Annotated in this window: 92 protein-coding genes and 5 tRNA genes (1 of these 97 running past the window's edge); 56 read left to right on the top strand and 41 right to left on the bottom strand. The window is 36.2% G+C overall.

The features are described from left to right. Positions 1-916: the start of a penicillin-binding protein 1A gene (locus tag FZC37_RS00480; RefSeq protein ID WP_148951780.1), read on the bottom strand. Its footprint begins 1562 nt before the window's first position; the window shows 916 of its 2478 coding nt (coding positions 1-916); the start codon lies at positions 914-916; the stop codon falls past the left edge of the window. Positions 917-1386: 470 nt separating this feature from the next. On the opposite strand from FZC37_RS00480, the gene FZC37_RS00475 reads away from it, so the two are divergent. The 9 genes from FZC37_RS00475 (at position 1387) to FZC37_RS00435 (ending at position 9072) form a co-directional block, all read left to right on the top strand. Continuing rightward, complete coding sequence (locus FZC37_RS00475) at positions 1387-2175, top strand: ABC transporter permease (protein ID WP_148951779.1); 789 nt, start codon at positions 1387-1389, stop codon at positions 2173-2175. 17 nt (positions 2176-2192) lie between these two features. Continuing rightward, positions 2193-2810, top strand: coding sequence for a lipoyl(octanoyl) transferase LipB (gene lipB / locus FZC37_RS00470; protein ID WP_148951778.1), 618 nt, complete (start codon positions 2193-2195; stop codon positions 2808-2810). 13 nt (positions 2811-2823) lie between these two features. Beyond that, positions 2824-3525 (top strand): signal peptidase I, encoded by a 702-nt coding sequence (lepB, locus tag FZC37_RS00465; RefSeq protein ID WP_148951777.1) that lies wholly within the window; start codon positions 2824-2826, stop codon positions 3523-3525. Further along, positions 3522-4235, top strand: a complete 714-nt coding sequence (gene rnc, locus FZC37_RS00460) for a ribonuclease III (RefSeq protein ID WP_148951776.1) — start codon at positions 3522-3524, stop codon at positions 4233-4235. Before lepB ends, rnc begins: the two co-directional genes overlap by 4 nt. A gap of 14 nt (positions 4236-4249) precedes the next feature. Next, positions 4250-4732 carry a transcription elongation factor GreA gene (gene greA, locus FZC37_RS00455; protein ID WP_148951775.1) on the top strand — a complete coding sequence of 161 codons (483 nt, stop codon included), beginning with the start codon at positions 4250-4252 and terminating at the stop codon, positions 4730-4732. 93 nt (positions 4733-4825) lie between these two features. Beyond that, positions 4826-5692, top strand: coding sequence for an RNA polymerase factor sigma-32 (locus tag FZC37_RS00450; RefSeq protein WP_148952236.1), 867 nt, complete (start codon positions 4826-4828; stop codon positions 5690-5692). A 76-nt stretch (positions 5693-5768) separates the two neighbouring features. After that, the gene (locus FZC37_RS00445) at positions 5769-6299 is read left to right on the top strand and encodes a cell cycle transcriptional regulator TrcR (RefSeq protein ID WP_148951774.1); all 531 of its coding nucleotides are present in this window, start codon (positions 5769-5771) and stop codon (positions 6297-6299) included. Between the two features lie 3 nt (positions 6300-6302). Next, complete coding sequence (gene xerA / locus FZC37_RS00440) at positions 6303-7241, top strand: site-specific tyrosine recombinase/integron integrase (RefSeq protein ID WP_148951773.1); 939 nt, start codon at positions 6303-6305, stop codon at positions 7239-7241. Between the two features lie 118 nt (positions 7242-7359). Continuing rightward, on the top strand, positions 7360-9072 hold the full coding sequence (locus FZC37_RS00435; RefSeq protein ID WP_148951772.1) for a cation:proton antiporter domain-containing protein: 1713 nt from the start codon (positions 7360-7362) through the stop codon (positions 9070-9072). An 11-nt stretch (positions 9073-9083) separates the two neighbouring features. On the opposite strand, the gene FZC37_RS00430 is transcribed toward FZC37_RS00435, so the two are convergent. Next, the gene (locus FZC37_RS00430) at positions 9084-9584 is read right to left on the bottom strand and encodes a hypothetical protein (protein ID WP_148951771.1); all 501 of its coding nucleotides are present in this window, start codon (positions 9582-9584) and stop codon (positions 9084-9086) included. A gap of 221 nt (positions 9585-9805) precedes the next feature. Between FZC37_RS00430 and cysS the strand changes: the two genes are divergently transcribed. Further along, entirely contained in the window at positions 9806-11227 is a 1422-nt protein-coding gene (gene cysS, locus FZC37_RS00425) for a cysteine--tRNA ligase (RefSeq protein WP_148951770.1), read from the top strand. A 300-nt stretch (positions 11228-11527) separates the two neighbouring features. Continuing rightward, positions 11528-12229: a response regulator transcription factor CtrA gene (gene ctrA / locus FZC37_RS00420; protein ID WP_148951769.1), complete on the top strand. Its 702-nt coding sequence runs from the start codon at positions 11528-11530 to the stop codon at positions 12227-12229. 3 nt (positions 12230-12232) lie between these two features. On the opposite strand, the gene uvrB is transcribed toward ctrA, so the two are convergent. Next, a complete protein-coding gene (gene uvrB / locus FZC37_RS00415; protein WP_148951768.1) occupies positions 12233-14212 on the bottom strand; it encodes an excinuclease ABC subunit UvrB in 1980 nt (659 codons plus the stop codon). 591 nt (positions 14213-14803) lie between these two features. Here uvrB and FZC37_RS00410 point away from each other — a divergent pair. Then, positions 14804-17014, top strand: coding sequence for a hypothetical protein (locus tag FZC37_RS00410; protein WP_148951767.1), 2211 nt, complete (start codon positions 14804-14806; stop codon positions 17012-17014). A gap of 72 nt (positions 17015-17086) precedes the next feature. Here FZC37_RS00410 and FZC37_RS00405 read toward each other — a convergent pair whose 3' ends face one another. The 5 genes from FZC37_RS00405 to FZC37_RS00385 form a co-directional block, all read right to left on the bottom strand. Beyond that, positions 17087-17944: a hypothetical protein gene (locus tag FZC37_RS00405; protein WP_148951766.1), complete on the bottom strand. Its 858-nt coding sequence runs from the start codon at positions 17942-17944 to the stop codon at positions 17087-17089. 3 nt (positions 17945-17947) lie between these two features. After that, the gene (locus FZC37_RS00400; protein WP_148951765.1) at positions 17948-18787 is read right to left on the bottom strand and encodes an ATP-grasp domain-containing protein; all 840 of its coding nucleotides are present in this window, start codon (positions 18785-18787) and stop codon (positions 17948-17950) included. 27 nt (positions 18788-18814) lie between these two features. Then, positions 18815-19048: a hypothetical protein gene (locus tag FZC37_RS00395; protein WP_148951764.1), complete on the bottom strand. Its 234-nt coding sequence runs from the start codon at positions 19046-19048 to the stop codon at positions 18815-18817. 147 nt (positions 19049-19195) lie between these two features. Then, entirely contained in the window at positions 19196-19411 is a 216-nt protein-coding gene (locus FZC37_RS00390) for a hypothetical protein (RefSeq protein ID WP_148951763.1), read from the bottom strand. A 147-nt stretch (positions 19412-19558) separates the two neighbouring features. After that, positions 19559-19813, bottom strand: a complete 255-nt coding sequence (locus FZC37_RS00385) for a hypothetical protein (protein ID WP_148951762.1) — start codon at positions 19811-19813, stop codon at positions 19559-19561. A gap of 259 nt (positions 19814-20072) precedes the next feature. On the opposite strand from FZC37_RS00385, the gene FZC37_RS00380 reads away from it, so the two are divergent. The 10 genes from FZC37_RS00380 to tig all read left to right on the top strand — a co-directional run bounded on the left by FZC37_RS00380 (position 20073) and on the right by tig (position 27953). Beyond that, on the top strand, positions 20073-20315 hold the full coding sequence (locus FZC37_RS00380; protein WP_148951761.1) for a hypothetical protein: 243 nt from the start codon (positions 20073-20075) through the stop codon (positions 20313-20315). 24 nt (positions 20316-20339) lie between these two features. Next, a complete protein-coding gene (locus FZC37_RS00375) occupies positions 20340-21566 on the top strand; it encodes an arginase family protein (RefSeq protein ID WP_148951760.1) in 1227 nt (408 codons plus the stop codon). A gap of 76 nt (positions 21567-21642) precedes the next feature. Continuing rightward, positions 21643-22248 carry a hypothetical protein gene (locus FZC37_RS00370; protein ID WP_148951759.1) on the top strand — a complete coding sequence of 202 codons (606 nt, stop codon included), beginning with the start codon at positions 21643-21645 and terminating at the stop codon, positions 22246-22248. Between the two features lie 278 nt (positions 22249-22526). Then, complete coding sequence (locus tag FZC37_RS00365; RefSeq protein WP_148951758.1) at positions 22527-23954, top strand: hypothetical protein; 1428 nt, start codon at positions 22527-22529, stop codon at positions 23952-23954. Positions 23955-24086: 132 nt separating this feature from the next. Further along, positions 24087-24168 (top strand) — tRNA-Leu (locus tag FZC37_RS00360). 32 nt (positions 24169-24200) lie between these two features. Continuing rightward, complete coding sequence (gene dcd, locus FZC37_RS00355) at positions 24201-24767, top strand: dCTP deaminase (protein ID WP_148951757.1); 567 nt, start codon at positions 24201-24203, stop codon at positions 24765-24767. A 42-nt stretch (positions 24768-24809) separates the two neighbouring features. Continuing rightward, positions 24810-25268 carry a protein-export chaperone SecB gene (secB, locus tag FZC37_RS00350; RefSeq protein WP_148951756.1) on the top strand — a complete coding sequence of 153 codons (459 nt, stop codon included), beginning with the start codon at positions 24810-24812 and terminating at the stop codon, positions 25266-25268. Between the two features lie 35 nt (positions 25269-25303). After that, entirely contained in the window at positions 25304-26452 is a 1149-nt protein-coding gene (gene dapE / locus FZC37_RS00345) for a succinyl-diaminopimelate desuccinylase (RefSeq protein WP_148951755.1), read from the top strand. A 42-nt stretch (positions 26453-26494) separates the two neighbouring features. After that, positions 26495-26580: transfer RNA gene (locus FZC37_RS00340), tRNA-Leu, on the top strand. 38 nt (positions 26581-26618) lie between these two features. Further along, entirely contained in the window at positions 26619-27953 is a 1335-nt protein-coding gene (gene tig, locus FZC37_RS00335) for a trigger factor (RefSeq protein ID WP_148951754.1), read from the top strand. 1246 nt (positions 27954-29199) lie between these two features. On the opposite strand, the gene FZC37_RS00330 is transcribed toward tig, so the two are convergent. Then, a tRNA-Thr gene (locus FZC37_RS00330) sits at positions 29200-29271 on the bottom strand. A gap of 338 nt (positions 29272-29609) precedes the next feature. Here FZC37_RS00330 and FZC37_RS00325 point away from each other — a divergent pair. Next, positions 29610-30842, top strand: coding sequence for a hypothetical protein (locus FZC37_RS00325; RefSeq protein WP_148951753.1), 1233 nt, complete (start codon positions 29610-29612; stop codon positions 30840-30842). 55 nt (positions 30843-30897) lie between these two features. Here FZC37_RS00325 and ruvX read toward each other — a convergent pair whose 3' ends face one another. Then, a complete protein-coding gene (gene ruvX / locus FZC37_RS00320) occupies positions 30898-31389 on the bottom strand; it encodes a Holliday junction resolvase RuvX (protein WP_148951752.1) in 492 nt (163 codons plus the stop codon). A gap of 63 nt (positions 31390-31452) precedes the next feature. Continuing rightward, positions 31453-33111: an energy-dependent translational throttle protein EttA gene (gene ettA, locus FZC37_RS00315; RefSeq protein ID WP_148951751.1), complete on the bottom strand. Its 1659-nt coding sequence runs from the start codon at positions 33109-33111 to the stop codon at positions 31453-31455. Between the two features lie 123 nt (positions 33112-33234). Here ettA and FZC37_RS00310 point away from each other — a divergent pair, with 123 nt between their 5' ends. Next, a complete protein-coding gene (locus FZC37_RS00310) occupies positions 33235-34275 on the top strand; it encodes an MBL fold metallo-hydrolase (protein WP_148951750.1) in 1041 nt (346 codons plus the stop codon). Here the strand turns inward: FZC37_RS00310 and prmC are convergent. Together prmC and dut are read right to left on the bottom strand one after the other, a co-directional pair. Continuing rightward, positions 34272-35108 (bottom strand): peptide chain release factor N(5)-glutamine methyltransferase, encoded by an 837-nt coding sequence (prmC, locus tag FZC37_RS00305; RefSeq protein ID WP_148951749.1) that lies wholly within the window; start codon positions 35106-35108, stop codon positions 34272-34274. The two genes, FZC37_RS00310 and prmC, sit on opposite strands and share 4 nt — an antisense overlap. Continuing rightward, the gene (gene dut, locus FZC37_RS00300; protein WP_148952235.1) at positions 35109-35549 is read right to left on the bottom strand and encodes a dUTP diphosphatase; all 441 of its coding nucleotides are present in this window, start codon (positions 35547-35549) and stop codon (positions 35109-35111) included. Between the two features lie 393 nt (positions 35550-35942). Here dut and FZC37_RS00295 point away from each other — a divergent pair, with 393 nt between their 5' ends. Further along, complete coding sequence (locus FZC37_RS00295; RefSeq protein WP_148951748.1) at positions 35943-36584, top strand: HD domain-containing protein; 642 nt, start codon at positions 35943-35945, stop codon at positions 36582-36584. A 41-nt stretch (positions 36585-36625) separates the two neighbouring features. Here FZC37_RS00295 and FZC37_RS00290 read toward each other — a convergent pair. Both FZC37_RS00290 and FZC37_RS00285 read right to left on the bottom strand, forming a co-directional pair. Then, positions 36626-36702, bottom strand: a tRNA-Asp gene (locus tag FZC37_RS00290). 11 nt (positions 36703-36713) lie between these two features. Then, entirely contained in the window at positions 36714-37655 is a 942-nt protein-coding gene (locus FZC37_RS00285; protein ID WP_148951747.1) for a hypothetical protein, read from the bottom strand. Positions 37656-38086: 431 nt separating this feature from the next. Here FZC37_RS00285 and gyrA point away from each other — a divergent pair, with 431 nt between their 5' ends. Then, entirely contained in the window at positions 38087-40777 is a 2691-nt protein-coding gene (gene gyrA, locus FZC37_RS00280) for a DNA gyrase subunit A (protein WP_148951746.1), read from the top strand. A gap of 78 nt (positions 40778-40855) precedes the next feature. Continuing rightward, entirely contained in the window at positions 40856-41068 is a 213-nt protein-coding gene (gene rpsU, locus FZC37_RS00275) for a 30S ribosomal protein S21 (protein ID WP_148951745.1), read from the top strand. A gap of 227 nt (positions 41069-41295) precedes the next feature. Here the strand turns inward: rpsU and FZC37_RS03160 are convergent, their stop codons facing one another. Continuing rightward, positions 41296-41694: a hypothetical protein gene (locus FZC37_RS03160; RefSeq protein ID WP_281286400.1), complete on the bottom strand. Its 399-nt coding sequence runs from the start codon at positions 41692-41694 to the stop codon at positions 41296-41298. A 362-nt stretch (positions 41695-42056) separates the two neighbouring features. On the opposite strand from FZC37_RS03160, the gene FZC37_RS00265 reads away from it, so the two are divergent. Together FZC37_RS00265 and FZC37_RS00260 are read left to right on the top strand one after the other, a co-directional pair. Next, positions 42057-42506 carry a helix-turn-helix domain-containing protein gene (locus tag FZC37_RS00265; RefSeq protein ID WP_148951743.1) on the top strand — a complete coding sequence of 150 codons (450 nt, stop codon included), beginning with the start codon at positions 42057-42059 and terminating at the stop codon, positions 42504-42506. Then, a complete protein-coding gene (locus FZC37_RS00260; protein WP_148951742.1) occupies positions 42499-43563 on the top strand; it encodes a flagellar basal body P-ring protein FlgI in 1065 nt (354 codons plus the stop codon). The genes FZC37_RS00265 and FZC37_RS00260 overlap by 8 nt, the downstream gene beginning before the upstream one ends. Positions 43564-43577: 14 nt before the next feature. On the opposite strand, the gene FZC37_RS00255 is transcribed toward FZC37_RS00260, so the two are convergent. Beyond that, entirely contained in the window at positions 43578-44777 is a 1200-nt protein-coding gene (locus FZC37_RS00255; RefSeq protein WP_148951741.1) for a glycoside hydrolase family 3 N-terminal domain-containing protein, read from the bottom strand. A gap of 131 nt (positions 44778-44908) precedes the next feature. On the opposite strand from FZC37_RS00255, the gene FZC37_RS00250 reads away from it, so the two are divergent. From FZC37_RS00250 to FZC37_RS00240, 3 genes are all read left to right on the top strand, one after another. Beyond that, positions 44909-45697, top strand: a complete 789-nt coding sequence (locus FZC37_RS00250; RefSeq protein WP_148951740.1) for a TatD family hydrolase — start codon at positions 44909-44911, stop codon at positions 45695-45697. Positions 45698-45725: 28 nt separating this feature from the next. After that, positions 45726-46640 (top strand): tRNA (adenosine(37)-N6)-dimethylallyltransferase MiaA, encoded by a 915-nt coding sequence (gene miaA, locus FZC37_RS00245; RefSeq protein WP_148951739.1) that lies wholly within the window; start codon positions 45726-45728, stop codon positions 46638-46640. 65 nt (positions 46641-46705) lie between these two features. Next, on the top strand, positions 46706-47383 hold the full coding sequence (locus tag FZC37_RS00240; protein ID WP_148951738.1) for a ComF family protein: 678 nt from the start codon (positions 46706-46708) through the stop codon (positions 47381-47383). 14 nt (positions 47384-47397) lie between these two features. On the opposite strand, the gene FZC37_RS00235 is transcribed toward FZC37_RS00240, so the two are convergent. Continuing rightward, a complete protein-coding gene (locus FZC37_RS00235; RefSeq protein WP_148951737.1) occupies positions 47398-48135 on the bottom strand; it encodes a Bax inhibitor-1/YccA family protein in 738 nt (245 codons plus the stop codon). A 253-nt stretch (positions 48136-48388) separates the two neighbouring features. On the opposite strand from FZC37_RS00235, the gene FZC37_RS00230 reads away from it, so the two are divergent. The 6 genes from FZC37_RS00230 (at position 48389) to FZC37_RS00205 (ending at position 63483) form a co-directional block, all read left to right on the top strand. After that, on the top strand, positions 48389-50917 hold the full coding sequence (locus FZC37_RS00230) for a valine--tRNA ligase (protein WP_148951736.1): 2529 nt from the start codon (positions 48389-48391) through the stop codon (positions 50915-50917). A gap of 336 nt (positions 50918-51253) precedes the next feature. Beyond that, a complete protein-coding gene (gene rpoB / locus FZC37_RS00225) occupies positions 51254-55411 on the top strand; it encodes a DNA-directed RNA polymerase subunit beta (RefSeq protein WP_148952234.1) in 4158 nt (1385 codons plus the stop codon). Positions 55412-55474: 63 nt separating this feature from the next. Beyond that, positions 55475-59515, top strand: a complete 4041-nt coding sequence (gene rpoC, locus FZC37_RS00220) for a DNA-directed RNA polymerase subunit beta' (protein WP_148951735.1) — start codon at positions 55475-55477, stop codon at positions 59513-59515. Positions 59516-59578: 63 nt separating this feature from the next. After that, complete coding sequence (locus FZC37_RS00215; RefSeq protein WP_148951734.1) at positions 59579-61282, top strand: type I secretion system permease/ATPase; 1704 nt, start codon at positions 59579-59581, stop codon at positions 61280-61282. A gap of 12 nt (positions 61283-61294) precedes the next feature. Further along, positions 61295-62755 carry an HlyD family type I secretion periplasmic adaptor subunit gene (locus FZC37_RS00210; protein WP_148951733.1) on the top strand — a complete coding sequence of 487 codons (1461 nt, stop codon included), beginning with the start codon at positions 61295-61297 and terminating at the stop codon, positions 62753-62755. Positions 62756-62811: 56 nt separating this feature from the next. Next, positions 62812-63483, top strand: a complete 672-nt coding sequence (locus FZC37_RS00205) for a hypothetical protein (protein WP_148951732.1) — start codon at positions 62812-62814, stop codon at positions 63481-63483. A gap of 72 nt (positions 63484-63555) precedes the next feature. Here FZC37_RS00205 and FZC37_RS00200 read toward each other — a convergent pair. From FZC37_RS00200 to rpmB, 3 genes are all read right to left on the bottom strand, one after another. After that, positions 63556-63629 (bottom strand) — tRNA-Met (locus FZC37_RS00200). A 45-nt stretch (positions 63630-63674) separates the two neighbouring features. After that, on the bottom strand, positions 63675-63890 hold the full coding sequence (rpmE, locus tag FZC37_RS00195) for a 50S ribosomal protein L31 (protein WP_148951731.1): 216 nt from the start codon (positions 63888-63890) through the stop codon (positions 63675-63677). Between the two features lie 33 nt (positions 63891-63923). After that, positions 63924-64229, bottom strand: coding sequence for a 50S ribosomal protein L28 (gene rpmB, locus FZC37_RS00190; protein WP_148951730.1), 306 nt, complete (start codon positions 64227-64229; stop codon positions 63924-63926). 83 nt (positions 64230-64312) lie between these two features. Between rpmB and mutS the strand changes: the two genes are divergently transcribed. The 6 genes from mutS (at position 64313) to FZC37_RS00160 (ending at position 74328) form a co-directional block, all read left to right on the top strand. Beyond that, the gene (mutS, locus tag FZC37_RS00185) at positions 64313-66820 is read left to right on the top strand and encodes a DNA mismatch repair protein MutS (RefSeq protein WP_148951729.1); all 2508 of its coding nucleotides are present in this window, start codon (positions 64313-64315) and stop codon (positions 66818-66820) included. 207 nt (positions 66821-67027) lie between these two features. Further along, on the top strand, positions 67028-67324 hold the full coding sequence (locus tag FZC37_RS00180) for a co-chaperone GroES (RefSeq protein ID WP_148951728.1): 297 nt from the start codon (positions 67028-67030) through the stop codon (positions 67322-67324). 64 nt (positions 67325-67388) lie between these two features. Further along, positions 67389-69041, top strand: coding sequence for a chaperonin GroEL (gene groL, locus FZC37_RS00175; protein ID WP_148951727.1), 1653 nt, complete (start codon positions 67389-67391; stop codon positions 69039-69041). 334 nt (positions 69042-69375) lie between these two features. Next, the gene (locus FZC37_RS00170; RefSeq protein ID WP_148951726.1) at positions 69376-69924 is read left to right on the top strand and encodes a pyrimidine dimer DNA glycosylase/endonuclease V; all 549 of its coding nucleotides are present in this window, start codon (positions 69376-69378) and stop codon (positions 69922-69924) included. A gap of 396 nt (positions 69925-70320) precedes the next feature. Further along, on the top strand, positions 70321-72171 hold the full coding sequence (locus tag FZC37_RS00165) for a tetratricopeptide repeat protein (RefSeq protein ID WP_148951725.1): 1851 nt from the start codon (positions 70321-70323) through the stop codon (positions 72169-72171). Between the two features lie 633 nt (positions 72172-72804). Continuing rightward, positions 72805-74328 (top strand): hypothetical protein, encoded by a 1524-nt coding sequence (locus FZC37_RS00160; protein WP_148951724.1) that lies wholly within the window; start codon positions 72805-72807, stop codon positions 74326-74328. A gap of 101 nt (positions 74329-74429) precedes the next feature. Here FZC37_RS00160 and FZC37_RS00155 read toward each other — a convergent pair whose 3' ends face one another. After that, entirely contained in the window at positions 74430-75008 is a 579-nt protein-coding gene (locus tag FZC37_RS00155; RefSeq protein WP_148951723.1) for a hypothetical protein, read from the bottom strand. A 211-nt stretch (positions 75009-75219) separates the two neighbouring features. Between FZC37_RS00155 and FZC37_RS00150 the strand changes: the two genes are divergently transcribed. The 4 genes from FZC37_RS00150 (at position 75220) to FZC37_RS00135 (ending at position 78348) form a co-directional block, all read left to right on the top strand. Beyond that, a complete protein-coding gene (locus FZC37_RS00150) occupies positions 75220-75945 on the top strand; it encodes a hypothetical protein (protein WP_148951722.1) in 726 nt (241 codons plus the stop codon). A gap of 518 nt (positions 75946-76463) precedes the next feature. After that, complete coding sequence (locus FZC37_RS00145; protein WP_148951721.1) at positions 76464-76982, top strand: hypothetical protein; 519 nt, start codon at positions 76464-76466, stop codon at positions 76980-76982. Next, complete coding sequence (locus FZC37_RS00140) at positions 76979-77602, top strand: hypothetical protein (protein WP_148951720.1); 624 nt, start codon at positions 76979-76981, stop codon at positions 77600-77602. Before FZC37_RS00145 ends, FZC37_RS00140 begins: the two co-directional genes overlap by 4 nt. A 464-nt stretch (positions 77603-78066) precedes the next feature. Beyond that, on the top strand, positions 78067-78348 hold the full coding sequence (locus FZC37_RS00135; RefSeq protein ID WP_148951719.1) for a hypothetical protein: 282 nt from the start codon (positions 78067-78069) through the stop codon (positions 78346-78348). A 7-nt stretch (positions 78349-78355) separates the two neighbouring features. Here the strand turns inward: FZC37_RS00135 and FZC37_RS00130 are convergent, their stop codons facing one another. Beyond that, positions 78356-78823 (bottom strand): hypothetical protein, encoded by a 468-nt coding sequence (locus FZC37_RS00130; RefSeq protein WP_148951718.1) that lies wholly within the window; start codon positions 78821-78823, stop codon positions 78356-78358. A gap of 143 nt (positions 78824-78966) precedes the next feature. Between FZC37_RS00130 and FZC37_RS00125 the strand changes: the two genes are divergently transcribed. Further along, entirely contained in the window at positions 78967-81054 is a 2088-nt protein-coding gene (locus FZC37_RS00125; protein ID WP_148951717.1) for a leucine-rich repeat protein, read from the top strand. Between the two features lie 293 nt (positions 81055-81347). Here the strand turns inward: FZC37_RS00125 and FZC37_RS00120 are convergent, their stop codons facing one another. Further along, a complete protein-coding gene (locus FZC37_RS00120) occupies positions 81348-82871 on the bottom strand; it encodes a hypothetical protein (RefSeq protein WP_148951716.1) in 1524 nt (507 codons plus the stop codon). A gap of 48 nt (positions 82872-82919) precedes the next feature. On the opposite strand from FZC37_RS00120, the gene FZC37_RS00115 reads away from it, so the two are divergent. Continuing rightward, positions 82920-83978, top strand: a complete 1059-nt coding sequence (locus tag FZC37_RS00115) for an HD domain-containing protein (RefSeq protein WP_148951715.1) — start codon at positions 82920-82922, stop codon at positions 83976-83978. Here FZC37_RS00115 and FZC37_RS00110 read toward each other — a convergent pair. Both FZC37_RS00110 and FZC37_RS00105 read right to left on the bottom strand, forming a co-directional pair. Beyond that, entirely contained in the window at positions 83949-85250 is a 1302-nt protein-coding gene (locus tag FZC37_RS00110) for an MFS transporter (protein WP_148951714.1), read from the bottom strand. The two genes, FZC37_RS00115 and FZC37_RS00110, sit on opposite strands and share 30 nt — an antisense overlap. Before the next feature lie 367 nt (positions 85251-85617). Continuing rightward, positions 85618-87435: a leucine-rich repeat domain-containing protein gene (locus FZC37_RS00105; protein WP_148951713.1), complete on the bottom strand. Its 1818-nt coding sequence runs from the start codon at positions 87433-87435 to the stop codon at positions 85618-85620. A gap of 446 nt (positions 87436-87881) precedes the next feature. Between FZC37_RS00105 and FZC37_RS00100 the strand changes: the two genes are divergently transcribed. Beyond that, positions 87882-89018 carry a hypothetical protein gene (locus FZC37_RS00100; RefSeq protein WP_172619318.1) on the top strand — a complete coding sequence of 379 codons (1137 nt, stop codon included), beginning with the start codon at positions 87882-87884 and terminating at the stop codon, positions 89016-89018. 123 nt (positions 89019-89141) lie between these two features. Here the strand turns inward: FZC37_RS00100 and FZC37_RS00095 are convergent, their stop codons facing one another. From FZC37_RS00095 to FZC37_RS00070, 6 genes are all read right to left on the bottom strand, one after another. Continuing rightward, positions 89142-89327, bottom strand: coding sequence for a PIN domain-containing protein (locus tag FZC37_RS00095; RefSeq protein ID WP_148951711.1), 186 nt, complete (start codon positions 89325-89327; stop codon positions 89142-89144). A gap of 6 nt (positions 89328-89333) precedes the next feature. After that, on the bottom strand, positions 89334-89516 hold the full coding sequence (locus FZC37_RS00090; RefSeq protein WP_148951710.1) for a hypothetical protein: 183 nt from the start codon (positions 89514-89516) through the stop codon (positions 89334-89336). A 270-nt stretch (positions 89517-89786) separates the two neighbouring features. Then, positions 89787-90176, bottom strand: a complete 390-nt coding sequence (locus tag FZC37_RS00085; RefSeq protein WP_148951709.1) for a type II toxin-antitoxin system VapC family toxin — start codon at positions 90174-90176, stop codon at positions 89787-89789. Beyond that, complete coding sequence (locus FZC37_RS00080; RefSeq protein ID WP_148951708.1) at positions 90161-90424, bottom strand: AbrB/MazE/SpoVT family DNA-binding domain-containing protein; 264 nt, start codon at positions 90422-90424, stop codon at positions 90161-90163. Before FZC37_RS00080 ends, FZC37_RS00085 begins: the two co-directional genes overlap by 16 nt. 75 nt (positions 90425-90499) lie before the next feature. Next, on the bottom strand, positions 90500-91198 hold the full coding sequence (locus tag FZC37_RS00075) for a Fic family protein (RefSeq protein WP_148951707.1): 699 nt from the start codon (positions 91196-91198) through the stop codon (positions 90500-90502). Next, positions 91191-91634, bottom strand: a complete 444-nt coding sequence (locus FZC37_RS00070) for a site-specific integrase (RefSeq protein WP_148951706.1) — start codon at positions 91632-91634, stop codon at positions 91191-91193. The genes FZC37_RS00075 and FZC37_RS00070 overlap by 8 nt, the downstream gene beginning before the upstream one ends. Positions 91635-92045: 411 nt before the next feature. Between FZC37_RS00070 and FZC37_RS03155 the strand changes: the two genes are divergently transcribed. Then, positions 92046-92174 (top strand): hypothetical protein, encoded by a 129-nt coding sequence (locus FZC37_RS03155; protein ID WP_281286390.1) that lies wholly within the window; start codon positions 92046-92048, stop codon positions 92172-92174. A 106-nt stretch (positions 92175-92280) separates the two neighbouring features. Here FZC37_RS03155 and FZC37_RS00065 read toward each other — a convergent pair whose 3' ends face one another. Then, the gene (locus FZC37_RS00065) at positions 92281-94830 is read right to left on the bottom strand and encodes a leucine-rich repeat domain-containing protein (RefSeq protein WP_148951705.1); all 2550 of its coding nucleotides are present in this window, start codon (positions 94828-94830) and stop codon (positions 92281-92283) included. A 617-nt stretch (positions 94831-95447) separates the two neighbouring features. After that, complete coding sequence (locus tag FZC37_RS00060; protein WP_148951704.1) at positions 95448-96743, bottom strand: MFS transporter; 1296 nt, start codon at positions 96741-96743, stop codon at positions 95448-95450. A gap of 515 nt (positions 96744-97258) precedes the next feature. Here FZC37_RS00060 and FZC37_RS00055 point away from each other — a divergent pair. The 4 genes from FZC37_RS00055 to FZC37_RS00040 all read left to right on the top strand — a co-directional run bounded on the left by FZC37_RS00055 (position 97259) and on the right by FZC37_RS00040 (position 103100). Continuing rightward, positions 97259-100216, top strand: a complete 2958-nt coding sequence (locus tag FZC37_RS00055) for a leucine-rich repeat domain-containing protein (protein WP_148951703.1) — start codon at positions 97259-97261, stop codon at positions 100214-100216. A 687-nt stretch (positions 100217-100903) separates the two neighbouring features. Then, a complete protein-coding gene (locus tag FZC37_RS00050; protein WP_148951702.1) occupies positions 100904-101446 on the top strand; it encodes a methylated-DNA--[protein]-cysteine S-methyltransferase in 543 nt (180 codons plus the stop codon). Positions 101447-101490: 44 nt separating this feature from the next. Continuing rightward, complete coding sequence (locus FZC37_RS00045; RefSeq protein ID WP_148951701.1) at positions 101491-102066, top strand: DNA-3-methyladenine glycosylase I; 576 nt, start codon at positions 101491-101493, stop codon at positions 102064-102066. A 377-nt stretch (positions 102067-102443) separates the two neighbouring features. Beyond that, a complete protein-coding gene (locus tag FZC37_RS00040) occupies positions 102444-103100 on the top strand; it encodes a hypothetical protein (RefSeq protein WP_148951700.1) in 657 nt (218 codons plus the stop codon). Positions 103101-103905: 805 nt separating this feature from the next. On the opposite strand, the gene FZC37_RS00035 is transcribed toward FZC37_RS00040, so the two are convergent. The 7 genes from FZC37_RS00035 to FZC37_RS00005 all read right to left on the bottom strand — a co-directional run bounded on the left by FZC37_RS00035 (position 103906) and on the right by FZC37_RS00005 (position 115343). Beyond that, the gene (locus FZC37_RS00035; protein ID WP_148951699.1) at positions 103906-106200 is read right to left on the bottom strand and encodes a leucine-rich repeat domain-containing protein; all 2295 of its coding nucleotides are present in this window, start codon (positions 106198-106200) and stop codon (positions 103906-103908) included. Between the two features lie 244 nt (positions 106201-106444). Next, a complete protein-coding gene (locus FZC37_RS00030) occupies positions 106445-107908 on the bottom strand; it encodes a hypothetical protein (RefSeq protein WP_148951698.1) in 1464 nt (487 codons plus the stop codon). A 954-nt stretch (positions 107909-108862) separates the two neighbouring features. Further along, positions 108863-111388, bottom strand: coding sequence for a hypothetical protein (locus FZC37_RS00025; protein ID WP_148951697.1), 2526 nt, complete (start codon positions 111386-111388; stop codon positions 108863-108865). 121 nt (positions 111389-111509) lie between these two features. Next, on the bottom strand, positions 111510-112367 hold the full coding sequence (locus FZC37_RS00020) for a DMT family transporter (RefSeq protein WP_148951696.1): 858 nt from the start codon (positions 112365-112367) through the stop codon (positions 111510-111512). A gap of 11 nt (positions 112368-112378) precedes the next feature. After that, the gene (gene ruvB, locus FZC37_RS00015; RefSeq protein WP_148951695.1) at positions 112379-113371 is read right to left on the bottom strand and encodes a Holliday junction branch migration DNA helicase RuvB; all 993 of its coding nucleotides are present in this window, start codon (positions 113369-113371) and stop codon (positions 112379-112381) included. Between the two features lie 34 nt (positions 113372-113405). Beyond that, entirely contained in the window at positions 113406-114023 is a 618-nt protein-coding gene (ruvA, locus tag FZC37_RS00010; protein ID WP_148951694.1) for a Holliday junction branch migration protein RuvA, read from the bottom strand. A gap of 6 nt (positions 114024-114029) precedes the next feature. Next, complete coding sequence (locus tag FZC37_RS00005; protein ID WP_148951693.1) at positions 114030-115343, bottom strand: DPP IV N-terminal domain-containing protein; 1314 nt, start codon at positions 115341-115343, stop codon at positions 114030-114032.

Genomic DNA, 115343 nt, shown 5'->3' with positions numbered 1-115343 from the left:
CATGCGCAAGACTTTGATAGTCAGAATCCATAGAAGTTACTATCGTCAACCCTCCTTTATAAAAAGTATCTTGTCCAAATTTACGTATAGCCCACTCACGAACCTTTTCTGCATAATACGGAGCCATTACAAAACCACTTCTATCTCTTTTTCTGGTAATTATGTCTTGAGATTTAGTATACTGCCGCTCCTCACAGCTAATGCAACCATCTTCATGCATACGATCAAGTACGTAATCCCTACGCATTTTTGCTCGCCTATAATATTTATTAGGATCACAGCTAGATGGATATTTCAACACTCCTGCCAAAAAAGCAGCTTCACTCAAACTTAAATCTTTCACATCTCTATCAAAATAATGCTGAGCTGCTGACGCTATACCATATACACCTAAACCAAAATAGACATGATTTAGATAAAGTTCCAAAATTTGCTCTTTAGATAATTTTTGAGATATTAACAACGCCAAAATAATCTCTTTTATTTTTCTTTCGGCTGTTCTATCAGACGAAAGTAGTACATTCTTTACGACTTGTTGAGTTATGGTAGAACCTCCTTTTACAATTTTCTTCACATATAACCTTGGTACCGCCCCTAAAGCAGCCATAATTGTACTTTTAAAATCAACACCACTATGCTGAAAAAAATTCTTATCTTCTGCTGCTATAAATGCCTCTTTCACTCTAGTTGGAATAGCTTCCACTGAAACAAAAACTCGCTTTTGAGCGCCGTACTCCTCTATTAATCTTAAATCACTAGAATAAATTCTAGTCGTTTGGGCAGGTTGATACTCTTTTAATTGCTGATAATCAGGTAAACATCTAGCATAGTGCCACAATACTAATACAACAGACAATACACAAGAAATAAAAAGAGTTATTACAGCTCTGGAAAAAAATTTGAACCTCATTTGCATAACTTACTAAAAAAACACTTCATAAAACTTATTAATGTACAATGTAAACCCTTTAAAAAATCCTTTAAATCAACTGTGAGAGACTCTTTAGCTCACAATACAAGACAAGATCAATAATTTACAAATATCACTCTATTCTTCCTTCTGTTTGCGGTGCCATATACAAATTTTAGCACCAGATTCTAAACTATACTTGAATGGGTAACATTGAGCAAACGTAGCGTTATACACAAATCAAAAGAGCATAACAACAACCAAGACGCACCAGCTTTAAAAAAGCAACTATCTCCAGGTAATAATTATTTAGTACTATATAATGCAAAAAATAGAAAAGGTAAAAAAATGCAAAAAATAGAAAAGGTAAAAAGTATAATAAACTTCTATAAGCACCTTTTTTCTTGCTTTATAAAGAACATTTACGTTATCCTTACGATCTAGAAGAAGTAATTGATACCAAACCTAAATACCTTATGAAAGACTTAATAGATGAAAAACTTACCAATACAGAATGTTTTAATTGGCAAGGAGCATATACACTTTTTTTAAGAGAAACGGCAAGATTCTTAAAGGTCTTCAACCAAACAATACTAAGCACAGTCGTATCATCTCTTACATTATTTGCCGTGTTATTCATAATACACAAATATAATAACAATAAAGAAATAATAAATTTGACAGCATGCGGATTGTTGCTAAGAATAGGTCTTATATCGTCTTTTGACAATACATCTTCTGTTATTATCTCAAAAGTCTTAGGCTATATAACAGACATATTATTTCCACCTTTAAGTGCCAGAGAAATCCTGTCAGCCTTTATATTGGCAGCACTGATAAGAGCACTTATTTCATTCTCAATTTTTTACATATGTATTCTATTCTTCTGCAACATCTCATTTTATAGTGTATTGACGGCATCCTACTTTTTCTTTTTAGGATGCATTTCGTTTGCTATTTTAGGCATACTAACAGGCATAATGTCAGACACATTCGAGGAAAGTTCAGTTATTAGCTCTTATATCATTCAGCCAGCATCACTACTATCTTGTACACTTTATCCAATAACCAGTATGCCCGATAAAATAAAGTTCCTGGCGTACTATAACCCATTATTTTATCTAAACGAAGGCTTTCGTTACGGATGCCTTGGTCATTGTCATGCAAACATAAAAACATGCATTATAATAACACTTATATTACCAATTATCCTACTTCCTATAGTACATATAGCTTGGAACAAAGGATATGGAATAAAAAACTAAGTCTTGCACGAAAATAAATGAAATGGAAAATACTAAGCACACAAATTCAATACACTGAATTTTTAAAACAAATGCAACAATACGCCATAGATGTTGCAGAACAAATGCAAGAAGAAACAATTTTCCTGCTAGAACATCAACACGTATACACAGCACCCGTTTTTTCAGCTACTACAACTAGACATAACGGTATACCCTGTGTCACTACAGACAGAGGCGGAAAAATAACATATCATGGGCCAGGGCAAAGAGTAATCTATCCAATAATAGACTTATTGAAACGCCAAATGAACATAAAATGCTATATCTTTGCTCTGCAAAAGTGGGTGATAGATACACTCAGCAAGCTCGGAATAGACGCATGCAATCACAAGGACAATATAGGAATATGGGTAAAGCAAAATTTAACGGAGTATAAAATTGCATCAATTGGACTAAGAGTAAAAAAAGGTGTAGTTTATCATGGCTGCGCTGTGAATGTGAGAAACGACCTAACATATTTTAAACATATCGCCGCTTGTGGAGAAGATAGTACCCGTTGCGTCTCTTGCCTGTCCCTCGGAATAAACATATCACTTCACGAATTCGACTCAGCATTATTACAAACATTTAACAATTTTGAACAAACCTTGTAAAGTCAAATCGCATATGCAAGTTTCATCCTTTCTAAAGAAAACAATATCAACAGTACGACCATACATTGTAATATTATTTACAATATCAGTACTAAAAACTGTGCTATTCGAGTTCTTCTTGGTACCAACGGGATCTATGATACCTACAATTCATCCAGGAGATTTCATCTTGACAACAAAATATAATTATGGATACAGCAAATACTCTTTCTGGCCTTTATCATTACCGGTAATTAAAACAAAATTACTAGAGCGCAAACCTAATTATGGAGATATTGTGATCATAAAACGGGATGATAAAGAACCAAAAAGGTTAGTAAAAAGAGTAATTGGATTACCTGGAGATGAGATAAAAATTATCAACGACTCTTTAATGATCAATGATTACGTAGTAGAAAAAAACTCTAAACTCTTCAAAAACTATTACAACGCAATAGAAGCAGAAGAATGCTTACCGAACAAAAAAAAGCATCTAATATTACTTGTAGACAAAGAATCAAACAAAGTGATGTTCACAAGCGTGTTCAACGTTCCACAAGACCACTACTTTCTAATGGGAGACAATAGAAATAATTCTGATGATAGCAGATTTAATTTGGGCTACGTACATTCAAATCACTTAATAGCACGTGCACAATATGTACTTATACCTTCCAATAATAGCATCAATCCGTTTAACTGGAATAAAAAAAGATTTTTCTCCAAATTAATATGAGCAATAAGTCCAACATAAAAGCAATCAATACACTAGAGCACAATATAGGATATGGCTTCTCCAAAAAATGTTTAATAGAAGAAGCTCTTACTCATCCCTCTGTTTCCAAAAAAAACAACCACAATTATGAAAGATTAGAATTTTTAGGAGACAGGGTACTAAATTTGATAATTGCACAAATGCTGTTCTTAGACACAAATGCAAAAGAAAACAACTACCAGGTAGGACAAATGCATGAAATGCACGCGTTTCTAGTATGTAAAACAAACGTATCAAAAGTTGCTCTTAGTATAAAATTACAAGAATTTTTGATTCTCTCCGAAGGAGAAAAAATGTCCAGGGGAAATGAGAAAAAGAACATTTTAGCAAACGCCATGGAAGCTGTAATAGCGGCAATATACTTAGATTCTAATATATGCACAACAAGCAAAATATTAAATAAACTTTGGAAACCTCTTTACAACGATGCTATAAAATATCCTACTAAAGATTCAAAAACTATTTTGCAAGAACTTATACAATCACAAAACAACGCAACTCCTATATATCAAACATTTAAAGCCGGAGGAAAAGATCATGCTCCATTATTTAAAACAAGCGTCACATTACCAAATGGTATTACCGCACAAGGACTAGGCAATTCAATAAAAGAATCATCTCAAAAAGCCGCTTTTAACGCTCTAGCGATACTGAAACAACAACAAAATTAACAAGTCTAAAAATAATGACAAAGTATTTTTTAACGAAAGATGGTCTCAAAAAGCTAAAAACAGAAATTAGCTACTTAAAAAAAGAAAAAAGACCTCAAATATCTGAAGCAATAGCAAAAGCAAGAGCATCTGGAGATCTATCAGAAAATGCTGAATATCACTCTGCTAGAGAAGCTCAAACAATAATAGAAAGAAAAATACAAGAATTAGAAAATATATTATCCAATGCAGAAACAGCTAATATAACTAACGTGGATAAGTCGAAAATTTCATTTGGCGCTACAGTACAACTAATAAGCTTAGATAACAATAAATTGTTATCATACACATTGGTAGGAGAATATGAAGCAGATATTAAAGAAAATACCATATCAATAACCTCACCTATAGCATTGGAATTAATTGGAAAAAAAGAGCATGATATAATAGATGTGGTATTACCCAATGGACTTGAGAAAAGCTATAAGATTACTAAGATAACCTACGATAACTTCTGACGCATGGAAGACAAATCGGAAGTACGGGATGGTAAACTCATTAATGAATTAGAGAAAAGCAAAGAAGAAGGTAGTGTAACAAAAAATCTACCGATGCAAGCTTTTTACCCTATCAGTCAGAACGCACTTACCGTGTATCTAGGTAAAGTAAATTCTATTCCCTCCTTATCAGAGGAAGAGGAATTAAGGCTTGCAACAGCTTATGTAAAAGATAAAGATTCAAAGGCAGCACATACACTTATATTAAGTCACCTGAAATTAGTTGCAAAAGTGGCATTATCTTACAGAAATTACAATATTCCTGTTGTAGATCTAATAGCAGAAGGAAACATGGGATTGCTACGAGCCGTGCAAAAATTCAACCCAGATTTGAGTTATAGGCTCTCTACATATGCTTTGTGGTGGATAAAATCGATGATTCAAGACTATATTTTAAAATCCTGGTCTTTAGTTAAAATTGTCACAACTGCAGAGCAGAAAAAACTGTTCTTTGCATTAAGAAAGCTCAAAAGGAAAATAGCAGACTCACACAGCGTTATATCACATGAGGAATACAAAAAAATAGCAGAAGAATTAAAAATAGACTTATCACAAGTTTATTTAATGGAAAATAGAATTAGTAGTACAGATACTTCAATAAATCAGCCAAGCGTCAATTCAACTTCTGGTAAAGAGTTATCAGAACTACTACCAGAAAAAAAACCTAACCAAGAGATTATATTGGTAGAAAAGCAAGAGACGGAAATGAAAAAGAAATTACTAGCAGAAGCCATGCTAACTTTGAACGACAGAGAAAAATTTGTTCTTCAGGCAAGAAAGATAAAAGAAAAAGTTCATACATTAGAAGAAATTAGCAACAAATTAAAAATTTCAAAAGAAAGAGTAAGGCAAATAGAAAAAGCAGCACTTACTAAAATGAAAAAATACATATCTGCCAGATGGAGTCCTGATAACTCATGAAATTCTTTTAGTATGTTCAGATTTATTGTATATTCTATTGACTAAAAATGTTTCTAAATCTTGTAAGACGCTCAATATGCCCTTAATGCCAAAAGCTACAGCAATGTGGTTAATAGAAAATACTTCTCTCTCGTTTGAGCAAATAGCAGACTTTTGCGCCTTGCATCCCTTGGAGGTACAAGCCATAGCCGACGGAGAATCTGGAAATTTCATAGGAGTAGATCCAGTACTAAACAAGCAATTATCCAAAGAAGAAATAGACCTGTGTGAAAAAGATCCTTCTAGAAAATTAAGACACGATAAATCAGGAGATCTTCCAACTTCCAAAAAAAAATACAGAACATACGTTCCCATAGTACACAGACAAAATAAAGCAAATGCAGTGTTATGGCTGCTGAAACACAATCCAGATCTGTCCGATAACAGTATCGCAAAGTTGGTAAGGGTAGCAAAAAATACTGTATCCCAAATAAGAAATAAAACTTACTGGAATTACAATAATCTTATTCAGAAAGATCCTGTAGCTCTAAACTTATGCTCACAAAAGGACCTGATCAAGTGTCTAGAAAAGAATGAAGCTAAGAAAAAAGTAAGCACAACAATCTAGCACGTGTTTTCAGGTTATTTAGAACAGTTTTTAGAGTCTTTATATGCAGAACATGGACTTTCAGAAAACTCAATAATAGCATATAAAAAAGATATAAAAGATTTTCTAGAATATCTTCAACAAGGCAATATTGAACTACAAACTTCTGCAAATACCTTGCATGAGTATATAGTAAATCTTAGTACAATAAGACACTTGTCAAATAGATCAATCGCAAGAAAAGTAGCAGCAATAAAACATTTTTATAGATTTTTGATAAGCGAAAACTATTGCAAGGGAGGCCTTTTTGAAGCATTTCGCCCTCCAAAACACAGAATTGATCTTCCAAAAACTTTGACACAGTCTACAGTACAGAAAATTTTAGCAACATGTGACAAAAATACCTCACCAAAAGGGATAAGAACAGCCGCAATAATACACCTATTATACGCAACTGGAATAAGGGTATCAGAGCTCATCTCAATAAAAGTGGATGATATAAAAAATAAAAATTGTAAAGACGAATTGTATAATTTGACAATCATTGGAAAAGGACAAAAAGAGAGAATAGTGTTATTCGAAAACAGAACAAAAATCTTGCTAGACAAATATTTATCTGTAAGACAGAACTTTATATCAGATAAAAACAGGAATAATCAGTTTTTATTTTGTACAAATGCAAAAAAAGGACACATCACAAGACAAACAATCAGAATATTACTAAAAAATGTTGTAACTCAAGCAAATGTAACAGAATCTATTTCTCCTCATGTACTGCGTCACAGCTTTGCAAGTCATATGCTTGAACAAGGAGTAGACCTTAGATCCATCCAAACATTGCTAGGACATTCCGATATATCAACAACACAAATCTATACACATATACAGAAATGTAAATTAAAAAAAATACTAGAAAAAACCCATCCGCTAGCAAAAAAACACTTCCAGAATAAAACAACCTAAAATGCTATACAAAAATGAACTCTAAAATGTAAAACGCCAATTTGCACTTTAGCTGAAACATTGGTACCCTGGTGCATGTGCATTTAAATACCTTACTTAGACTATATACTACTAACATATGCAAGATTTTGGTTTGCTAGCACAGATAATTGTATTGTTAGCAGGATCTGTATTTGTAGTTGTTGCCTTTAAAAGGCTCAATTTAAGTCCTGTGTTAGGATATCTTACAGCAGGGGCGGTAATAGGAGATCACGGATTGAAAATTGTATCTTCGAATAAAACTGAATTCTTAGGAGAATTTGGGGTAGTCTTCTTGCTGTTTGCAATAGGCCTAGAACTTTCGTTAGAAAGGCTCAAAGACATGAGTAAATATGTTTTTGGTCTAGGTTCGCTACAAGTCGCTATAACGTCAGGAATCATATTTCTCATACTGTTATTACTTAATTTTAACGTAAACGTTGCTGTAATAGTTGGAATGGGGCTGTCTTTATCGTCAACAGCAGTTGTCCTAGAAGTGATAAAAGAGATGCAAAAGGAGTCTACCCAACTCGGAAGAATTAGTTTGGCAATGCTTCTGCAACAAGATTTCACTGTAGTACCATTACTTGTCATAACAGGAATTTTATTGAGAGATACATCCGGAGAATCCATTGTCCAAGCAATTATATTTGCTACGTTAAAAGCTATAGCTGTCTTAGTTATTATATCTGTTGCAGGAAGGTTATTACTAAGACCACTCTTTAGGGCAATATCACATAATACACAAACGTCAAATAGTGAACTCTTTGTCTCGGCCACATTACTAATAGTCCTTGCAGGTGCATGGAGTACACAATATTTTGGCGTTTCATTAGCACTGGGAGCATTTACTGCAGGAATACTAGTTGCAGAAACAGAGTTTAGTCAGCAGGCAAAAGAAAGCATATATCCGTTTAAAGGGCTACTACTAGGACTATTTTTCATGTCAGTTGGCATGAAGACACTAGATATACAATACATATACCAACAAATCGGAAAAGTAATACTTTGCACAATATCACTGACCTTGATTAAAAGTATTATAATAGTACTACTTTGTCTGCTCTTTAAATTAAGAAAAAGTGTGGCAATACAGGCAGGACTGCTACTAGCTCAAGGAAGTGAATTTGCATTTATATTATGTGAACACTTGATTAAAGGTAGTCTGATAAATCCAGAGGTGGGCAAAATTATACTTGTTACAGTAGCGTTTTCTATGGCACTCACACCGTTATTATCAGCGATAGGAAATAAGATTAGCGTGTGCCTAGATGATGATGACCTAAATCCACTAGAGCCCATTAAATCAGGTACCGTAGATATCTCAAACCATGTATTAATACTAGGATTTAATCAGGCTGCAAAAATGATCTCCAAAGTACTAGATTTTCATGGAATTCAGTATGTTGTTATAGATGATAATGAACATTGTGTAAAAAGTGCTCAGCAAAAAGGTATACCTATCTTTCAAGGTAATATCTCAAATATCGCTACTCTACATGCAGCTAGAATAGATAAAGCTCATTCGGTCCTTATCACAACTGGTAATTTTATAGAACTGAAAAAAACTGCAAAAATAATATCAGAGCAATACAAAGAGTTACCAATCTCAGCATATGCAGCAAATCTTAGTAACGCAGCAAAATTATATGAAGCAGGAGTGACAAAGATTGTACCAGCATCGCAAGAAGCAGGGTTACAACTTGCAAGTACAATACTAAATGATCGCGGAATTAGCTTAAAAGAAATAAGTAGAATAAAAAATAACTACAGAGATGCAAACTATAAAATGCTAAAACGAGAGTCTGAGTAAACTACTCTAAACTAAAAAAACGTAGATTTGTCATTCCGTACTAAATCTAAAACAAGAGTTACAAAAGGACTCAGTAATAACGTGTACAAAAATCCCAAAAGAGATACAGGGGGGCATATAATCGAATAAAGAAAATAAGAAAATGCTAGAAGTAAAATAAACTTCACCCATTTTGTAACAAATCGACCAAATGATTTACTTATACCGTTAGCAAAAACAAAAAACAAATAGCAAAATAAAAACACTGATGCACTAATACCGACAGGTCGTGATAGTGCTAAATCCACAAAAAGCCCATATAAAAATGCTGATAAGAAATGGTTCCTTTCTAATGAGGCAAGATAAGCAAAAACGATAAATTCTAGACTTGGAGCACAACCTACATAACCAAAGGTAGATTTAACGGCAGTAACCAAGACCGTAAACAACCAAATCAAAGATGAAAATAAAAACAGAACTAAAAATTTTCTACTACTTACAAAAATAAGATCTATAAATCTCTTTTTAAACATCTCGGTATCTGCTATTTTTCAAATAAATCTATACACTAGAAAGGGGAATCTTATTTATGATTTATAGTCAGTACAAAGACACACGTACAATCCCCTATAAAAAATAATCTTCTACTGACTTTTTGTAAATTAAATATTTGGAAACAGTAAAATAACCAAACATAAAATACTTATACCTAACATCTGCCACAACATTCTAAATCAACTCACTTAAAAACACTATGAAGTTTTTCTTATACAATAGCCTTACAAAAACTAAGCAAGAATTTTTTCCGTTAAATAAGGAGCACGTAAAAATGTATGTATGTGGTCCTACAGTATACGATCTAATACATCTTGGAAATGCGAGAGCTAGCATAGTATATGATCTACTATACAGAATTCTTATATATCTTTATGGAGACCAACATGTTACATACGTACGAAATATAACTGATATAGATGATAAAATTATTCAAAGAGCACAAAAACTAAATATAAGTACTACAGATTTAACAAAAACCACAATAAAAAATTTTCATGCAGATGAGCGGTATTTAAACTGCTTAATACCTGATCATCAACCAAAAGCTACAGAGTATGTAAAAGAAATGATACAGATGATATCTGTATTAATAAGTAAGGAGTATGCGTACGTGTCAGATGGGCAGGTGTATTTTGCAGTAAAAAAGCTAGGACAACAGTATACACATTTATCCGGAAGAAAATACGAAGATATAGTAGCAGACTGTGCAAGCGAAGCAGGGAAAATTAGTAAATGTGACTTTGTTTTATGGAAATCCGCAAAAAATAATGAAAGAAATGAAGACACATTCGACAGTCCTTGGGGCAAAGGAAGGCCAGGTTGGCATATAGAATGTTCCGCCATGAGTCATGCATTATTGGGAAAAGATTTTGACATCCATGGCGGTGGCGTAGATTTAATTTTCCCTCATCACACAAACGAAATAGCTCAAAGTACAGCTGCCTTTCCTGGATCTAAGCATGCAAAATATTGGGTGCATAGCGGTTTTTTAACACATGGAAACGAAAAAATGAGTAAATCATTAAACAACTTTGTAACGGTACAAGATTTGCGTAATCAAGGCGTTCAAGCCCCTATCATAAGGTTAATGATACTAAACACTCATTATAGAAAACCATTGCATTTTTCTATGCAATCGCTTGCAGAGGCAAAAAAAAAGATTGCTTACATATACAAAGTTGTCAAAAGTATCAATAGTTCTTATAAGGAAAGATTCTCAAAAAAAGATATAGCTAGTCAAACATTACCAGAACAACTTCTATCACCTCTTCTAGATGATATGAATTCTCACCTTGCAATTGAATATGTATTCAATACTGCAAAACAATTAAACAAAGATACCTCGAGAAAAAATGAAAAACTTGCTAAAGATTTTATTGCAAGTACAAATTTCTTAGGATTCTTAACTCCAGAGTTATACAACTACGATACAGACGTTGTATCTTCTGACAAACAAAAACAAATAAATAAATTACTTGAAGAACGTAAAGTTGCTAAAGAACAAAAAAATTGGAAAAAAGCAGATGATATACGTAACAACTTAGAGGCACTTGGTATAAGAGTTTTAGATAATATAGATGGGTCTACAACTTGGGAAAAAATAAAAATTCTAGAATAAGTGAAAATTATAATAATTTTATATTTGAAGTCATGTATCAACTTATGGTATAAGAAATTATATCAACTAAAAATTGAACAAAGAATTTAGAATTAATCTCTTCTCTTATAAGAAAATTTGTTGTAGAGTTGTATATCTATAATATATGTGTCATATATTAGATCTTTGTTTAAAGAAGTACTAGCTTTAGTTGAAAAACAAGATGTACTTTTAAGGTTTATGTTTTAGAAAGTTACTTAACCTAGACGTGCATTTGATGTAATTATTGTATAAAGCCTAAAATTATAACATTTTAAATTGATGGAAAGTAAAGTTTTACTCATAGAAGATGATCCAATAACAGCACGGTCTGTGGAACTAATACTCACCTCTCATAATATGATTTGTGATACAGCTCACATAGGTACCGAGGGTTTAGAAATAGCAAAGATACATGACTATGACTTAATTATATTGGATCTAGTACTGCCTGATGTAGATGGGTATGAGGTATTACTCAGGTTGAGAGCTGCAAAAGTTCAAGCACCTGTGTTGATTCTTTCTGGCCTTACAAGCCCAGAGAAAAAAATACGTGGGTTTAGTATAGGGGCAGATGACTATCTAACGAAACCTTTTGATAAAGAAGAACTAGTCGCTCGAATAAAAGCCATTATAAGAAGATCAAAAGGGTTGTCTGACTCTACGATAAGGTTTGATAAGGTTGTCATTAATTTAGATGCAAAAAGTGTTGAGGTGGAAGGTAAACCACTTAAACTCACCAACAGTGAGTACACCATATTACACCTTCTGGCTTTAAGAAAAGGTACTGTAGTAAGTAAAGAAATGTTCTTAAATCATCTTTACAGAGGTAGAGAAGAGCCAGATGTTAAGATCATAGACGTATTTGTATGTAAGTTACGGAAAAAACTATCCGATGCATCAGGAGGTGTAAATTACATAGAAACAGTCTGGGGAAGAGGGCACATGCTAAAAGATATCGAACCTTGCGATACAAACAACTAAAAGCTACTTGCCTAGTAACATAGCCGCTTGCTTTTCTAGAGATGAGATCTCATCTCTTAATTTTGCAGCCTCTTCAAACTCTAAGTTATTTGCCGCCTTGAGCATAAGGGCTTTAATTTTCTTAATACGTTTTCCAAGTTGTTTTTCACTGCTAAAGGTATGTGTGTTGTTTTTATCACTTTCATCTTGACCTTCTTTAATGAAAGAAGAGAATGATTTTTCAATAGTTTTCGGAATAATACCATTTGCTTTATTATATACAATCTGTCTTTCCCTGCGGTTTTGTGTAATAGTAACAGCCTTTTTTATAGATGCGGTTATTACATCTGCGTAAAGTACGACTCTTCCGTTCGCATTTCTAGACACCCTACCAATTGTCTGAATTAGAGATGTTTCAGATCTCAAAAAACCTTCTTTATCAGCATCTAAGATTGCAATAAGAGCACATTCTGGTATGTCAATACCCTCTCGCAATAAGTTTATTCCGACTAAAACATCTATTACACCAGACCTTAAATCATTAATGATGTTCATTCTTTCAAACACTTTAACATCAGAATGCATATAAGAAGCCTTATAGTTCAACTCTTTCAAATACTCTGTCAAATTTTCCGCCATCTTTTTTGTCAAAGTGGTGACCAAAACTCTTTGAGAAGAATGAATACATAACTTTATCTCATTTATTAAATCTTCTACCTGATTTTTAGCAGGTTTTACGATACATAATGGATCTAATAAACCAGTTGGCCTAATAATTTGTTCTATAACTTGATCACCAGAAAGCTTTCTTTCTAATTCTCCAGGAGTAGCAGAAACAAAAATAGTCTGCCCTCTCATAGAATCCCATTCTGAAAATTTCAGTGGTCTATTATCAGCAGCAGATGGTAAACGAAATCCATAATCTATCAGTGTCGTTTTTCTAGCTAAGTCACCTCTATACATAGCAGAAATTTGAGGTAACGTGATGTGACTTTCATCAACAAAGCAGACAGTATTTTTTGGTAAATATTCAAATAAAGTAGGAGGATGACAACCAGGAGGCCTATTGGTTAGATATCTTGAATAATTTTCTATTCCTTTACAATGTCCTGTGACTTCTAGCATTTCTAAATCCATATTAGTTCTATGACTTAATCTTTGTGATTCTAGAATTTTGCCTTTTCCTTCTAATTCTTTGCATCTTTCTTTTAATTCCTCTCTAATAGAAGGTATAACATTACGTATTATGCTGCGCGGAGTAGTATAATGAGAGCTAGCATACAGTTTAAACTTATCAAGTTTGTTTAAGGTAGAAGAGGTTATAGCATCTATTTCTGAGATACTTTGCAAAGTATCTTCATCGAATGTAAGACGTATTGCCTTTTTGTCGTAATTAGAAGGAAAAATGTCTATATTACTTCCTAAAACTCTGAAATTACCCCTGACAAACTCTAGATCGTTACGCGCATACTGTAATGTCGCTATAGATTGAAATAATGAGGTACGAGGATAAGAAGATCCAACTTCGAAAGATAAGGTCATTTCTTGGTAAGCCTCAGGTCCTCCCAATCCATATATGCAAGATACAGAAGATACTACTATAAAGTCCTTTCTTTCTAGGACAGAAACTGTAGCAGAGTGACGTAAAAAATCTATGTATTCGTTGATCGCAGAATCCTTTTCTATATAGGTATCAGTTCTTGGTAAATATGCTTCAGGCTGATAATAATCGTAATATGATACAAAAAATTCCACAGCATTATGAGGAAATAATTCCCTCATCTCATTAAATAGCTGCATTGCTAAAGTTTTGTTAGAGGTAATTATCAACGCAGGCCTTCCAGAAGATTCTATCACTTTTGCCATAGTGAAAGTTTTACCAGAACCGGTAATACCAAGAAGCGTCTGGTTTTGATGTTTATAACTTAAACCTGAAGTAATAGATGCAATAGCTTTTGGTTGATCACCTGCCGGTATATTATTGCTTTTAATAGAAAAATGCATGCTCAATTGGTAAAAAAAATAGTTAACTTACAAAAAGAAGGATCAGGAATTTTTACAAAAAGTTAAGAACAAATTAATGCATAACTTTTTGTGGATAAATAGAACACCGAAAGGAAGTGTAATAAAACCTGATATACTACATATAGAGATAAAACGGTGGTTTTTAATCCAAATTTAGCGTTCCTCGCTTTTTCAGTATTGTGGATTGTTTTGTGAATAACCATCATTTATAAACCTACTTAAATATTTTTCCAATAACTTTTAACATGTTTTCAACAACAATTCCGCAATGTATCATGAATTTAAAGACCTTTCATTTTTACTCAATGCCCTAAGGCCTTCTACATCTGTTTTGCGTGAAAAGATAAAGCAAACTCATACTTATGATAAGTGCTTTATAACTTTCTACACATACCCTACCACAACATAAATATAATATATTTATATATTATTTTATTAGTGACAGTGGATAAAATGAGATGATCATCAGTACCAATCGTTTTTCATTTATTAGGTGGTAGTTTACTATATTTGTTAGTAGAATAGACGTATCCGAATACCATAAACTTTTAAAATAGGTCTAACATGGTGATGATTTCAGTAAAAGATACGGAAGATGTCAGAGCCATGCTAGAAAACTTAAAGGTGGGCGGTCCCATCGAAGGTGAGAGTTATGAGGTTACAACTCCTTTAGAAAAGGAACTTTGTGGAAGTAGACTAAAGTTGTATGGACCTTTAACACTGGATGGTTATGAATATAGACCATGGATCGCATTTACCCCTTCTACACATTGTGCAGACACAGTATCTATATCAGCGCGGTATGGTTTACACCCAGAGGAAGAAGAAAATGTTTTTAGAGTTTTGAGTAATCTTTCTAGTGTGCTTGAGCAAGACTTTTCCCCAAAAGTTTCAGTTTCTAAAACTTTGCTGCGCTACTTATGGTACAGCATGGGAAATGATTTCTTGGATCTGTATAATGACCTTGCATGTGGTTCTAGGATGAAAAAAATTTGTGTTAATGAGTCTTTAGAAGAGAAAGAAAGAAAAGATTTACTATTTGCAAAAGGGGTTTTTCTTGGAAAAGATGATACAGGCGAGTGGAAAGCTTACAACAACATGATGTGTACAAAAGATTTTGACAAATCTATATCAGAAAGTGGTTCTAACTTTCACGCCTTTGTAAGTTATAGCGTGAGTAATTTACAAGGTCTTTTTACGTACGTTGAGCAAACATCTAGAGACTGGGGTGGAAAGTTCTCTGGAAATTTAATACTTCCACAAAGCCTTGTATTGCTTCGCATGGAGCCAGATAGAATCGTTGAACAGATTAACGATATAAGGGAATCTGGATGTCCTGTTAAATTTCATGTATCAGACGTTCGTGTACCAGATTATAAATTTACAATAGATGGTCCAAGTTATTTTGTTGGCAATACGAATTTATTAACTATAAAAGAAGCGAGCGAGCAAAAGATTCACAATTATTTTGGATCTTTTAAGTTAGCACAAAAAGGAATAACTCGTTTTGAAGAATGTGTTTCCGACTCCGTTATAGGTGAGTTAGTGGGAAAATACGGAGCTGATCATTGTTTTAATATGAAATTCGGAGATGACTTAGTTGCGTTTTCTGAGAAAGTGCAAGCAGCAAGAGAAAGTGACTCTTATGAATTACAAGAGAAGATTATTATTTACCCGTTAAAAGAACTTCTTGTTGAAGAATTAGATGTTTTTCCTCATTGGAAGGTTCAAAAACCCCATTATGAAGTTTGCACAGGTTTACCAATAAAAGAGGAGCTCTCTTTTGTCAACAAAGGGTATGAAATGTCACCTCCATTAGCAGAAGAAAGAGGGTTATGGAAGGCTGATAAGCCCTTCTCGAATTATTTTTCTATGACTTTTGAGCGTTACAATACCGTAGAAGTGTTGCAGTTTGGTACAAGTTTTCCTGCTCATGAGCGTCCCATTTTGTTTTTTGGTGAAAATTTTATAAAACAGCTATGGTTTGCCGAAGGTAACGCTTTTGTTGACTTACTTTATCAATATGGAGAACAGGCTAGAATTATCGACAATAGTGATTCAGCGCAAGGTCGCAATGTTTGCTTTGATGATATTCCCAAAGGAGTGTTTTGGAGCAAGCACAGTGGTGTATGGAAGGCTTACAATAATCCAAAATGTAGTCAGGTACTTGATTTAGACAGCTTTAGCGAAAGTTATAGCAACTTCATTGTGGATGATGATTGGAGTAGTGCACTTGCTGTAATTCGTGAATCTTCTCATTCTTTCAAGCTGTCGAAAATTGTGCGTTTAAGTCAGTATCAAGTTATGTGCGGAAAATCTAAAAATGTGAGAGAAGATGTTATACGAGAAGAAGAACAATCAGATCCTCTTAGACTTGTAGTCTATGATTTTGATTTACGCTTTGATAAAGTAAAAATTGATCCAGTTCCTGCTTCATTGTCTAAGTTTTATTCTAGGTTAAAGGCTTCTTCTAATTTTGTATGTGATGAATCTTGTTATTCTTATAAACATAAGGTTGTCGAGCTTTCTTTTAAAAAAGCGAATGATGCTGTTAGGTGTAGTTATACAGATGCTGGTGGAGAATTTATTCTTCCGGACCAAAGTCGTATAAATAAAACGTTTTTAAGTTTAGTAGCCTTAAAAGAAGAAGAAGAGATAGCGATATCTGACTCAAGGGGCGATATGTATAGAAGTGCTCTTGCGGGCCTTATAGCTGTAAATACTGCTTGTGAAGCTGCAGCCGCCGTAGCAACTTCAGAAGAAGATAGCCAGCAAAGTTGAACGAGGTTTTTTTAGAATATTTTAAAGGTAAGAGTAGATGGTAATAATGGATAGTTTTGAAGGTGCGTTATATTATTTACTAGAGCTTAATTTTTCATAAATGGTTTTGTATATTTGCTCTATATATGATTCGTGTGCTTTTGACAAGTTTGGGTGTGCAGATACGTAGTACAATGCTAGATTACCATCTTTCTCTTGCTTAAAGATAAATTCACATTTTCTTATTCCAAGTAAGAGAGCCATTTTATAGCAGCGATCCTTGTTAGCTTTATCCATTTCATATTGATAAACTGTGCCGTTTTTGTAGATTGAGCACCATATCTGTTCATCTATCAAATGTACGTATAATATATTTCCTGGTAGGTATTCTATAAGAGATATTGTGTCGTCATTTATTGAAGATGATTCTCTAAAACTATTATCAAAATAAGTGATACTTTTTGATATATATCTTTGTAAATCATTTGCAAGTTCTAAAAGCTCTTCTGTAGATTGCGAGATGTAGTACTTTGGCGTTTTGAAACCTAAAGTACTTGCATTATTGTATATGAATGGGAACTGATTTATCATTCCAGAAGACATTGCTTCGCTGATAGGATTGATGACGTTATGTGAGTTATTTATTCTGTAAATTAGGTAGGCCCACCACTCATTTTTAACATAATGTCTGTCTTCTGGCGTGAAATCTATTAAATGCTCTAAAGTTAAGTAACTGATGCAATTATATATTCCGCTTACATTGTCAAAATCAATTTCACATTCTTTAAATTTCCAAATACACTTCGATGTTTGTGTACTAAAGGTATCAAAGATTTTCGTATCCTTGACAATATCTTGTAGAGAGATAGACACATAGTGTATTTTATTTTTCTCTAAGTATTGCTCGAAATTTTTAGCACCCAAATCGTTGTTATGTAGCACAAGAATCATATTTCATCCTACAAGTGCTTGTATTAATGCTAAAGAGATTCTCTTGTGAGGTAATCTTCTTTCGTAGAAACTGTACCCAGGTGTTGGATTAACTTCCAAAATGTAATAAGCATCTTTCGTTTTAATAAGATCGACTCCACAAAAAGGCAACTTTAATTTTTTGGATATTTGTATGCATTCCTCCTCAACATTTTCAGGTAGTGAATAATCATAAAATTCTCTTTTATTGGTGTATCTGTAATCTATAGTATCGGATTGTATTGCAACTGCGAAACATTTGTCTTTCACAACATGTACTCTGATATTTTTGCCTTCTAATAGCTCCTGAAATAAAACAGGCTCTTCACTGCAAGTGTTTTTATGCTCGTGCTTTCTATATTCCATGACAATTGAGCGTTCCGAACTTAATGATTTAAAAATGAAACGTCCTTTTTTTAATAAGCTAAAATCATTTTTAGCCAATATCACGGCCTTAGGCAATTGTATAGTTTTCAAAATGGGTCTTAATGAACTAATTTGATTTAATTTTGAATCATTAGAAACGCAGTTGATAGCCCTATTTAGCACATTTTTTAACCTTATGTTCATGACATAGCAGAAGGCAGAGATTGTATCGCGAATACCTCCACGATAACTAGTAAGAGAGATTCTATTCAGGACGCCACAAAAGTTGTCAAAATAGTATTTCTCATCACCCACTTTAAAGTGATCACTGAGTATTTTTAGCCTTCCGTCATATATCTTCTTTTGATCAAGAAAAAACATTGGTAATTCTCTATCTAATATGACTTCTGATAGACATTTTAGTGTTTCTTCTTCTGCAGAACCTACTAACAGTATCATTTATGTAAATAACAAGCCAATTTTTACTTATCCCAACAACTCTTCGTCTTGTCCAAAATCCATATCTATTGCACCTGCTGTATTATTATTACTGCAGAACACTCCTCCTTCATCATCTTTATCTTGATCTTTATCTTTATCTCTATCTCTGTCTCTATCTCTATCTTTATCTCTATTTCTAGCTTTTAAAGTAGAAGCACAACCTTGCTCTTCATCGTCTATTCCTAAAATTAATTCTTCTGTGTTTAATTTAATATCCATTTTTCCTACTCTATTTTTATTAGTAATTTTTTTCCTGAATCAAGAAGAAAGTGTGTGAAATCAAATTTTATGCCACACACTTTAAGCTCATGCCATAGTCTTTGTTACCACTGTAGTACAGCAGTTAAAACCATAGAAGTATCAAAATTATCCTGCTAATTCTTCATCTGCTCCAAAGTCAATGTCTGTAGCACCTGAAGCGTCACACATTACATCATCTGACAAACTAGGTCTATCACAGTCTCTATCTCTTGCTCTATCACAGTCTCTATCTCTGTTTCTAGCTTTTAAAGGAGAAGCGAAACCTTGCTCCTCATTATCTATTCCTAAAATTAATTCTTCTGTGTTTAATTTAATATCCATTTTTCCTACTCTATTTTTATTAGTAATTTTTTCCCTGAATCAAGAAGAAAGTGTGTGAAATCAAATTTTATTCCACACACTTTAAGCCAATGCTATAGTCTTTGTTACCACTGTAGTACAGCAGTTAAAACCATAGAAGTATCAAAATTATCCTGCTAATTCTTCATCTGCTCCAAAGTCAATGTCTGTAGCACCTGAAGCGTCACACATTACATCATCTGACAAACTAGGTCTATCAGAGTCTCTATCTCTTCCTCTATCGCTATCTCTATCTCTGTTTCTAGCTTTTAAAGGAGAAGCAAAACCTTGCTCTTCATCGTCTATTCCTAAAATTAATTCTTCTTTTGTTTTTATGTGCTCTTCTGTTGATAGCATCATTTTTTCATTGGTAAAGTTAGCCATACTACTTATCTAATTTTAATTATTATAAATAAAGTCAATCAAGAATAAATTTATTAACACGATGTTATTTAAAGAGTACTGTGCATCTTCACACATCATTTTAATAAATATTACTAATTAAATTTATCTTAGATTAAACACAACATGTCAAGTTTATTTTTTAATTTCTTCTTTAAAGATTGTTATATAAATGTTAATTTTATAGTTAAATATTGTATATATTAAAGATTTATAAAATTGAAAATAATGGTTATGTAACATGAAAAAGAGTTTTATATCAGATTCCTTAAGACCTAAGGTGGGAGATAGCGCAAAAACTATAAATCACTTGTTTCGCGGTGTTGTCATTTCTGACATTTTAAATACCAAAACTAGGCACAATTGTGTAAGGAAAATCATTTCTCATTCTTTCGAAGTGAAAGAAAGTGAACGGGTAATGCAGTTTGTTGATGTGCTGAAAATAATGTTTCCTATAGTAAAGAAAAACACGAAGAAAAGTTAATTTGAAAAATTGGTGTATATCATTATGAGTTTATATAAATTTTCCTCGTTTAACAGAACGATTGAGGGAGAGGAGGGTGTAATATTACATAACACTATTACTAGGCGTTCTGTGGGTTATGGCTCTGATGTTGAAAAAGTAAAGGATCAGATACTGCAACAGCAGGTACGTACTTTAGAATCAGATGTTGATAAGCTTTTATTGCAAATTATAGCAGCGGAATTATTGGATAGAGGAGCGATAGTTCCAGTGGAGCATGTAAATAGAGAGGAGGAATATTTAAACTCTCTTTCTGCTCCTATTTTGCCGGAGTATGGATTTTTTGGTTGCAAAGTTGCCAAAGTGCAGTCGATAAAAGATGAGAGTAATTTGATAGCATGTTTTGGTGTTCCATGTGATGTGGGTGCTTCTAAGCCTGGTAGCAGGTATGGTCCTAGATTGTTAAGAGGGCGTAGTAAGGACATGAATTTTAGGGGAGGAAGGCCTATTTTGCTAGATCTTTTTAACAAAAATACCGTGTCCTTCGATAAGTTAGTTGATTTAGGAGACGTGACGTCTACCAGGGGCAACGTCCAGCAATGGATTGCTAACGTACGAGCTTTGTTAGCAAAGATTCCAACGGCTTGTATTCCATGCATGATAGGTGGGGATCACTCACTGACCTATGCTGCTGTAACTCATTTGTGGGATACTGGTAAAAGATTTTCTTTGGTGCAGCTAGATCATCATTTAGACATTCAGTTATGGGGAAAATTTAAAGATAATAAACCAGAGTATTTAGATGATCTTTCTCACGGGAACTTTGTTTCTTGGGTCAAGTATCAAATTCCTGATATAGATATCTTAAATATAGGTGCTTCTCGTTATCAAAGTTTTTCAGACATATCGTCGGATCAGGTTAATCAATACATTAATACAGTTTGCAAAGTTATATCTGACTTTGAAGTTCAGAATTGTGAAATAACAAGCATAATTGAAAAGCTCCCGCAAGATCAGGATATTTATTTAAGCATAGATATAGATGCTATTAACTCTATTTTTATCAGAAGTAATACCGGCTTTCCTGGTCATACTGGTATTTGTTTGGATAAATTTGTCAGTATCGTACATTTTCTGACAACTAAAAATAACGTTATAGGTTTAGATTTAATGGAGCATGGGGTATCGAATAATCATGAGAATCATTATAGTTCCTCTACTATTTTAGCGAATATTTTAATCAATATTATTTGTAATATTAATTTTCATTAAAAATAATTGCGCATCTGATTAAGTTATATTAATATCCTCTATGGACTTACTTTTCTAAACTAAATAGGTATTAACTATGATATTTTTCCGTAATGAAGTTCCCGCTTCTGTAATGAGGATGAATAAAGGAAGTTTTGCTTTCGTTAACGACGCTGAACATTACTTTATTAAAGCCCCTCAAGAGATGCAAAGCTCTCTTACAGTAAACTTCAGGGGTAGCAATGTTGATGTTAGGTTAAGGGATGATTTTCCAGATTCTGATCCAATAAAAGTAAATTTGAGAGGACTTGCTCGTGATGCGCAGGTTGAGTTGAAGAATGGTGCGTTGAGTTTGGACAGTGTAGCTGGAGGCATGAGAGCGAAGGTAGATAACGGATCATTGAAGGCCAAGGTGCACAAAGCAGACGTCAATACACTAGATGCTAAGGTATGTATTGGCAGATTGCAAAATAGCTCTGATTTACACGATCAAGCTGGTGGTGCCGCTGCTGCTGGTGGTCATGGCCATGTGCATACTTCTTCTTCTGGTGCTGGTGTTTTTGGTAGCTGCTTTACTGGTATGCCAGGTGATTTCTTTGCAGGAGTACTTGGAGGAATGGGTTCTAGAGATGTTCACTACGCTGGCGAAGGTAGTGCAAATGTACATCTAGAAGTTGGTAATGGTGTGCTAGATTTGTGTTAAAACTGTCTTGTGAAACGCTTGTTTAACAATAAATGAGCTTTTTAGGGTTATAGTTTCAAAAAATGCGTTTTCCAAATACCTTTTCTATTTGAGATAGATGGTATCTTGGTTAGCGCATTTTTCCCGTTAATTAAAAATGTCTTTTTGTACTTGTCATCTTTTTTAATTGTGTGAAGTGTTCTCGTGTTGAGTTTGTGCTTGACATGCTATTCCGATCATATTATTACAACCATAAGTTGTGTAACAGCACTTTAATTACCATTTTTTTAAAACAACTGATGACTAAAGAAAAAGAATTACCCATTCCTCACGAGATACTAAAAAGAAAACGTGAAAATGAAATATTAAAAAATAAACGACAAAAGACAGATGAGATAATACGTAAACGTAAAGCGAGAAAAAGAAAAACTAAGACACCAGAAGAACTAATCAAGATAATAGGTCAGTATTGCGAAAACCCTAATTCTATGGTGGAGGCTATTAAATGTAGGCGAGAGAAAGAAATTAGAGAGCAATTGAGATTGGGTGATATTAGGGCTGAATATAAGACTATGCTAAAGTCTGATATAGCGGATATGCCATATGAAAAAGGCAATGCTCCGGGGGCCGTGGGTCAAACAGCTCTTGCTTTTTGCCTTGAGTTGGAAAGTAAGTGTCATGTTGTAGCAAAAGGAGTTACAAATACACATGAATTATCAGAAGATGTAGGTGCATGGACCCATGCCGCTTTGAGTGATAAGCTTGAAAAAGATGCCTTACACAGGCAGGCCGTACAAGGGACACAAAAACCACCTTTGTTTAAAGTTGACGAAAAAGCCAGAAGTTTGTATGCGATTGAAAAAGGATGGCTTGGAGATCCAAATTCATCTATGTCAAAGATTCGTTCTGAGATAGACTGTTACAATCGTAATCTTAGCTCTAATTCAGATAAGATAAACGTGTTTTCTGATAGCTATTCAGCCTTAACAACTACAACTAAGCATCATATTATTGAATCAGAAAACGGATTACAGCAGATGTGGGCTAAATTTCAAGGTAGAATGAGGGGTGCTGTGAGCCTATATTCTGAGCATCCAGAAAAAGTTGATGGTCATCCATGGCTGCATGCTAGCCTGATATTGTTTGCACGATATATTTGTGATTTTGACAAATTTTTTGGTACTGACGATAGCATTCATGCGACCACAAAAGTGGCTTGGAATCCTGGTAATTTGATAACGGGGCCAGCTCCACATTGTAGAGAACGGCATGATGGTACTAAAGCAAATCCTTCTTTTGATAGAACAATATCCCCCGCTATTGATATTTTGGACTTATCTTTACAAGATTATAACAATTCTAGTAAAGATGTTAAAAGTATGATCAACAATTTGGAAGTTGAATTGCTTGGTAAACAGATATCTATAAGGCGTGGAGACAAAAGGGAAGAATTGATTCAATGCATACGGTGGTTAGTGAAGATATTACAAGTTTCAGATCAAGCTTTGTCAGATGCGCACGAAATAGATGAGTATTTCGCCAATTTTTGGTTGTGTTGGATAAATTTGCTTTGGAGTGGATTTTGGGTAGGCTCTTACGCACGCGGCAAGTCCAATGATAATTTACATAAGCCTGTGCTTCAAGTAGGGCGCCCTAAAATTATAGGACAAAGCTATAATACTATTGGCATTGCAAAGAAGTATGCTGAAGCTTTTAATTCTAATTAAATAAGGTAACTCTGACATGTATATTGACTTTTTGGTTGTTATGCATTGCGATAGACGCAAAACTTCTTGAAAAAGTGTTGGCTTGATGTTTATATGAGTGGTGTGGGCATATGGGTTTAGGAGGCGTGCTTTGCGGCTGTGGTGAAAATGGTAGACACGCAGTCTTGAGGGGGCTGTTTCAATTGAAGTGAAGGTTCGAGTCCTTTCAGCCGCACGTGTTTTTATTAAAGTATAATCGATGGTTTTATGCCTGTAATGTCTGATTTTTGGATCTCAAATATGGCAAACGAGCGTGATATGATTAGTCCTTTTGTTGATTCGCAGGTCAGCGCAGTGCATGATAAGGGGATAATATCTTACGGACTTTCATCATACGGCTATGATGCGCGAGTATCTAAGAAATTTAAGATTTTTACAAATGTAAACTCTGGAATAGTGGATCCAAAAGAGTTTAACGCAAATAACGTTGTAGATTTCGAAGGAGATTGTTGTTTAATTCCTCCGAACAGTTTTATTCTTGGCAGTACTATAGAGAAGTTTAAAATTCCAAGGGATACGCTTGTACTTTGTGTTACTAAATCTACATATGCGCGTTGTGGCATAATAGTCAATGTAACTCCTTTGGAACCTGAATGGGAAGGTTATGTTACTTTGGAGTTTTCTAATACTACTCCTTTGCCTGCAAAAATATATGCTGAAGAAGGTGCATGCCAATTTCTTTTTCTTCGTGGAGATAAGGAATGCAAAATTTCTTACGCTGACAGGAAAGGAAAATATATGAACCAGAAAGACATTACTTTACCTTCTGTTTAGGCGTGCGTGACTAAGTATTTATTTAATGAAGTTAGTTAATATATGAAAGAAACAACAGTGCGTTTTATCGTAAAGACTCAATATGTGAAAGATTTGTCATTTGAAGGCCCTTCTAGTGCGCTAAAGATTTTGCAATGTAAATCTTCTCCTACTGCTGATATCAAAACGGATGTTGCAATATCTAAAGAGGAGGGTATGGATAATACTTATGAGGTGGTGTTGTTTTTTAGAGTTAAGTCGTCCATTGATAAAGAAGATCTATTCCTTGTGGATCTTGCATATGCTGGTGTTTTTTCTTTTGAAGAAATGGAACAGAAAAAAATGGAAAACAAAGAGGAGTTTTTGCTTTTTACGCAAGGTGCTGCCTTATTATTTCCCTTTGCAAGACACATAATAGCAAGTACTATTTCTAGTGCTGGGTTTCCTCCTGTTGTTATTTCTCCTATAAATTTCTCTGATTTATATTTGTTAAAGAAGTCTGATAATGGTACTCCTTCTTAGACATTCTCTTTTTAATTTCTGATATGTAAGTGTTTATGTCAAATTTAGATCCTGTGATAGATCTTGCTGTTAAGCTAATACGATTTCCTTCTGTTACACCTGATTCTGCTGGTTCAGTGGAATTTTTAGAAGATTTGTTTCAGAAAGAAGGCTTTAGTTGCTTTAGAAGAGATTTTGATTCAGATGAGTATAAAAGACCAGTGTCGAATTTATATGCTTATCGTGGGACTGAAGGACCAAATATATGCTTTGCTGGACACTTAGATGTTGTGCCACCAGGTAATTTGAGTGATTGGCATTTTGCGCCATTTGATGCTGTGATCGAGGGGGATGTATTGCATGGACGTGGTACTGTTGATATGAAAGGTTCTATTGCATGTTCTATAGATGCGGCATTAGCCTTTATTCGGGCCAATCCAGACAGACGTGTCAGTTTTCTTATGACGACAGATGAAGAAGGAGTTGCACATGATGGTGTTAAGAGAATGTTGGATGAATTAGAAAAATATAATCATAAGCTAGATTTTGCTATATTTGGAGAACCTACGTGCAAAGAGAAAGTAGGAGAAGTGATAGCTGTAGGTAGACGTGGAAGTATAAATTTTGTTTTAACGTGTGATGGAAAGCAAGGTCACATAGCTTATCCTGATTCGTTTGTAAATCCTGTTGAACAGGTGGTAGAAATAGCTAAGAACCTTAAAGAGATAAAGCTTGACGATGTTAAAGATAAATTTTCTGCCTCTGTATTGAATATTACTTCTATTGACGTTGGTAATAAAGTCACAAATCTTATACCTGCTAGAGCAGAGATACGTTTTAATATCAGATTTAATAAAGTATTGTCTGAATCAAAAATAGTAGCGCTTGTTTCTGAAGCGGCGCGAAAGGTTACGGATAATTTTTCTATGTCTTATGAATGTTCGGCATTGCCATTTTTGAGTGAAGAGGATGATTTCATAAGGGCATTTGCAAAAGTTAGTAAAAAAATTACTTCTATTAGTCCTAAATTTGTTACTGGAGGAGCGACTTCAGATGCTAGATTTGTATCTAAATGTTGTCCTTGCATAGAATTTGGGTTACATTACAACAGGGCTCATCAGGTGGATGAACAAGTAGGTTTAGAAGATATTAAAAAATTAAGAGATGTCTATAAGGGTTTCCTTTTCGAGACCTTAAGTCTTTAGCTCGTTTTCTATTCATGCTGGTTGTGCTCCTTTGGTGCGTGAGCGGATATGGCGGAATTGGTAGACGCGTTAGGCTTAGGACCTAATGCTTTTTGGGCGTGGGGGTTCGAGTCCCTCTATCCGTACCAGTAAATGAATTATTTAATTGAAAGTAAGTGTGTTGCACATGGAAGATATTCAAAAGAGAGAAATAGAAACTTCTGAAAAGTTGGTAAAAAGGTATGAGGTTACGTTTCCGCAAGCGGTTGTACAGCCTGTAGTTAATGTAAAATTGAAGGAAAAGCAAAAAAGTGCTAAAGAGCCTGGTTTTAGAGAAGGGCAGGTTCCCTTTTTTGTTGTAGAGAGAAAATATAAAAAATCTCTTACTCAAGACGCCATCAAAGAGAAAATGCAAGAGGTGGTGTTTGAGTTGACTGAGTCTTTTAAAGATAAAGTCTTGGGCAAACCAAAAATTGAAGATTTCAAGGAAGAAAACGGGGCGGTGAGTTTTCGCTTTTCTGTAGAGTTATTTCCTGAGTTTGATATGCCTGACTTTAGTAGCATTGATATAGAACACTATAATATTAAAGTGTTAGATTCTGATATTGATGATTATATTGGTCTTATTGCTCGTGCCAAAAGACAGATAGATGAAGAAACACCAAAAGAGGATCCTATAAAAATGGGAGATTCTGTTCTTATTAATTGTAACTTTTTCTTGGATGGAAAATTGCTAGAGAACAGAAAGATAGAAAATAAGTATGTTGATATAGGATATAGTTCTATATTAAAAGAAATGACAGATGGCTTGATGGGGCGCAAAGTAGGAGATACGCCAGAGTTTGAAGTCACTTTTCCATATGAGGAGATGGATAAAGAGATTGCCGGTAAAAAGTGTTTGGCAAAAGTAGAAATATTAGATGTACGTAGATATCTTGAAACTCCTGCCATAGATCAGGCTTTTGCGGAACAATATGGCTGTGCTAGTGTAGCAGAGTTACGTTATCGAGTATCTGGTCTTTTAAGAGATACCGCATATGAGGACTTGTTTGGAGTGAATAAGGCTAAGCTTTTTGATAGTCTAGAGAAGATGCTGGATTTTGACGTACCCACAAGTATCTTTGAAGAAGAGTATTCTGGTCTGCTAAAGAATGAGGAGTTGAAAAAACATTTGTCTTTAAATCAGGATGATTATCAGCAGTATTGTCGTAACCTCGCTATGAGAAAGATGAGAATTGGCCTGCTATTGTCGGAATATACTAAGAGAAACAACATTCGTGTCTCGGAAGAAGAATTACAACGTCACATTGATGGAGAAATAAGAAAGTTTCCAGATCGTAAAGAACAGATTTTAAAATATTACAAAGAAAATGTTTCTTTGGTTTATTCAAATCATCTGGAGCAGAAAGCTGTCTCTAATGTTCTTTCTGTAGAAGTTAATCTTGTTGAGTCTGACAAAACTCTAAGTGAAGTTAAAAAGATAGTTAACAGCGCAAAACAAAGCCTCGCTAATAGAAATTAAGCCTTGATCCCATCTCTTTTTACACCTGTTTTGTGTAGTCTGAGAGTGCAATTGCTATTCTTAAGGTTTCTGTCCTGTTGTTTTTTAATGACCTGAAAGGTGTGGTTGAGGCATTTTCTTTTATATTTATTTTAGTTGCCTTTTGTTAAACGGATATATTTGTATACGGCTATTAACTTTTTTCGAAAAGTGTGTAGTTGTTTATGCTTTTATAAAAATTGTTTTGTTTTTTGTCAAAAAGTACAGACGATTATACAATCTTTATATGTGGGGCATTGTTCGCCATAATCAGCCTTTGTGAACTGTCTTATCTAGAATACTCTTTCAGAGCAACACTGTTATAAATATTTTGTAGCGAAGGTTTTGTACAAAAGAAAAAATTTTGGGAGTTTTACTTGTTTAATTCGGTGAATCAAAGTGTATTTTGTTTATTAGCTATATTTTGGTACAACGCTTTTGTGAGAAGCCAAATTTAAGAATGTATCTTGACTAGTTCAGGACCATCATTAAAGGACAAAGGTGTGCTAAGAAGAATAACTACTCTTCTATCTATTGGGACGTTTCTTGAGTATTTTGATCTCATGTGATACTTCCTTATGAGAGTCATAATAGATCGTTATTTCTTGCCAAAAGAAGGACGTTGAATTTTAAGCAGAGTGGCCTTTATACACTCCTTGACATCTTTAGGACTTTTGGAGGATTGCTTTTCAGATGGATAGAAGATGTGCTGTTAAGGCAGTTTATTTTACTGATCTACCTTAATTTTCTGGAAAGCATGTGTCTGCACTACATTTTTGCCTTCTTATGCCAAAATAAGAGCATGCGCAAAGTGCCTGTATTATACCGTATAGATGTAAATTTATTAACATCTTTGTATTACTCCGATGTATTGGCGATGTAATACCAGAGTGATGCAATGAATTTTTCTATCGTCTTAATTTTTACACCATTGTGATTTGATGCATATGTTATCAAGCATATTTCGATACTATGCTTGATATATTGTCTATTTTCTTTATCTCTAAAGATTTGGCACGTAGAGTTTTGAGAAAATCTTTTATTTATTTGCTTTGCAGTAACCACTAAATAATTGTTTAGTCGGAGTTAGTTTCATGCATTTAATATTGGATTAATAAACCGACCTGATACTAGTAACTTCAAGTTAAATGAAACAGTTAATTATTTATTACTGAATAACGCATCCTTTTTCATAATACGATGTAGAATTATGTTTATTTTTTAACGGTGCCGCTAGATGGGATTGAACCGTCGACCTCTTCATTACCAATGAAGTGCTCTGCCACTGAGCTATAGCGGCATGTGTTTTATTATATACACGCAAATTGATATAGAGCAACCTGACATAAAAATGTATTCGCGTCAAGGCAAAAAAGTGTTAACAGTTTAACACTAAAAGGTATATTTTGCTATTTATATAGTGTTGCAAATATAACACATCTGGTTTTTGAAATTATCCTTACTATAGGTATGATCTTTTGTTTATATATTTTTCATGGTACAAGCCTTTCGTGACTGAGCTAGAAAAGGCCTTTTGGTTAGTGGTTTTTGTTGTTGTTTTTTGGATGTTTTTTCGGCTGTATTTCAGTTAAAAAGTGAAATAATGTTAATTTAATTTTTTCGTATTTAAATAAAGATATGAGTAACAAAAAGAAAATAATGGCAGCCGCATTGATAGCTGCTTCGTCTGCTTGTGTATCTGCAAAGGATGATGCTTTCAGTTTTGGGCTGGGAGTAGATTACACTGTACCTGTGGATACTTGGGGCAGTGCTAGGCATTCTCAATGTAGTTATAGGAGTGTTAACAATTTACCTGGTATCAATACTACTAATGTCAAGTTGTTGAGATCCAAGCATGATAGAGTTGGTATGTTCTCTATTACTCCTCGCATTGCCTATGGTATTAACGATACCACTAAGCTTGGGATTCAGTTTTCTTTCAGGCCAGAAGGATTGAGAAATGACTATCCTATCCAAAGAAATGTTGCCAATGAAGACACCGTAAAGGGCCTTGATACAAGTAAGATGATTAAGGATGTTGTTAAGGCTTTTGATACTGGTGTTGCAGCTGCTGGTGGTGGACATGGTAAAGTGGAAACTGTTTGTTTAGATGCTATTAAAGCATTGCATAAAGCAGATTTAGATAAATTTTCTACAATGTCTCCTGGGGATAAGGTAAAATTGTCTGATAGTGCTAAAGTTACTGAGGATGTGATAGAGAGTATTGCAGATAGACGTGGCGTTGCTTCTGATGAATTGAAAAAAGCCATTGCCAAAGTTGCAAGCATGGTTGATAGCTGTGAGGTATTGGCGCATGATGCTGATTGTGTGAAAGACATCAAAGATTTGATTACTGTGGCTGAGGTTGCTGGTGCTAGTAAAGAAGCAAAAGTTTTACAAGACGCTTTAAGGAAACCTGTTGACATTATTATGGAAGAGAAAATTGTTCCGCATACTGGTTTATTGACAGGAGAGTTTAAGTTTTACGATGGAGACCCTATGTCTGTTTCTCTATTAGCTGGTTTGGGTATGACACATTGGAGCCGTAGTCACACATATCATGACAACTCAGATAGGTCTGATGTAGAACATGCCTTTAAGGATGATAATTCTCGTTACAGTAGAGACTTCACTTTCTCTGGTAAGTTGGGTCTAGGATTTAGTTTTAACGTTTCTGATGTTGTTAATTTAAACTTATCAGCTAGTTACCAATACCTAGGTGAGCCTGAATTTGCTTATGAAAAATCTAAAACTTCTGACAAAGATGCGTCCGATAGGAGAAATTCTGGTAACAGGACTTCATCTTATTCTAGCAGAGATCTAGGGGGACATTTCTTCTCTGTTGGTTTAGATCTCTCTAAAGAGTTTTAGTCAAAATTCTGATCAAGATCAGGTATTTGCAAAACAAAAAAAGGCCTCTTAATTATTAGAGGCCTTTTTTCATGTCTATTTTTCTTTGCATTCTGATAGATTCGATAACTTCTGAGAGTAGTATTTGGGCTGCTAAGGTATGTTGAAGTTCGTTGTTATTTTTTTTTGTCTGCATTGTCTCTAGTAATCTATCTGCTGATTTTGATGAAAATCTTTCATCGTACAGAAGAATTGTCATACATTTTCGGAAGTATGACAAAGAACTTGCAAACGCTTCTACAATTTTTACTAAATTACCTTTTGTTCCATCAAGCATTAATGGCAAGCCAAGTACTATTCCTGTAGCTTTATATTTATTTACGATAGTTTTTATGTCTTTTAGTTGAGACTTTCTTGATAGATGAGTTAACGAATATAAAGGCATAGCTACTCTTTGATTTGCGTCAGATATAGCTATTCCTATGTGTTTGCAGCCATAATCCAAGCCAAGTAAAGCACCACTATTTGGTATTAGTTTTATGAATTCCTTTATGCTGTAAGTAATCAATTTAGTCGTGTTTAAATGATAACGGAATGGGTTTTTCTAAAAACATGAATATTTACATTCTAATTAGTGTAATTTTTTATATATACTTTTTTTAGAAATGGAGACGTCTTTACCTATTTTGTCTAAGTAAGTTTTGTACTCTGTATAATTACCTTCAAACCATCTAATTTGTTTTTCCTCTTTATCGAAATCCATTATGTGAGTTGCTACTCGATCTAAGAACCATCTATCATGGCTGACAACTAGCATTGTACCTGTGAACTGCTCTATTGCTGTCTCTAAGGATCTCAAAGTTTCTATATCCAGGTCGTTTGATGGTTCATCTAAAAGTATTACATTGGCTTCTTTTTTCAACAATTTTGCCATATGCAACCTATTCCTTTCTCCTCCGGATAGATCCTTTACCTTTTTCTGTTGAACATCTCCTTTAAAGTTAAACATAGAACAGTAGGCTCTAGTTTTAATTTTTCTATCGCCTAGTTGTATCTCTTCTAGTTGTTCTGATATTTCTTCCCATACTGTATTTTCGTCTTGAATATTATCACGCAATTGATTTACAAACCCTATACTAACAGACTTTTCTATTTCTATTTCTCCTGTGTCTGAGACTTCCGTCCCCGTGATAAGGTTCAGAAAGGTTGATTTACCAGCTCCATTTGGTCCAATAATACCTACAACAGCATTTGAGGGTATAGTACAACTAAAATTTTGAAATAGTATATCGTTTTGAAAACTTTTACTTATATCGTTTACACGGATGGCTACTTTACCAAGTTTGGGACCATTGGGTATGAAAATTTGTGATGTTGTGTCTGATATTGTTTGTTTTTGCGCTAATAACTGGTCGTATGCTTTAACTCTTGCCTTATTTTTAGTATGTTTCCCTTCAGTGATCCATTGAAGTTCTCGTTTTATTTGTTTTGCCAAATCTTTCTGTCGTTGTTTTTCCATCCCAAGATTGTTGTATTTTTTTTCTAACCAAGAAGAATAATTTGATTCCCACGGAACACATTTTTTATTATCTATTTCTAATATCCAATGTGCTATATTATCCAAGAAATATCTGTCGTGTGTGACTAGTATTACAGTACCCGTGTATTCTTTTAAGTAATGTTCTAGCCATGCAACTGATTGGGCATCTAAATGGTTTGTTGGTTCATCTAGTAGCAACATGTCAGGTTTTTGCAATAATAATTTACATAATGCTACTCGTCTTTTTTCTCCTCCAGAGAGTATGGTTGTGTCTTTATTTTTTTCTGGGCAGGATAGAGCGTTCATAGCGACCGATACCTCATGTTCTAGATTCCAACCATTTACCGCATCTATCTGCTCTTGTAATAGTGTTTGCTGTTCTAGTAAAGACTCTATTTCTTCTGGAGAAGCGTTAGAGAATTTTTGACTTATTTGATCAAATTGTTTCAGTAATTCTGTTTTTTCTTTAAGTCCCATCATAACGTTTTCTAGTACAGTTTTAGAGCTGTCGAGCTGTGGTTCTTGAGGCAGATATCCTATTTTTACATTTTTGTCTGGCCATGCTTCTCCTTCGAATTCTTTGTCTAGTCCTGCTATAATTTTCATTAGGGTAGATTTACCCGCTCCATTGGATCCTATAATTCCTATTTTTGCACCGTATAGAAAAGATAGCCAAGTATCTTGGATGAGAATTTTATTTCCCACGGCTTTGCTTAACTTTTTCATGACAAAGATGAACTGAGAGGTCATATTATACCTAATGCGACTGTTATTCTGTACATTTTACAGCTTAAGTGAGATATTGATCTATTGCACTATTAAGCTTCATGTAGCAAAGCATAGGCTATCATATTTGTATATATAAAACGAAGTATGGTTTGTATTTTATCTATATTTTTTCTTTTTGTTATGTTTGTATTGTGGCGAAATGGTCTTTTCGTTAGGACAAATTTTTTCTCTTCTTCAAAGCATTATATCAATAAAAGATTTCATAATCTTACACAACCTGCCACAAGATATAAGGGTAGTATATTGTCTTTAAAGTTATGGAAGGCGATGTTTAAGATAGTGTTTGCTTCCTGGCCAAGGCAAAAGAGTTTAAAAAAAAGACGAGTGTTACATGAAAGGGAAAGCAATTTAGTTACTTACTTTATTAATCATGCTACTTTTTTGATTCAGGTAGGACAGTATAACTTTCTTACTGACCCTGTGTGGTCTGATAGGGTTAGTCCTTTTTCTTTTGCAGGTCCAAAACGCGTAAAAGATGTTGGTATTTTGATGCAAGATCTTCCGCAAATAGATTTTGTTTTAATTAGCCATGATCACTATGATCATTTGGATATTGCATCTATTAAGCGGTTACAACATATGTTTAATCCAAAGTTTTTCGTGGGATTAGGTGTGGATACTATATTAAGAAAACATGGTATTTGTAATATTGAGGTTATGGACTGGTGGCAGTATAAAAGCTTTGGCAGGAAGGACTGTATACATTTTGTTCCAGCTCAGCATTTTTCTGGTAGAGGATTGTTGGACCGTAACTCAACTTTATGGGGAGGTTTTGTTGTAGAATGTGCTGAAAAGACATTCTATTTTGCAGGAGATACAGGGTTTCAAGAAAATACATTTAACTGTATTAAGAATAAGTTTGGTTCTATTGATCTTGCTTTTTTGCCTATAGGAGCATATAAACCAAAAGAGTTTATGTCTCCTGTTCATATGAGTCCTAACGAGGCTGTGCTAGCTCACAAAATTCTTCTCTCTAAGAAAACAATAGCTATGCACTACGGTACCTTTTGCTTAAGTACAGAGGAATATCATGAGCCTGTGCAAGATCTAAAATTAGCAAAACAAAAGCATGGAGAAGAAGATAATGTGTTGGTTTTAGATCATGGAGAATATTTCTCTTTTTAAAATGTTTTTTTACTTGTAAATTCTAGGCAGCGATTTATTGAAGCTAAATCTTGGAATTCATTGACTATTTGAAATCCTTCTTTTTCAAAGATATTTTTTATTTCTACATCTTGTCCTTTTCCTATTTCTACAAATACAGACCCTGTGCACTTTAAGAACTGTTTTGCACACGACGCTATTGCTTTATAAGATTCTAACCCTGTTGTGCCCGACAATAGCGCCTGGGCTGGCTCAAATGTAAGAGTTCTATCTAATGTTTCACTTTTTTTTATGTAGGGAGGGTTAGATATGATTATATCAAACTGCTTCGAGTGTAAATTAGAATACCAGTTACTCAGTAGTAGTGTGAGCCTATTATGTACTTTATGAAGGGAAGCATTGATGTCAGCAACTTGTAATGCTTTTTGTGATATATCGACTCCAACTCCCTGTGCATTAGGTATGTTTTTGAGGAGCGTAATAATTATGCATCCGCTACCAGTACCTAATTCTAGTATATTGGATATAACATTTTTTTTTCTTAAAGCTGCTTCAATTAATGTTTCAGTTTCGGGTCTTGGAATTAAAACGTCTGGATTAACGAGAAACTCTAAACTAAAAAATTCTTTTTTACCCAATATATATGCTAAAGGTTCTCCATTGATTCTTCTTTTAGCAGCTTGTAAGGCAGCATCAAAATGAGCTTGTGGTATGTCATTTTCTACAAGTAGTTTTTCGTAACGCATTTTTGATACGTGGCATAAAATAGCCCTAGATTCTGTTTCTGGTGATGAGATGTTGGCTTGTCTCAACTTTTTCTTCAGTATATGAAGAATTGATACCGTTTTTGGCATTTATTGTATACCGGTAGAACCGAACCCTTGTTGGTTTCTTTGAGTTACATTTAATGTATCTACTTTTATAAAATCTATAGAAGAGTATTGAGTTAATACAAGTTGAGCTATCCTGTCTCCCTTATTGATGTGAAAGTCATGTTGACCTAAGTTAGTCATTATGACCTTAATTTCTCCCCTGTAATCACTATCTATCGTTCCTGGTGCATTGAGAACGATAACGGAATGTTTTGCCGCAAGACCAGATCTTGATCGTACTTGCGCTTCATATCCTACTGGTACTGCTATTGATATACCAGTTGGTATGATTGCTGTTGTACTAGGTTTGATACACATTTCATCTACCGCCGCTCTTAAATCTACTCCCGCGCTTCCTTGTGTTGCATATTTAGGTGTATCTTGTGATGGTGCATTGTCTAAGAATTTAATTTGTACTGCCATTGTATTAGTTTGCATGTCTTTTTAGTCTAAAGGTTATTACTTGAAAGCACATTTTTACTTTCTATTAACGTATAGCTTGTGTTTTATCACTTTTCAATTTCTTTTGAAAAAGAGTAGTTGATTGATACCTTGGTGTATTTAACAATAGCGATTAATTTCAACTCTGAATAATCGCTACTAAAAGTTGTACTATTTAGTTCGTTTTTTAAGTGCGTTTGTGTACGTTTACTGAATGAAAATTTTCAGCGAAACTTTAGCTCTTTCTGTGTATCATGACAAAAGTATGTTGCCTCTTAGATCAATATGTTGTATAGCTCAGTATGTGTTATTTTGTAACTATTGGCTGGTCTTATTCTAGTGTCTGAAGGGCGTTGCGTTTATTCGCAGAGGTTGATGACAAAGTTAGAAAAATTAAACCAAGAGTCTTCTTCTAAAGTAGATTTGGAAAAGATAGAAAGGGCTATTGAGTTTGCAAAAAAATATCATGACGGTCAATTTAGAAAAAATGGAGAGCCTTTCTATTCTCATCCTTTAGAGGTTGCCTATTTGATTTCAGACTATTGTTTTAAAACGTGTGTTATAGCAGCTAGTATATTGCATGACGTTGTTGAAGATACAGAAGCAACCATTGGTAATATTTTAGATCATTTTGGTTGGCGCATTGCTACTTTAGTTGATGGCGTGACAAGATATGTTGGAGGAGAGAAGGTGAGTATAGAATACATAGTGAATCGTGCTTGCGAGAAAGATGATTTTGAGATTTTATTGATAAAGCTTTTTGATAGGCTACACAATGTTAGGACTGCTAACTTTCTGTCTAGAGAAAAAAGAAAAGCGATGTTGCAAGAAACGCTGGAGCAAGTATTGGCCATAGCGTTATTTTTTGGAGCCTATTCTGTTGAAAGTGAATTAGGTAGGCTTTGTAAAATGGGTATCAATGGAAACAAATCTGCTGAAGAGAAAGTTATGTCTTTGCTAGGCGATGAAGAAAGCGACCTATCTGAAATATTTAGCCCTCCTAATAAGCTGCTTTAAAAAAACTGTTCCTCTCACGCTCAATGCTACTAACACAAGAATGGCGGGAGTGACGGGACTCGAACCCGCGACCACCTGCGTGACAGGCAGGTACTCTAACCAACTGAGCTACACCCCCAAACATAAATTCTACGCTCCTAGTAAGCGCTTCCTAAAGAAATCTAACGCTCTTTTCATCTTCTCAGAAGCTAGTAAAGCATAGAAGTTTGCAATCATTTCGGCACATTGCTCTCTTTCTGCTTCTTTTTCTATTTCTCTTAGTGCCTCTGCCCTGTTTAGTTCTATTAGATTTTTTTTCTCTTGATCTAGCTGTTGTATAGTATCATTAGTGTATCTTCTTATAGTGGCAAATGTTTCCAATAGCTTTTCTTTTGACTCTTTCAAGTGGTACTCTTTTGCGTTAGAGGTGTAATAGAGCAGATTGGATATATCTATCAAATGCGATGCTTCGTCCTCTGTATCAGTGTAATTTAAGGCACTATGTAACATCTCTTGCAAATATCCAGAAAAGCTTTGATGAGGCATTATTTTTATAGGATCAAAATCAAAGTTCATACTATCATTCCAAGAAAAATCTACAGTTTTCCCCTGTGTATTCATCTTTAGCGCTATACTGAATTTTCCATCTATATTAGTGAGTGTTTTTACAGCTTTTACTACACCGTCATATTTATCAATATTACTTTTTACAGCGTCGATAAATGCTGAAATGGACCCTCTTACTATTGCTTGTTGATCCTGAGGATTACTCCTCCCAACCTCATCCTGCACATCTGCTAACAACAGTCCCATTTCTCGTGTCTCCTTAGATATTTTTTTAATACATTCTATTGCGCTATCTAATACGCTATTTATCTGGTCACATTTCTCTTCACTGAAAAAGGCTTGTTTACCTTTGATATCCAGCAAAGTAGTTTCTATTTTTTCCTTTTGAATCAGATCATTGATTGACATTTTTTCAATCTGTTTTTCTCCGTGCTGAAAATCTTCTCTAGCTTTCCAAAACTTAAGCATAGATTGAGTAGAGAGGCTTTCGTAAACTGACCCTGACGATCCTATTAAATTGGGCATTGTACAGTATCTTTTTAATTAAGTTATAACTACCTTGCCTGTTTCATTTTCACACAAAACAACCTGTGACATGAGCAAATGCCAGTTTGCAAGATTTACTTCCTATATCGGGTCGGATTATAGCACCTATATTTTTGTAATGGAAGTTATTTATCTGCTTTATACCAGAAATTCTAGTGAAGTGGATCTTGTAGGCTGCAGATGTTGTTTTAGAGTTTTTTATGGTGAGAATTGCTGATTAATTTATGAAAGTTTCATGGTTTGAATTTGCCAGTATCAAGCTATTTAGCACATTTTATATTGTGTTATGTGCGTAATGATCAGTGGTTAGTGGCAACTACTTATAAATGCTGTTATTATCTTTTGCTTGTAAGAAAGGTAGGTTTAAATGAATATGTGTCAGTTTCTCAATTAATGGTGTATTACAGAAAATGAATTTGGAAGCAATTGAAAGTGTGGATATTACACAAGAGGTCAAAGGTTCGTACTTAGATTATGCTATGAGCGTTATAGTCAGTAGAGCTTTACCTGATGTAAGAGATGGTCTTAAACCTGTACACAGAAGGATTTTGTATTCTATGTATATGTCTGGCTTTATGCACAATAGGCCGCACAAGAAATCTGCTAGAACAGTTGGTGATGTTATAGGTAAATACCACCCTCACGGTGAGACAGCTATTTATGATGCTTTAGTGAGGATGGCTCAAGGTTTTTCTTTGCGAATTCCTTTAATAGATGGGCAAGGAAATTTTGGTTCAATAGATGGAGATGATGCAGCATCTATTCGTTATACAGAAGCAAGATTAGCTAAGATTTCTGATTTTTTGCTAAAAGATATAGCTCTAGGTACTGTAAATTTTAGGCCCAACTACGATAATTCAGAAAAAGAGCCTGAAGTGTTGCCTGCTTTAGTTCCTAACCTTTTGTTAAATGGTTCTGGGGGGATTGCTGTTGGTATGGCAACCAATATACCTCCGCATAATTTAGGTCAACTTGTGGATGCTTGTTGTTTGTATGTAGATAATCCTGATGTATCTGTTGATGAGTTAATAGATGTACTAGAAGGTCCTGATTTTCCTACCCAAGGGGTTGTGATAGGTATAAATAATCTGCGTAAAGCATATAAGACTGGCAGAGGAGTGATAATGATCAAGGGTAAGACAGAAATAGAAAATTATGGAGAGAGGCAGGCTATTGTGATCACGGAAATTCCTTATGCTGTTAACAAAGCCAAGATGGTTGAAAAGATAGGAGAGCTTATCAAAGAAGGGCGTATTGTTGGAGTAAGTGATTTGAGAGATGAGTCTGATAGAAGTGGTATCAGGGTTGTAGTAGAACTCAAAAGGGATACTATCGCTGAAGTTGTTGTAAAGCAGCTTTATACTTATACACCGTTACAGGTGAGTTATGGTATGAATATGCTAGCTCTTGATAATAATATGCCAAAGTTGATGAATCTCAGAGAGATCATTGGCTCATTTATAGATTTTAGAAAAGAAGTTGTACATCGTCGTACTACATTTTTATTAATTGAGGCAAGGCATAAAGGGGAAATATTACTTGGTTTGCTGCTAGCTGTGAGCAACATTGATGAGTTGGTTAGGACTATCAAGTTATCTAAAGATTATACCGAAGCTAAGGAGCGGTTAATGTTGATGAAATGGAATACAGAGACTGTAACAGAATTTTTGCGTCATATATTTCCTGATCATGAATACGGTGCGCAATTGCAGTTATCTGCCACTCAAGCTAAGGCAATTTTAGATATGAGAATAGCCCGTTTAACAGGCTTAGAAAGTCAAAAGATAATATATGATTTACGTGCTTTAGTTGTTGAAATAGCTGAATATGAAGGCATTTTGTCATCTGCTGAAAAGTTATTGAGTATATTAAAAGAGGAGTTGGTATGTTTAAGGAAAGAGTTTAACAGCCCTAGGCTTACTCTAATACAAAAATTTGAAGAGAAGGATTTGTCTGAAGAGGATTTAATACCGGAGGAAGAGATGGTTGTAACGTTTACCATGTCTGGATATGTAAAGCGTTTATCTCTAGATACTTACAGGGCTCAAAGAAGAGGCGGTAAAGGTAAATTGGCTACTAATGTGCAAGAGGATGATGCTATTACTAATATAATAGTAGGTAGTACTCATGCTAAATTGTTATTCTTTTCTACCACAGGTCAGGTATATAAGTTGAAGTTGCATGAATTGCCACTTGCTAGTTTGCAAGCTAAAGGTAAACCAATAGCTAACTTGTTACCATTAGCTTCTGGTGAAAGCATCGCTGATGTATTGTCTTTTTCTGTGAAAAATCTTTCAAAGGAAGATGTATGTATAGTATTTGTCACACAAAAGGGTAAAATCAGAAAGAATATGCTTTCTGATTTTGAGTACATTCCTTCTAATGGAAAGATGGCTATCAGGTTAGAGGATGATGATAGATTGATTTCTGTACAATTATGTTCGTTAGATGATCAAATTATGTTAGCAACTGCTAAGGGAAAGTGTATTAGATTTTGTTCTGATGCGGTAAGAGTGTTTAAGAGTCGCAGTTCTGACGGTGTAAGGGGAATAAAACTTGCTAAAGACGATAAAGTAGTTTCAAAAGCGATACTAAGTTGTGGTTCTTATTCTCAACAAGAAAGAAACGCTTACCTTACTATACCATTCAAGCAAAGATCTAAGTTATTGTCAGATCAGGGTGATTTGTCTGTTATGAAAGTGGTAGAAAAAATGGGTATTACAGACATGATTTCACTGTCTAAAATTTCTGATATGGCTCGAGATGACGTATTTCTTTTGTCTGTTACTGAAAAAGGTTATGGTAAATGTAGTTCGTGTTTTGAATATCGAACTGCTAATAGAGGTGGTAGCGGCGTAGCTAATCTTGCTGTTTCTGCTACGACTGGCGACGTGGTTGGCGTTGTATTGGTGAAAGATCTTGCGGAGGCTGAATTGATGCTGATAACGGATTTAGGTCGGGTGATAAGGTGCAAGCTTGACAACGTAAGGGTGACAGGGCGTAATACCAGAGGGGTAATTTTGGTAAAAACTCGTAAGAATGAGAGGGTCGTATCTGTAGCGCTTATCCATAATGCTATAGACGTAGATCAAATAGAATAGAAGTTTTTTTCTGCGTATGGTATAATTCCTTCTCCGCTTACTTTTGAAGGTTGAATTTATATAAAAAGAGAGATAAATATGTCAAAAATTGTTGTGGGATGTAGTAGTAACACGGATGCTACGCTAAAAATTTTGCAAAAAAGGTTAAGGCAAGAGTTGCGCTTTAGTAAAATGCGTGAGAGGCGCCATTATGAAAGCCCTTCTGAAAAAAGTAGAAGGAGATCTGCTGAGGCTTCCAAGCGCAGACGTAAGACCAGGTTTGGCAGAGCTCCTGTTATTTCCGCCATATAAATAGGTTAATATTTATAATACTGTTGCTCTATCGTCGAATACAAAACATTTCCCTTTTTATTTGCTTGCGTCTGTTTTGGTGTTTCTTAGGTAGGATAGTATTCCCCCTTTGAGTTGGAACACGCTAGTTGTGTTTAGTTCTTGTATTAGATATGAGGTAGCTTTTTCACAGCGTATTCCGCCTGTGCAATATGTTGCTATTTTCTTTCGTTTCAGACATACCGCATTTAGCATGCAAAGTCGCTAAAGGTTTCAATTTGTGGGTTTATTGCGTCTTCAAACGCTCCAAGTGAGTACTCATAAGCGTTTCTTGTGTCTAAAACTACTACGTCATTTTGGTTTGTAAAAGCGTTCCATGTTGATGCTTTAATGTATTTGCCTCTTTTTGTTAAGTCTAAATTATTTATCCTCAATTTTACAACTTCAGTTTTGATTTTAACCTTTAGTTTAGAAAAAGGATTCATAGTACTTCTGCTGAAGTTGTATGCATAATCATCAATCTTAAGTAGTCTAAGTATATTTTTTATAAATGGTATCGCGATATCGGAATTTGCTGCAAATGCACAATTTATTCCTTCTTGTGATATGATGAAAGAGCCTTTTATATGGCTTTTAGAGGCTTTTATTAGTATTGCATTTGACGCTTTTCTAAATCTTTAATCTTTGTTAAGGAGTATAAATTAACAACAAGAATACGATTAATATATTTTGCTTTCTCTATAGGGGGAATTGTAAAATTTGTCATTATTTCCTAATAATAAAAGGTTAATGATTAAGAATTGGGTATAATATCAACATGCTATATTTGCCTTTTTAAATCACCTTTTTAGTCAAAGTGTCAAATATTTTTCTTGTATAAAATTAATAATTAGCTTAGAGTTATTATATGGTTTCGTACGTTTTTGTAAAATCTTGTGCGTTGAATGGTTGATATACTGGCCTGCCAGTATGCAGTTAAGTTTTTAATTCGTTAATTCACAATTGTCAAATGGAAAACAAAAAAAAGGATGGCAGAGTTGATCAGGTGGATGTGATAATAGGCCAGAGGCTTTTTAGAAAAAGATGTTTGTTAGGATATAGTCAAAAAGATTTAGCAGAGTATGCTGGGGTTAGTATTCAGCAGATACAAAAGTATGAGAAATCTACTAATAGAATTGCTGGTGGTAGGTTATACAGGTTTGCAAAATTATTGAAAGTTCCTGTTGAATACTTCTTTGAAAATCTGGACGATATTTTGGATGGAAGAAGTAAAAAGGCTGCTTCTTTTGCAGAAGATCAAGCTATTTTTACTCCTAAAGCTTCAGAGCAAGATGTTATTACTAGTGAGAAAGAAATTATAACGTTGGTACGCTTTTACAATAGTATCAAAGATAAAAACGTAAGGAAGAGATTTTTAGAACTCATTAGAGCTGTATCTGGAATCAATAGCTATGTTTAAAACTTTTACAGTTTCTATATTTTTGTCTTTTTTTCTATTTGGTGGTGCTTCTGCCAAAACCAGAATAAAGGATGTCTCAAGTATAGCGGGTGTGAGGGAGAATTTTATCATGGGGTATGGTCTTGTTAGTGGTCTCGCTGCAACAGGAGATAATCTTAGGAGTTCTGTATTTACTAGACAAGAATTGGGTAACTTGCTTAGCCGTTTTGGTATGAGTATAAGCGGAGAGGCTGTGCGTACTAGAAATGTAGCGGCTGTTATAGTGACTGCTAGTCTTCCAACTTTTGCTCAGCCAGGTGGCCATATAGATGTAAAGGTTAGTGCTGTTGGTGATTGTACTAGTTTGTCAGGTGGTGTGCTATTACCAACGACATTATCTGGTCCAGATGGCATGGTGTATGCCATTGCTCAAGGAGCAGTGATGGTACAGAGATTTTCTCCAGCTTCTGCTGACGTGCGTACTAAATCTAATGAAAATTTGACTACAGGAACAATTTTGGGTGGTGCTGTAGTTGAAGCTAGCACTGATTTTGCTTTGCAAGATAGAGAGAGTATCGATGTTGTGCTACATAATCCTGATTTTATTACCGCTGTTGCGATTGCTGATAGGATAAATGATATGATATCTGGTAACCTTGCTTCTGCTATTGACTCTACTACAGTAAAAGTAAAAATCCCTAAACAATCTAACGTGATAAAACTTATAGCAAATATAGAAGCTATAGAGATTAATACTGATGCAAAGGCGTTAGTGATAGTGAACGATACTACTGGTACAGTTATAATAGGAGGCAATGTAAAAGTTAAGCCAGTTGCTATTGCGCATGGCAATATGGTTCTTAGCATTGGTAAGGAGCATGGAATGTTAAGAACGCTATCTTCTAAGAAATCGGACTCTACGAGAGGATTTGGTGTGCAAAATTTTTCCTATGGTGCAACTTTAAATGGCATAGTGGAGGGGTTAAATAGATTGGGAGTACTGCCTAAAGATCTAATAGATATAATAGGGTGCTTAAAATCTGCTGGAGCGTTAGATGCTACCGTAGAAATAAAGTAACCAATCTATCTTTTTTACATAGCGATTAGTACTTTTTTCTTTAGTTTCGATATCTTGTTGTATGACTCTATTATTCTCTGTTTGAGGAATAAGGCCTGAGTGTTTCTTTTTTGTAAAATGGAAAGTGTTTCTTTCCATATGGCGTTTGGGATATTTTTTGTTTTATTTAAGTGTTTTCCTTTTTTGTTAGATTGTTGTTGCGCTAGAATTATTATGTCACTCCCGGCTAAAATGGACTGTATAGCTGCTTTTTCTGGAGCGCAGTACTTGCTGATGATATGTTTGTTTAGATTGTCTGACACGATTACCCCTTTATATTTCAGCTGTTTTTTTAATAATTGATGCACTGTTTTGTGTGATAAAGGTGAAGGCCTTTTTTCATCGACTTCTCTGTTGTATGTATGACCTATCATTACAGAGTCGGAGAGGTTAGAGTTAATAATCTTTTTGAACGGAGTAATTTCTACTTCTTCCCAATTTGTTATTATATCAGCGTCATCATCGGACGCAGAATAGTTAAGATATTTTTGCCCTGGAAAATATTTCACGCTTGTTATTAGTCCATTATGCTTATGGGCTTTTATAAATTCTGTAGCATAAGTAACGATTGTATTAATGTTTTTACTAAACATTGTGCTGTGTGGATTTAAAATATCTGATTTCTTTGATATATTGAGAGATGGTCCTAGCAACATATTGAATCCTAGTGATTTTGTATTTTTAGACATATGTACATAAATTCTTCTTGCTTTAGATGCTGTCAGTTTTGTCATGTTGTATGGTCTTGGGTATACTTTAAATCCTTTTTTTTGTGATAGGCATCCGAATTTTCCTCCATCTCTTTCTACTGCGATTATGGTTGGTAGGTTATGTTTGCTTTTGCTCTTAGTATTCAAAATTGCTCTGTTTAGGTGTTTCAGTTGTTTGGGATTTAAAACGTTATGAGTTTCTATTATTACTCCTCCTATTTCTCTCTTTTTTATGTGCTGCATTATGGATTTTACATTTCTATCTCTAATGCTTGTACCCTTGAATCCTAGTATAATCATTTGTCCTAGCATTTTGTGTAACGTGTTTTTTTCATTTATAGACAGAAGTATTTTTGAGCCATATTCATTCGGCTTTGCTGTTGTGGTACTGTTAAATAACAGTAGAAGCGTTGTTGTTATGCAAAGTGTAAATTTTATCGCAGGTGCAAGTATGTTGTAAGACATAATTAAAAGTATAAAACAAGTTTCTTGATAACAACTTATAGTTAAAATTTCTTTGTGACAACCTAAAGTTTTTCTTTTTTACGAAATACAAAAGACGCGTAACGTATTATTTCTTTTATTTTTTTATTTTTATGTTGATAGATTCTCACTGCCATTTGACTTGGCCTAGTTTTGTTGATTGTGTACATGATGTAGTGTTAAATATGAAAAAAGCTGGTGTTGAGTATGTACAGACTGTGTGTACTAAAAGTTCTGATGTGTCAGCAATACTTGAGCTTGTAAATCAATACGACAATATTTTTGGTTCTGTTGGAATACATCCATTGGAGGCAGACAAAGATAAGATGGCATTAGAGAAAATATTGTTATATGCTCAAGAAGAAAAGATTATAGGTATTGGCGAGACTGGTTTGGATTTTTATAAAGGTGATGACAAGAATAAAATTTGTCAGATAGAGTCATTTCTTACTCATATTACAGCGTCTAAAACAAGTGGATTACCTCTCATTATTCATTCACGCAATGCAGACATAGATATGCAAAAGATTTTGCAAAGAGAAATGATGCAAAAATCGTTTAAAGGTCTTTTGCATTGTTTTACTGGTGGATGGGATTTAGCAGAAAGAGCTTTAGATTTGAATTTATATATTTCTATTTCTGGTATAATAACGTTTTCTAATGCTAGTGATCTACGTAGTATAGTCAAAAAGATTCCTTTATCTAGACTACTTATAGAGACAGATGCTCCATATCTTGCTCCGGTTCCGTATAGGGGTAAACTTAATCAGCCTGCATTTATTGTGGAGGTTGCAAAATGTATAGCAGAAGTAAAAGGAATTAGCTTTGACGTAGTATGCAAGGAGACGAGTAAAAATTTCTTTGACTTATTTGATAAGGCTGAAATGATTATGTCTTCTTAGTAAATGTGACATTAGTTTTAATGATTATATGGAAGTTCTTATTATTTGTGGCCCTACTGCCAGTGGCAAATCTGATCTTGCAGTGTTTTTAGCAAAAAAATGTAAAGGGGTGATCGTTAATGCTGATAGTGCTCAAGTGTATAAAGAATTTCGTATTCTTACAGCCTCTCCTAAGATAGAAGATTTGCAGGTAGTAGAGCATAGCCTATATAACTTTTTAAGCGTCAATGATGGGTTTTCTGTTGCAAACTATTTAACACGTGCTGCGGGTGTTATAGAAAATATCTTTGGGAGACAAAAATATCCTATTGTTGTGGGTGGTAGTGGTTTTTATATTTCTGCTCTTTTATCAGGGGTGCATAGCCTACCTCCTGTTCAGTGTTGCGTAAGCTCTGTAGTTCAAGAAAAAATACAAAAGTATGGAACACGATCAATTTATGACCTTTTGTTAAAAGTAGATCCTGTTTGGGCAAACAAGATATCTCCAAATGATTCCTATAGGGTTGCAAGAGGATATGCTGTTTTTTTACAAACTGGCTTACCTCTTACGTCTTTTCTTGAAGGAGATAGGTATAATCCTCTTTTAACTTATAAAAAGAAGATTATTACGCTTGTGCCTGAAAGAAGAATTTTATATGAAGCGTGCGATCAACGTTTTGATAATATGGTGCAAAATGGTGCGGTTAGTGAGGTAAAGGTTGCTAATGACTCTGGTGTTAAAATGAAAAACGCTAGCAATATAATAGGCGTTACGGAATTATTGCAGTATGTACGTGGTTGCTTGTCTTATGAAAATGCTGTATTTGTTGCCAAACAACGTACTAGAAATTATGCTAAGAGGCAGATTACTTGGTTTAAAAATCAAATTACACCTGATTATGTTATTAAGTACTCCTCTGTTGAGGAGTTATACAGCAAATTAGATGATTTAAGTATTGTTTAGTATAAAAGGACAAAATAGAAGTGTCGTTGACTATTAAGAGTTTCTTTGGGCTTTGTCTTAATTTTATGATGCCAAATAGGTGTCTTGCTTGTGGAGATTTTATTTTACGAGAAAGTGGCTTGTGTCATATATGTTGGAACTCATGCACTTTTATACAAGATAACTGTTGTATTACTTGTGGTAGGTTGTCTTGTTATCAGGGCTTAGAATGTGGTATTTGTTTTCTAGAATCTCCGCAATATAATAAGTCTCGTGCCTTGCTTAACTTTGATGAGTTTAGTAACGGCTTGATATATCGTCTCAAATATGGTGATAGGTATGACGTATCAGCCTTCTTTGCAAGGATGTTGCTTAATAGATACTCTGATTTTATTTCTGTTGCGGACGTGTTATTAGCCGTTCCTATGCATCCTCTTAAAATGATTTTTCGAAAATACAATCAGGCGCATTTATTAGCCAAGGATTTATCTAAAGTTTCAGGTAAGCCTTACCATCCTATGGTTTTGAAAAAATCCAAATTAACATTACCTCAAAAATCTCAAGATAGGAAAATAAGGAGAAAGAATCTTTTGGGCAGCTTTGTCGTGAAGCAAAAAGACAAAATACAAGGAAAAAACGTACTCCTCATAGATGATGTATTAACTACTGGAAGTACTGCAAATCTTTGTGCTGAGGCTCTTAAGAAAGCTGGGGCTAAGACAATCTATGTTCTAACCGCAGCTTCTGTGGTGTCGAAAAGATAAGAAAAAAAATTTGCCTAATCGCTATTTCTGGAACTCACTCCGAAAAATCTAAGTAAGTACAAGAACATATTTAGCACGTCTAGGTATAGTACAAAGGCTCCTATAATAGCGACCTTATGTAGATCTTCAGAACTGTGTGAGCTAGAGTAGTAGTAGGATTTTATCCTCTGTGTGTCATAAGCAACTATACCTGTAAATATTGCTACTCCTAAAACTGACGTTACAAAGTTTAAAGTAGAATTGTTGGGTAAGATTAGACTTATTACAGATGCTATTACTAATCCCCACAACCCCATGAGTAAAAAAGATCCAAATGCTGTTAGATCCTTTTTAGTCACGTGACCATACAAACTCATTAGCCCAAAAAGAGAGGCACATACTAAGAATGTTACAACGACGGACTCTCCAGTAAATGCAAAGCATACTGACGCCAACGACATTCCTGTCAGTATAGAGTATGCCCAAAACATGTTGCGAGCGGTATCTAACCTCATGGTTTCTTGTTTTAGGAAAAAGTATAATGCTATTCCCATAGGCGACAGTGAAACAAGAATGCCTAACTTTGTCATTCCTAACATGCCGTAAGGGTTAGTGATGAACATCATATCTCTTATAAAGCTAACGTTTGCGGTCAAAAACGCCGCTACAGCTGAGGTAAAAAGGGCTGAACACATATATTTGTACACACTTAGCATGTACGTTCTTAGCCCTGAATCTATTTCTATAGAAGAGTATCCTTGTTTGTAACTCATATTTTTGTCCTATTTGAAATTTATTCTAAATAAAAAGTGACTACCTGACGATAGGACCCAACTTATTACACACCCTCAAACCTTGTCTATAGCCCTTGACAAGAGAATTATACTTGTATACGAGAAACTTTCAAGATATTCTTTACCATGCTTGTGAACAAAGCTTATGTTTATAGTTGTCTAAGGGTGCTTTTTTTAGTTATTAAAGATGCGCTGATTGGCTTATTTTTGAAATTTGTTCTAAATCAATTTTATGCAAGGAAATAAGGGTGACATGTTGGCAAAATATGACGCTCGTATGATACAAAAAAAGTGGGATGAGAGTTGGCACAAAGAAGGGGTGTATAAATGGTCTGAGGAGGAAAGTAGGGGTGATTCATTCGTAATAGACACTCCACCTCCTACAATTTCTGGCGCATTGCATATGGGGCATGTTTTTAGCTATTGCCACTCTGATATGATTGCGCGTTATCAACGTATGAGGGGTAAGAATGTATTTTATCCTATCGGATTTGATGATAATGGCCTACCAACGGAGAGATTAGTGGAGAAGTTACATGGAGTAAAATCTAAAACATTATCCAGGGAAAAGTTTCGTGAATTATGCGATTCTACTGTAAGTAAAGAGAAGCCAAAGTTTAGGCAAATTTTGTCAGGCGTGGGCTTATCTTTTGATTGGTCTCTTGAATATTCAACTTTTAGTAAAGAGAATCAGAGATTGTCGCAACTTTCTTTTATGGATCTTTTTGAAAAAGGTCAAGTGTACAGTAAAGAAGATATGGTGTTGTGGGATCCTGTAGACCTTACAGCTATTTCACAACTAGAGGTAGAAGAGAAAGAAAAAGATTCATTTTTTTACGATATTAAGTTTAAGATCGATGGGGGAGAGGATGATGTTGTTATAGCAACTACCAGACCAGAACTGTTACCAGCGTGTGTTGCAGTTTTTTATAATCCGACTGATGCAAGGTATTCGCACTTAAATGGTAAGAAGGCCGTTACGCCTCTTTTTGACGTCTCTGTTCCTATTTTACCAGATGTGGATGTTGTAGTTGAAAAAGGTACTGGTCTTGTTATGTGTTGTACATTTGGGGATGCTACTGATGTTGTGTGGTGGAAGAGGCATGCGCTGCCTACGCGAGGTATTATTTCTACATCTGGCCATATATCCAATTTTTCATTCAAGGGCATTTCATATCAAGAAGACAAGGCTAAGGATATTTTTTCTGCTTTAATAGGTCTTAGTATTACAGACGCTAGAGAGTCTATTTGTGACATGCTACAGAAAGGTCATTTTTTACTTTCTAAACGGCCTATAACACACAGTGTGAAATGCGCTGAAAGATCCGGAGCCGTGTTAGATGTAAGGGTTATGAAACAGTGGTTTATAAAAAGTATGGAGCATAGAGATGTTCTTTTAAGATATTCTCAAGACCTAAATTGGGTGCCTAGTAATATGTTGTCTAAGATGGAAGCTTGGATTGATGGATTGTCTATGGATTGGTGCATTAGTAGACAGCGTTTCTTTGGGATACCGATTCCTGTCTGGTATAGCAAGAAAGATGGAAGTGTTATTTTGCCATCTAGAGCAGATTTGCCCGTTAACCCAGTTACTGATGTTCCGCAAGGATATACTAGAGATGAAGTTATTCCTGATTATGATGTTATGGATACCTGGGCTACAAGTTGTCTTTCTCCTCAGCTAAACGCTGGTGGTATTAGTGCAAATCTTTGTCTGAACGCAGACAGATATGCCAAAATTTTTCCTGCTGATTTACGGCCCCAAGGTTCCGAGATCATAAGGACTTGGGCTTTTGGTACATTACTTAAATCTTATTTACATGCTAAAACACCGCCTTGGAATACTGTTTTGATAAGTGGATGGTGCCTGTCTCCTGATATGCAAAAGATGTCTAAATCTAAGGGCAATGTAGTATGTCCAGAAGCTGTTATGGAGAAGTATGGTGCAGACGTAATAAGGTACTGGAGTTCGTCAACTAAGCCTGGTTCAGATATTTGCTATTCAGATGAAGTGATGCAAGATGGTAAGAAGTTGATTACAAAAATTTGGAATGCTGCTAAATTTTGCTACACACATATTTCTGATTTGTCGTTACATTCTTCTTTTCAAGAGAGTATAGATTCTAGAAAGATATTTTGTTCTTTTGATTTATGGATTTTGAAAATTATGAACGATTTGATAAAAAGTAGCGAGGAAGATTTTTCTAAGCATAGGTATCATGTTGTTCGTCAGACCGTGGCTCAGTCTTTTAAGATTAATTTTTGTTCTGATTACATAGAGTTGGTTAAAGCTAGAGTTTATGATGATGTTGGTCGCGATAAAGAAGGGCAAAATAGTGCTAAAATGACTTTGTACCTTTGTATAGTTACTTTTCTTAAGTTGTTTGCTCCTTTTTTTCCATATATTACAGAAGAGCTTTTTTCATATATTTCTAAAACGGGCGATTCGTCTATTCATGCTAGACATCAATGGCCTAAACAGCTAAATGTTGGCTTTTCGGCTGATGCGAGAGATAGTATTGATACTGCGTTAAAGATTTTGGGCCTTGCTCGTAAGCTTAAAAAGGGGTTTGCTAGAACTCCTGTCATACTCTATGTTGTATCGACTAGCGATATTCAGTTGCCGCAGGATGTAGTCAGAGATTTGGCTAGCGCAATGCTTGCCAAAAGGATTATTTTTAACGAGAAGGAAGTAGCAGAGTTAAAGCATTTGGATGGTATTTGCGAAGATGGTCTAAGTATTTTTTTAGAAACTATATAATTATGTGATATATTTATATAGATTTTCTTAAATTTTTAGATATTTATTATATTTGCCTGTTGATTTATTGTACTTAATGGTGTATCAGTGTCCCACTGGGTGTTGTGTTGTTAAGTATGTTGCATGTGGCCAGCTGTGTCAGTTTGTTAAAAGTTCTTTTATGTATTCTTCATATAAATCTATGATTAGCGATATAGGCTTTTTTGTTCTGATATCCAGGACCTATAATACCTTGACATTTTTAATTAGCAGGTGTCTTGTTAAGCGGGATCTTTATCCTATTATCAACTGTTTTTTTTCTACTATTATTTAACTATTCATAAGGTTGCATAAGTGATGATATCACACTTAAGGAAGAAATTTGGCAACTCTGATTCAGGGTTGTATTGTCCTGATTTTAATGAGGTACAGCTTTCTTATATGTCTCGTTTTTTGCAATTTGATGTTGATCATGATAAAAGGCAAAACGTTGGTTTGCAGGCTGTTTTATCGTCTATGTTTCCTGTTACTGATAAAAGTAATGCGGTTACTTTAGAGTTCTTGAGTTATAGATTTGAACCAAGTAGGTATACAGTAAAAGAATGTAAGAGACGTGGCGTTACTTATTACGCAACCTTGATTGTTTCACTTCGTGCTAGGATATTGGATAATACAACAGACGAACTGAAGGAAAAAGCTGTCAAAGAGCAGGATATCGTTTTGTGCGACTTGCCCCTTATGACTGATGCTGGCACGTTTATCATAAATGGTGTTGAGAAGGTTGTTGTTTCTCAGATGCATAAATCTCCCGGTGTATTTTTTGATCATGATGGAGTGAAATCCGAATCAGTAAAAAACCAAAAATTACAATATTCTGCAAAAATTATACCTTACAGGGGGTCGTGGTTGGATTTTGAGTTTGATGCAAAAGATTTGATGTACTTTCGCATAGATAAAAGAAGGAAATTGCCCGTCACGGTGTTGCTTTCAGCGATTGGGATGACTGAGGCAGAGATATTATCTTTTTATTATATGTCGATTGAATATAATCTTGGGGATTTTGGTTGGTACACAAAATTGGACCCTAAGTTTGTTAAAGCGTCTATTTTGAAAAAAGATATTGTTAATGCTGATAATGGAGAAGTTCTTTTATCTGCTGGGGAGAGATTTACTCAGAGGGTTGCTTCTAGGTTTGTGTCAGCTGGTGTGAAAAATATACTAGTTGATATAAATGAATTGCAAGAGATGTATTTAGGTAAAGATGTACTAGATGATGAAGGTAATGTTATCGCGTCTGTGGGCACTATTCTTGATAATGAGATGGTTTCACAATTGTCTGAGAGTGTTAAAAATATAACAGTATTGAGAATTGATGAGGAGTATAGGGGGTTTATAGCGAATACATTGGCTACTACAAGACACTTAGATCAGGAAAATGCATTGATGGAGATATGTAAGGTTTTACGTCCTGGGGAGGTAGTTACGACTGAGGCTGGAAAATTTTTACTGGATAATCTCTTTTTTTCTCCTGGCAGGTATAACCTATCTCTTGTAGGGCGTGTAAAAATAAATTCTCGTTTGGGTTTGAATATACCTGAAAACACATTGCATCTGACTCATGATGATATAAAGCACACACTGCGTGTATTTGCTGATGTTGCAGACGGTAGAGGTAAAGTAGATGATATTGACCATCTAGGTGTAAGGCGTGTGAGAGTGCCTGGTGAGTTGGTAGAAAATCAATTTAGGCTTGGGTTGATGAGGGTAATTAAAGCTTTTTCAGAAAGAATATCTACATTGCCTGATATTGAGAGTGCTTCATTGCAGGATTTTCTTAACTCACGTTTGCTTTCTAATGCTATTAAAGAATTCTTTAATACGTCTCAGATGTGTCAGTTTATGGATCAGACTAATCCTTTAGCTGAAATTACTCATAAACGTAGATTGTCTGCTCTTGGACCTGGTGGAGTAAATAGAGAAAGAGCCGGGTTGGAAGTGAGGGATGTTCATACTACTCATTTTGGAAGAATATGTCCTGTTGAGACACCTGAGGGGCAAAATATTGGTTTGGTAAGTTCTTTGACTACGTTTGCTAGTGTCAATTGTCATGGTTTTATAGAAACTCCTTATTACAAAGTGCTTAATGGCAAGGTGACTAAGGAAATAGTTAAGCTTTCTGCCATAGAAGAAGAGCAATACAACATAGCTCATCTTGACGTTGCTAGAGATTCTGCAGGGGGGATACTTGCAGATGTGGTTGTGTGTAAGAGCGGAAGTGACACGGTTCATGTCAAGAAAGAGGATGTGCATTTTGTTGGATTAACAAGTATGCAGGTTGTATCATTAGCCACCTCTCTTATACCTTTTTTAGAAAATGATGACGCTCATAGAGCTTTGATGGGGGCTAACATGCAGCGGCAAGCTGTTCCTTTATTGAGGGCAGAGTCTCCGTTTGTTGGAACCGGTGTTGAAAGTGTAGCCTTAAGGGGAGCTGGTACTTCCGTGTATGCGCAGGAAGATGGTGTTGTAGAAAAAGTATGTAATAATAAGGTTATCGTTACGCCTGTGAGTGGGATGGGCGTTAAGACGTATCAACTAAGAAAATTGGAAAGATCAAACCATAGTACTTGTATCAACCAAATACCTATCGTTGCAGAAGGTCAAAAGGTGGTCAAAGGTCAGATGTTGGCTGCTGGGCCAAGTACAGAAGATGGAGATTTGGCGTTAGGGCGTAATGTGTTAATAGCATTTGCGTGTTTTAAAGGGTACACATTTGAAGACGCTGTTGTTATTTCTCAGCGATTGATCAAGGATGATGTTTTTACTTCTGTTCATATAGAAGAGTTTGAAATTGTGGTGCGAGATACGAGGTTTGGTCCAGAGGATATTACTCGCGATGTTCCAAATGTTGGTAGTGAGAAACTTTTACATTTAGATGAGAGCGGGGTTGTACATGTTGGTACAAGAGTTACGGCCGGAGATATACTAGTTGGTAAGGTGACGCCTAAGAGCGAATCTCCCGTTACTCCCGAAGAAAAGCTTCTCAGGGCAATTTTTGGAGAAAAAGCTTATGATGTCGCGGATTCATCTTTATATGTTCCTTCTGGTGTTAGTGGAGTAGTTGTTGATGTTAGGATGTTTTGTAGAAGGGGGGTTCAAAGGGACCAAAGATCCTTAATGTTTGTGAGAGAGCAAATTGATAAATTGCAGACTAATCATGATGATGAAATGTCTATCTTGGAAGGATTCGCTTTGCAGAAATTGAGAGGTCTCTTGCTTAATCAAGAGATAAAAGAGTGGCATGGTACTAAAATTGACGAAAAAGTTTGCTCTGCCATTGTTATGGATTCTATACCTGCTTCTAAATGGTGGGGTATTGTTCCTAAAAAAGAAGCAGTTCAGGATCAAATTCATGATCTAAAAAAATGGTACGATGATTTGATCAAGGGTTTAAGAGAGAAGTTGGAGATGGAAATAGAGAGGTTGCATGCAGGAGACGAATTACCTCAAGGGGCGCTAAAGGTTGTGAAGGTCTTTGTTGCTACTAAGTCTAAGTTGCAACCTGGTGACAAGATGTGTGGAAGGCATGGTAATAAGGGTGTCGTGTCTTGTGTTGTGCCGGAGGAAGATATGCCATTTTTGGAAGATGGTACAGTTGTGGATATAATACTAAATCCTTTGAGCATTCCTTCGCGTATGAACGTTGGACAGGTTCTTGAAACGCATCTTGGATGGGCAAGTGTAAATCTAGGTAAAAAGTTTTCACAGTTATTATCTGACAATTCGCCAGATAGAGTATCTTTTATCAGAAAACTTATTCGCGATATTTATGGTAGTCAGATGAATGAGGAGGTATTGTCTGATGCGGATGTTGTGCAGATGGCAGAAAGATTGCAAAAAGGGATATATTTTGCAACTCCTGTATTTGATGGAGCTAAAGCGGAAGACGTGAAGAATATGTTGGCTTTATCTGGAGTCAGTGTAACCGGTAAATCTAGATTGATTGATGGAGGTACAGGTGAATATATTGATCTTCCTGTTAATGTTGGGTATCAATACATACTTAAGCTGCATCATTTAGTAGATAACAAAGTTCATGCCCGTTCTGTTGGTCCTTATAGTCTAATTACACAGCAGCCTCTGGGTGGAAAGGTGCACTTTGGAGGGCAAAGATTGGGAGAGATGGAATGCTGGGCTCTGCAAGCATATGGGGCTGCTTACACGCTACAAGAGATGTTGACTGTCAAATCTGATGATGTAGTTGGGCGTGCAAAGGCGTATGAGGCTATTGCTAAAGGAGATAATACTTTCCAGTATGGTGTACCAGAATCGTTTAACGTGATGGTTAAGGAATTACAGTCTTTGTGCTTGAATATTCAGCTAGAAAAGGCTGGTGTTTCTGATGTGCAAGAAGAAAAAAAGTCATTAGAGGAAGGGGGGCAAGATGCCAGTAGCTTTGAGCAAGAGTCAATGTCTAATATTGAACACAAAGAGGATAAGAGAAGTGATTGTTGATGAGTATTGCAAGTTATAAGTTTTTCAGAAATTTTAGTTCATCTGTTATAGGTAATCTTTTGTATGTCTAGAAGTGGTTTAGGTTTTTTTGGCGATGAAAATCGTGTTGAAGGGGAGTTTAGTTCCATGAGAATAGGTATAGCTGGACCTGATACTATTAAATCTTGGTCATATGGGGAGGTTTTAAAACCAGAGACTATTAATTACAGGACGTTTAAACCTGAAAAGGGTGGTTTATTTTGCTCAAAAATATTTGGACCCGTAAAAGATTATGAATGCCTCTGTGGTAGATATAAAAGGATCAGATATCGTGGTATTGTGTGTCACAAATGTGGTGTAGAGGTGACTGTTTCTAGAGTAAGGAGAGAAAGGATGGGTCATATTACTCTTGCGGCTCCTGTTGCTCATGTTTGGTTTTTACGTTCTTTACCATCCCGTATTGGTGGTTTATTGAATATGTCTCTTAAGGATTTAGAGAAAATTTTATATTTTGAATCTCATGTCGTGATAGATTCTGGTGTGTCTCCTTTAGAGGTAGGTACGTTGTTAACAGAGGATGAGTTACAAGAGGCTAGAGATCAGTTCGGAGAAGAAGGGTTTGAAAGCTCTATTGGGGGAGAGGCTGTAGAAACTATGTTATCTAATTTAGATTTGGGTGAGTTGCAACTTAGTTTAAGGAAAGAATTAAGTAGTTGTGAATCTGAAATTAAGAGAAAGAAGATTGTAAAAAGATTAAAGATAGTAGAAAACTTTATTTCATCAAAGAATAAACCTGAATGGATGATGATAACAGTTCTACCTGTTATGCCTCCTGAGTTACGTCCTTTAGTTATGTTGGATGGGGGTAGGTTTGCTACTTCGGATCTTAATGATTTGTATAGAAGAGTTTTAAATCGTAATAATAGGCTAAAAAGATTATTGGCCTTGAAGGCTCCTGATATCATTATTTCCAATGAAAAGCGTATGCTACAAGAGGCTGTAGATGCTTTGCTGGATAATGGTAAGGGGGAAAAGGTAAAAGGTTCTAACAAAAGGCCTTTGAAGGCTATAGGAGATATGCTGAAGGGAAAAAGCGGCAGGTTTAGACAAAATTTGCTAGGTAAGCGTGTTGATTATTCTGGTAGGTCTGTAATTGTTGCCGGGCCTACATTAAAGTTGCATGAATGTGGTATTCCTAAAAACATGGCGTTGGAGTTATTTAAGCCGTTTTTATACTCGAAATTGACAGGTTATGGTATAGCAAGCAGTATTAAGGCTGCTAAAAAAATGGTGGAAAGTGGCCGCCCAGAAATATGGGATATGTTAGAAGAGGTCGTTAAAGGACATCCTGTGCTGTTGAACAGAGCTCCTACATTGCACAGATTGAGCGTACAGGCTTTTGAGCCTGTGTTGGTAGAAGGTAAGGCGATTACTTTACATCCTCTTGTATGTTTAGCTTTTAATGCTGACTTTGACGGAGATCAAATGGCTGTGCATGTACCTTTGTCTATAGAAGCTCAAATGGAGGCTAGGGTGCTTATGATGTCCACAAACAATATTATCAGTATCTCTAATGGACAGCCTGTAATTATGGCTGATAAAGATATAATATTGGGCATATTCTACCTTACAACTATGATAGGTAGTGATAAACAAAATTGCAAAATTTATGCTAGTATGCGTGATGTTGAGTATGCTCTTCATTATGGCGAGGTAAAACTGCATGACAAAATTAAGTATAAAATTGTGCAAAATGGCGTGTCTGAATTTGTTGTTACTACGCCAGGTAGATTGATTTTTAGTCGTATTTTACCGAGTGGAGATAAGATACCTTTTTCTGTGGTTAATAAAACTTTAACTAAAAGTGATATAGCGTTACTTATAAAAACCACCCATGATTTATATGGCACGAAAGAAACTGTTATTTTTGCTGATAATTTAATGGAAATAGGTTTCAAATATTCTGGTAGTTCTGGTTTATCTTTAGGTATGGGGGACATGGTGGCTCCGGCGTTTAAAGACAAATATGTGGCAGATACTCAACAACAAGTAGAAGAATTTGAGTCTCAGTATTACGACGGATTAATTACACAGGGTGAAAAGTATAACAAGGTTATTGATGCGTGGACTCACTGTACAGAGTTAGTAACTCAAGATTTGATCGAATCTATAAAGTACCAAGATAGTACTGATTCTATAGACAATCTTCATCCGATGTATGCTATGTCCACATCTGGAGCTAGAGGTTCTGTTACTCAGATAAAACAGATGTCTGGAATGAGGGGGTTGATTAATACTTCTTCTGGAAAAATTATAGAGGTCCCTATTACTTCCAATTTTAAGGAAGGTCTTACTGTGTCTGAGTATTTTAACTCTACTCATGGGTCAAGAAAAGGTCTTGCGGATACGGCTTTGAAAACAGCTAACTCTGGTTACCTTACTAGAAGGTTAGTTGATGTTGCTCTTAATTGCGTTGTTGTCGAAAAAGATTGTAAAACTGGTGTAGGAATAGAAGTTAGGGATTTGACCAGCTCTGGTGAAGTAGTAGTACCATTGATAGAGAGGTTAATGGGTAGAGTGCTTGCAAGTGATTTAAAAGATGTGAGAAGTGGTAAAATTATTTTAAATGGTGGGGGAGTTATTACAGAAGATGCTTTGGAGGTAATTAAAAATTCTGGTGTAAGAAGCGTTTATATTCGCTCTGCTTTAACGTGTGAAGCGAAAGATGGAATATGTGCTATGTGTTATGGTCTGGATTTATCTTCTGGTTCTATCGTAGCGGTAGGTGAAGCTGCCGGTGTAATAGCTGCACAGTCTATAGGTGAGCCTGGAACACAGTTAACTATGAGAACATTTCACATAGGAGGAGCTTCGACAAAAAAAGCAGAGTCGTCATATATTGATGCAAGTGTTTCGGGGACCGTGAAGATAATTGATGGTAATAGTGTAATAAATTCCGAAGGAGATGTTGTTGTACTAAGTAGAACTTGCAAGATAGCTATCATGGAACGTGGTTCTATAGAAATGGCGAAATATTTTGTTCCTTATGGGGCTCTATTACTTGTAAAAGATGGAGCAAAAGTGAAAACAGGAGAAAGGCTTTCTGAATGGGATCCGTACAATATTCCAATTATTTCTGAAGCAGAAGGAAAGGTGGTGTTTCATGATATCAAGCATGGCTATAACGTAAGTAGTAGTTTTGATGAATCTACTGGTATTTCTAGGTCTGTTGTGACAGATGTTGGAAGTAGTAGTAAATTGCAGCCGATGTTAGAGATTGTTTCTGACACAAAGCAATTTTCTTCTTACCTACCTATCAATTCTCTGTTACTTGTTGAAAATGAGGCTTTAGTTAAGGCTGGTGACATGTTGGCACGTATACCAAAAGAGTTTATGAAAAGCCGTGATATAACAGGAGGGTTGCCTCGTGTTTCCGATCTCTTTGAGGCAAGAAAGCCTAAAATTACTAGTATTATGGCAGGATGTGATGGATGTGTGGAGATCAAAGATGAATCTAGAGGAAAGAGAGTTATTGTTTTGACTAGTGAAGATGGGAAGAAAGTTTATGAATATAGCGTGTCTAAAGGTAGGCATATAGAATGTAGTAATGGTGAAAGAGTGCTGAAAGGATCCATTCTTGTAGATGGTTCTCCTTTGTTACAAGATATTTTGAGTATTAAAGGAACCGGAGCGTTGGCTGAATATATGATAAGAGAAGTTCAGTCTGTATACAGATTACAAGGAGTGAGAATAGATGATAAGCATATTGAAATAATAGTAAGGCAAATGTTACAAAAAATTAGGATTCTTGATGCGGGCGATACTACATTTTTGGTTGGAGAAAAAGTTGACAGAACAGAATTTGAAAATGTAAATTCAGATGTAGTAAAGCGAGGCGGAAGTGGTGCAGAAGGTGAGGTTATAATTTCTGGTATTACAAAGGCCGCTACACAAAATATTTCATTTATTTCTTCAGCCGCATTCCAAGAAACTACTAGAGTTTTGACGGAGGCTGCTGTATCTGGCAAAGTAGACTGTTTAAAGAGCATTAAAGAAAGTGTTATTACAGGTAGACTAATTCCAGCTGGAACTGGTTTTTATTCTAGGAAGGTTAAAGGTGGTTAATAATAATTAATTATGATAATATGACCGCTATCGAATTTAAGTTTAATTAGACACCACGAAATTATGGGTAATGTTACTCTTGTATCTGCGGAGAGAGAGAAAGAAGGAGATTTGCTGAAGCGTTATTTGGGTGATGTAAGGAAGGCACTTATCGTTGTCTTCTTCTTTTCTCTTATAGTGAATATGCTCTCATTAATTACTCCTCTTTATTCTTTGCAAGTGTTGGATAGGGTTATTGGTAGTGGTAACAGGGCTACGTTGTTGATGCTGTCCCTTATCATGGCAATGGTGCATTGTGTTTTGGGCATGCTACAAGTGGCACGTTCTTTTACTTTGATTAAGATAGGTAAGTGGCTTGATGTAAAAGTTTCTTACTTAATTTTCAAGAAGGTGATAGTTGCTGAGGCAAGGACTAAGACTTTACAAAGTGGACAGACTTTAAGAGATTTCCAGACTGTGAAAATTTTCTTAACTAGTGCTGGTATAAACGCCATATTTGACGCTCCTTGGACTGTTCCCTATTTGGTAGTTTTGTATATGATACACCCTTATATGTGTATCATTGCTGTGGTTGGTGCGGTATTGATAATATTTTTTGCATTTCTCAATAGCATTATCACTAAGGCAAAATTACGTGAGTCCTCTGATCATATGAATAAGAGTGTTGCACGCTTAGAGATCGCTTCTAGGAATGCCGAAGTAGTGGAGGCTATGGGAATGGTGAATAATGTTGCAGAATTTTGGAAGTTGGCTCAGAAGGCAGCTTTGGAGAGCCAAAGTGTTGCAAGTTATAGGAATGGTATTATCTCGAATGTTTCTGCGTTTATTAGAAGTTTGCTGCAAATGTTTGTAACTGGCGTTGCTGCATATGTAGTGGTAACTACTCAAGAGATGACAACAGGTGGGATGATCGCTAGTTCTATTTTAGTTGGGAAGGCTTTAGCTCCATTTAATAATTTTGTTGGTTTGTGGCAAAGTCTTAATGATGCTGTTAAAGCATATAAGCGTGTAGATAATGTACTTTCTCATGCTGATCCTCGTAGTGATGTTGCTCCTGTCCCTATAGAAAACGGTATAATTGTTATCGAGAGGGTATATTTTGCCTATCCTGGACAGGTGGGTAGTTACGTATTGCAAGATGTATCTTTTATGGTAGAGCAGGGAGAGGTGTTAGCAATTATAGGAAGTAGTGCTAGTGGTAAATCTACCCTTGCTAGATTGTTAACTGGTGTGTGGGTACCTACTTATGGTGTTGTGAAAATTGATGGGTTGGAAGCGCACAAGCATCATAGAGATGTGTTGGGGCCGGAAATAGGGTACTTGCCTCAAGACGTACAGCTATTTAATGGATCTGTTGCGCAAAATATAGCTCGTATGAAACCTCATTTTTCAATTGATGAGGTAGTAAAAGCAGCTAAGATGTCGGGAGCTCATGAGTTGATAACAAATTTAAGTGATGGATATAATACTGATATCGGTGTTGCTGGGGCAAGATTGTCTGGTGGGCAACGTCAGAGAGTTGCTCTTGCAAGGGCGTTTTTTGGTAACCCAAAAATCTTGGTATTAGATGAACCGAATGCCAGCCTTGATGTTGCTGGTGAAGATGCTTTATCTTCTGCAGTTAGGACTGCAAAGCATCATGGTGTTGCCATTGTTGTTATTTCACATAGGCATTCAATTTTATCTGTTGCGGATAAAGTATTAGTTTTGAATAAGGGAATTGTGACATCCTACGGTCCGGTACAAGACGTACTGCCTAAATCCTAATGTGTAGAAATCATGGAAAACACTAAAGCAAAGAAGCGTAAAACTACGTTAGTGCGTCAAATGCAATTGTACGCTCGTAGACATACTAGAAGTTTAGTAAAATTAGCTGGTAAAAGTGCAGTATTTGTGGATCAATGCGCTTGTTTTATCGTCAATAGAGATACAGCTTCAATAGGAGAGGTGATGATATACGCTAGAGCTCCTATAATGTTTGGTGTATATGTAGTTTTAATTTTTGTTTTTTGTGGCGGTTTATGGGCATCTTTGGCGCCATTAGATAGTGCAGCTCATGCTTCTGGGTTAGTAAAATTTGAGGCAAATAAGCAAAGGATACAGCATCATAAAGGAGGTAAAGTTGAAGAGTTTTGTGTATTACAAGGCGATTACGTGAGTTCTGGTCAGGTTTTATTAGAGCTTGCATGTACAGATGATAAAGTAAATTACTCTTTGTGTCTTGAGAGGTATTTGGATTGTATTGCTCTAGAAAATAGGCTTGTAGCACAAAGAGACGGGCTAGATGAAATTAATTTTGATAGGATTTTGTTAAAGAATGCAAAGAACCCTTTAGTATCTAAGTTTATTGATGTTCAGACAAAAATTTTCAAGGAAATGGAAGGTATAATGAACAACCACTTAATGCTGTTAGATCAAGAATTTTCCAAATGCAGTAAGAAATTAGATTCTGCTAAGTCTACAAAAATATCTTATCTGCAAAATATTAAAGTAACTAAGGAACGCTTGAATGTTAATGAAGAGTTAGAAAAAGAGGGGTTTGTTGCAAAAATGACTGCAGCTACGGCTGAGGCTGAACATGAGAAGGCAAAGGCGGATCTTGCGTCTATAAATTCTGAGATTATGGTTTTAGAAAAGGAATTAATATGCTCGAAATTACGAAAGCAAGATGTACGTAATAGGAGATTTGAAGAAGTATTGAAAGAGCTAAAAGAAGTAAAGGTGCGTCTTACAGAGGCAAAAGAAAGGTATGATGTTGCAAGGGAGTATTTAGAAGAAAGGTTTGTTAAGGCTCCTATTTCTGGCATAGTGAACTTTGTTACACAAGATTCTGTTATAAATCCAGGTGGTTTTGTTGCTGAAGTTACTCCTACTGATGGTGAAATGATTGTTGAGGCTAAAATTAACCCACAGCATATAGATGCTGTTAGAGTAGGGCAAGTTTCTAAAATACGTTTTGTGGCTTTTAAAACTCGTACTTCCCCTGTTTTTCATGGAGAAGTGGTTTCGATTTCTCCTAACATTGTTGTAGAAAATGTCGGCATGCAGCAGCAATATGCTTATGTTGCAAAAATCAAGATGGATCAAAAAGAATTAGATGCTTTCCTTATTCCAAGAGGTATGAAGATTGTGCCTGGAATGTTTGCAGATATCCAAATTGTGACTGGTACAAGAACTATGTTACGATACTTGCTGGATCCTATTTTAGATCAGGCATTTTCAGCTATGGTAGAGAGGTAAAGGGGACAATTGCAAATTGATCGAATTAAGATAATAACTAACTAACAAGCAAGATTATGAAATGTACACTTAATTATTTAAGAAAGTTGTATTTTTTGTCTGTTGCTATACTTGCCCTTTCTATTGCGTTTTATAAATCGAGCGCTACGATTTCGTGCAGTGTTGCTCCTTCATTTAGTATTATGATTAAAGGGGATGGTTATGATTTCCATCGTCAGAAGCTCTTATGTCCTGGCGTTACAGGAAAAGTAACTGACATATATCGTGCACGTGAATATATGACTACCTTTGATCTGGAGATGAGTTCTAGTTTTAGTGTTCTAGAAGCTGGAGTGGGAGCATCTACTGGTGGTGTTTTAAAATTCTTAGAAATAAATAGACTGAAAGCATTAAAAGATGAGGGGCATAAATTGGCGTACGTGGCTCCTTACATTTTAGGTCGGTGTTATTTGCCATGGATGAGTAATGTTTATATAGGAGGTAAAATAGGTCCTGCTATATGTGTACACCCTAATAACAGAGGCTCCACTCCATTTGGCTTTCAAAAAAAAGATGATACCAGTGTCTTAAATAATGATTATGGTATCTTTTGTGCTTTTGAGATGGGGGTTAAATTTTCTGTAGGTATGGCGTCTGTTTCTTTTACCCCAGTATTACTTAGGCTAATTAAGTGTAAAGATTTTTATGCCTTTGTGCCAGGTATAGGAGTTTCCCTGTCGATATTATGACTAGAGATATTTTTTATAATCTGTCGACAGAGATATCTGATGTGGGAAAACATACACAAAAGAAAAACAAGGTTGCGGAGGCAGGATTCGAACCTACGACCTTTAGGTTATGAGCCTAACGAGCTACCAAACTGCTCCACTCCGCGGCATTTGCCCTTAGTTTCTAACATGAAAACCACGCTTACTCAAGGCTAAAATCCTAGGTCCTTATATTTTTTCTGAAATTTATTAACAACGCTGCTCTGAGAGCCTGCATCTACTACTCCCTTCTTAGTCCAGGCAGGGTGTTGTCTAAAGTCTACATCCATAAAAAGTGTCTTTTTACTGCTAGTAGACATAGTCTTGAATTCATCCTTACCAATTTTAACTGTGATCTCTGAATACTCAGGATGTATATTTTTTTTCATAACGCATATTAACTCTTCAGCGGATTGTGGGTCCTACTGTTGTTTATCTATAATTTTTTGTATTTTTATCCCGTGGAGCAATTTTTTTAGTTTACGAGCCTTGTTAGAGAGAAAAGAGTCCTTTGTATTTAAAAGATACGTGTCTAATCCTCCTTTTATTTCTACTGATTTAATTGCTGTTGTAGCTACACGAAGCTTAATTTTCAACCCTAGCGTATCACTCACAAAGCGTTTATTTTGCAAATTCGGCAGGAATGTTCTTTTTGTTTTTCTTTCAGAATGAGATACATTGTGTCCATGCAGGACACTTTTTGCAGTGAGCTCGCAACGTCTTGTCATGATTGTCCTAATTGTCCTACAAAATGTATAAAAAAGCTAACAAATAGTACATAATAAAGAACATATGGTCAAGAGAGCTTTCAATGAATGATAATATGTGTATTACAGAGCAATTTAAGATTAAATATGGGTATTATGATCTTAATCCCTTAATGCGTCAGTATGTTGAGGTTAAATATAAGTGTCAAGATAGTCTGTTACTTTTCCGTTTAGGAGATTTTTACGAATTGTTTTTTGAAGATGCTGTAACAGCTAGCAAAATATTAGGTGTTGTGTTAACTAGTAGGGATAAAAGCACGGGTGAAATTCCTATGTGTGGTATACCTTTCCACTCTTTAGATAATCACCTTTGTAAACTTGTCAAATCTGGTCATACCGTAGCATTGTGTGAACAAACAGAATCTCCTTTAGAGGCTAAGAAAAAACGTGGTAGCAAGGCTTTAGTTAATAGAAAGATAGTAAGGATATTTACTCCTGGTACTATTATAGAAGAGTCTATGATTGATACATCGTTACCTAATTATCTTGTATGTGTGGTTTATGATGCAAAGTTGCGTAAGTGTGCAATTTGCTTTCTAGATTTTGGTGTGCGTGAGATTGGTGTTTTTGAGGTTGAGGTAGCTGAGTGTTTGCAAGAGCTTGAGAAGTTACAGCCTAAAGAGTTGATAATGAGGAAAGGAGATATTGAATTAGATGAGTTTAAAGAGATATATGATATATACAAACAAAAATTGGTAATTTATTCCAACAGTTATTTTGATTATCTAAAATCTGTAAGAACGATAGAGGATTTTTACTCTGTTTCTTCTTTAAGTTTTATGGGAGAAGTAAGTAAGTTCCAAATATCTGCACTTGGAGGAGTATTGTCTTATATTGGTTTAGTTGATACCAATAAGATCAATCTTCCTTTTCCAAAACTAATGGGGAATGATGATCTAATGCGTATTGACGTATCTACCCAGCGTAACTTAGAAATAGTGTCTTCTAGAACTTCTGGTGTAAGTCTTTTTAGTATTTTAAACTGCACGCTTACAAAAGGAGGGAGTAGACTACTTTTTAAATATCTTAAAAATCCTTCTGCAAATGAGGTTGTTATAAATAATAGATTACAATTGACTCAGTTTTTATACTTAAGAGTTGAATTGTTGGATAAGTTACGTAACTACCTTAATTGTATATCTGATTTAGATAGAGTGTTGACTAGGATTTTTATGAATAAGATGGTGTTAAGGGATTTTTTAAGTCTGCGTAATAGTTTGTTAGCAGCTTTGAAGATGAAGGAGTTAATTTTTAAGCAATGTGGTTCCGATATACCTACTTTGTTAAGAGAGTTGTTGTGTAACCTGAAGGTTAATGTATCAGTAATAGATGAAATAACGTCAGCTATTCAGGTAAAAGATTTATCATCTACATCTTCTTCAGAATGTTTTATCAATCCTTCTTACCATTCTAAATTAGGGGAATTAAATGAGGAGCTAAAAAGCGCTATCGCCGAACAAAATTCGCTACGTGTTAAGTATATTGCTATGACTGGCATAGACAGCATAAAGATTCAGCATAACAACATTATAGGTATTTTTTTAGAAGTGCCAGTAAAGCACGCAAGTAAGGTGAGTTCTTATTTTACTCACAGACAAACGACTGTTAATCATGTTAGATTTTCTACTGCTGAATTGACTGATTTAGAGCAAAAGATGGCGCTGTTAAGACAGCAATTAATGTCTGTAGAACAATTGGTAATAGATAATTTAGCATGTCTTGTACGGCAAGAAGAAGGTGCAATCAATTCTGTTGCTAGCGGTGTATCAATGTTAGATGTTTTTATAGCTTTTGCAAAAAAAGCTATAGATGAAAATTATGTCATGCCTTTAGTGCAAAAACAATGTGCAACAATGATTAGACAGGGGCGTCATCCAGTTGTAGAGAAAGTAATGTCAGAGAAGGCTTCTCATTTTGTGCCAAATGACTGCTATTTTACAGATCATGAGCGTGTTTTTGTCATTACAGGGCCTAATATGGGGGGCAAAAGTACCTTTATGAGACAGGTAGCTTTGATAGTTTTAATGGCTCAGATAGGCTCTTTTGTTCCTGCTCGATCTGCTATTATTCAGGTCGTGGATAAATTGTTTTGCCGTATAGGAGCAGGAGATGATTTAGCAATGGGGCAGTCTACCTTTATGCTAGAAATGTGTGAAACTGCCGCTATCTTATCACATGCTACAGAACGCTCTCTTGTTATTTTAGATGAAGTAGGGCGTGGAACTTCTACTTATGACGGTATTTCTATTGCTGGGTCGTGTCTTGAATATATATCGAAACACATTGGATCTAGATGCCTCTTTGCTACGCATTATCAAGAACTAACACAATTATCTGAATCTTTGCCAAATGTTGTGAATTATACTTTGTGTGTTAGAGAAAGTGAAAACTCTGTATCCTTTTTATATTCTGTGCAAAAGGGTATAGCTGATAAATCTTATGGTATTCATGTTGCTCAAATTGCTGGCGTCCCTAAGGAAATTGTAGATAGAGCAAAAGCATTATTAACTATTTTACAAAATCAAGGGTCTGTGCTTAATTTGAAAGAATGAATCTTATTATCTTGATAATAACTTCAATAGTGTCTTGTTTAGATTCTTTCAATGTTCACTTATTTGAGTGATTTGTAAAAATGTTTTCTTTTGTCTATTGAATTTTTAAATTTGGTTTCTATATGAAGCCGTTGACGATGTATTGGTGAATCTTGTTTCTTCGCTGATATTCATGATTTAAATAGTAAATAAAATAACAGGTTACATATGGCAAAAAGTGTAGAACCTCTTTATGAACGAGTTGCAGTTGAGCCACTTGAGCAAGAAGAAAAAACACAAGGAGGGATAATTATTCCTGATACAGTAAAAGATAAGCCAATTAGAGGTACAGTTGTGGCTGTGGGTTGTGGTTATAGATCTGATGATGGAAAAATTTTACCTCTGATGGTTAAAGTGGGTGATTTAGTTACTTACGCAAAATGGGGAGGTAATGAAATAGAGTTGAATGGAAAAAAAGTTGTTATTTTGAAAGAGTCCGACATATTAGCTGTAATGCGTGATTGATCGTACTTTTGAGTAAGAACTTGTAATTAATTGATATTAAAAATATAGAAGAAGGTGATTTTATATGTCAGCAAAGTTGATACATTATGACGCGGTTGCGCGTGAACGTATGCTAAAAGGGTTAGACGCTCTAGCAGACGCTGTGAAAGTGACTTTAGGCCCGAGAGGTCGTAATGTTATAATAGAGCAGTCCTACGGTGCTCCTAAGATTACAAAAGATGGTGTAACTGTGGCGAAGTCTATAGAGTTTGAGGATAAAGTAGAAAATGTTGGAGCTCAGTTGGTAAAAGCTGTAGCAAGCAAGACAGCAGACATAGCTGGAGATGGAACGACAACTTCCACTGTTTTGACTCAAGCAGCAGTTAGAGAAGCTCAAAAGCATATAGCTGCAGAGCGTAATCCGATGGACTTGAAAAGAGGTTTTGATTTGGCGGCTCAAGCGATTTCGAAAGAAATAGATTCTATCAGAAAGCAAATTAGCTCTAGAGATGAGATAGAGCAAGTGGCTACTATTTCTGCAAATGGAGATAAAGAAATAGGGGGTAAGATAGCTTACGCTATGGAAAAAGTTGGTAAGGAAGGTGTTATTACGGCAGATGAAGGTAAGGGAGTTGAGTCCGAACTAGAAGTAGTGGAAGGTATGATGTTCGATAGAGGCTACATATCTCCTTACTTTGTTACTAATTCAGAGAAAATGGTGGTGGAGCTAGAAAGACCGTATATTTTGATAGTAGATAAGAAACTCACGGCGTTGCAGCCAATGATCAAGTTGCTTGAAGGTGTAGTGCAATCAGGAAGACCTTTGTGTATTATTGCTGAGGATGTTGAGGGAGAAGCCCTTGCTACGTTAGTTGTCAACAAATTAAGAGGCGGTCTCAAGGTTGCTGCAATCAAGGCTCCCGGATTTGGTGACAGAAGGAATGCTATGCTTGAGGATATTGCTGTGTTAACTGCTGGTCAGGTGATTACGGAAAATATTGGGGTGACCTTAGAAAGTGTGAACTTAGGTATGCTTGGTAGCGCAGGTAAGGTGGTTATTACAAAAGATAGTACTACTATTGTTGATGGTGCTGGAGATAAAGCTAATATAGAGACCAGGATTAATCAGATACGTAATCAGATTGAAGAATCAGATTCTGATTATGACAAAGAAAAACTGCAGGAGCGGCTTGCAAAACTTTCAGGTGGTGTTGCTGTATTAAAGATAGGAGGACATACTGAAGTAGAAGTGAAGGAAAAAAAAGATAGAGTAGAGGACGCATTACATGCAACAAGAGCTGCAGTGGAAGAGGGTATCGTACCTGGAGGAGGTGTTGCTCTGTTTTACGCTGCTAAAGTGTTAGATGAGTTAGAAGGTGATAATGAAGATCAGACAGTTGGAGTGAAAATTTTGCAAAAGGCATTACAGGCACCTCTGCGTCAAATTGTTGAGAATGCAGGGTGTGAAAGTTCTGTTGTAGTTGCAAAGCTTGCGGACGGTGATGATCATAATATGGGATTTGACGCGCAAGAGTTGAAGTATGTTGATATGCTGAAATCTGGAATAGTTGATCCTGCTAAAGTGGTGAAAATTGCTTTAAATGACGCTGTTTCTATCGCTGGTTTGATAATTACTACCTCTGCGGTGATAGCAGACAAGGCTGAACCTAAATCAGATGCAGGTGGCGGACATAGAATGCCTGGCGGAGGAGGTATGCCTTCTGATATGGGTTTTTAAGATAAAAGGATAAAAGGATAAAAGGGGGCCGAGTTGTTGTAGTGCATATTACGCCCCTTTTGTCTTATCTGAAATACTCTTTTGCGTGTCAATCTTGTATAAAATTGTCTACAACCAAATTTCTAGTGATAGATGCTTAATGCTTTGTTGATAATGTTATTTTCAATGTAGCATTTCTTTTATACAATGCTTCTGTTGGCTCTCTTTATTGGTTTTGCAAAGGGGAACTTAGCTTGCTGGCTTTGTATATTTTTTTACTTTCTGTCCAATGCGATTGAATACTTTTTAGGCTTTGTGTTACGTCGTTCTTGTTTTTTAGCACTAAAAATAAACAGTGAATATATTTGTCACTAGTCCTTGCCCTCGTGCTTGTGCAGAATCTTTAGATGATAGAAGAGTAGTAAAGATGATCTTAGAAAGTGCTCAAATGCTTAGCACATCTATACACATACATTCTAACATAACTCATGATGACATTTATCGAAAAACGCATGTAAATCATCCATGTACTTTATGGGCTTCTAAAAGCTCAGATAATTGGCGATGGTTGTTTCTGCATATGAAGTATTTGTGTGAAGAATACACTTTACGTTACAACAAAATTCATCGTTCTAGCACGTTGATGGAAAAATTATGGTTATATCATAAGATGTATTTGCCACGTTCTTCAATAACACCGTTTGTTAATTGTGCACGTTCGGAAGCGTTGGGCCTGGATTTTTCTTGTGAGCCAAATGTACATTTTGCATACATTTGTTACTTGATACAAAAGTATCGCATCAGTAAAAGAGTGCCCACGTGGACGCACAGAGCTTCTCCTATTTGGTGGCAAAAAGCATCTGAAAATAAACATGCTATTTCATTAACTACAGATCAGGTGTAAAAATATTCATGTTTGTCTAACAACAAAGATATAGCTTGTGTATAACGGCTTTTCTACGTGATTTGAAGTTACACATTTTGATGGAATGATGAACGCTGCAGTTTTTTTGTATATCATTAAAACTATGACAACTGATTTTTTGAATAAATCGGGCTCTAGCTCGCAAAAGTTTAGCCTGATTTATATATTACATTGATTAGATTTATGTTGAATTTTGCAGTAACGATAAAAGCTGCTTTGTTTTTGCTGCCTCTTCTCGATTAATGTTCTATAAGTGATGCTTTTGGTGTTTATGCATTTCTCATAGTTAAGATTGTCTGTTATTAAATGGCAAATCGTTTGAATGTGGTTTAGAATGCAATATGTTACAAATAGGTGTATGACGTGGTTAGTCAAATGATTTTATCGGCAAAAGAATGGATTAGTAAAGGAGTTGATTTTGCAAAGTTGGGAAAGTATGACTTGGCAATTGAGTGTTATGATAAAGCTGTAAGACTCAATCCTACGTATGCTGAAGCTCACTACAATAAAGGAGTTGCTTTTCAAGATTTAGGCAAATATTGCGAGGCCTTGAAATGTTATGATAGGGCAATAGGTATTGATTCTAAATATGCTGAAGCTTACTGTAATAAAGGTGTTGTTTTTCAATATTTAGGTAAGTACGAAGAGGCGGTTGAGTGCTACGATAAGGCTATAAGCTGTGATCCTGAAGATGCCTTAGCTTATTATAACATGGGCCTTACTCTTGGCGCTTTAGGAAAATATTCTGAGGCAGTTGAATTCTACGATCAGGCTATAAGCTGTGATCCTGAATATACCAGTGCTTATTATGATAAGGGAGTCGTGTTTGCCGATTTAGAAAAATATTCTGAAGCAGTTGAATGCTACGACCAGGCTATAAGCTGCGATCCTGAATATACTGAAGCTCACTACAATAAGGGAGTCGTTTTTGGTAAATTAGGAAAATATTCTGAAGCAGTTGAATTCTACGACCAGGCTATAGGCTGTGATCCTGAATATACTGAAGCTCACTACAATAAGGGAGTCATTTTTGGTAAATTAGGAAAATATTCTGAAGCAGTTAAGTGCTACGGCCAGGCTATAGGCTGTGATCCTGAATATACTAATGCGTACTACAATAAGGGAATTGCTCTGGAAAATTTAGGTAAATACGAAGAGGCAATTGAGTGCTATGATCTGGCTATAGGGCTTAATCCTGAAGATGCTTCATCTTACTTCAACAAAGGTGCTGTTTTTCAATATTTAGGTAAATACGAAGAGGCAATTGAATGTTACGATAAGGCAATAGAGCTTAATCCTAAAGACGCTTCATCTTACTTCAACAAAGGTACTGTTTTTCAAGAGTTAGGTAAATACGAAGAGGCAATTGAGTGTTACGACAAAGCAATAGGTATTGATTCTAAATATGCTGAAGCTTACTGTAATAAAGGTGCTGCTCTTAATAGTTTAGGTAAATATGCTGAAGAAGTTGAATGCTACGACAAAGCAATAGGTCTTAACTTCGAATATGCTGCAATTTACTGTAATAAAGGTGTTGCTCTTAATAGTTTAGGTAAATATACTGAAGCAGTTGAATGTTACGATCAGTCTATAAGTTTCGATCCTTTGGATGTTTTGTCTTACTATAACAAGGGTCTTGTTCTTGGCGCTTTAGGAAAATATTCTGAAGCAGTTGAATGCTATGATAAGGCTATAAGCTGCGATTCTGAATATACCAGTGCTTATTACGATAAAGGTAGAGTTCTTCAAGAGTTAGGTAAATATGCTGAAGCAGTTGAGTGCTACGATAGGGCAATAGAGCTTGATCCTGAATTTACTTATGCTTACTACAATAAAGGAATTGCTCTTAATGCTGTAGGTAAATACGAAGAGGCAGTTGAGTGCTATGATAAAGTGATAAGTCTCGATCCTAAAGATGCTGAAGCTTATTATAATAAAGGTGGAGTTCTTCAAGAGTTAGGTAAATATGAAGAGGCAGTTGAGTGCTATGATAAAGCTATAAGGCTTAATCCTGAAGATGTTCTGGCAATGTGTAAATGTGGTAACTTACTAAGCGAACTCGGAAAGCAGCAGGCGGGGCTAGGATATATCAAAAGAGCTTATGCGTTGGTAGCTAAAGGCAATTATGGCATGGTAACGAGTACAGAGTGTAAGGCATATATTGATGATACATTAAGGTCTTTCAAATATCTTTTAGACATGAAGGATTTAGAAAATGATGTTTAGAGGAAAGTGAAAGAGGTTCTATAAGGCAGTATCAAATTCTTCAACCGGCTTTTTATCGTTCTTATATTCAAACACATTTTTGACAGGTGCGTCAGTATGGTGTGTCTTTACTGCTCATACTCATTGAAATGTCCACAATGGAAGGGGATAAAATACCATCTCGAATGCTATTTTATATACATGTAAGCGATGCTATTTTTCTTTGTCTTTTCTTGATTTATTGAGCAATGCAAGAGCAATTAGATTTGGCGTATTGAGCGCAAATTTTTGTCTTGTTTTCAACATCCTTTACCTGTAATTGATAGATGTCAAAGTACGCAAGTATGGGAGCAAACGCTGTAGTTTCCGATTGTCTCATTTCTTGCAAAGTGTGCAAACTTAGTCGATTTTTGTAAAAATGCTTCTTTCTCTAAATGCCATATTTAGGGCAGAGGCGTCGTTCAACGAACGTGAGTGCATTCATTACATCTTCAATACTAGTAGCGCTCTTGACTTTTGTATCTGTAAATGTGCACTCTCCCTCTGGTAGAGGAGTATAAGGCCATGTCGTACTTGGAAAGAAGTACAAATCGTACTTTACTTTAATGAAAAAATACTTATAATAAGTCTTTTTTCATTAAACAAGGTTAAGTTATGCTTAAGAGTTTTAAAACTTTTGCGGATAAAGAAAACGCTAATATGCTTGTCAGTACAAACCGTATGGCAAGAGAAAGGTCTGGTGCAAAAGACATATCGTTTTCAATACAGCCAGTTGAGGCTGTAGTTGGAAAGGTAGAACTTGCTCGTGGTATTAGTAATGAATCGATAAGCTTGCTGACTTTTGGGCAGAAGCAAAATATACAGGAAGTAGGGGCGAGATGGACGGAAATAAATAGACACTCTGGCATAGAGAAAGCTTTTGTATTAAGCAGAAATGACTATGTTTATGGATCGGAAGCTGTGCTAAACCTCGTAGACACGGGTTCTCTGCAGCAAAAATTACAAGTAGGACCGGTATCTTATGTAAGTGTGTTTTGCCCATTTATAAGTTATGCGGGATCGTCGCAAGAGTCGTATTTTATGAGGTTGTGTCATACTACTTTGCCAAACTCAGTTCAGGTCAAATGGGATGGAATAAGCGACACTGCAGTGTGTGGAAAATTTAACCTTCTCTTGCCACAAAATGGAGGCCCACTTCTTGATGCAGCAATACCAAGTGGCATGGCACTATTTCGGACAGATTCTTATGGAACACGTGAAGTGAATTATCCACTATCAGAGCAAGAGTGGTTATCTACTCATCAGATATGCCATAACACCTATCAGGATACTTTGTCTGCCCAACAAGAAACTCAGCAATACGTTTGCCATGTCATATTAGAGAAAGAAGCATTTTTACGAAAAATAGAAGTACCACAAGCATTTGTGAGTATCGAGCGTTGTGACTATCTTCCGCATCCAGAGAATATTTTTAACGATCCCACAGGTCCTGCGTTTTTAAAATTGGAATTTTTTACAAAAGGTGATACAGACCGTAGTACTGCATTTTTGAATCAGGTAATGGCAGCAAGAGCTGCTGTTGAACATTGCGGAGCAACATTCGCTAAATGGAATAACAAAGCGTCTGAGTCGCAAGGTGCATACATTGATGAAGGCCTGGCTTTGTTTAGCTGCCTATTTGCTGTCACTCCATCTGTAGATCAACTTGAAGGTGATGCATGCAGAGAAGTGATGCAGCGTCATCAAGCGTTAAAAATGTCTGGCTTTATACACTATAACAATTTTATCAAAGGTAAAGAAACTCAAAGTATTCAAGACAATACTCCAGAATGGTTTCAGCGTATTCATAAAATTCTGTCAAGCGAACAAAGGCATCAGGCATGCTCTATAAAAACAAAAGATATAGGAAGGGGCAGTAAAGTCTTCAAAGGAGATGTTACTCTTATGATAGGAAATGCAGAAAAACCTGTAGATCTTTTCTGCATTAACTTTAAGTGTGGTGATCAAGTATCTTCATATCTTCCAGACCATCTGTATCTTAAAAGTCAGCAAGAAGCAATAGAGGCAGTAAAAATAGATAATCACGTATGTCCTCTATCTCATGATCTAGCGCATCAAGACGCTATGCTAAAAATTGTTGGAGGAACTGAACTTTTATTTTCTGAGATATCTGAGTAATGATGGTGGCTTTATAATTTCTTGAACGTAGTTATGCACTTTGCAGGGAAATATCGCTCTTTGATTTTTTTCTGCAAGGTGCAATATATTTTTACACCACCTCAATCAATTAGCTTTGATGTTGGAAGACTATATATCTCACCGTTTGATATGTAATTTTTATGCAACTTCTGATTAGATAAAGAGTTGCTAATGCCGTAATCTGTTTGTTCCTGGCTATAAGCTGCCTTTAGTAATGGCTCTGTTGCTGCTTGAGCAAGACCTGATGCAACTGCTGCTTGCCCAGTTTTGGCTGCCAAAGTGCCAAACTTAGCTCCCATCATCAACGTTGTTTTTGGAAATACCGGAATCAAACCAAGTGCTATATTTGTGGGAGATGCAAATAATGTTGCAACGCTTGTTCCAAACTTAGCAATACCTTCTATTAAACCACCCTGTCCTTTAGAGATGATGTACTCATTCTTAGCTCGATGCTCATGCAAATCACTCAAGTAATCCGCAAACTCACGTGTCATGTTAGGATCCCAACTAACACCAGAACTGCCATACTCTTCATTGAACTCTTCCTCACTGATTTTAGCTCCCTGTTTGTGCTTATGACTTAAATACAGCCTCTTTACAAGTGCCTCAGGATTATCTTCAAATGTCTCACGAGCCACAGCACAGCATACCTGAGACATAGACATGTACCCAAATTATCTAGTGCATTTGTCCCCTCATATGAGTTTTGCAACACCTTATTGTCTTTTGAGTAAAACATAGACTTATCATTTTTTTCTTCCCTAGTTTACCTCTTTTTATGCTTCACACGAAGTACCAAACCAAAAACACTTTTATATTTCTGGCACATATCAGTTATAATCACGTATTAACCTAATTGAGGTAGTTTTTATGAAGAGAATTTTCACTGGATTGGGTGTTTTAAAGTCATCTTCTTCCTATGCTTGTAGAGGTATACACTATAGCAGAAAGCCATCTGAACAATTTTATCAGGATATAGATGCAGGTTTTGAAAAATATAGGGAAAGAGGTGTACCACCTAATGTGGAAGAAATTTTAAAGAATGCGAGATTATATGAGGAAGATTCTCATGCCATAGATGCAGAAAAAGATACATCTACTACTGGTTCTATCCAATCGAAGGAAGGTGATATCACATCTGCCACGCATATGCAGAGGGGAGAATATTCTTTTACTGCCAAGACTGATGTCACAAGTGATACAGACGAAGAACAAGAAAAACGGTGTCTTGCATTAGTGCATATGATAAGAGAAGAGAGGGTCGATGAGCTGAAAAAGATTTTAGATCAAGAAAAACCCTCAAGAGATGAACTTCTCGATACAGATTGTTATAATGTTAGTCCAGTAACTGCAACTTTGCACAGATCTAAAAACAAGGAAATAAGTGAGGTTATGAAAGGGTACATATTGACCTTACCAAAATTTAGCGAGGACTGTGCAAAACACAAGTTCATTGGCGAAGAAGATGAAATTCTTCAAACTTATTTACCTTATAATGATGACGATAATTTTCCAGTTCGTGAGATATTACCCCACCTCCTTGGTAAACAAATGACAAACGATCTTTTGTGTGACTATGTGACGGAAGAGGAGTAGTAATGAAGTATAATCTTTATAGGGCCTGTAATCCGTTGATTATCGGTGCTGGTAGAACAGCTGGCTTTTCTGGTATAAATCCTTTTGCTTTTAAACAAATACATTACTGTAAAAAAGAGTTGTACTAGAAAAAGTATAAGGAGCTCTGTGGAGAGCTGAAACAATGTGATAGCATATAAGAAAATTAAAATCATCAGAATCAAAAAAAGCAGGAAAAACTGCGGAGAAAGTATTACTAAGAGGTGGGGCATAGACTTAGGTTAATTCACCTTCCTTCGTCTACACTCCCGCTATTTTTTTGAAATAACATAAGGTTAATTATTTTGTCAAATTTTTTAACCTATGCAAAATCCCACAAAATTTTTATGTGTGTGCTCTTTACCACTTAACTCTTCCTTTTGGAGCCTACGCATGAATGTCAATACTTTTTGCAATTTGCTACATTGCAACTAAGAACTTCTTTATCAATTTTTGAGGTATAATGGCTACAGTCAATTGACTAATTGAGGTAATTTGTTATGAAACGATCTTTCAATCTCCTTGCGAAAAGTGCAAAAAGAGAAGCAGTTAAAGTACAAGAGCCAAAATGGAAACAAAAAGTCAAAGATTCTCCTATACTAAAAGGTCTGGAAGACTGTAATACAACAGTAAGAGAGAAAGATTTTAAATTGTTAAAAACTCTCACTAAAGAACAGTACAAAGATGAAGAGGTACTAAAGTACATCGATAAGAAAAATGGTGGTATGCCTTATAACGGCAGCAAAACGACGCCAATTGTGCTGATGATCCTGCAAAGTTTTGATAGAGACAATGTTGCTTTACTCAAAGGAGTAGCGGACAAACTCAAATCTGAAGGAGCACTCAAGGAACCTTATCCAGACATCGTTGTGTCTGCGCTAGATGATATGTACTGCCCTGAGGCATATACACAATCACTAGATACTCTCTACCACATTCCATGCAAGCAGGCTAAGTGTACAGAAACCGTGTGTTCGGGAGAACATAGTTTTTCAGATTTTTGTCCCGAACAGATATGATACGTTCTTTAAGTTGGGGTACGATACATCACTTACCAAAGCCCATTTTGCACCGCGCTTTCGTTGGGTTGCGTTACCATGTGAGTCGTCCTAACTGCTACAGTTTGCTAGACAAGTTAAACTTAAAAGCAATATCAGAGCATGATAAACTCAAGAAATTCGCAGAGGTTGAATTAGCAAAAACGTTGAAAGAGAATGGCCATACCAGAGAAGTAATAGAAAGCTGCAAGAAAATATACGAAGATATACAGTCATTTCCACAAATGTTTTCTTTGAAAAATACTGGTCCATGTTGTACTGCAACAATACTAGAACACGACAATGAGTATAGAATATATATTGCTTTCAATTATGATAAGGTAATAAACGAGCAAGTCTTAAACAAAATAAGGAGAGATTTTGTCGATGTAGTGCAAGAAAAACTGAAAATAGAAGACTTTGTTAGCTATCATTTCAAAGAAAGTAAATTCTTAGCACGCGAGCAGAGAAAATTTGAAAGAAAAGTCGCAGGCAAGCCGTGGCGCCAGTTCTATGATGGCAAGTTAAGAGAGGATTACTCAAAGTTAATAACAGATTTGCAAGCCGTTGCCAAAAATTATAAATTAACGACAGAAGAATAATTCTGCTTCGTGAATTTTACTAATGTTAGTCATGACACCAAAAAGTTTGAGAAGGAACGTGACGATAGTGGAGCACACTCGGAAAGATATTTATACATATGGTTAAAATGCGAGGGATTACTACCAAGTGATCCTCTAGTTATAGTCAAAGATAAGTTAATGTGTCCTAGCTGCTTGTTCTATTTGTTGTACAAAAATGTATACTTTGGCATGCCTCACAACAAGATATACAAAAGCGAACAACACGGTAACGACCAACAGTACCATTAATGCTTGTGGATGATAACAAAGGCAACAAAAGTGAAGCACAGTGTGAAACGCTCTTTGGAGTAATAAAACGCGGAGGACATACAGTAAACTGTGACACGCTTCAAAAGCTGAGAACTGAAGGAGATCCAGGGAGTCTTATCTCAATTAATGAACGTATAGATTGCTTCCAGGAAGATATCTTTCAGAAAGGAAAAATGATCGACTCTACTCTTGACGTGGCCAAACATATGGATGACGGTGATGGAAATGGTATAAACATCCCTTCCATAGGAAATAACAAGCCTTGTGGAACACATAAGCGAGGATATTCAACTAATGCTTATTGCGATCAGGATCACAACAAATATCCAAATTGTGCTTTCGATGGACACAAGCATGTTACTAGTGATCAGGTTGGTCTTGGTTTTAGTGATGCGATGATGGGGGCTGCTCCTGGTGATGATTTTAATGAAGATGTAGCAGTGCCTTCTAATTGAGTTTGATTTATCGCAAGCGCGGTTTTGTTGACCGAAAAACAGCTGGCATTTTTCGCAAGTCCCTTGGCAATTTATCAAGGCTGTTAAGAAATGTGCAATTGCCCTCATTTGCCTTTGCATCACTTGCCATATAGCAAAAACTATCTGCTATATCTGTCTCTTTTGTTGAAGCACTATGCGTTGAGCGCTTTTCATGCATAAAGCCCTCTAGCCCTTCTATCCCCTCTTTGCAATTGCCCTCATCAATAAAGCACTTACCTGATGCTAGAAAATCTAACGCTTGGTATATTCTCGTATCTCTAGCTATCATCTTTCCAATCTCAATAGGAGGTAATCCCTTTTCTTTAGCAAGGCTATCTGCCTCCATTAAAACAGTTGTGCCAAAAGCATTTCGCCTTGCTTGATCGTGCGGCAGTACAATTTTTCGATACCTGTACTTCTTATCTTCTAAAACATCTAGATAATGCGGCAGCAAATGCCCTTTTCAACCATCTATCACATTGACTCTATAATCTCTTACTACTTATGCAACCGGCTATCAGGGAGTGTGTTAAAAAAAATTTGCTTTATTTAGAATACTTTTATAAAATAGTCCTTTTTTAAGTAAGAGTATTAATTATGCCACCAGAAACAGTTACAATAGCGGGTAAGCAATATATTATGCCACCAAAAACAGTTACAATAGCGGGTAAGCAATATCCAACAGATATTACAACGCTGGATCTACGCCATGTCACAATAGAAGGCGGCATAGCTCCAGGTATTTTTGCAGGCTTATCTAGTCTCACAGAGCTTGATCTTGAACGTGCCACAATAGAGGGTTGTATATATCCAGGTGCTTTTCAAGACCTTGTCAGCCTCACAAGTCTTAATCTTGAGAGCGCCACGATAAGGGGAAATATAGCGCCAGGTGCTTTTCAAGACCTTGTCAGCCTCACAAGTCTTAATCTAAGCTATGCCAAAATAGGTAGTATAGCTCCAGATGCTTTTGCATGCTTATCTAGTCTCACAACGCTTAATCTAGGCTATGCCAAAATAGAAGGCGGCATAGCTCCAGGTATTTTTGCAGGCTTATCTAGTCTCACAGAGCTTCATCTTGAACGTGCCACAATAGAGGGTTGTATATATCCAGGTGCTTTTCAAGACCTTGTCAGCCTCACAAGTCTTAATCTTGAGAGCGCCACGATAAGGGGAAATATAGCGCCAGGTGCTTTTCGAGACCTTGTCAGCCTCACAAGTCTTAGTTTCATGTATTCCACAATAGAAGGCGGTATAGCTCCAGGTACTTTTGCAGGCTTATCTAGTCTCACAACGCTTAATCTAGGCTATACCAAAATAGAAGGCGGCATAGTTCCAGATGCTTTTGCAGGCTTATCTAGTCTCACAAAGCTTCATCTTGAAGGTGCCACAATAAATGGTAGTATAGCTCCAGATGCTTTTGCAGGCTTACCTAGTCTCACAAAGCTTCATCTTGAAGATGCCAAAATAGAAGGCGGCATAGCTCCAGGTGCTTTTGCAGGCTTATCTAGTCTCACAGAGCTTGATCTAAAATATGCCACAATAAGGGGAAATATAGCTCCAGGTACTTTTGCAGGCTTATCTAGTCTCACAAGTCTTAGTTTATCAGGTGCCAAAATAGAAGGCGGCATAGTTCCAGGTGCTTTTCAAGACCTTGTCAGCCTCACAAGTCTTAGTCTCAAGTATTCCGAAGGCGACATAGCTCTAGGTACTTTTGCAGGCTTATCTAGTCTCACAAAGCTTTATATTTCCTATTCCTTTGGAGAAAAAGGTATAGCTCCAGGTACTTTTGCAGGCTTATCTAGTCTCACAACGCTTGATCTAACCTATGCTAAAGTAGGTATAGCTCCAGGTGCTTTTCAAGACCTTGTCAGCCTCACAAGTCTTATTCTCAGGCATTCCACAATAGAAGGAGACATAGCTCCAGGTGCTTTTGCAGACTTATCTAGTCTCACAGAGCTTGATCTTGATAGTGCCACAATAAATGGTGGTATAGCTCCAGGTGCTTTTGCAGACTTATCTAGTCTCACAAAGCTTGATCTAACAGGCACTATAATAGGTAGTATAGCTACAGGTGCTTTTGGCCTTACCATTGTAGGACTTGATCCATCTTCTAATAACGATGATCTGACAAGTCGATTCATAAAGTTCAACAAGGATAGGGATAAGGTATTTGAAAATGTTCATCAAAGCTTTGGTCTAGCGAAAGAGCTTCTTAACATAGTTGGCAATTATTTAGCACCTAACAATTTACCACCATTTGCAAATCACGCTTTCTTGAAGATATGTCTTTCAGGTAAAGCAAAAGTTGGCCTTGTTGATCGTGCAGCCGCAGCGGCAGGGTCTGTGACTTCTCAATCTGCGCATCATGCCGATGCAGCAGGGCAAGCCTCACGTCATGCAGATGCGGCAGGGCAATTTCTACGTCATGTAGATGCGGCAGGGCAAGCTCCACATCATGTAGATGCAGCAGCAGCAGGTATGACTCCTGAATCTGCACATCATGTAGATGCGGCAGGGGGCAAATCTCCACGTCATGCAGATGCAGCAGCAGGTGGCCTTGTTGATCGTGCAGAAGAAGGTGCAGCCGCAGCGGCAGGGTCTGTGACTTCTCAACCTGCACATCATGTAGATGCAGCAGGTCCTATGGGAGATCTTGAAGCAGTAGTAGATACAACATCGCAATAAAAGTATTGCCTTATCTTTACAGAAAAGTTCTTGCCTTCTAAAAGATAAGTTGCATCTGCTATCATAAATTTTTACTTAGCGAAGTTTTCTCTTCTAAGTATAGTGACTTACAAACCAGCGCTAATTCCGCTTAGGTTTGACGTGATTGCATTGCCTGATAGAGAAAAAATTTCGGCATAGACTGCCCATTTTACACCATTATATACAAACACTAACAGCGCTAACCTCCCTGCCATACAAATGCCATATGAAAGCCATACAAGCACGACAACCTAATTAAGCCCAAGGTATAATTACTCAGATATCTCAGAAAATAAAAGTTCAGTTCCTCCAACAATTTTTAGCATAGCGTCTTGATGTGCTAGATCATGAGATAGAGGACATACGTGATTATCTATTTTTACTGCCTCTATTGCTTCTTGCTGACTTTTAAGATACAGATGGTCTGGAAGATATGAAGATACTTGATCACCACACTTAAAGTTAATGAAGAAAAGATCTACAGGTTTTTCTGTATTTCCTATCATAATAGTAACATCTCCTTTGAAGACTTTACTGCCCCTTCCTATATCTTTTGTTTTTACAGAGCATGCCTGATGCCCTTGTTCGCGTGACAGAATTTTATGAATACGCTGAAACCATTCTGGAGTATTGTCTTGAATACCTTGAGTTGTCCGACCTTTGATAAAATTGTTATAGTGTATAAAGCCAGACATTTTTAACGCTTGATGACGCTGCATCACTTCTCTGCATGCATCACCTTCAAGTTGATCTACAAATGGAGTGACAGCAAATAGGCAGCTAAACAAAGCCCGACCTTCATCAACGTATGCATCTTGCGACTCAGACGCCCTGTTATTCCATTTAGCGCATGTTACTAAGCAATGTTCAACAGCAGCTCTTGCTGCCATTACCTGATTCAAAAATGCAGTACCACGGTCTGTATCACCTTTTGTAAAAAATTCCAATTTTAAAAACGCAGGACCTGTGGGATTGTTAAAAATATTACCTGGATGCGGAAGATAGTCACAACGCTCGATACTCACAAATGCTTGTGGTACTTCCTCTCCTTTTCGTAAAAATGCTTCTTTCTCTAATATGACATGGCGAACGTATTGCTGAGTTTGTGGTCCGGCAGAAAAAGTATCCTGATAGGTGTTGTGGCATATCCGATGAGTAGATAACCACTCTTGCTCTGATAGTGGATCATGCACTGTACCTACTCCAATAGGAGTTGGCCTATGTAGTAACATGCCACTTGGCATTGTATCAAGAAGTGGGCCTCTATTGTATGGCAAGAGAAGGTCAAATTTTCCACACACTGCAGTGTCGCTTATTCCATCCCATTTGACCTGAACTGAGTTTGGCAAAGTAGTATGACACAACCTCATAAAATACGACTCTTGCGACGATCCCGCATAACTTATAAATGGGCAAAACACACTTACATAAGATACCGGTCCTACTTGTAATTTTTGCTGCAGAGAACCCGTGTCTACGAGGTTTAGCACAGCTTCCGATCCATAAACATAGTCATTTCTGCTTAATACAAAAGCTTTCTCTATGCCAGAGTGTCTATTTATTTCCGTCCATCTCGCCCCTACTTCCTGTATATTTTGCTTCTGCCCAAAAGTCAGCAAGCTTATCGATTCATTACTAATACCACGAGCAAGTTCTACCTTTCCAACTACAGCCTCAACTGGCTGTATTGAAAACGATATGTCTTTTGCACCAGACCTTTCTCTTGCCATACGGTTTGTACTGACAAGCATATTAGCGTTTTCTTTATCCGCAAAAGTTTTAAAACTCTTAAGCATAACTTAACCTTGTTTAATTAAAAGCATACATTAACACATTAAAAATTAATGTGTAAATGCATACTTTATGAGCAAAAAGTGGATGACTTTTCTAAAGTGGTTACTAGATTCTTCTTCTGTTTTGCACAAAAACCAGTTAGACTACCTTTCGTAGCCCTTAATATAAGTGTGCCAATGAAGTGCTTAATCGAAGAACAATTGCTAAATAGGCTTTGTAGCCAGGGGTTGGATGTTGGCAAAATCCAAAAGGCACTTGCATTTATAAAGCATCACTATAAAGATCAAAAGCATCTGACTGGAGAGCCAGCATATACGCATCCTATTGCTGTTGCAAACATGGTAGCAGATTATCGTGTTGATCAAGATGTTATCGTTGCAGCATTACTTCATGACATCATAGAAGATACAGATGTTTCATACTTGCATGTCCTAGATGAATTTGGCATGTGGGTCATGCAGATGGTAGAGGGCCTGACACGCAATAAAAAGGCCAACAAAGAGGTCGTGTGCGGCCTTGCACAAAGAATTGTAGATGATTACTATGAGGCTCTCAAAAGATTAAATGAGGCTCATTCTCCCTGGTGTAATACTCTCTGGTATAAGAGCTCTGCATTAGAAAAAGTGTGCACAAGTCTTCTACAGGCAATCAAGAAGATTATTGGTAAAAAAGACGATGTACCTGAGTTTATCGCAACGTTTGAAAAGGGCATAAAAGAGCTGGGTAAAATAAAAGGAAACGAGATACCATACAGCAGAGTACTACAGTGTTTAGGTAGAGATATGATGTCTATAGCGCACGGTATTTCTGCCATTGCTAGACAAAAACAATCCTCTGTACTGGATTGCCTACGACTTGCATTTAAAAGCTACGATGAAAATACAAAGCGAGCTATCTGCCTTATTAAAATAATGGATCGCCTCCATAACCTTGAGACTATGAATTGCTTCTCCACTGAAAAACAGGAAAAGCTAAAGAGAGAAACGATCGAGGAAATACTCCCTTTGGCTACCACCATGAGAAGCAGCAATTTAGCATTTCATATTTTTAAAGTATGCAACAGTATCTCGCACAAAGAGCTATATCAACTCTCTCGAGACTACATATGATCTTTTCAGATACTCAAGTCCTACTAAGGTGATAATGGACAATATGACACCGAAACCAAATATGACATAGTCACCTATAAAACGCTGACACAAAGGGATGATGAATGTATACATCACGGACATGAAAGCCCATCCACATGAGTCTCCCAATAGTATACATCTAGCTCTTTTTAGTACTGGAAATGGAGCAAAAAACAATGGACTTGCTGGAACATCTCCAATAGCAAGAATTAGAGAAATAGTCTGTACCAAAAATATTGCAGTCTTCGACTCTATATTCCACCAGAAAAATGGTAAAACAAACATAAAAACTAAAAACATCCAAGTTCTGTACATAAGAATTTTTAAAGGATGCACGTATTTATATACTAGGTATATAAACGCAAGTATTTTTATGGGGCCAATGATGGATGCTAGAAAGTTTTGTGAAATCACCTCAGCAGCTGAGTAACTCTTCATCAAATTTTTGCAGTATATATATGGAAAAAAGACTATTCCAAAAGATGTTCCACTCTTCATTATAAAGTAGAAAAAAAACCAAAGCTTATCAACTTTAGCTTTCGAAGGATGGTGTTCAGATATCTGCAGTTTTTTGTTAGCATCTGCAAATTCAGTACTTTCGCGTAAATTAAATCTAGCATAGGTACCCGTTACTCCAATAAAAGCTCCGAGCAAGAAAATTAACCTCCATCCATCTACCAAGATTCCTTCTTTGTTTAAAAAAGTTGCAAATAGAGCAGCCAATACAGCAAGTGTGGTTCCTGATTCAGCGCTAAAAGTTAGAGTAGAGGTAAGCATACACTGCCTTCTAAATCCGCTAACACTTTCCGTAATATATATTTTGGCACCTTGCAATTCTCCAAGAGAGGCCATTCCCTGCAATACTCGGCAACCTGTAAGTATGTAAGTAGCTAACAGGCCAAACTTATTGTAGCCAGGTAAAAATGCAGTTGTTGCGCAAGCTATAGAGGTTATGATTGTTGTCCAAAAAATTGTAAATTTTCTTCCCAAATGATCACCAATCCATCCGAAAAGGACGGATCCTAACGGCCTAAAGAGAAAAGTGGAGCACATTGTTAAGTTTGATAAGATCCACATACCAGAAATGTCCTTGGGAAAAAAACATTCCTCTACTAAGCCAGCAATGTGCACGTATAGCATAAGATCGAAATACTCAAGCAGAGTTCCCACTGATATCATAGCAACGGCCTCCTTTTGCCATTTTTCTAGTTTGTTATTTGTAGAGCCGGCAGTAGTGGGAGGAGTGACCATATTGCTTAGAATAAAAGGGAATTGATTTTCCTCTGGTCAGAAGAGTCTATACTCCCCCCAACAATGCCAGAGCCCTTGCCTGAACTGTGAGTGTTTTCCATATCATTTCTTACAGTTAGCTGCCTTGAGGTTAGCTCTTTTCGTAAGTCAGATCAACTATTTTTTAACTAATTAAGCAAACAGATGTCATCCTCTAGCGTGATGCTGCATCTCTCCTTGAGGCTATCTTTTTAGTGCATCTAGCAAGTTTTCGTAGTTGTCCATTATCCAATTTTTAAAGAAATCACTTTTTACACACATCCTGTACGTATCTTTTGCTATCTGTCCTGATTGCAAAAATAAACAACATCACTAGAAACAGCACGAATCACATTACAGAGCAATTACCATTGTCTTCTCCATGAAATGGACATTTTGCTGCACCACATGCATCATTTTCCTCAGCAAATGCATCACCGTAGTATTCTTCATCACCAACTATGCCACCTCCCAACTCTCTTTGTTCAAATTGTTCAATCTTGTCTCGTTGCTCTTCTATTATCATAGGAAGCAAAATTGATCTCATCTTAGGCGTTACAAGGTCAGATCTGGGGTCATCTATTAGTATTTGTTTATCATGCTCAACAAGCGATCGTATTCTACCTCTTTCTGCCACAAAAAGAAGCATCTTAACAAACTTACACATGTTATCTGTTTTCATATAATCCCGCATTAGTAACACTACTAGATCTTGTGGTGAATCAAAAAAGCCTTTAATCTTACTTTGTTTAGCAAGGGTTTTCTTTCCTTCTTCTTCTTTTGCTAAAATGTCAAAGCACAACAGTTGTCTCTTGACTTTTTCATATACAGGCAAATCTTTTATAGATACAAGACCTCTTTCTATGTCTATCGGATTCCCTCTTAATTCTAGTTCTTTTAGCTGTGTAAGACTGCTAAGAGGCTCGATGCCTTCTATGTTATTGTTATTTAGATTAAGTATCCGTAGTGTAAGACTGCTAAGCGGCCCTATGTTGCCTATGTTATTGTTCTTTAGACTAAGTACTGTTAGTTTTGTAAGACCGCTAAGCGGATCGATGCCTCCTATGTCATTGTGATCTAGATGAAGGAGCCATAGTTTTGTAAGACTGCTAAGCGGCCCTATGTCTTCTATGTTATTGTAAACTAGATAAAGTGTTTCTAGTTTTGTAAGACTTCTAAGCGGCTCGATGCCTTCTATGTTATTGTGATCTAGACTAAGGTGCCTTAGTTCTGTAAGACGGCTAAGCGGCTCGATGCCTTTTATGTTATTGTTATTTAGATTAAGGTTCCTTAGTTTTGTAAGACTGCTAAGCGGCTTGATGCATCCTATGTTATTGTGATCTAGACGAAGTATTTCTAGTTTTGTAAGACTGCTAATCGGCCCTATGTCTCCTATGTTATTGTTATTTAGACTAAGGTACGTTAGTTTTGTAAGACTGCTAAGCGACTCGATGCCTCCTATGTTATTGTTCTTTAGACTAAGGTACGTTAGTTCTGTAAGACGGCTAAGCGGCTCGATGCCTTCTATGTTATTGTGATCTAGATTAAGTGTTTCTAGTTTTGTAAGACTTCTAAGCGGCTCGATGTCTCCTATGTTATTGTGATCTAGACTAAGTGTTGTTAGTTCTGTAAGACTGCTAAGCGGCTTGATGCATCCTATGTTATTGTGATCTAGACTAAGTTCTTCTAGTTTTGTAAGACTGCTAATCGGCCCTATGTCTCCTATGTTATTGTTATTTAGACCAAGTGCTGTTAGTTTTGTAAGACTGCTAAGCGGCCCTATGTCTTCTATGTTATTGTAAACTAGATAAAGTGTTTCTAGTTTTGTAAGACTTCTAAGCGGCTCGATGCCTTCTATGTTATTGTGATCTAGACTAAAGTACGTTAGTTTTGTAAGACTGCTAAGCGGCTCGATGCCTCCTATGTTATTGTAATCTAGACTAAGTTCTTTTAGTTCTGTAAGACTGCTAAGCGGCCCTATGTCTCCTATATCATTGTGATCTAGAATAAGTTTCGTTAGGTTCACAAAATCTCTGAGAGGACTCAAGTCTGCTATTTGCTTATTGCTTATAACAAGTTCTTCTATCTTTATGAAACGTAGTAAAGATGGACTATCGTTATTCCCCATCTGGACTTCTGTATTTACTGCGATATTACGTACTGGCATATTAATTTTCTGTTTATTTGAAAAGTGATATTATATGCAGTTATTTCACAAATGCAAGCTTTGCCAAGTACGCAAGTATAGGAGCAAAGCGTTCGCTGTAGTTGCCTATCATTTCACTTCTTGTAACGAATATGTAGTTTTTCTGCCTCTTGCACAGGTTTCCAGTTGCCTTCTTGTAGATCAAGAGAGGCTTTTGCAATTGCTTTTTAGAACTTTAGCCCTTCTATGCCTATCATTTATCGTTTCTCTTAAACAGCCTTATTTGCTTTGCGCTGTACAACGTTGCAGATTGAAAAGCGGCATATGGACAGCAATCATCTGCACATCTTAGTATCGTTACCGTATCATCTGCTTAATAAAAATTATTATTGTGCTTGTTTTACCTTATTGAGTACGATATCATGCTCATGTGCGTGACCACTATTTCTTTTCTGTGGTGTAAAGTTATGACGTTATATCATGAAGTTCACAAAGAAGCCGAACAAAGGCGACAACACACCACTACAGAAGTACAAAAGCTTCTGAAAGTCGTGGAAGATGCTATAAAAAATTTCCACGATGGGGAAGAAGCATTGCAATGCAGGACTCTTGCTCGTATAAAAGAAGATCGCTCTATGCTTCAGAAGGCTGTTGGTACATTTTTCCCTGAGAAAGACATTCCAGCCCTTACTAGTAATAAGATGTCAAATTTACTTAACGGAGCTGAATATATTATCTCAGAGCACTGGGATGCGATCAGTGGCGGTACGTTAAGCAACTTCGCTAATTGGAAAAATTGTGAAGAATATCCTATCGGACAACGCTTCTATAACATATCTACTAGTTCACTGTTGAATTTTATTCAAACTGCAGGACTATCTGTTCTCATTGAAGAAAGTAAAGGAAAAAAGATTTTTGACATACCAAGACTACAAAAAGAAGGAATCTATGCTGTAGATAATAGTCCCAATATACAAGGGGTAAGAGTCTCAGAAGAAACTGCCAAATTGGTAAAAGATTGGAATTGGTATTTTAAAGATGACAAATCTCCGCAAAATGGAGAAATTGCGTTCCCACACGTAGGTTTTTTTTTTGGAGGATCTAGACAAGATGTTAGATATCTGGATAAGCAATTTAGAGCAGAGGATTGTTCATCCTCTGTACAAAAATGGACAAAAGCAGAACATACATTTACAACACGCGATATGTTAGCTGTCATAAACGACATGCCTGGACAGCACCCAGATTATGTAAAAGGCGTGCTCACACCTCTCAAGCAAGATAGAGAAATTAAAGCAGGAGACGTATTTGTAACAAGCAGGTTCCATACTGGGATTGTGGCAAAAAATCTTCCAGATGATTCTGCCCATATGGCAACTCTATCTTACACACGCTACATGCCAGTAATAGAAGGACTGGTATACCAAGAATTGCCTATAGCGTTACCGAAACAAGACTCTCATGTAAAAAGTGCTATATCTGCCTCCTCTATATCCAACAAAGATAGTGACGTACCTATTGAATATTGGGATTGCGTAGAAGAGTCTCCTACTGATTTTACGGAAAAAACAGTCTACTACTTTGAATATATCGGAGACTGTTAGTCATCTATAGCTGAAAGTATATCTTCTATCTCCTGAGGCCGCAGCTTGTTGTTGTGGAATAGAGCTCTGCTGTTTTTGATGCCTGTGCATCATCGAAATTAACTACCTTTATTTTTGCTCTGCTTACAAGAGCTTTTTTGCCTCTACGCTTGTAAGCTTTTTGGCATCAAGGCAATATTTATATACTTCAGCGACGTTGACACTGGATATTAATGCATTTCCAATATAACGCTCTATAAAGTCATATCCTGGTTCTTCAGCAAAGACAGCAATTACAGAAGATGCATCTACCACAACTTTACTTCTCATCTTTGCCTATTTTTCAAATTTTTTCATTTCCTGGAGAGCAGCTTTTCTTTTGTGCTTTAAAAAATCATCAACGAATGCCATACCAGGCTTACGATGTTTTGCAAAAACGCTACGTATCTCATCCAGTGTACGCAGTGCATTCTTGATAATCACTTTGTTATCATCAACTTCCATTGCAACACTTCCCATATTAGGAATCTTGAGTTTTTTCTAATATTAGCAGGTATTAGCACCTTACCATTTCTGTCGATGTTGAGAATTTTTGTTTCCATTGATATAAATATTTAATGATAGTTACATGCTAATATAATTTTAGAAAAGAGCGAATCTTGCAAATCATGTATTTGAATTAATCAATTGATTTTTCAGTTTTGTGATTTTCAACTATTGAGCAGTGATTACTCGCATATTCACATATTCAATAATTTATCCATCTCATATCCCATGGATCTGTCATAATTACCTTGCTGTTATTATTTGCACATCTAAATTGCACTGCTGCCAGATAGTGTCGCACGTTAGTACCGGAATCTTCTTTATCATTCCAAGCGCTATACATGCTCTGTCTCCTAAAGATAGGCCGCAGCTTTTGGTTGTGGCATAGAGCTGCGCTGCAATACGTGCATGTATATCATCAAAGCTTATTACTTTGACTCTGATTTCTTCCATCATTTCATTTACTTCTTCTTCTCTTAGGTCAGAATCATAAAAGCAAGATTTATATACTTCCGAACTATTTACAGAGGATATGATTGAACCTTCCATATATTCCAAAATCAGTTCGCGCCCCTTTTCTTTATTAAACACTGCAAGCACTGCAGAAGCATCTAGCACTACTTTCTTAGACATTCTCTTTCTTCTTGTTCTACTTCCCTACGTCTTTGTTCTAAAAGATCAGAAACAACATTTTTTCTCTTTTTTCTTTTAGTAAAAATAGCATGCACCTTATCTATATCGACTGTTGGCCTTTTTATTTTTAGTTCTCCATGTGAATATTCCACTAAGGCTCGTCCACCCGATTGTAACTCCATATCTTTTCTGATAGATGCCGGTATAAACACCCTGCCATTTCTATCTATACTCACTACTTTTATCATACAATTATGTTATTAAAGCTTATATGTTATAAAGCAATAGTAGCATATACCAAATTATAACACAATGATTATGCACTACATACCCAACAATTTATCAATCTCATATCCCATAGAGCTTACGATTCTTTCATCTAAATGAGACTTCATAAACTCTACCATTGCCTCAGTTTTACCTGTTGGATAAAACTCTAGCATCAGTTTGTTGAACTCTTCTTTAGATGATGATGGAAGGTTAATAGCTGGATATCCATGGCTAAGTAAGATGCCATTCATCATGAATCTTCCCATGCGCTTATTTACATCAAAGAAGAATTTGTACCTTGCCATCTTGAGAAATACCTCTATAGCATACGTGTAGATCTTTTCTTCTGGAAAATTGCTAGCATAGCAGTGCTCAATTTTGTTCCAGTGTTCTACAAGATCTGTGGCTTTTGGAGGGCAGTATTTGGTGCCAGCAATTGTTACTTCTTTACTTCTAAATTTGCCCCATTCTAAAGCTTCATTTAATCCTGCAATGCTGTGCAATTTACACACAAAACTAGAAGACATGCCAAATATCCCTCTTGAAATTGCATCAAACAGAAACTCCCAGGCATTTTTTTGATTGATTACAATCTCTTGATCAGATAGTTTCTTACCTCCAATAGTTACTCCATCTAAAAGAGTCTTGACCTCAATCAGCGTAAAATTGATTCCCTCTAACTGCGCAGCATCATAGACAAACTCAGGGAGCGCTCTTTTTGCATGCTGTATCGCTTCTTGTTGTTTATTCATCTTTTATATTCATTAGGCTATAGAGTTTATCTTCTAGCTCTTGAGTAATTTGTAGGCGCTTTTCAAATGTTGCAGCATTAGATGTGTATGTACTCATATTGCCAAGCTTTAGCTTATGTCCTAGCGTGTGCTGAGTGATTAGCACGTCCTCCGTTTTACCCCAATGTACTCTAGTGCGTCTTAAATCATGTATGTTGAGTTGCCATAAACTCTCTGGCATTTGTTTGCGTATTTTTACCCACTCTCTATACACTCTGAGATATGGGAAGTTTAATACTTGTTTAGATTCTTTTGTCTTAGTTTGTAAAAATGCACATATCCTTTTGCTTAAAGGAGCGTGTACTACTTCTTTCTTTATTTGTTTTTGTGGTAAATAAGTCCACTTGCTGTTTTCTAAATCTACACCAAATTCCTTTTTGGAATTGCTCCATCTCATATCAAGTACAAACCCGGATAGTGAAAGAGACCACCATGGTCTTTTCCCTTTCCTCTGTAAGCCTATTCAAATAAGGGAGTAATTTGTTGCTCTATAGCACATTTTTGCAAAAGACCGCAAAAAAACCGCTAAATATGGGGGGGGGTATTTTGTATGGCTTTCGTATGGCACAGGGGGTTAAAAAGGCCCAAAAAGGGGCAATATTAAGGACAAAATATATGGCTTTCATATGGCATTTGTATGGCAGGGAGGTTAGCGCTGTTAGTGTTTGTATATAATGGTGTAAAATGGGCAGTCTATGCCGAAATTTTTTCTCTATCAGGCAATGCAATCACGTCAAACCTAAGCGGAATTAGCGCTGGTTTGTAAGTCACTATACTTAGAAGAGAAAACTTCGCTAAGTAAAAATTTATGATAGCAGATGCAACTTATCTTTTAGAAGGCAAGAACTTTTCTGTAAAGATAAGGCAATACTTTTATTGCGATGTTGTATCTACTACTGCTTCAAGATCTCCCATAGGACCTGCCGCATCTACATGATGTGCAGATTCAGGAGTCATACCCGCTGCTGCGGCTGCACCTTCCTCTTCGCGATCAACAAGGCCACCTGCTGCATCTGCATGACGTGGAGATTGCCCTGCCGCATCTACATGACGTGGAGATTGCCCCCTGCCGCATCTACATGATGTGCAGATTCAGGAGTCATACCTGCTGCTGCTGCATCTACATGATGTGGAGCTTGCCCTGCCGCATCTACATGATGTGCAGATTCAGGAGCCATAGGCCTTGCTGCATCCATATCAACAGCAGTAGCTGTAGCACTTTCTTCTTGATCACCTGCTTCTGATCCTTTAGTAGCAACTACAAGTTGTTGTTCAAGACTTGCTTGTTGAACTGCCTCTCTTTCTTCTATGATTATAGGAAGCAACTTACTCTTTATCTCGAGTTTTGGTAGCGCAGACCTAGGATATTCAATCAGGCATTGCTTTGCAATATCTAACATCTTTTGTTCATATTCCTTTAGCACTTCTTTCTCAGCTTCATCTCTCTCAATGAGAATTGCTTTCTCAGCTTCATCTCTCTCAATGAGAATTTTTCGTTTTTGCTCGATAAGAAACTTTGTTCTTCCTCTGTTTGCAAGAAGGAGCACTGTTGTAAACTTACATATGTCACGTGTTTGCATATAACCATACATGTGGGATGCTAGATCTTTTGGTAGCATAAGCAAATGTAACGCTGGATCTTGTTGTAGCCCAAGCGAGCTACCGATCTCATTTTTGGAAAGCATGTTAAATCGTAATACTTCCTTCTTTACTTTGTTATATACAGGAAGGTGTGTTAGAGGAGAAAGGTCCTTTACGTCTATTGGATTTTCTATTAGATCAAGTTCTCTTAGATATCTAAGTTCACTTATAGGACGGACATCTGTTATTTGATTATTGCGTAGATCAAGACTTGTTAGATTTGGTGTGTCTTTAAAAACATCCATACTTTCTATTTTAGCCCTTGATAGATCAAGACTTTGGAGTTGGCCTAGGGCCTGAAAAGCACCTGTAGCTATATTACCACCTATTGTGATATGTGATAGCTCGAGCTTGAGCGTGGGTTTATCTAGGCCACGGAAGGCATCTGTAGCTATACCTCCTTCTATTGTGGCATCTAATAGTTTAAGTTCTTTGAGATTTGGGAGATTTTGAAAAGCACCTGTATCTAGGCCACCATTTATTGTGGCATCTGATAGCTTAAGCTTTTCGAGATTTGGTGTGTCTTTAAAAACGTCCATACTTTCTATTTTAGCCCTTGATATATCAAGACTTTGGAGTTGGCCTAGGGCCTGAAAAGCACCTGTAGCTATATTACCACCTATTGTGATATGTGATAGCTTGAGCTTGAGCGTGAGTTCATCTAGGCCTTGAAAAGCACCTGGAGCTATATTACCTACTGTGGCATGGCTTAGAGAAAGCTCTGTGAGGCTAGATAAGCCTGCAAAAGCACCTGGAGCTATATTACCTACTGTGGCATGGTTTAGAGAAAGCTTTGTGAGTTTATCTAGGCCTTGAAAAGCACCTGGAGCTATACCTCCTTCTATTTTGGCATATGACAGATCAAGACTTGTGAGTTCATCTAGGCCTTGAAAAGCACCTGTAGCTATACCTCCTTCTATTTTGGCCCTTAGACTAAGCTTTGTGAGTTTATCTAGGCCTTGAAAAGCACCTGGAGCTATATTACCTACTGTGGCATGGTTTAGAGAAAGCTTTGTGAGTTTATCTAGGCCTTGAAAAGCACCTGGAGCTATACCTCCTTCTATTTTGGCATATGACAGATCAAGACTTGTGAGGCTGACAAGGCCTTGAAAAGCACCTGTAGCTATACCTCCTTCTATTTTGGCACTTAGACTAAGCTCTGTGAGTTTATCTAGGCCTTGAAAAGCACCTGGAGCTATACCTCCTTCTATTTTGGCCCTTAGACTAAGCTCTGTGAGTTTATCTAGGCCTTGAAAAGCACCTGGAGCTATACCTCCTTCTATTTTGGCATATGACAGATCAAGACTTGTGAGGCTGACAAGGCCTTGAAAAGCACCTGTAGCTATACCTCCTTCTATTTTGGCACTTAGACTAAGCTCTGTGAGTTTATCTAGGCCTTGAAAAGCACCTGGAGCTATATTACCTACTGTGGCATGGTTTAGAGAAAGCTTTGTGAGTTTATCTAGGCCTTGAAAAGCACCTGGAGCTATACCTCCTTCTATTTTGGCATATGACAGATCAAGACTTGTGAGTTCATCTAGGCCTTGAAAAGCACCTGTAGCTATACCTCCTTCTATTTTGGCCCTTAGACTAAGCTTTGTGAGTTTATCTAGGCCTTGAAAAGCACCTGGAGCTATATTACCTACTGTGGCATGGTTTAGAGAAAGCTTTGTGAGACTAGGTAAGCCTGCAAAAGTACCTGGAGCTATGCCGCCTTCTATTGTGGCATATGACAGATCAAGACTTGTGAGGCTGACAAGGCCCTTAAAAGCACCTTTACCTATACCACCCTCTATTTTGGCACGTGATAGATTAAGACTTGTGAGGCTAGATAAGCCTGCAAAAGTACCTGGAGCTATGCCGCCTTCTATTATTGTGGCATAGTTTAGATTAAGACTTGTAATATCTGTTGGATATTGCTTACCCGCTATTGTAACTGTTTTTGGTGGCATATATTAATTAATATCTTACTTAAAAAAGATCATTTTTTACTTAAAAAAAGATTCATTTCGTAGGAGTGTACAAAAGTATTCTAAATAAAGCAAATTTTTTCTAACACACTCCCTGATAGCAGGTTGCATAAGTAGTAAGAGATTATAGAGTCAATGTGATAGATGGTTGAAAAGGGCATAAAAGAGATAGGTAAAATAAAAGGAAACGAGGTCCATACAGCAGAGTACTACAGTGTTTAGGCAGAGATATGATGTCTATAGCGCACGGTATTTCTGCCATTGCTAGACAAAAACAATCTTCTGTACTGGATTGCCTACGGCTTGCATTTAAAAGCTACGATGAAAATACAAAGCGAGCTATCTGCCTTATTAAAATCATGGATCGTCTCCATAACCTTGAGACCATGAATTGCTTCTCCACTGAAAAACAGGAAAAGCTAAAGAGGGAAACGATCGAGGAAATACTCCCTTTGGTATTCTCTTTAGGATTAAAATGCAACGAAAGAAAAACTATATTTTGCCTGCAGTCTACAACCCGCACATGATAGAAAATGCTAATCAAAACCCGCATAGAATCACAATACTTTCCTTTATATGCGAGACTTCTATCCTAATGTTTAAGTGTTCGCGTATCTTTTTAGAAAGTAATATTTACCACGTAAAGTAACAATGGAAAGTGGTAAAAGAATGAGATACAAGGCATAATGTCCGAATTTTGGTATCAAGAACTCATTTGGAAAAATGAACAGTAAGGGACCAAGTAACACTCCAATTCCTGCTCCCAAAAAAACGCATCTGGACCTTTTCAAAATAGGAAATTGAGCAATAGCAACAGGGGCAGCTGGATAGTCGCTAATAAAGCACAAGAAGCCAAAAGCCTGTACAACGAATATTGATTCTCGAGAAAGACCTACAGTATTAAACCACAATGGAATTAATATAAGAAAAAATATGTAAACCCAATTTCTAAAGATTGCTACTTTCATGGGGTTCACAGTTCTAACTAGAAAAGATTGAACAAACATACTGATTAACGCAACCAGTGCAACAAATAAATTTTGTTTTCCTATTTCTGAAGCACTGCACCCCACCTTCAAAAGCAACGATTTACAATATAGGTACGGAACAAATATACATGCTATTTCATTACCAGCCCTGGTTAAGGTGTAATAAAAAAAAGCCTTTCTATCAACATTTTCTTTTAGTATTGGGCTGTTAAGCTCCTTTCCACTCAATTGCAGCAATAATCGTTTCTTTATTCCATCAAAATCCACAGTTTCTCTAAGCACAGATCTTGCATATGTAGCAACAAAGGCAACAGCACTACCAATAATAAATGAAATTCGCCAAGCACCGGGAAATACCTCATCTAGTCTGATTGCAATAGTAGCAATTGTAATTGCTAGAAAAGTGCCACAATATGAAAATGCAGATAAAATGGATGTCGCAAAGCATCTGGTATTATAATGTACAATCGTTTCCGTCACATATATTTGAGATCCGAACAATTCTCCCATAGAGGTAACACCATGCACTGCTCTGCATAATATTAAGCAATAAGAAGCAGTAACACCCAACGTATCATATCCAGGTAATCCAGCTATAAAAAGACATGCTACAGCTGTAACAAAGGTTGTAACAAATATCGTAGTTTGTCTGCCAAAATGATCTCCTATCCAACCCCACAAAATCGAACCCAACGGCCTCAAGAAAAATGGAAGACATAGAGATATTTTTGCCCACCATGCACTATTGGTAAAAAACACTCTATCTATGACTATCGCCATGTGCACGTATAACATGACATCTAGGTACTCCAACATAGTACCAATGGAGAGCATAGCAACGGCCTCTTTTTGCCATTTTTCTAGTTTGTTATTTGTAGAGCCGGCAGTAGTGGAAGGAGTGACCATATTGCTTAGAATAAAAGGGAATTGATTTTCCTCTGATCAAGAGAGTCTATACTCCCCCCAACAATGCCAGAGCCCTTGCCTGAACTGTGAGTGTTTTCCATATCTATTTCTTACAGTTATCTGTCTTGAGGCTATCTCTTTTTATGAGTGGAATCAACCATCTTTTAACTAATTAAGCAAACAGATGTCATCCTCTAGCGTGATGCTGCATCTCTCCTTGAGGCTATCTTTTAGTGCATCTAGCACGTTTTCTTAGTTGTCCATTATCCAATTTTTAAAGAAATCACTTTTTACACACATCTTGTACGTATCTTTTTCACTTGCCGGCAGAAACCTCAAAGAGTGGAACCATCCCGTATAGTCATATCCACGACTTGCGGCCTTAAAGAGGTCAAATAAATGAATTATTATATACTACTTATGCAACCGGTAATCAGGGAGTGTGTTAAAAAAAATTTGCTTTATTTAGAATACTTTTATAAAATAATCCTTTTTTAAGTAAGATATTAATTATTATGCCACCAAAAACAGTTACAATAGCGGGTAAGCAATATCCAACAGATATTACAAGTCTTAATCTAAACTATGCCACAATAATAGAAGGCGGCATAGCTCCAGGTACTTTTGCAGGCTTATCTAGCCTCACAAGTCTTAATCTATCACGTGCCAAAATAGAGGGTGGTATAGGTAAAGGTGCTTTTAAGGGCCTTGTCAGCCTCACAAGTCTTGATCTGTCATATGCCACAATAGAAGGCGGCATAGCTCCAGGTGCTTTTAGGGGCCTAGATAAGCTCACAAAGCTTCATCTTGCAGGTACCACAACAATAAATGGTTGTATCACTCCACGTACTTTTGCAGACTTATCTAGTCTCACAGAGCTTGATCTAAGACATGCCACGATAGCGTCAGATGCTTTTCGAGACCTTGTCAGCCTCACAAGTCTTGATCTGTCATATGCCAAAATAGAGGGTGGTATAGATATAGGAGTTTTTAGTTGCTTACCTAATCTCACAGAGCTTAAATTAGCATCTGTCGAAATAAAAGGAGACATATCTCCAGGTAATCTTGAGGATTTATCTAGCCTCACAAGCCTTAATCTAGCAGGTGTCAAAATAAAAAGTATGGATGTTTTTAAAGACACACCAAATCTAACAAGTCTTAATCTATCACGTGCCAAAATAGAGGGTGGTATAGGTAAAGGTGCTTTTAAGGGCCTTGTCAATCTCGCAGGGCTTAATCTATCAACTTCCGAAATAGAAAGTATGGACGTTTTTAAAGACACACCAAATCTCGAAAAGCTTAAGCTATTAGATGCCACAATAAATGGTGGCCTAGATACAGGTGCTTTTCAAAATCTCCCAAATCTAACAAGTCTTGATCTATCAGATGCCACAATAAATGGTGGCCTAGATACAGGTGCATTCCGTGGCCTAGATAAACCAACGCTCAAGCTCGCGCTATCACATATCACAATAGGTGGTAATATAGCTACAGGTGCTTTTCAGGCCCTAGGCCGACTCCGAAGTCTTGATCTATCAAGGGCTAAAATAGAAAGTATGGATGTTTTTAAAGACACACCAAACCTCACAAAGCTTGACCTATCAAATGCCAAAATAGAAGGAGGTATAGCTACAGGTGCTTTTCAAAATCTCCCAAATCTCAAAGAACTTAAACTATTAGATGCCACAATAGAAGGAGGTATAGCTACAGGTGCTTTTCAAAATCTCCCAAATCTCAAAGAACTTAAACTATTAGATGCCACAATAGAAGGAGGCATAGCTACAGGTGCTTTTCAAAATCTCCCAAATCTAACAAGTCTTGATCTATCAGATGCCACAATAAATGGTGGCCTAGATACAGGTGCATTCCGTGGCCTAGATAAACCAACGCTCAAGCTCGCGCTATCACATATCACAATAGGTGGTAATATAGCTACAGGTGCTTTTCAGGCCCTAGGCCGACTCCGAAGTCTTGATCTATCAAGGGCTAAAATAGAAAGTATGGATGTTTTTAAAGACACACCAAATCTCGAAAAGCTTAAGCTATTAGATGCCACAATAAATGGTGGCCTAGATACAGGTGCTTTTCAGGCCCTAGGCCGACTCCGAAGTCTTGATCTATCAAGGGCTAAAATAGAAAGTATGGATGTTTTTAAAGACACACCAAATCTAACAAGTCTTCATCTAGGCAATAATCAAATAACAGATGTCCGTCCTATAAGTGGACTTACACGGCTAATGGAACTTGATCTACGCAATAATCAAATAACAGATGTCCGTCCTATAAGTGGACTTACATTGCTAATAGAACTTGATCTACGCAATAATCAAATAACAGACGTTAGTGATCTAAGTGGACTTACACGGCTAATAGAACTTGATCTACGCAATAATCAAATAACAGACGTTAGTGATCTAAGTGGACTTACACGGCTAAGAGAACTTGATCTAATAGAAAATCCAATAGACGTAAAGGACCTTTCTCCTTTAACACACCTTCCTGTATATAACAAAGTAAAGAAGGAAGTATTACGATTTAACATGCTTTCCAAAAATGAGATCGGTAGCTCGCTTGGGCTACAACAAGATCCAGCGTTACATTTGCTTATGCTACCAAAAGATCTAGCATCCCACATGTATGGTTATATGCAAACACGTGACATATGTAAGTTTACAACAGTGCTCCTTCTTGCAAACAGAGGAAGAACAAAGTTTCTTATCGAGCAAAAACGAAAAATTCTCATTGAGAGAGATGAAGCTGAGAAAGCAATTCTCATTGAGAGAGATGAAGCTGAGAAAGAAGTGCTAAAGGAATATGAACAAAAGATGTTAGATATTGCAAAGCAATGCCTGATTGAATATCCTAGGTCTGCGCTACCAAAACTCGAGATAAAGAGTAAGTTGCTTCCTATAATCATAGAAGAAAGAGAGGCAGTTCAACAAGCAAGTCTTGAACAACAACTTGTAGTTGCTACTAAAGGATCAGAAGCAGGTGATCAAGAAGAAAGTGCTACAGCTACTGCTGTTGATATGGATGCAGCAAGGCCTATGGCTCCTGAATCTGCACATCATGTAGATGCGGCAGGGCAAGCTCCACATCATGTAGATGCAGCAGCAGCAGGTATGACTCCTGAATCTGCACATCATGTAGATGCGGCAGGGCAATCTCCACGTCATGTAGATGCGGCAGGGCAATCTCCACGTCATGCAGATGCAGCAGGTGGCCTTGTTGATCGCGAAGAGGAAGGTGCAGCCGCAGCAGCGGGTATGACTCCTGAATCTGCACATCATGTAGATGCGGCAGGGCAATCTCCACGTCATGCAGATGCAGCAGCAGGTGGCCTTGTTGATCGTGCAGAAGAAGGTGCAGCCGCAGCAGCGGGGTCTGTGACTTCTCAATCTGCGCATCATGTAGATGCGGCAGGTCCTATGGGAGATCAGCTTGAAGCAGTAGTAGATACAGCATCGCAATAAAAGTATTTTAAAGGTGCTATGTACACAAAAATGGCATTCGATTAGAGGAGCTGGTCAAGCGTTAAAACGTTAATGCCCCTGGCATTTGGGAGTTAGCGCTCCCTTTGTCAGGTGTAAAGACGATATGCTCAAGATTGTTGGAGGTACTGAACTTTTATTTTCTGAGATATCTGAGTAACGCTGCTGGCTTTATAGTTGTTTAAACGTAATTGTGCACTTTGCAGGGAAATATCGCTCTTTGATGTTTTCTGCAAGAGTCAATAGTAGGAATGGGCCTGTAATGATCGGATCGGGTTCTAGAATGCATGGAGGACATCGTTTACTTTACGTTGCGCGCCTATATGGGTAGTTGGCAATAGTCAGCTGAAAATGCTTTCTAAAGTATATGTAAGAGAACTTAAGAATTACAAATATAAACTCAATTCACATATGCAAATAGTCTTTTTATTTGCCGAGTGTTCTGCCAAGTTAAAGGATCCTGAGTGTTTTGCATCGGTAGTTAAAAATTTGCGTATATGCTATTATAATTATATGGATCTTGATTGTGTTACTGTGAAAAAACTGAGGATTTGCCCACTTCTCTTGGTTTTATCGTCTTAATGAGCAAAAAATAGGAAGTGGAGACAGATACTCTCATGATAAGAGATTTAGAAAGGGTGCTATATCAAAAAAAGTGATGGGTTAGTGATGATCTACAGCAAAATGACTGTCCCGCAAGTAAGCATGCAACATGGAGTTATTACAATTCCAAAATTTGAGATTATTCTAACAGCGAATTCTTCAAATAAGTTGAAAGGGGCATATATTAAAAATCAGAGATATTATCCAATGATTCGTAGTAGTTGGCGGAGAAATGATGAATTAGAGATTTTTGTACAAGCTGGGAAACAGCTAAAAGAATATTTTTCAGGTGTTCGAAAAAATTTTGATTTAGAATATGAATTTCCTGATGTGGCTACTTATTTACAAACTAAGGTTTGGAAGCATTTGACAGATATACCTTACGGTATGACTATGACATATCAAGAATACGCTAAAAAGGTATCTGTTGTTGCTGCCGTCAGATCGGTTGCAAGCGCTGTTGGCCGTAATCCAATAATAATATTTGTTCCATGTCATAGGTTAAAAAGAACAGATGGCAGAATAGGAGGTTATGCTGCTGGAGAGACATTGAAACAAGATCTGCTTCGTCTGGAAAGCCATTATGGAACAAATATGCAATACAAGTAAATTGATGTTGTTATGTAGAACCACTCAGATTCCATTTAATTATTATGACGTTACGTAGGTGTAGTTGGGTAAACGTAAACAGTCCTATTTCTATTAGTTATCATGACAATGAATGGGGAATACCTGTGATGGATGAGAACAAATTGTTTGAAATGCTTATATTAGAGGGAGCTCAGGCTGGATTAAGTTGGCAAACTATATTAAATAGAAGAGGAGAGTATAGAAAATTATTTAAGCAGTTTGTTCCAGTTGATGTGGCAAATATGAGCGATGAAGAACTCGAGGAGTTACTTTGTACTGGAAGAATTATAAGGAATAGGCGCAAAATTTTTTCTGCCAGAAAAAATGCAAAGATCTTTTTGGAAATACAAAAAGAATTTGGATCATTCTATAGTTATGTTTGGAATTTCGTGAAAGGTAAGCAGATAGTGCGCCGTAATGCCTGTGCTGCTGATGTGCCAACTAATAGCAGAGAATCCCATTCTCTTTCTAAAGACTTAATCAAAAGGGGCATGAGTTTTATCGGTCCTACAATAGCGTACTCTTATATGCAATCCATAGGACTAATAGATGATCATGTTGATTATTGTTTTAAAAGGGCTAGTAAAATGGAACAATAAGTACAGATAAAGACGATTGGATGCCATAAAAGGTTTTGCTTTTACGGTACTTTTAGGTTGTATGGATCGAGAGTATTCAACCTGTTTGTTCGAATTGTGAAAGGCAGGTGCTACACAAACCAGAAATGCATATCTTAGTCTTTTGTACTGGCATATAAATGGGATATAGGTATGGATACATTTTGTCTATGTTGTTTGTCACATTTCTTACTTTAATATGAGCTATTTCTATCATCAATTATACATGACACGAACCTCTAATTGTTGTTATGAAATTAATGCTATTATTAGTTGTATAATTGCAAAAAGTGTTGTACAAAGACGTCGCATAGAAACACTGTGCAACGTTAATACTAAATGATACATAATTTTTTACTATGGCAGATTTTTACCTAAGAGGACATGGACAATACAGAGAAAACGATGGTGATGTTTTTAGAAGAGATTTACTACCCGGCGAAAGAATATACTTTTACGGACCTCCTGGATATGCGATGGGGGGTGGTTTAGCAGATGCTCTGTCTTTAGACGAAGGTGATATAAATAGAGTGGGATTTGTAAGGAGACGTAATGCTCCATCTGGAACAAGTAGTATAATGGGACGATCGTACGGTCAAGATTATTATTCCTTCTTTCGTAGTTGGTATGGAGGTGGTTACAACGAAATATCTCGTAACATGATAAGAAATTTCAGAATGTATGGTGTAAATGGCTTATTTGACGGTAGTCCAGCTGGCGTATTCTATGATAACAATGGTGTACGTACTCTTTTGCGAGTACCAAGAAGCTTAGCTTACCCAAATACAGACGATAACACATTATGCAATCCTTTTGCTAGTGGAGATTTTTCCGTGACAATCAAGCAGTTAATATCTCATTTACGTTGGATTGTGATGGCAAATTATAATCGTAATGAAAGTATGATCTTACATTGGTGCCAATGTAGAAGTTTTCATAGAAAGAACAGAAAATATTCTCACCAACGTCCTTATGATGGGGACTCATATAAATGGGGTAAAAGAAGCAATTGGTGAGCATTCTAAGAACTACAGGTTTTTTTATATGCATCGTGCTTAAAACTGCTACTTGACATTAATTGTTTGATGAGACGCAAATGTCAGGTAGCAGACTTACTTACGAGAGACCTTTGCTTAGCTGATTTCCTGAAAAAGTTATATATAGCAATGTATATTGAGAACAACTTTTTTACGACGTTTTATTCTCAGCACACATTCCTTCATCTTTGCTTATATAGGTTATTAAAATCGCTTTTTGCACTTCAGTCAATTGCCTGTATCTTGATAATGTGTTGTAAGTGAGATTCATATTCTTAACGGTTTTTTTTGCTTGTTTTATAAAAAAGTAAAGGTTTATCCATTTTGTTCTTTAGTATGTTTTGGTACTTAGAAAAAAAGAAATTTTGGTAGAAGGTAAATATTGTTGTTTCTACTTTATGTAAGAGTTGTCTTATTTTCTAGGGGGCTAAAGGCATAAGAATGTCATATATTTATCTGGCAGACGTATCTTTTAGAAGGAATGTTTCATATTGCATATGCCTCATTTTTCTGCATGTTTGTAAGATCAATGATATGATGTAAAGACGTTTATTTTATTGCCGTATAATAAGATTATAGTTGCACAAAAGGTGTTTTAAGGAATATCTAGATGCATTTTAATTAGGCGTTATTTTTTAATATCCTGTATCAGAGCCATCCATTTCTGGTCACGAATTAATGAACTACGATGCATGATCGTATAAACACAATGCAGCAGCATCACTTCCATATATTATCAAAAGCATGAGAAGAGTATATCAGCTTGCAGTACGTTTTTATTGTTCTACAAAATTTCGCATATTTGTTGTTTAACAATGTCATCCTCTACTAAATACATTGCATCACAGTTTGGGTGAATCAGTGAAAGAGGCCTGATAGACTGAATAGGTTCAAGGTCATCGGGCACTTTCGTACATTTCTTCAGATTAAGTGCTTTCAGATTGGTAAGATAACGAAGCTCTTCGATGCTCTCTAAGTTTGGATTCCTTTTTAAATTAAGCTCTGTTATTTGAGTAAGATTTGAAAAATCTTTAGTATTTTCAAACAGTGCTCTCCTTAGATCCAGTGTTATTAGTTGCACAAGGTCAGCAAGAGGTGTTGTATCAGTTATACCATTATCACCCAGATTTAGTGCTGTGAGTTGAGTAAGTTGTGAGATTGCGCTAATATCACTCGTTTGAGTACCGCGCAGATTAAGTTCTTTTATCAAAGAAAATGCACTTAAATCGCCTATATTCAACAGCTTGGTATTTTGTAGCGAGAGCTTGGTAATACCTTTTTGCGTTTTTAATGATCCGACATCCTGTTCATGAGTATTGTTTAGACTAAGAACTTTTAGCTTTTTCCACTCTGCAGGAATACACAACCGTTGCATTTCTTTGTTACCGCTAAAACTAACATCTGTTAGATTGGTGAAATATTGCAAATTGTCATATTTAATTGTCTCAGTACATTCCAAATGGAGAGTTTCTAGCGTCTTAAAAGGTAGAGAAGACGGGTTAAGAGTACCAATTCTGTTACCACTTAAAATAAGAGTCTTCATTTGTGTAAGCTCTCTAAGGTATGCGACAGAATCTAACTTGGTATTACTTAGGTCAAGATCTACTATAGTACTGTTCCGTTGAATTGATGATAGACTTTCATTTCCTAGTCTATTATTTCCTAAATTCAGCTGCGTCAAATTATTAAAATATCCAACTTCTGTTATATTTGTTATTCCTGTATTATTAAGACTAAGATTTGTTACAGAAGATGGTAGTGTATTAACAGTTTTAACCTGATTACCATCCAAACAAATCACTTTCAGCTTTGGTAAAGCACAGTCAATATAGTGTCCTGTAATGCGATTATGACTTAGATTAAGCGCTTCTAGCTCACCCATGTTTTCAAGTTTCACTTCCCATATTTGATTATGACTTAGATCAAGTTCTTCCAGCTTCGAGAACTTTTTAAATTTACACAATCTGATTACGTTTTTGCTAAAATTTAGTTTTGTTATTGAACTCTGATTTTCAAATTTGATACTTGAAATTCTATTACAGCTTAAATTTATCTCTTCTATATTCAAAGAAGTTGAAAATTTACATGAATCTATTGCGTTATAACCTAGATCTATTGTTTTTAGACTAAGACGTTTGATAAACTCGATTGACAATATTTTGTTAACACTTAGATTTAAATTTTCTAGATTTGGCATATTTGCAAGGTTACACGAACCTATTTTATTATAGCTTAGATCTAGTTTTTTTAGCGAATTATGTGTATTGCCAAATTTTATATCATTAATTTTATTACGACTTAGATTTATCTCTTTTAGCTGCGCATTGTTTACGACATTACACGTAACTACTTTATTCAAACTTAGATTTAAATTTTCTAGATTTGGCATATTTGCAAGGTTACACGAACCTATTTTATTATAGCTTAGATTTAGTTTTTTTAGATTTGTCAAATTTTCTAAACCACTCAGATTTTCTATGCAATTATTTGATAAATCAAGCTCCGTTAGGCTGTTGACATGTTTTATATGTTCTAAATTACTTATGCTATTGTGACTTATATTAAGCGTCTCTAATTGTTCAAAGTTTTTCAAACATGCAAGATCGTTAGTATCTATCTGACTATTGTGAGTTAAACTAAATACCTTGAGCTTTGTCAGACGTGCAAGAGGCTTAACAGATCTTATGTGATTATTGTTGAGATTAAGCTCTGTTAAATTTGTGAGACTTTCAAGAGGGGCAATGTTCCGTATGCTATTATTGCTTAGACCAAGTAGTGCTAACTTTGTAAGTACTGTGATAGATGTAACATCACATATTCTATTGCTGTTTAAATTCAGGCCTGTTAAATGTTGCAACTTTGCATGGTAAGAACTAACGTCCTGTATTAGATTACCTGTGAGATTGAGTTGCTGTGCACTAGTTGGTATCTGTCGCTGTGAGAGGATTTCATCTGTTATTTGTTTATCTGGCCAATTTATGTTAACCCTAGCTCTACTGCTACCTTGGCTGCCACTTATGGTAGTAGCTTCGTCCTCAGATGTATGGTCTACCTGCTTTGGAAAACTATCTCTACTCATTAGAGGAGGGCGATCACTAACGCTACCTAGACTACCACTAGGGCTTCCTTTGCTTGTTGGATGCAGAGGTTGTTACATATCACTAGTACCAAAAACTTTTAAACTATTGACATCTTTTCTTCTAGCACGTGAACGTAGTTGTTGCAACCAATGTTCTCACATCTTATATAGTTGGTATGGATGATATGTAGTTGGATGATAGGGGTAGTGGCTGTACCAACCACTACCCAAAGGGTTGAATCTTTTAGTGCTGTTCCGCTGTATGATGATATTCTGGTATCTTCTCAGATATTTCTGAAAAGAATAATTCATTGCTTCCAATTATATCTAAAAGCTTGTCTTTTATTCCTGGATTTGTAGATAAATGAGTGAAATGTTCATTTTGACGCAATTCGTGTATAGCTCCCTCTTTCTCACGATTGTATTGCTCACTTGTTTGAAAGTTGTTATACGCAGCGTCACCACATGGCAAGTTAACAAAGAAAATTTCTACCTGCTTTTCATGTCCTTGTATAAGAAAATTAACTTTCCCGGTAAAAAATTTGTTTTCAGGATCTTCTGGGTCATTTACCTCTACTGTCTCTACTGCTCGTTTTTCCACTTCTTGATCTATTTTATATTTATGGTTGAAAATAGCGTTGTGAATTACCTTAAACCCTTCTAAAGATTCTTCTGTGTTTAATATGTCGTTTGTCACACGATTTTTTATCAAACTGTTATAGTGTACAAAACCGGCCGCTTTTAGCGCTAGTTGTCTTTGCAGAATTGGTTTTTTGTTTTCAAAGTCATTATACTCTTCTACAGATGGTGTTACACTGAACAGACAGCTATACACATTCTTACCGTCTTGTCGGTAAGAATGTTGTGACATAGATCTGTCTTCTGGCCAATTTGCACATGTTTTTCTGCAATGCTCAACAGCTAATTTAGCAGACATCACATGGTTTAAAAATGGTGTTATAAGTTCACCTTCTGCGTTTTGTCCTGTTGAGAAAAATTCTAATTTTAAAAAGTAAGGTCCTCTGTTATGAATATTGCTTGGATGAGGTAGATAATCACAAATATCTATGCTTACTAGGCCATGTAATTTTGATGGCTTGCGAGTGACGTCTTCGCTTTGTTTGTGTAGTTCTTGTCTTTCCTCTTCTATTTTTTGTAGTTCTTGTATTTTCTCTTCTATTTTTTGTAGTTCTTGTTGTTGTTTGTTCATTCTGAGTCCTGTAATAAGTGACGAGCACATACCTTCACTACTAAAAAATAATGGTTTTTCTATTGTCAGTTCCCGTAAGGCATGTGCCGCGCTTTTTAGATCATCTAATTGTTTAGTAGGTATTGGTTTAGTAGGTATTGGCTGCATCTTTCTTACAAGTTCATGCGTGCTACGTATTGCAAAGGCTTTTAGAATACTATCCTTACTTTCGTTTATATCGTACCATCTACCGACAAAATCGTCTATTTTATCCTTCTGTCCAAAGGTTAGTAACTTTATTTGCGGAGAGATATGTTCGTCAATTGTCTCCAAGTGAGTGCTGTCTGTATCAAAGAGCCTTGCATGTAATTGCACTCTATCGCACACAAGCGGTTTTTGCATATCTTGCCTATTATACGTTACTGATATGTGAAAAGGCTGTGTTGACATAGTATAGTTAGGGTTTGTAGCTACAGATTCTTTAAATTGATCCAATGTTTTAACTCTAGTTTTATGCATTTCTATCTATTATTTTTATTAGTAATTATTAAACTGTATCTTTATATAACATAACTTTTAATAAGACAAGTATTAATTATACTTGATAATGTAAAGTAGTAAGAATGGTAAAATGTATTGGATTTTTACCCTAAGATAGCTTTGTATGTTTATAATTTGAGAAAAATTGTCTTTTGTGTTGTGGTAATGGATTTCTCTGCAATACTACTATTAGTGCTGTGTCTGTGTAAAAAAATAGAAATGATAAATGTATATAATGTCAAATAAATTTGTGTAGCGTTTTGTATAATAAAGCTTAGTGAAAAAAGGAAATATAGATTAAATTAATAATCTAATAAATAAGATTAGATGTCTGTAATAGCTTAAGCATAAGTAGACAAACTGTATTGAAGTTAGAGAATTTTGCTATTTTGCAAAAGTACAGGATAAGGCTTTTTAGATATATTTCACAACAAAGATGCGTTGCTCAACTAGTAGTGCAGCATCGTTTATTTTGAGGAGCATCACATAAACTTTGACTATTTATTCGTATGTATTTCACTGTGCTCATATGTACTTTTTAGACGAAACAGTGTTTCATTTTTTACCAGAAATGTAGTTGCTTACATTGTGATATTACTTCTTTTAGGGACCTCTATTACTAAAGCCTAATTGCACAGCATTATAGGAACTTTTGTAGCGTTAAAATGTTCCACAATGTAGCTGTTAGAGCATTTATCTCTCTATATTCTTTGGAGTACCGTCATTATAAAACACTTTTACTGTCTGTTTCTTATGCACAGGAATCTAACCATCGTACTATCGACTCTTAAGTTGTAAATTGTAAGCTAAGATTATGTCAAAGTCTTGAAAACAAACCAGTTTTTAGGAAATGATCCATATTGCATTCCTTGCTGAAACAAGCATAGAATACAATAGGGCTCTTATACTTATTTTGTATTTATTCTAATAAAATTATCCACCTGCTCCGAAACCTTCCTCTTGTATATACCTATCGATATCCGGAATTATATAATCATTCCAGAACTCTTTCATCGGTCTAAAGTGTTCCAATATCTCTGTATCGACAATTCCGGTTTTATGTTCATGCAAGAGAAGGGTTTCAGGATATCTGACTACGAACTCACTCAGAGGTACTTCATCTTTTCGGAAAACAGCATCCGCCATTCTCTCGAGGAAAAACATAGTACTTTCTGTTTTGATGTGACTTTCTCCGCAGTGTAATTTACTTACTATTTCATCTAAATGCTGAAGAATGTAATTTAATGTTTGTCGAGTATCTTTTTTACTTTCGAACTGTATCTCTTCTTTATCCATGTCTAATATGCCTTCTTTGTGTAAGTTGTACACCAAGAAACATAATTCTTCTTTACATTTTTCTACAAAATTATCTAAATGTTCTTCTCTATCATCCTCTTTTTTAAACTCTTCTCGTAAAATTCGGTTCATGCCGGAGAATAAAAATAGGGATAGCAATGACTGATTTTTTAAAAATTTTATACATCCAGGGAAGACATCTTGTGATGGCATTTCTAGTTCTTTACCCTTGATGCTCACAAGGCTTGATACTTTAGAAAGGAGATGATATACCGCCTCTGAGTAGGCAATATATCTATCACATTCGAAGACTGCTTTCTCTGATAGCTCCTTTTCAAGAGGTATTTTAAAGTGATGCTTTCGATCATCGCCATCACCTTCTGTTTGAAAACCATTTTTTAGTATTTTTGCTAAGGTCATTGCTCCTAATTTTCTTGCGTCACGGATAGGATCTATTCCATACTTTTTGAGTAACATTTCAGTTATTGAAAGTACTGGAGTTGTAACTGCTACAGGCAAGCAGTTACTTAAATACAGCTCATCCATCACGTAGTGAGAGCATTCATGTATAAAAACAGCATCCGGCTTTATAGAGTCAATATCATGAACAGTAGAAAAGATTGTGCTTGAGCCTGTAGAGTAAAGAGGTCCTAGCGATATTTGTTCCATTATGTTACAACCAAATACTATTCTTGGTCCGGTGTGATTTGAGATCTTTGTCGCAATGAAATCTAATATTTTCTCTGCACAGTTACTTTCTTCTTTTAGTTTTTGTACTGAGGGGAGGAGGCTTTCGTATAGAGCGCATACTTTATCATCTATCGTCATTTGTCGAAACTCGCTTTCTCTGTCTTGTCTTTCTCTAGAGGTAAAAATGTATGTATTGTTTGCTAGTATTGACACAGGTGATGGTAAACGCTCCGAAGGCAAATCTAATTTTTCAAGTTGGTTGTGAATGAATGACCCTTTGTCTTTTTTGAGGAGATCTGGTGCAATGCTCTCTAATTTTGGTAAGATATCTTTTCTTGCTTGAATAACAAATTGATTAAATGTGTCATGAGATGCATCGAAAAAAAGCTTCTTAGCAATTTGTGATGCCGTGTCATTTATATCTCGTATTATTTCCTCGAACCTTTCTTTTTTTGTTTTGTAACTAATACATTCATCAAATATAGCTTTATCTGGATCTGCTTGTAATTTTTTTATTTCTTGAAATTTATCATCTTCTGATACTGCTGCTATTGCTGCCGCTCCTGCTGCTCCTTTTCCTGCCGCCTCTATTCCTTTTCCTGCCACCATTGCCTTTTCTGCTACCGCTAAGCCAGCACCTGCTACCGCTGCTCCTTTTCCTTCTGCCGCTGCTCCTTTTCCTGCCGCCTCTATTCCTTTTCCTCCTGCTTCCGCTAAGCGTGCACCTGCTGCCACCGCTGTTTCTTTTTGTACTTTTTCACTTTTTTCTGACTTTTCTTTTTTTTGTATATCTGCTGCTGATCCTTCTTTGCTTGATTCTCCTAGTGCTTGTTGATCAATATCTTTAACACCTGGCCCTAATTCTAGTTTTATCGCTGCTCCTTTTCCTACACGGGAACTATCTATTACCTTTAATTTCTCTGCTTGATCGGCCATAGCTACTTCTACGCCTTCTGGCTTTGTTTTTTCTAGCTCTCTTATGTTGGCAGCTACTCTTTCAGTAAGGTGTGTCAATATCCTTGTGGCAAACTGAGCTACATGTGAAACTATGTCATTCTTTTTCTGTAAAAATTCTTTTCTATCAGCACATATAATACGCTCAAATGAGCTTAAATTGTTTATCTCGCAAGCATATTCTAAAGGTTTTAACACAATCTTTTTTGTTATTGTGCTAACATAATCGTAGGGTTTGTTAATCTTTATATCGTAAATCAAGGTTGAATCTATAAATAACTCATCTATATCTGTGTTGTGTAGCAAGTGTCTTATCTGTTTTACTTGCATATCCTTCATTCCGTCATGCAATATTTCTATTTTTAATGTGTAATCGTCGGAGTTCCATATATCTTCTAGTAACTGCATATTATTTTGCCTAGAAGCATCACGTGCTAATTTATGTCTTGTTGATATATCTAGTTTAGATAAGAGCCCTTTACTTAAAGGTGTTGTTTTTGGACGCTGTTCTTCTTGCATAATATTCAACCTTAAGTGAGTTATACGTACAACTAGCAAGTGTAACACGTTTTATTTTACTCAGAAAGCATATTTTGTGGATGTGGCATGTTTGTGCACTGTTGGCAAAGCATGAATAATTTTAATGTCTGGTATATTTATTTTCTTGTTTAGAGAGCCAAATAGATGCGGTAACTATTATCGCAGATGTAACAAGTGTAGTCTTTGACGGAACTTCTTGAAAGATTATATAACCAAGCACTGCTGCTATTACAATCTCTAAATATTTGTACGGGACAAGTGCTGTTATATCTTCACGCTGAAATGCTTTTAACAAGCACAAGAAAGTAATGTTACTTATAATACCTATAGTTGCGACAAGGAGGAGTTCTGTTATAGTTGGAGTTTTCCAATAGTATATAGTGCTTGGTATTGAAACTATTGTGCTAAATAAAGAGCAATAAAAGATTGTATTTATTGGTGATTGAGAAGCAGCATATTTTTTGTTTATGACATCAATGACTGTGAATATAAAGGTGGAAAGCAACAATGCAGAAACGTATTTTGGTATGTGATGTTCTGTTGTTTTATTACAGCAGATGCATATGCTGGTAAATCCTACTATAGTAGCTGTCCATCTTTGCCAAGATATTTTCTCTTTCGTAAGAAACACAGATAGTATTAGCGTGATGCTTGGTGTTAGAAAACCTATTATTGTTGCAATTATTATCTGTACTTTGTTGAGTCCATATATCCATAATGCTTGAGCTAAAAAGAATAATATACCTCGTGTAACTTCTACCCAAATGTTGACTGGTTTAGTTATGTGTTTTTTCATGCATGTTGCAAAAATAAGGCAGAATAAGAAACGTAAACCTGTTACATGTAGTTCTTCAAGTGTTACACCCACGTACTTTGTAATAACGTCAGATATTATGCATAACGTAGATCCGCATAGGAAAAAATATACCGCGCTTAAATGTTGTTTTGTTTTTAGCATGAGTATTTATACTACTTTTTATGCCTATTATTGCACAGATATTCTAGTGCAAGATGTGATAAAACACGCCCTCTTGGCGTCTTTTGTACAAAGCCTATTTGCAGCATATACGGTTCTATCATTTCTTCTATGGTATCTTTTTGCTCAGAAAGGGATGATGCTATGGTATCTATGCCAACTGGTCCACCATTGTAGTTTTCGGATATAAGTGTTAGGTATTTGTAATCATTTATATCTAGACCTTTTTTATCTACTTTCAGTTTTTCTAATGCCTTAGTGGCAATGTCTATAGTTATTGGATAATTTGTACCTTCAATGAGGGCAAAATCTGCAACTCTACGTAATAATCTAAGTGCTATTCTTGGCGTGCCTCTGGATCTTTCAGCTATCTCCAATGCTGCTGTGTCAGAAATTTTCATTTCTTTAGCACAACATGCTTTAGTTATGATTTGTTGTAAAGAGATGGCTGAATAAAACTCTGTTCTTAGATGTATTCCAAAGCGATCTCTCAAAGGATTACTCAATAAACCTATTCTTGTTGTAGCTCCTACTAAAGTGAACTTAGGTATAGGCAGCTTTATAGGGCGTGCTGTATTTCCTTCTCCCACCAATATATCTATAGAAAAATTTTCCATGGCGCCGTAAAGTACTTCCTCTAAAGAGATATTGATTCTATGTATTTCATCAATGAACAGTACATCTTTGTCTTTTAAATTTGTTAGCACTCCTGCTAAATCGGCTGGTTTAGATAACATAGGTCCTGACGTAGACTTTAATGTCCCTTCCATTTCGTTTGCAATAATATGAGCAAGTGTGGTTTTTCCTAACCCGGGTGGTCCATGTAATAGTACATGATCTAGAGGCTCGTTTCTTTGTCTTGCTGCTATTGTGAAAACTGACAAATTATCTTTTATATAATCTTGTCCTATGAAAGATTCTAGTCGTTTTGGCGCGTAAGACTCATCTTCTTTAGATAATTGTGTATTTTCATGTTTTATGTACATTACAAGTACCTCGTTAAAGTTTTGTGTAAATAGCCTATTGTTGCAAGGCTTTCTTGATTAGGCTAGTGACTGAAAGATTGCCTTCTTCATCTTCTTTTGTATGTGCAGCATTTTCTTCTAGCACTTTGTTGACTCTGGTTGCTGCATCTAGTTGGTTCAGTCCCAATTGGGTAAGTGCTAAAATAGCATCTCTTCTGATGGATGGTTCAGTGTATTGGTTATTCGTGGTCTCAGAGTAGAGTGCTATCTTAGATATTTTACTTTGTAATTCTAATACAATGCGTTCAGATAGTTTTTTACCTACTCCTGGTACTGCCGAAAACTCTAGGGCATTTTTGGTATGTACAGAATTAATTATGCCTTGTGCGCTTAGGTGTGAAATTATAGCCATTGCCATCTTGCTTCCTACTCCGCTTACTGATTGTAGCATGTTGAAAAAGTTTTTTTCTGTTTTTGAAGCAAAACCGAATAGCTGAATACCTTTCTGCTCTTTATAATGAGTATTTATCAGTAATGATATTGACTCTCCTATTGTGGTATTCATTAAAGCTGCTTTGGTGCAATGAATCAGGTATCCAACGCCAGAGTTGGTCATAACTGTTGCAAATTCTTCTTCTAGATCTTCAAGTATTCCTACTATCTTTGCTATCATGCATGACTAATCTTCTACGTTGACCCAATTAGGGTCAGACGCTCCATGCGGAGTTGGTATATATACAGAAGAGCATCCATATAGGTCTACCTTGTACATACGCTTTGTAAGTACGCTTCCTATGACGCTTTCCTTTGCCACTATAAGAAAATGACCGTTTTGAGACCAACAGTGTCCATTTGTCATTCTAGCTCTGGTTATAGTCTTTTCAGCTCCAGATTTAAGGTTTATAACGTTTACCAAAAACCCTTCTCCTTTTACAATTTTTGTACATGCTACGTAGTCACCTCTAGGAGACCATGATGGTTCTGCATAAATGCCACCCGATCTATTTGATGTGATACACTGCACATTTGATCCATCATCAGACATAACATAAAGCTGTGGAGAGCCTGATCTATCTGAGTTAAATATTATACGTTTGTCATTAGGAGAATAACTTGGTGATGTGTTAATTGCCGCTCCGTGAGTTAGTCTCCTTGTTTCCTTTTTATCTATATGTGAGACAAAGATGTGAGTGGACCCCCTGTGTGCTACAGAAAACAAGATTTTCTTTCCATCATGAGAAAATCTAGGAGAAAAGATGTTTCCAGGTATAGTTGACACTAATGTATCTTCTCCTGTGTATAAATGTCTTAGGAACAGTTTTGATATTCCATTTCTAAAATCTGTATAAATTATCTTTTCGTTATTACTAGATATTTTAGGAGAGATAGTTATATACGTACCATCAGAGAGATACTTGTGATTAGCGCCATCTTGATCCATGATAGCTAATCTTTTTATAATTTTGTTATTTGATGGATACTCTGATATGTAGACTATTTTACTATCGAACGGTCCTTCTTCCCCTGTAAGAGTGTGATATACCTGATTTGCAATTTTATGCGCAGCCCTTCTCCAGTTATCGTACTTAAACTCTAAAACTTTGGTTATAACACTCTTTCCTAATACGATGTCCCATACCTTGAACTTTATATTAATAGAATTATTCCTCGCACGTTCTATTTCTCCATTTACTAAGATGGTTGCGTTTATTTTTCTCCATGCCTCAAAAAAAGGCACAGCTTTTATGCCAATATCTGTTGAGATAAAGGAATCTCCTGGAACGGTTTTTAACAATCCCGAGTTATCTAAATCTGTTTTGACAAGTTCCACTATCGACTTGGCCAATCTTGTTTCAGTTTCGCTATAGAAATCGTTGATGGCGACAGAAATTGGTTCATAGCTTTTTCCGGATATTTCTATCTGATGTCCATGAACGAATGCAAAAGAGGCGCATATCAGTAGCACATATGTTTTAATAACAGTTTGTATCAT

The sequence above is a fragment of the Candidatus Sneabacter namystus genome (assembly GCF_008189685.1).
Lineage (GTDB): Bacteria > Pseudomonadota > Alphaproteobacteria > Rickettsiales > Rickettsiaceae > Sneabacter > Sneabacter namystus.
The sequence above is the reverse complement of the archived record's forward strand: the minus strand, read 5'-3'. Positions and strand labels throughout refer to the sequence as shown.

Bases quoted from the DNA above. Each gene is read 5' to 3' on its own strand.
- FZC37_RS00475 (WP_148951779.1), top strand. From the start codon at position 1,387: ATGAAAGACTTAATAGATGAAAAACTTACCAATACAGAATGTTTTAAT.
- lipB (WP_148951778.1), top strand. From the start codon at position 2,193: ATGAAATGGAAAATACTAAGCACACAAATTCAATACACTGAATTTTTA.
- lepB (WP_148951777.1), top strand. From the start codon at position 2,824: ATGCAAGTTTCATCCTTTCTAAAGAAAACAATATCAACAGTACGACCA.
- rnc (WP_148951776.1), top strand. From the start codon at position 3,522: ATGAGCAATAAGTCCAACATAAAAGCAATCAATACACTAGAGCACAAT.
- greA (WP_148951775.1), top strand. From the start codon at position 4,250: ATGACAAAGTATTTTTTAACGAAAGATGGTCTCAAAAAGCTAAAAACA.
- FZC37_RS00450 (WP_148952236.1), top strand. From the start codon at position 4,826: ATGCAAGCTTTTTACCCTATCAGTCAGAACGCACTTACCGTGTATCTA.
- FZC37_RS00445 (WP_148951774.1), top strand. From the start codon at position 5,769: ATGCCCTTAATGCCAAAAGCTACAGCAATGTGGTTAATAGAAAATACT.
- FZC37_RS00435 (WP_148951772.1), top strand. From the start codon at position 7,360: ATGCAAGATTTTGGTTTGCTAGCACAGATAATTGTATTGTTAGCAGGA.
- FZC37_RS00430 (WP_148951771.1), bottom strand. From the start codon at position 9,584: ATGTTTAAAAAGAGATTTATAGATCTTATTTTTGTAAGTAGTAGAAAA.
- cysS (WP_148951770.1), top strand. From the start codon at position 9,806: ATGAAGTTTTTCTTATACAATAGCCTTACAAAAACTAAGCAAGAATTT.
- ctrA (WP_148951769.1), top strand. From the start codon at position 11,528: ATGGAAAGTAAAGTTTTACTCATAGAAGATGATCCAATAACAGCACGG.
- uvrB (WP_148951768.1), bottom strand. From the start codon at position 14,212: ATGCATTTTTCTATTAAAAGCAATAATATACCGGCAGGTGATCAACCA.
- FZC37_RS00410 (WP_148951767.1), top strand. From the start codon at position 14,804: ATGATTTCAGTAAAAGATACGGAAGATGTCAGAGCCATGCTAGAAAAC.
- FZC37_RS00405 (WP_148951766.1), bottom strand. From the start codon at position 17,944: ATGATTCTTGTGCTACATAACAACGATTTGGGTGCTAAAAATTTCGAG.
- FZC37_RS00400 (WP_148951765.1), bottom strand. From the start codon at position 18,787: ATGATACTGTTAGTAGGTTCTGCAGAAGAAGAAACACTAAAATGTCTA.
- FZC37_RS00395 (WP_148951764.1), bottom strand. From the start codon at position 19,048: ATGGATATTAAATTAAACACAGAAGAATTAATTTTAGGAATAGACGAT.
- FZC37_RS00390 (WP_148951763.1), bottom strand. From the start codon at position 19,411: ATGGATATTAAATTAAACACAGAAGAATTAATTTTAGGAATAGATAAT.
- FZC37_RS00385 (WP_148951762.1), bottom strand. From the start codon at position 19,813: ATGGCTAACTTTACCAATGAAAAAATGATGCTATCAACAGAAGAGCAC.
- FZC37_RS00380 (WP_148951761.1), top strand. From the start codon at position 20,073: ATGAAAAAGAGTTTTATATCAGATTCCTTAAGACCTAAGGTGGGAGAT.
- FZC37_RS00375 (WP_148951760.1), top strand. From the start codon at position 20,340: ATGAGTTTATATAAATTTTCCTCGTTTAACAGAACGATTGAGGGAGAG.
- FZC37_RS00370 (WP_148951759.1), top strand. From the start codon at position 21,643: ATGATATTTTTCCGTAATGAAGTTCCCGCTTCTGTAATGAGGATGAAT.
- FZC37_RS00365 (WP_148951758.1), top strand. From the start codon at position 22,527: ATGACTAAAGAAAAAGAATTACCCATTCCTCACGAGATACTAAAAAGA.
- dcd (WP_148951757.1), top strand. From the start codon at position 24,201: ATGCCTGTAATGTCTGATTTTTGGATCTCAAATATGGCAAACGAGCGT.
- secB (WP_148951756.1), top strand. From the start codon at position 24,810: ATGAAAGAAACAACAGTGCGTTTTATCGTAAAGACTCAATATGTGAAA.
- dapE (WP_148951755.1), top strand. From the start codon at position 25,304: ATGTCAAATTTAGATCCTGTGATAGATCTTGCTGTTAAGCTAATACGA.
- tig (WP_148951754.1), top strand. From the start codon at position 26,619: ATGGAAGATATTCAAAAGAGAGAAATAGAAACTTCTGAAAAGTTGGTA.
- FZC37_RS00325 (WP_148951753.1), top strand. From the start codon at position 29,610: ATGAGTAACAAAAAGAAAATAATGGCAGCCGCATTGATAGCTGCTTCG.
- ettA (WP_148951751.1), bottom strand. From the start codon at position 33,111: ATGACCTCTCAGTTCATCTTTGTCATGAAAAAGTTAAGCAAAGCCGTG.
- FZC37_RS00310 (WP_148951750.1), top strand. From the start codon at position 33,235: ATGGTTTGTATTTTATCTATATTTTTTCTTTTTGTTATGTTTGTATTG.
- prmC (WP_148951749.1), bottom strand. From the start codon at position 35,108: ATGCCAAAAACGGTATCAATTCTTCATATACTGAAGAAAAAGTTGAGA.
- dut (WP_148952235.1), bottom strand. From the start codon at position 35,549: ATGGCAGTACAAATTAAATTCTTAGACAATGCACCATCACAAGATACA.
- FZC37_RS00295 (WP_148951748.1), top strand. From the start codon at position 35,943: ATGACAAAGTTAGAAAAATTAAACCAAGAGTCTTCTTCTAAAGTAGAT.
- FZC37_RS00285 (WP_148951747.1), bottom strand. From the start codon at position 37,655: ATGCCCAATTTAATAGGATCGTCAGGGTCAGTTTACGAAAGCCTCTCT.
- gyrA (WP_148951746.1), top strand. From the start codon at position 38,087: ATGAATTTGGAAGCAATTGAAAGTGTGGATATTACACAAGAGGTCAAA.
- rpsU (WP_148951745.1), top strand. From the start codon at position 40,856: ATGTCAAAAATTGTTGTGGGATGTAGTAGTAACACGGATGCTACGCTA.
- FZC37_RS00265 (WP_148951743.1), top strand. From the start codon at position 42,057: ATGGAAAACAAAAAAAAGGATGGCAGAGTTGATCAGGTGGATGTGATA.
- FZC37_RS00260 (WP_148951742.1), top strand. From the start codon at position 42,499: ATGTTTAAAACTTTTACAGTTTCTATATTTTTGTCTTTTTTTCTATTT.
- FZC37_RS00255 (WP_148951741.1), bottom strand. From the start codon at position 44,777: ATGTCTTACAACATACTTGCACCTGCGATAAAATTTACACTTTGCATA.
- FZC37_RS00250 (WP_148951740.1), top strand. From the start codon at position 44,909: ATGTTGATAGATTCTCACTGCCATTTGACTTGGCCTAGTTTTGTTGAT.
- miaA (WP_148951739.1), top strand. From the start codon at position 45,726: ATGGAAGTTCTTATTATTTGTGGCCCTACTGCCAGTGGCAAATCTGAT.
- FZC37_RS00240 (WP_148951738.1), top strand. From the start codon at position 46,706: ATGATGCCAAATAGGTGTCTTGCTTGTGGAGATTTTATTTTACGAGAA.
- FZC37_RS00235 (WP_148951737.1), bottom strand. From the start codon at position 48,135: ATGAGTTACAAACAAGGATACTCTTCTATAGAAATAGATTCAGGGCTA.
- FZC37_RS00230 (WP_148951736.1), top strand. From the start codon at position 48,389: ATGCAAGGAAATAAGGGTGACATGTTGGCAAAATATGACGCTCGTATG.
- rpoB (WP_148952234.1), top strand. From the start codon at position 51,254: ATGATATCACACTTAAGGAAGAAATTTGGCAACTCTGATTCAGGGTTG.
- rpoC (WP_148951735.1), top strand. From the start codon at position 55,475: ATGTCTAGAAGTGGTTTAGGTTTTTTTGGCGATGAAAATCGTGTTGAA.
- FZC37_RS00215 (WP_148951734.1), top strand. From the start codon at position 59,579: ATGGGTAATGTTACTCTTGTATCTGCGGAGAGAGAGAAAGAAGGAGAT.
- FZC37_RS00210 (WP_148951733.1), top strand. From the start codon at position 61,295: ATGGAAAACACTAAAGCAAAGAAGCGTAAAACTACGTTAGTGCGTCAA.
- FZC37_RS00205 (WP_148951732.1), top strand. From the start codon at position 62,812: ATGAAATGTACACTTAATTATTTAAGAAAGTTGTATTTTTTGTCTGTT.
- rpmE (WP_148951731.1), bottom strand. From the start codon at position 63,890: ATGAAAAAAAATATACATCCTGAGTATTCAGAGATCACAGTTAAAATT.
- rpmB (WP_148951730.1), bottom strand. From the start codon at position 64,229: ATGACAAGACGTTGCGAGCTCACTGCAAAAAGTGTCCTGCATGGACAC.
- mutS (WP_148951729.1), top strand. From the start codon at position 64,313: ATGAATGATAATATGTGTATTACAGAGCAATTTAAGATTAAATATGGG.
- FZC37_RS00180 (WP_148951728.1), top strand. From the start codon at position 67,028: ATGGCAAAAAGTGTAGAACCTCTTTATGAACGAGTTGCAGTTGAGCCA.
- groL (WP_148951727.1), top strand. From the start codon at position 67,389: ATGTCAGCAAAGTTGATACATTATGACGCGGTTGCGCGTGAACGTATG.
- FZC37_RS00165 (WP_148951725.1), top strand. From the start codon at position 70,321: ATGATTTTATCGGCAAAAGAATGGATTAGTAAAGGAGTTGATTTTGCA.
- FZC37_RS00160 (WP_148951724.1), top strand. From the start codon at position 72,805: ATGCTTAAGAGTTTTAAAACTTTTGCGGATAAAGAAAACGCTAATATG.
- FZC37_RS00155 (WP_148951723.1), bottom strand. From the start codon at position 75,008: ATGTCTCAGGTATGCTGTGCTGTGGCTCGTGAGACATTTGAAGATAAT.
- FZC37_RS00150 (WP_148951722.1), top strand. From the start codon at position 75,220: ATGAAGAGAATTTTCACTGGATTGGGTGTTTTAAAGTCATCTTCTTCC.
- FZC37_RS00145 (WP_148951721.1), top strand. From the start codon at position 76,464: ATGAAACGATCTTTCAATCTCCTTGCGAAAAGTGCAAAAAGAGAAGCA.
- FZC37_RS00140 (WP_148951720.1), top strand. From the start codon at position 76,979: ATGATACGTTCTTTAAGTTGGGGTACGATACATCACTTACCAAAGCCC.
- FZC37_RS00135 (WP_148951719.1), top strand. From the start codon at position 78,067: ATGATCGACTCTACTCTTGACGTGGCCAAACATATGGATGACGGTGAT.
- FZC37_RS00125 (WP_148951717.1), top strand. From the start codon at position 78,967: ATGCCACCAGAAACAGTTACAATAGCGGGTAAGCAATATATTATGCCA.
- FZC37_RS00120 (WP_148951716.1), bottom strand. From the start codon at position 82,871: ATGCTTAAGAGTTTTAAAACTTTTGCGGATAAAGAAAACGCTAATATG.
- FZC37_RS00115 (WP_148951715.1), top strand. From the start codon at position 82,920: ATGTGTAAATGCATACTTTATGAGCAAAAAGTGGATGACTTTTCTAAA.
- FZC37_RS00110 (WP_148951714.1), bottom strand. From the start codon at position 85,250: ATGGTCACTCCTCCCACTACTGCCGGCTCTACAAATAACAAACTAGAA.
- FZC37_RS00105 (WP_148951713.1), bottom strand. From the start codon at position 87,435: ATGCCAGTACGTAATATCGCAGTAAATACAGAAGTCCAGATGGGGAAT.
- FZC37_RS00100 (WP_172619318.1), top strand. From the start codon at position 87,882: ATGACGTTATATCATGAAGTTCACAAAGAAGCCGAACAAAGGCGACAA.
- FZC37_RS00095 (WP_148951711.1), bottom strand. From the start codon at position 89,327: ATGAGAAGTAAAGTTGTGGTAGATGCATCTTCTGTAATTGCTGTCTTT.
- FZC37_RS00090 (WP_148951710.1), bottom strand. From the start codon at position 89,516: ATGGGAAGTGTTGCAATGGAAGTTGATGATAACAAAGTGATTATCAAG.
- FZC37_RS00085 (WP_148951709.1), bottom strand. From the start codon at position 90,176: ATGTCTAAGAAAGTAGTGCTAGATGCTTCTGCAGTGCTTGCAGTGTTT.
- FZC37_RS00080 (WP_148951708.1), bottom strand. From the start codon at position 90,424: ATGATAAAAGTAGTGAGTATAGATAGAAATGGCAGGGTGTTTATACCG.
- FZC37_RS00075 (WP_148951707.1), bottom strand. From the start codon at position 91,198: ATGAATAAACAACAAGAAGCGATACAGCATGCAAAAAGAGCGCTCCCT.
- FZC37_RS00070 (WP_148951706.1), bottom strand. From the start codon at position 91,634: ATGAGATGGAGCAATTCCAAAAAGGAATTTGGTGTAGATTTAGAAAAC.
- FZC37_RS03155 (WP_281286390.1), top strand. From the start codon at position 92,046: ATGATAGCAGATGCAACTTATCTTTTAGAAGGCAAGAACTTTTCTGTA.
- FZC37_RS00065 (WP_148951705.1), bottom strand. From the start codon at position 94,830: ATGCCACCAAAAACAGTTACAATAGCGGGTAAGCAATATCCAACAGAT.
- FZC37_RS00060 (WP_148951704.1), bottom strand. From the start codon at position 96,743: ATGGTCACTCCTTCCACTACTGCCGGCTCTACAAATAACAAACTAGAA.
- FZC37_RS00055 (WP_148951703.1), top strand. From the start codon at position 97,259: ATGCCACCAAAAACAGTTACAATAGCGGGTAAGCAATATCCAACAGAT.
- FZC37_RS00050 (WP_148951702.1), top strand. From the start codon at position 100,904: ATGATCTACAGCAAAATGACTGTCCCGCAAGTAAGCATGCAACATGGA.
- FZC37_RS00045 (WP_148951701.1), top strand. From the start codon at position 101,491: ATGACGTTACGTAGGTGTAGTTGGGTAAACGTAAACAGTCCTATTTCT.
- FZC37_RS00040 (WP_148951700.1), top strand. From the start codon at position 102,444: ATGGCAGATTTTTACCTAAGAGGACATGGACAATACAGAGAAAACGAT.
- FZC37_RS00035 (WP_148951699.1), bottom strand. From the start codon at position 106,200: ATGAGTAGAGATAGTTTTCCAAAGCAGGTAGACCATACATCTGAGGAC.
- FZC37_RS00030 (WP_148951698.1), bottom strand. From the start codon at position 107,908: ATGCATAAAACTAGAGTTAAAACATTGGATCAATTTAAAGAATCTGTA.
- FZC37_RS00025 (WP_148951697.1), bottom strand. From the start codon at position 111,388: ATGCAAGAAGAACAGCGTCCAAAAACAACACCTTTAAGTAAAGGGCTC.
- FZC37_RS00020 (WP_148951696.1), bottom strand. From the start codon at position 112,367: ATGCTAAAAACAAAACAACATTTAAGCGCGGTATATTTTTTCCTATGC.
- ruvB (WP_148951695.1), bottom strand. From the start codon at position 113,371: ATGTACATAAAACATGAAAATACACAATTATCTAAAGAAGATGAGTCT.
- ruvA (WP_148951694.1), bottom strand. From the start codon at position 114,023: ATGATAGCAAAGATAGTAGGAATACTTGAAGATCTAGAAGAAGAATTT.
- FZC37_RS00005 (WP_148951693.1), bottom strand. From the start codon at position 115,343: ATGATACAAACTGTTATTAAAACATATGTGCTACTGATATGCGCCTCT.